The organism is Coprococcus sp. RTP21204st1_G4_RTP21204_210225 (assembly GCF_040915385.1).
GTDB lineage: Bacteria > Bacillota > Clostridia > Lachnospirales > Lachnospiraceae > Allocoprococcus > Allocoprococcus comes.
In genome coordinates, this window is the sequence record NZ_JBCPDP010000003.1 from 57,672 (window position 1) to 173,014 (window position 115,343).

Genomic DNA, 115,343 nt, shown 5'->3' on the forward strand with positions numbered 1-115,343 from the left:
AACGATTTGGCACTTGGAATAAGGCATTATGTGATGCTGGATTAAAACCATTTAGTCGAGTATCTAGCCAACGATTAAATGATGAAGAATTATTAAAAGAAATTGAATGTGTTTGGATTAAATTAGGTAGGCAACCGACTTCAACTGATATAAAAAATGGCATTTCAAAATATTCACTGCATGCATATGCGGAACACTTTGGTGGTTGGAGAGGAGCGTTGGATGCATTTATTAAGTTTGTTAATGAAAGCTCTGATTGTGTTATAAAAAAAGAAAAGGCACCAGAAAAGGAAGTTCAATATATGGATGACTTTGTTTCTAATAGCGGATATAAACATAAGACACCTCGTGATGTTAATTTGCGCCTTCGATTCAAAATCATGCAACGGGATAATTTTAAATGCTGTATTTGTGGGGCATCACCAGCAACTAATCCAAGTGTTGAACTACATATTGATCATATTGTTCCATGGTCAAAAGGGGGAGAAACAATACCTGAGAATTTACAGACATTATGTAGCAAATGCAATCTTGGGAAAAGTAATTTAATATAAAAGTAAAAAGATGTAAGAGTTAGAGGTAGTAGAAAATAATAAAAAATCTAGGACGGAGGAGAACTATATGGAATTACTAAACGGAAGACCAACAGACACACAAGGCAGATTGGATAAGGAAATCCGCGTATATGACTTCCTTGATTCGCTTGGAGTCGTATATCAGAGAATCGACCATGAAGCCGCAATGACAATGGAGGCATGCGAGGAAATTGACCGGACACTGGAGGCGACGATCTGCAAGAATCTGCTTTTATGCAATCGGCAGGAGACACGGTTTTATTTATTGATGCTTCCGGGAGATAAGGTGTTTAAAACAAAGGATCTGTCAGCGCAGATCGGTTCGTCCAGACTTTCTTTTGCAAAAGCGGAGTATATGGAACAATATCTGGACATCACGCCGGGATCTTTAAGTGTGCTTGGACTGATGAATGATAAGGACAAGATGGTACGGCTTCTGATCGATGAAGATGTGCTTACAGGAGAATATATCGGATGTCATCCATGTATCAATACATCGAGTCTCAGACTTAAGACAAAAGATCTGGTAGAGAAGATTATTCCGGCAATGGAACATGAGCCGACCATCGTGAAGTTGTAAATCCGCCAGAAAACGAAAAGGGTAGCAGAAACAGCAATATAGAAACAGAAAGATTTTTGACAGTGCAAATATAAAAACTGGATAATGAAAAATATTACAAAATCTATATAAAAAAGAAAATAAATTCATGCAAAATTCATATAAAAAAAGAAAGAAACACCTTGACGAAAAGAAAGATTTCTCTTAAAATATGAAAGGTTGTGCAAAAGAAGGACAACTGCCGTGCATAATCATCTGGACACAGACGGATATACGGCAGTTTTATTATGTGACATATTAGGATTGCGGGAATTGCTTAGCAATGGAGCAATCTGATTACGCCAGTGAGGGTCAAAAGGTATTTTAACCCCTTTGATACCAGATTGCTACGTGCTTTGCACTCTCGCAATCCTCAAAAACATTCGTAATCCGCTCATTTTTCTTTGAAAAATGGCTACTTACTCATGTTTTTGGCGGGTCAAGAGGTCAAAAATCCTCTTGCAAGCAAACTTGCATCGGCTTTCTGACCTTTTGACCCTGGTATCATCATTTTATCATGCAAATAAAAGGAGAGATATACGGATGAAGTATGATGTAATTATTATCGGTGCCGGACCAGGCGGAATTTTTGCTGCTTATGAGTTGATGAAAAAGAAACCAGACTGCAAGATTGCAGTATTTGAAGAAGGTTATCCGCTGGAAAAGAGAAAATGTCCGATTGATGGCGAAAAAGTAAAGAGCTGTATCAACTGCAAACGCTGCTCGATCATGTGCGGATTTGGCGGAGCCGGAGCATTTTCAGATGGAAAATACAATATCACCAATGATTTCGGCGGAACTTTATTTGAGTATATCGGTAAAAAACAGGCTGTTGAGCTGATGAAGTACGTCGATGAGATCAATATGGAAAATGGTGGAGAAGGGACAAAACTGTACTCCACAGCCGGAACAAAATTTAAAAAGCTTTGTCTTCAGAACAAGCTGAATCTTCTGGATGCATCTGTACGTCATCTGGGAACAGATATCAATTATGTCGTTCTTCAGAATCTTTATGATCAGATGAAGGATAAAATGGACTTCTTCTTTGATGCACCGGTTGAGACAATCGAGATCACTGATGGCGGATACCGCATTGTATGTGAAAATGGCACTTATGAATGTAAGAAATGTGTGGTTTCTGTCGGACGAAGCGGAAGCAAATGGATGGAAAAGGTCTGCAAGGAGCTTGCAATCCCGACCAAATCAAACCGTGTGGATATTGGTGTCCGTGTAGAGCTTCCGGCAGTGATCTTCTCACACCTGACAGATGAGCTTTACGAGAGCAAGATCGTATACCGTACAGAAAAATTCGAGGACAATGTGCGTACTTTCTGTATGAATCCGAACGGTATTGTGGTAAATGAAAATACCAACGGTATCATCACAGTAAACGGACACAGCTATGAAGGAAATGAAAAAAAGACGGACAACACCAACTTTGCCCTTCTGGTTGCAAAGCATTTCTCTGAGCCATTTAAGGACAGTAACGGATATGGTGAAAGTATCGCAAGACTTTCCAATATGCTAGGCGGTGGTGTGATCGTACAGCGTTTTGGTGATCTGGTACGTGGAAGAAGAAGTACAGAAAAGCGTATTGAAGAAGGTCTGGTAACACCAACCTTATCAGCAACGCCTGGTGATCTGAGTCTGGTTCTTCCAAAGCGAATCATGGATGGAATCATTGAGATGATCTATGCTCTGGATAAGGTAGCACCTGGTACAGCAAATGACGATACCCTTCTCTATGGTGTGGAAGTAAAATTCTACAATATGGAAGTAGAGATCGATAAGAATCTGGAAAGCTGCCATAAGGGACTGTATGTGATCGGTGACGGAAGTGGTGTTACACATTCTCTGTCCCATGCATCTGCAAGTGGTGTTTATGTTGCGAGACATATTATCAGCGAAGAAGAATAGTCTGCAAATAAAAAGTCGGACTGGGATGGAAAAGTAAAATAAAGAGAAAATTAAAAACCGTAAATCCGGAGATTTGCAGTATTGTAAAGAGCAAATCCGGATTTACGGTTTTTTGTTGTATCGAAAAAGTAGTAGAACTTTTTGATGCAGATATGCCTAGTTTTTTATGGTTGCCCGCCGGTAAGTCATATAGGCGATCACAGCAGTTGCAAATTCGGTAATTCCGAATGCGTACCAGACTCCGGAAGCCCCGAAGATCCGGCTTAAGATAAATGCGGCCGGAATAATGATGATCGTATATCTGCACAGTGAGATGAGCAGGGACGGTGTTCCCTTTCCAAGTCCTTCGAGTGCACCAGAGCTGGTGATGGACACGGAAGAAACTAAAAATCCGAGGCTGATAATCCGAAGTGCCATTCCTCCTGCCTGAATGGTTTCCGGATTAGAACTGAACAGTGCGATCAGTGAATCCGGGAAGAGCTGGCAGTAAACGGTACCAAAGAGCATGATCCCAAGACTCAGATAAAGGGTATCGGCAAACAGTCTGTGGACACGCTTTGTCTCACCGGCACCGTAGTTGTATCCGATCAACGGACGCATTCCCTGGATGATTCCATTTGCCGGAAGATACAGGAAGGTCTGAAGCTTGTAATAGATTCCGAGCACCACCACGTAAACCTGGGAGTAGGCGGAGAGAATCCCATTTAGTGCGGTGATAAGCAGGGATGGAAGTGCCATATTCAAAGTGGCAGGGATTCCAACCGCGTAAAGCCGTCCGGCCATGGCACGGTCTACGTGGCAGCTTCTATGAATTTTCACCGGAAGCGGTCTGGTAAAATAAAAGGCAAGGTACAGTACCAGTGTGACAACCTGACCAAGACCGGTTGCAAGTGCGGCTCCTTCAATTTCCATTTTCGGGAACGGTCCGATTCCGAAGATCAGAAGTGGATCCAGTACGATATTGAAAATACATCCGCTCATCATGCAGATCATGGACACGCGCATCCGTCCGACTGCCTGAAAAATTTTTTCCCAGGTAATTTCAAGAGAGATTACAATGGAAAATCCAAATGCGATCCGGGAGTAGGCATTTCCCATCTGAATAACGGTTACGTCTTTTGTAAAAATCTGTAAAAATAGCGGCATTACGGCAATTGTGACTACGGTAAGAACAATACCGTGGATGACAGAGAGAAAAAGTCCCTGTGTGGCAGCTGCATCCGCTTTTTTCTGATCCTGGGCGCCAAGGAAAAAGGCAATGGCAGCATTGATCCCGATTCCAAAGCCGACACCGACTGAGGTGATAAAATTTTGGATCGGGTAGACTAAGGACAGAGCAGTCATTGCTTCTTCACTGATCTGTGCAACGAAATAGCTGTCAACAATATTATAAAGAGAGTTGACCATCATTGAGATCACCATTGGCAGAGCCATGGAAAGCAGAAGCGGCAGAATCGGTTTTTCTTTCATGTAAGTCTGGTTCATAAACATTCCTCCTGATAAATATAAAGCATAAGGTACAAAATCTGTAAAAAAGGGCAGAAGCCCGATACATAAAAAGCCACATAACTGCCGCTGTCTGCAACAAGTTATGTGGCGAAAAGTAGATATCTATTTTGATATCCAGAAAAATCCACAAAGATTTTGGTATAAAATTACACAGATAATTATTTTAAAAATTTTCCTTCCATTTGTCAATATCTTTTTGAAAAAATAGCAATTAAAATATTGACAAAAAAGTAAGCCTAAACTAACATTAGTGTATGAAATGTAACATTACTACGATGTGAGTAACTAAAGGAAGGAGTAGAGAAATGTTTTTAGAGATTAAGGGGATTAAAAAGTCGTTTGGAACAGGCGACAGCCGGGTAAATGTTCTGAAAGGATTTGATCTGGAAATTGAAAGAGGAGAGTTTTGTGTGCTTCTGGGACCATCTGGTTCCGGAAAATCGACTCTTCTGAATATTATAGGTGGTATTGACGGGGCAGATGAAGGAAGTATTACGATTGATGGAGAACAGCTGGAGGATATGACAGAGAAGAAGCTGTCCCTGTATCGGAGAAAGCATCTGGGTTATATATTCCAGATGTACAATTTGATTCCAAACCTGACACTTAGAGAAAATATTGAAATCGGTGCTTATTTAAGTAATCGTCCGCTGGATGTGGATGAGCTGATGCAAACGCTGGGTATTTATGAACATCAGAACAAGCTGCCGAACCAGCTTTCCGGAGGACAGCAGCAGAGAACCGCGATTGGACGTGCAATTGTCAAAAATCCGGACATCCTGCTCTGTGATGAGCCAACCGGTGCGCTGGATTATAAGACATCCAAGGAAATCCTGAAGCTGATCGAAACAGTCAATCAGAAATATGGGAATACCATTATTATGGTTACCCATAACGATGCAATCAAGGATATGGCAGACCGGGTGGTAAAACTTCGTGATGGAATGATCCGCAAAAATTACTGTAATGAGCATAAACTTTCTGCAAGTGAGCTGGAATGGTAAGGAGGACGCGTGTTATGAAGAGTCCGTTGAGAAAACGGCTTCCGAGAGAACTGAAGGGAGAAATTGGAAAATACCTGGTGGTTCTGATCCTTATGATTGCAACGATTGGGTTTGTATCCGGCTTTCTGGTTGCTGACGGAAGCATGATAAAAGCATATAATGAAGGCTTTGAGAAATACAAGATTGAAGATGGAAATTTCCGGGTAAAGAAAAAAATTACCAAAGCACAACAGGAAAACATCGAGAAAAATGGTGTGACACTGTATGAAAACTTTTATCTGGAAGAGGCACTGGATAATGGAAGTACCATGCGTATTTTCAAAAACAGGGAAGAGATCAACCTGGTGTGCCTGATGGAAGGAAAGCTTCCTGAAAAAGCAGGAGAAATGGCAATTGACCGTATGTATGCGGACAATAATAAGATTTCTGTCGGAGATACACTGAAAAGTGGTTCACAAAAGTGGAAAGTCACAGGATTTGTGGCACTGTCTGACTATAGCTGCCTGTTCCAGAACAATAATGACAGCATGTTTGATGCAATCAAATTCGGGGTATCGGTTGTAACACCGGAAGAGTTTGAATCTCTGAATCAGGATAAGATTCAGTACAGTTATTCCTGGGTGTATGACAAAGAACCGAAAAATGAAAAACAGGAAAAAAAGATGTCGGAAGATCTGATGGAAGCACTAGGGGAAGAAGTCACTCTGGAGTCTTTTGTGCCACAGTATCTGAACCAGGCAATTACATTTACCGGTGATGATATGGGGAGTGACCGTGCAATGATCACAATGCTCCTCTATATGATTATTGTGATCATTGCGTTTGTATTTGGAATCACGATCAGCAATACGATCCGGAAAGAAGCAGGCGTGATCGGAACTCTGCGGGCTTCTGGGTATACAAGAAAAGAACTGATCGGACATTACATGGCACTTCCGGTGATCGTCACGCTGATTGGTGCGGTGATCGGAAATATTCTGGGTTATACAGCACTGAAAAAAGTATGTGCGGGGATGTATTATGGAAGCTATAGTCTGCCGACCTATGTGACAGTATGGAATGCAGAGGCTTTCTGGATGACAACGGTGGTTCCGGTGCTGATCATGCTGGTAGTCAACTATGGAATCCTTCGTTACAAGCTGAGGCTTTCACCGCTGAAATTTCTGAGAAGAGATCTTTCTGGAAGCAGGCGGAAAAGAGCAGTCCGGCTAAGTCCGAAGCTTGGAATCTTCCATCGGTTCCGACTGCGTGTGATCTTCCAGAATATGAGCAATTACATCGTACTTTTTATTGGAATCATATTTGCGAATCTGCTTTTGTTCTTTGGACTTTTGCTGCCGTCAGTACTTTCGCACTATCAGCAGGATATCCAGAGCAATATGCTTGCAAAATACCAGTATATGCTGGAGGTTCCGGTAAGTGCGATGAGCGGAAACAAACTGGACAGTATGCTGGAGCTTTTACAGTTCTCTTATGGAACAAAGACGGAAAATGAAGACGCGGAAGCATTCAGTGCGTATTCACTGGAAACACTGCCGAGCAAATATAAGACAGATGAAGTGATCCTGTATGGAATCAAACCGGACAGTAAATATATCGATGCAGATCTGGAGGACGGTGACGGTGTCTATATTTCCAGTGCCTATGCAGAGAAGTTTCTGTTGAAGCCGGGCGACTCGATCACGTTGAAAGAAAAATATGAAAAGACAAAGTATACATTCAAGGTTAAAGGAATCTACAAATACAGCGGTGGAATCTGTGTCTTTATGCCACAGGAGCAGTTGAATGATACCTTTGATCTGGGAAACGATTATTTCAGTGGATATTTTTCCAATTCGAAGATCAAGGATATTGACGGAAAATACATCGGTTCGGTGCTTGATCTGGAAGCACTGACAAAGATTTCGAGACAGCTGGATGTATCTATGGGAAATATGATGGGGATGGTCAACGCATTTGCAATCGGTATTTATATGGTTGTGATCTATCTGTTATCCAAGATCATTATTGAGAAAAATGCACAGGCTATTTCCATGACGAAGATCCTGGGATATACCAATGGAGAGATCAGCAGGCTTTATATCTGGTCGACAACTATCGTGGTGATCATCTGTCTGCTTCTCAGCCTGCCGATTGAGAAAGCAGTTATGAATGTGCTGTTCCGGGAAATGATGCTGACCAGTATTTCCGGCTGGATCGCACTTTGGATCGATCCGAAGATCTATGTGGAAATGTTCCTGATCGGAATCGGAACCTATGCAGTTGTGGCAATGTTAGAATATCGAAGGATTAAACATGTGCCGATGGATGAGGCACTGAAAAATGTAGAGTAAGGGGCGGAAAAGAAGAGAATTAAGGTACGGATTAGGGCAGACTAAGCTGCCCTGTAGATTGCCGGGACGATCTCGCGGAGGAGAGCAAGAAGCGCCTGAAACTGTGCATGATGATAAATGTTTTTCCGGTAGACGGCACAGATATCCCTGGTGTCATGAAAGTGATCCGGGATAAAGAAATGAATGTTCGGAAAGGAAGTAGTCCGTGCATAAATTTCAGGAAGAAAGGCAATCCCCATCCCTCGTCTTGCAAGAGAAAAGGCAGTATTACTGCTGGTGCAGATGCAGCGGATATTTGGATGGAAGGCAGCAGTATCGCAGATCTTCCGGCTGATCTTTCCGAGATCGTGATCTTCTGAAAGCAGAATAAATGGAACTGCAGATAACGCAGGTAAATGAATTTGAGGAGTGGCAGAGATGCCCTCCTTTTTTGGTGATGGATCGGAAAAAGGACACAGAGAGTCAGAAATTGCCAGGACAAAGCTTTCCTTTACCAGAAGCTCACTCTCAAAATTGATAGTATCTGGGCTGGAAATATCGAGAATCAGATCCAGCTTGTCTTCTTCCAGCATCTGACGCAGGATGTAAGTCGGCTGCTCAATGATCTGGATATCACAGTTCTCATACATGGAATAAAAGCGTTCCAGAACCGGTGCCAGAAGCCGTTCACTTCGGTGGGGACTGAGGCCCAGCCGGATCAGCGTCCGGGAACCGGAAACGATATCACCAAGCTTCCATTCTAACTGAGTATGAGAGTGGAGGGTGGAAACTGCCCATTCATAGAAAAGGGAGCCCGCATAGGTAAGCTTCATCTCGCCACGATTCCGCTCAAAAAGAGAGGTTCCGGTTTCTTTTTCCAGAGCCTGAATGCTTAAGGAAAGGGAAGGCTGGGAAATATAAAGCTTCTGCGCCGCTTTGGTGATACTTTTTTCTTCGGCAATGGTGATAACATATTGCAGCTGATTCCAGTTCATAAAAAATCCTCCATAGGTTTAAACTATATTTTTTATAATAAAACATATATTTTACTAATGTCAATAGAGATGATAAAGTAAAGAAACAGGAGGAAGAAGAGATGAGTAAAGAGAGAATCAAAAATGGACTGATGCTGTTTGCATTTTTCTTTAAGATAGGATGTTTTACATTTGGAGGCGGATGGAGCATTCTGGCGCAGATGGAGCAGGAGTTTGTAGATAAACGAAAGCTGATCACAAAAGAGGAACTGCTGGATATGGTTGCAGTTGGAAAGTCAGTTCCCGGAATTATGATCACCAATATCAGTATGCTGTTTGGTTATTATGTAGGTGGCTGGTTCGGAGGTGTCTGTGCAGTACTCGGAATGACCTGTCCGGCGGTTCTGATCCTGTCGTTTGTTACTGCATTTTATAAGGTGCTGAAAAGTAATGTCTGGTGCTATGCGGCACTTCGCGGAATCCGCTGTGCGGTAGTTCCGATTATGGGAAGTGCGGCACTTTCACTGGGGAAAGAAGCGTTCCGCAGAAAATCAGCAATCCCGATCTGTGCGTTAGCACTGGCGCTCTGTGTATTTACGGATATCAGTAATGTGGTGATGATCGTAGCGGGAGTGATACTGGCGCTTTCTATAAGAGCGGTGAAAAAGACAAGAGGAGGACAGACGGCATGATCTATCTCAGACTTTTTACAGCGTTTATAAAAATCGGATTTACCAGCTTTGGCGGAATGTCGATGATCCCGGTTATTATGCAGGAGATGAAGGTCAATCAGTGGATGACGGCGGAGGATCTGACTAACTTGATCGCTATCGCAGAAATGACACCGGGACCACTTGGGATTAACTGTGCGACTTTTGCCGGGATGCAGACGGCAGATGTTCTGGGTGGGATTGCAGCGGTTATTGGCGTGCTGATGCCAGCTTATACGCTGACGCTTGGCGTAGCGGTGTGCTTCGCAAAGTTCCGCGGCAATGATATTATGAGCTGTATGTTAAATGTGATCAAGCCAATCTGCATCGCAATGATCCTTGCGGTGATTCTGGATCTGATGCAGGAAAATTATTTTCCGGATGCGAGGATTGACTGGTTTGGGTGCGGGATCGGAGTGGTGATGTTTTATCTGATATTGAAGAAGAACTGGTCAGTACCGAAGGTGATCACTCTTGCGGCGGTGTTTGGAATAGTTGGATATGGTGTGCTTGGGATTGGATAGATTTATAGATAGAACAGGAGAGTTATTCTTTTGCAAATTTGAAGATTTGTAAGAGGGTAACTCTCTTTTTGTTTCATAGGAAATTCCGAAGGAACTTCCTATGAAACAAAAGGCACTGCGTGCCGGAGAGGCACAATCTTTTTTAATGCGATTTTACATAACTATGATCATGGGAAAGAAAAAATGATAGAAGAAAGAAAATTTAACCTAAACTTAACATAGATTTGATTGGAATTGCATAGACCACAGATAAAATGGAAAATGAGCTGAAAGGAAAAACATCATTGTAAAAAGTAAGTTTAAAAGATATTAACAAACACAGGGTAAATTGAGAGAGGAATTAATATGAACGAGAAAATTCAGATCATTTTCGGACTGCTTGGCGGTCTGGCAGTTTTTATCTATGGAATGAATATGATGAGTGAATGTCTGCAAAAGGCGGCGGGCGATAAAATGAAAAGCATTCTTGCACTTCTGACGAAGAATCCGCTTCTGGGTGTGCTTGCCGGTGCGCTTACAACCGCGGTACTCCAGAGCAGCAGTGCGACGACAGTTATGGCGATCGGTTTCGTAAGTGCGGGACTGATGAACCTGCCACAGGCAATTTCCATCATTTTTGGTGCAAATATTGGTACAACCATGACAGCACAGATTATTGCGTTTAAGATCAGTGACTATATTTATGTGATTATTTTTATAGGATTTCTGATTTCATTTGTAACAAAATCAGAGAAAGTAAAAAGTATCGGTCAGACGATTTTTGCCTTTGGTCTTTTGTTCCTTGGAATTGAAACAATGGGAGATGTCATGAAACCATTGGCATCCAGTCCGGTATTCACAGACTTGATCGGACGGGTTGCACATATTCCGGTACTTGGTGTGGCAGTTGGTACATTTATGACGCTGGTTGTACAGAGTAGTAGTGCAACGATCGCAGTCTTGCAGAACTTCGCTTCCCAGCCGGGACCGGACGGGGTTACGAGTATACTTGGGCTTGCAGGAGCAATCCCGATTCTTTTAGGTGATAATATCGGTACAACGATCACAGCACTCCTTGCCAGTATCGGACAGTCAAAAGATGCGAAGAGAACCGCTGTGGCGCATTGTATTTTTAATATTTCCGGCTGCTTTTTGTTTATCTGGTTTGTAAAACCATTTGCGGCACTGATCCAGAACATTTCGCCGAAAGGTCCGGAGATTGAAGCGATTTCCAGACAGATTGCAAATGCACATACTGTATTTAACATCACAATGACACTGATCTGGGTATGCCTGATTAAACTGATGGTGAAGATTGTCATGACACTGATCCCGGATGGCAAAAAAGGTGTTGAAGATCCAGGCAGCCCGATTTATCTGGATGAAAATATCATCAGTCAGCCGGCAGCAGCGCTGCAGCTTGTGGCAAAAGAGATTTTCCGTATGAGTGACCAGGTAGGAGATATTCTGAAGAAAACGATTGAGCTTGTGAAAAATGAAGAAGTGAAATCTATTGACGGTCTGAAAGAAAACGGAGAACAGGTTGAACGCCTTGGAAAGTGTATTACCGAATATCTTGCAGCTTTGTTTTCTTCGGGGTCATTGACCGAGCAGCAGGCAGCGCAGACGGCGAGCCTCATGTGTGTACTCAGCGATGTGGAACGTATGGGAACCTTAAGTGTGGAAATGGCAGAATGTATGTTGGAAAGATCAGACCGGAAGTATAAATATACACCGGAAGCGATGGATGAGCTGCAGAAGAGTTTGAAAGTACTGAATAAGATGTTCTGTGATTCTCTGAAGGCACTGCAGGGAGATGATGGTATCGAACCAGGCAAGATGATGAAGCGAAAGGATAAGCTTCTGGATCTGGATATCAAGATGCGGAAAGCGCATATTGAGCGTGTCAATAAAGGAAAATGTAAGGCAAGCCTTACTGCTCCGTTTACCAATATCCTGCATCTGATCGACCGTATGGGAAACAGTTGTATCAATCTTGCGGATGTGGCGGAAAGCGGAACAAGTATGAAATACTTTATGCTGGAAGAAAAATAAGAAGATGGAAAAATCCACGGACTTTAGAAGATTCAAAGTCCGTGGATTTTTTTAATCATGATATACGATTTTCCCACCACAGATCGTATACTTCACTTTGCCATACATAGGCGTTCCGGTAAATGGTGAGTTGGATGAAAGGGATGCATACTCGGTTGGAGTCCAACATTCGTTTTCATCGAAGATTACAAGGTCAGCTGCCTTTCCTTCGGCGAGCTGTCCGTATGGAAGGTGGTAAAGCTTTGCCGGATTGATGGTCATTTTTTCCAGAAGCTGAATAAGAGATAAATGTCCCGGTCTTACAAGGCTTGTGATGCCAAGGGCAAGGGAAGTCTCCAGACCGATGATTCCGCTTGGAGCTTCGGTGATTGGTTTTGCTTTTTCTTCTTTGCTGTGCGGTGCATGGTCGGTGGCAATCAAGTCGATGGTTCCATCTGCAAGTCCCTGAATAATCGCCTGACGGTCCTTTTCGGTACGGAGCGGCGGATTCATTTTCGCAAGTGTTCCATGCTCAAGGACTGCGTCTTCCGTCAGTGTAAAATGATGCGGTGTGGCTTCGGCGTGAAGTTTTGCACCCATTTTCTTATAAGTACGAACCAGATCGACAGAGATACCGGAGCTGATATGCTGGATCACAACATCGGCACCGGATTTCAGTGCCAGCATGCAGTCTCTTGCAACCAGAGATTCTTCTGCAATGGAAGGAGAACCGTAGATGCCAAGCGCATCGGATACCTTTCCGTGACTGATTCCGTTGTTGCGGATGAAAGAAGGATCTTCTTCGTGAAGGCTGACCGGTACGTTAAGCTTTGCCGCCTTTTCCATTGCGTGGAAGCAGAATTCTGCGTTTAGAAGTGGGATCCCGTCATCGGTAAATCCACATGCGCCTGCTTCTTTTAAGGCGTCCATATCGGTTTCTTCCTGCCCTTTCAGGTTGCAGGAAATCGAAGCAGCCTGGAAGATACGGATCTTTTCTTTGGAAGCACGCGAAAGGTTGTCTTTGAGAACCGGAACAGAGTCCACAGTCGGGGAAGTATTTGCCATGCAGATCACGGAAGTAAAACCGCCTTTTGCAGAGGCAAGTGCGCCGGTGTGGATGGTTTCTTTATAAGTAAATCCCGGATCACGGAAATGAACGTGGGTGTCAATCAGTCCCGGTGCAACCACAAGCCCGGTTGCGTCAAGGACTTCCTCTCCTTCTTTTGTAATCAGGGATGCCATTTCTTTGATGATGCCATCTTCAATCAGAAGATCCATTTTTTCGGAAAGTCCGGAAGCAGGATCGATGACAAGTCCGTTTTTGATAATCATAGTAGTTAAGCCTCCTTGCAGGATATTAGTCTGCTTCTAGTATACGGGATGGGAAAAAGGTTTGTCAATGCGACAGGAGAAGTTGAGAAAATAAGACTGGCTACAGAATCCAAAAGAGATTTCAGTTTTGATGTATCCGATCTGGTATGTATCAAAATTGAAATCTTTTTTCTTTTATGCATGTCTCATATTCTTTTCAAGAGCAACTCTCTTCTTCCCAGTTGCACGGTAGAATTCCACGTGTTTTCCAAGAAAACTCTGGATGGCGGAAACGGTTTTTCCAGTCAGGAATGCACAGAAGACAGTGCCGATTCCGATGCCGTAGAATCCGTGGAGGATTGCAAGGGAAAGAACCACAGTAGTCGTCAGACAGGTGAGATCGAAGGTTGTCTTAACGATTTTATAGTTCTTTTTTACAATACCGGACAGATCGCGAGGGAAGATATCTGTCGGGATGATTGGAAGCATACAGTTGTTGGCAAGGCAGATACCGAAGCACACCAGTAAGAATCCTGCCAGGAAATAAATCGTGTGAAGAGGCAGGGAGTTCGGCAGAGCCTGGATCCATGCGTTGTGTACGTCGATCATTTTTCCAAATCCGATCCCGACTACGAAAGAGAAAAGGTAGCCGGGGCAGAATGAACGCTTGAGGATCATCAGTGTAATGACAAGCAGTGTCTGGAAAATATAATTCCATGTTCCGAAACTGAACACCGGGAAGGCGATGTTAAATACAAGCGGCACTGAGGAGATCGTTGAGATCCCGAATCCGCTTTTTGACATCAGATCCACGCCGAGTGAATTGATCAGCAGGACGATGAGCAGAGCGACTTCTCCGGCCAGATGAAATTTTTTCTTATTCATAGGTACAAATCCTTCTTTCCTGATAGATAATAATTTACAAAAATTTTATATTTAAGCTGTTTATCATTATAATGAAGAAAACTGATAAAAACAAATGATTATTTTGAATAAACTGATTCTAAAATAGAATGAAATATGCTAAGATAATGGCGAGTAAAGAGTTGATTTTGAAAAATAAGATGACTGCGGAAGATAAAAGAGGGAATATATGAATATCGAATATTTAAAATATTTTTCAGAGCTGGCAAAAATCCAGCATTACGGAAAGGCGGCAAAGGCACTGAATATTTCACAGCCGGGACTCAGTCATGCGATCAAGTCGCTGGAAGAAGAGTACGGAGTTCCGCTGTTTCAAAAAGAAGGGCGAAATGTGAGCCTGAGTCATTACGGCAAAGAGCTGATGAAGGATGTGGATGAAATTCTGGGAGCGTATCTTCGTCTGGAAGAGCGGGCGGCAGGACTTCGGACGGAAGAGAAAACGGTGCGGATCGGCAGTGTGTATCCTCTGGCACCGGGGACGATTCCACATATGCTGAAAGAGTTTGGGGCGACATTTCCATTTATCATCTACAATCGGATGACACCGGAGATTGCAGAAGGACTTTTGGATGGAAAATATGATATCGGCTTTTGCTCGGATCTTTTGAAATCGGATGAGATCGAATATTATCCGATTCGGGATTCATATATCGCAGTAGTGGTTCCGAAGGGACATCCGCTTGAAAATAGAGAACGGATCAGTCTGAAAGAGACAGCCGGATACCCACAGATCATGTTTTCCAAGACCAGCGGTTTCCGTACTCTGCAGGAGCAGATTTTTGCAGAAGAAGGAATTAAGGTAAAGCCGGTATGTGCTGCGGAAGAGATTGAAGTCATTACAGGACTTGTGGAGAATGGGTTCGGGATTTCCGTATTGCCGTATATGGATATCGTGCGGCTGCACAATGTGGTGACGATTCCGGTGAAAACTTCAGGGTGGAATTCCAAATTCTACATTGCGAGAAGAAAGTATGGAATCCGCTCAGAGCAGGAGGAAGCATTTTTTCAGCACTGGAAAAAAGAACATCATTAAAATTCATTAAGAATCCTTGCACTTACAGAGAAAAAAAGTCTATAATCTGTTTTATGAAATATCGTTGTGAAAATCAAATGGGAGGTTACACAGGATGATAGAACAGATTGTAGAGTATAATAAGAAATTCGTGGAAAATAAAGGCTATGAGCCGTACCTGACCAGCAAGTACCCAAACAAAAAGCTTGCCGTACTGACCTGTATGGATACCCGTCTGACAGAGCTTCTTCCGGCGGCGCTGGGACTGAAAAACGGAGATGCAAAGATCATCAAGAATGCAGGTGGAGTCATTACACATCCATACGGAAGTGTGGTCAGAAGCCTTCTGGTTGCCATTCTGGAGCTTGGTGTGGAGCAGGTTATGGTCATTGGACATACGGATTGCGGTGTGCAGGGAATGGATGGAAATGAACTGTTAGGAGAACTGGTAGAGCGCGGAATCGACAAAGAACATATTGATATCGTAAGACACAGCGGAATTGATCTGGAAAAATGGCTGGGTGGATTTGAATCTGTGGAGAAGTCGGTAGAAGAGACTGTGCATACACTGAAGACACATCCATTGATGCCGAAGGATATTGAGATCAAGGGATTCATTATGGATTCGGAGACAGGGGAGCTTACGGAAGTGTAAGGAAAAGAAATAAAGAAAAAGAGAGATCCTCACAGCAAGGTGGTGCTGTGAGGAGTTTTATGGAGGAAAAGTAAGTCTTGCGCTTTTGAAATAAAAAAGTCTATAATCTGTTTAGTGAGATCACAGGAGGATGAGGATAAAAATGGATGATTTAAAATCGTTTACCTATGTTTTAGCGGTTGCAGAATGCAAAAGTATTTCAAAAGCCGCTGAACTTTTATATATTTCACAACCATCACTCAGCAGATTTATATCCAGTCTGGAACAGGAACTTGGAATTTTACTTTTCGAGCGGAAATCGAATGGAATCAGTCTGACAGAGGCTGGCGAAATTTATGTTGAGTATGGAAAAGAAATCAAACGTTTAAACAGCACAATGGAGCATGAATTAAAGGAACTTCAATTATCTGAAGAACAGGAAATACATGTATGCATGTCTCTAAGCGCCAGTCTTTTGTTGGCAATGGAAGTTCAGGAGAAGATCAGTAAAAAATACATCGGGTGTAAAGCATCATTTTCAAATGTCATGGCTAAGGAAATCCTGCCAGGCTTAAAAAACAGGACCTATGACTTGGCAATAGGACCGGATCTGAGTGAAAAGGATTCTTCTATCGTATTTGATTTTATTGTAGAAGATTATATGTTACTTGCAGTTCCAAAGAAGTATATGATGCTTCAGAAAGCAGAAAAAAGAGAAGGTGAAAAATATCCATGGATGGATATTTCGATGATGCCGAATGAGTTTATTATCCAGGACAATTCCTGTTATGTCAGACAAGAGATCGATCAGATATTTGAAGAATATGGAAAAGAATTGAAGCCAAAGATGATCGTAAACAGTTCGATGCTTGCAATGCAGACCTTGGAGCGAGGAATGGGATTCTGTTTTATATCAGAAGTATTTCTTCCATACATAACAAATACAAAAGATATTGATTTTTTTTGCATTGGAAAAAACAAGGTAAAAAAGACAAAAACAGGTATTATATATTTGAAAAATAAAATCCTTTCCAGACAGGAAAAGTACTGTATATCTGTTTTGAAAGAGAAAATAATAAATGGAGAAATAGGGGCATAGCATGAAGCTATACCCCTATTTTCTTTTGGCATTGGTGAAAACAGTAACAGACAATTATAATAAGATTAACGTGATGAGCCGGTAAACATCATATAAGAGAAGAATGAGAGTTTTTGGAAAAGCGCACTCCGAAAAAGCTTATTGTATATGGATACGGAGGAAAAGAAAAATGAGTATGGCTACAATAGGAGCGATTCTGACATTAATAGTTTTCGTTGCAGTTCTTGCAACGCCAAAATTACCAAACTGGTTTTGTTTTTTGATCATGGCACCGATCGTTGTATTTACAGGAACAATGGATGCAGACGGAGTATATGCCGTGTTAAGCAGTTCAAGTTTTCATCTGATGGCAATTATATGTATGTTTTCAGGAATGATTGCTGCAACAGGGCTTGATATCGTAATGGGAAATGCTTTAGATAAATTAACCGGTAATGTAAGTGGAAAGAAAAAAGAAATGCTAATTTTTGCAATTCTTTATCTTGCATCAGGACTGGTATCATTTGTTCTGCAGAACAGTTATGTTGCAATGGCATTTTTGCCGGTGATTTTCAGTATAGCTAAGAAAAATAAGATCAGTCATTCAAAAATGATTTTGTTTGTAATTTATGCAAGTACTTTAGGTGGTGCTTGTACCCTGATTGGAACACCGACAAATATTTATGCAAATACAGCGCTTGAAGAAGCTGGACTTAAGCTTTTTGGCATGTTTGATTTTGCCTGGGTAGGTATTCCGATTTTTATCCTGGGTGGAATCTATATGATCGTGATGAACCGCTGGTGTCCGTCTTATGAGGAAACAGTGCCAAGCAATTCAGAGATAGAGGCAGCTACAGAAATTACATCTGAGATGAAAAAGAAACAGATGGTTGTAGGAATCAGTTTCCTTCTGTTCGTACTTGCTCTGATTCTGGATTCGCTTACAGATATTACAGTGAACCCGAATTTTATTGGATATGCACTGATCGCGGTTTCGGTTCTTACAACTGTTGTAAAACCAAAAGAAGTAATCACTTCATTCGGTGTTGATATGGTACTTTTCTGTGCAGGTATCAATTTGATCATTGCAGTTATGAAGAACAGTGGACTTGGGGAAGTGTTTGGAGCTGTTGTGCTGAGTATTCTTGGAGATACGAAAAATCTGTATCTGATCACAGCAGTATTGTTCCTTGGATCGGCAATTGCAACACAGTTTATGAACAATATGGCAACCGCAGGAGTACTTGCCCCGATTGGGATCTCTATTGCAGAATCAATGGGAGCAAACCCACAGGCAATTGTTCTTGCAATTGCAATTGGAGCAGGATGCTCTTTCCTGACACCGATCGCATCAGGAACAAATCAGACATTAATGATCTTTACAAACTTAAAATTTACTGACTTTGCAAAATTTGGATGGCCATTGGTTATTATCAGTTTTATATGCTGTGTAGGAATTCTTCCATTGGTATTCCCGTTCTTTTAAAAGACAGAAAAGAGTTATGTATAACAAAGGGGGCAAAATTTTGTCCCCCGTTTCCAGTTTAAAATAAAGTTAGATGAGGTGGCAGCATGAACAAAGAATTAACCTATTCAACTCCGGAAGAGGAAGGCGTATCATCAGAATATATTATTAATTTTCTGAACGAGATGGAAAAAAGAGAAGCAGAGATCCATGGAATCATGATCTTGAGAAACAATAAAGTTATATTTGAAGCATATAATGAACCGTATCGGAAGGAAATCCCACATATTGTCCATTCTTTTACAAAATGTTTTACAAATACAGCGGCGGGAATTGCATATACAAAAGGACTCATAAAGCTGGAGGATAAGGTACTTGATTATTTTCCGGAATATCGTGAGGCAGCAAATGAGTATCTTCAGAAGCTTACGATACGGAATTTACTTACGATGCGCAGTGGACAGGAAAGAAGTATAGGTGGAAATGAATGGAGACCATTAAAAACCAGCTGGCTGGATGCATATTTTAAAGTACCGTTTGTAAAAGAGCCGGGAAGTGAATTTATGTATTCAAGTGGGAATTCTTATATTACGTCAGCGATCGTACAGCGTATTACAGGAAAAACATGCCATCAATTGATCGAAGAAGAACTGGCACCGTACATTGGTCTGGAGAAGTTTAGCTGGGGAGAAAGTCCGGAAGGAATCTGTTCAGGTGGAAATGGTGTGAGCATTACGGTAGAAGGAATGGCCAGACTTGGATTACTTTATCTGAATCAAGGAAAATGGGGAGAAAAACAATTATTAAGTGCTGATTGGGTGAATCTTGCACTCGGTAAAAAAGATCCACAACCAAGGAAAGCAGGAGAAAAAGACTATAATTTTCACTGGACGCATACAGGAGATATCTGGTGTTCAGATGGAATGTTTGGACAGACCTGTGCGATTGTTCCGGAACAAAATATGGTAATTGCTATCACTACGGCAGACAGTAATTACCTGGAGACGGAACTGATTCAAAAAGAGATTTTGGATCCGATGAAAGAAGAAAGAAATTTCGCTGAAAAGATGTGGAATGTATTAAAAAATAAAGGTCTCAGAATGTCTCTGGAAAATAAAAACAGATCTGTCAGTAACAAAATGGTTTCAGGAAATCGGAAAATAGAAATGGAACCTTTTGAGAATGAAGATAGAATAGAAAAAACAGGTCTGGAATTTTTAGAAGATAAAGTAATATTCTGGATGAAAGATAACAGAGGAACACATTTTGTAGAAGCAGGACTGGACTGTTGGATTCATGGGAAAACCTCTATGACAGGTGGATATCTGCACCATCAGTATGAGATGGATGAAATGAAAATTGCCGCATGTGCTTACTGGAAATCAGAAAATGTGTTGATGATGGAATGGCGCTATCCGGAGATGGCTTTTTTTGATCATGTGTCTTTTGAATGGAAAGAAGACAGGGTATATATGAAACGCTGGGTAAATATGAATTCACAGGCACTGGAAAGACCAGTTGTAACAGCAAAAATATGCGAATCTTAACAATTATTAAGAAAACCATAGGTGTTCCTGTAAGGTAAGAGCCCTATGATAAACACAACGAAGCAAATACTAATGCAAATGGATGTTAAGGAGGAAGCACGAATGGAAATCAAGAAACCTGCAATTGCAGGAACATTAGAATCCAGTGACTGCCAGGTAACAGTAGAAGCCGGAGAAGGAAAAGTTGATTTTTCACTGGAAAGCGCAGTGATCAATCAGTATGGAAACCAGATTAAGAAAGTAGCTTATGAAACACTGGAAAATCTGGGAATCGATAATGTAAAGCTTACAATCATAGATAAAGGAGCTCTTGACTGTACGATCAAAGCAAGAATCGAAGCAGCTGTTTACCGTTCAGTAGGACAGATCGAAGATTTACCGTGGGGAGGTGCGATCAGATAATGAATCCGAATAAAAAAAGACTTAGAAGAACTATGATGTTTTTAAATGCACAGAAACCGGGACTGATCAAAGATCCTTACATTTACAAACCGGATTCCATCATGCTTGATCTGGAAGATGCGGTTGCAGAAAACCAGAAAGATGCAGCCAGATTTTCTCTTTATCATGCACTTAAGACGATTAATTATAGAGGATGTGAACGTGTTGTCAGAATTAACGGACTGGACACTCCTTACTGGAAAGAAGATATCCGCTGCGCAGTAGCAGGCGGCTGTGATGCGATCCGTATTCCAAAGACAGAATCCGCACAGGACGTAAAAGTAGTAGAAGCTGAAGTTGTTCAGGCTGAAAAAGATTTCGGACGTGAAGAGGGAAGTGTTCTGATCATGGCAGCTATTGAATCCGCACGAGGCGTGATGCGTGCACTTGATATCTGCGAATCTTCCGAAAGACTTTTCGGAATTGCCCTTTCCGGTGGAGATTACACCAAAGACCTTCAGACACACATTACCGGAACTGGAATCGAGCTCATGGGAGCAAGACAGAACATGGTGATCGCAGCACGAGCAGCTGGTGTACAGTGCTTTGATACTGTATACACAGATCTGGATGATATGGATGGTTTCCGTCAGGATGTTGAGAATATCCACCTGATGGGGTTTGATGGAAAATCCATCATCAACCCAAGACAGATCAACATTGTACATGAAATCTTTACACCAAAACAGAAAGATATCATTTTCGCAGAAAAAGTTGTCCGCGAAATTGATACAAAGAAAGCACAGGGAATCGGTGTATTTACAGTAGATGGTAAGATGATCGATATCGCTTTCTATGACGGAGCAAAGAGAACAATCGAGCTTGCAAAAGCTTCAGGTGTGTATAAGGGGGATTTATAAAATGATTAACGCAGTAGGTAGAGATATCCCGGAAGAGATTTTAAAAGCAACTGGTAAAGAAGTATTTCAGGGTGTACATCATTTTGACGGACATGTCTATAAAAAACACGGACCGGAAGTCGAATGTGTGATCAATTCCAACGGAAGCAAGATGGTAGACAGCATCCATGATGTCCTTGTAAAATGTGGAATCAAAGACGGTATGACAGTCAGCTTCCATCACCATTTCCGTGAAGGTGATTACGTTGTAAATATGGTAATGAAAGAGATCCATGATATGGGGATCAAGGACATTACTATCTGTGCAAGCTCTCTTGGAAAAGCACATGATCCTCTGGTAGAGTATATTGAAGACGGAACCATTACAAATATCCAGTCATCCGGTGTGCGTGGAAAGATCGGAGAAGCTATTTCCAATGGTAAATTAAAAGGTCTTGCGATCATGCGTTCCCACGGCGGACGTGTACGTGCCCTGGTAACAGGTGAGACACAGATCGATATCGCATTTATCGGAACTCCTACCTGTGATGAGTACGGTAACTGCCGTGGTATCGGTGGAAAATCTGACTGTGGTGTACTTTCCTACGCAATGTCAGATGCTTTCCATGCAAACAAAGTCGTAGCAATCACAGACTGCATGGTTCCGTTCCCGAACTTTCCGGCACATATTTCAATGACAAAGGTAGACTATGTTGTAGAAGTAGACCAGATCGGTGATCCGAAGAAGATCGCAACAGGTGCAGCAAAACCGACCACAGATATGAGAAAGCTGATGATGGCTGATTACTGTACACAGTTCGTTGTAAATACACCGTATTTCAAAGATGGATTCTCTTATCAGACAGGTGTCGGCGGAGCTTCTATCGCATCTACTATTTCACTTGCAAAGGTAATGAAAGAAAGAAATATCCGCATGCGTTTTGGTGTGGGTGGTCTTACAAAGCCGATGTGTGACCTTCTGATCAACGGTCAGGTAGATGCACTTCTGGATACACAGGACTTTGACCTTGCAGCCGTAGAATCTGTAAAAGATCTGCATCATTTCCGGATCAGTGCAGGTGAGTATGCGAACCCGTTCAACAAGGGTGCAGTTGTCAATAAATTGGACTTCGTAATTCTTGCAGCTCTGGAAGTTGACGTACACTTCAACTGTAACGTTGTTGTAGATTCTAATGGTATGATCACAGGAGCGCAGGGTGGACATCCGGATACAGCAGCCGGAGCAAAATGTGCCATCGTTATCGCACCGCTTCTTCAGGGAAGAACACCGGCAATCTGTACAGACGTAACAACCGTCACAACACCGGGAGAAAGTGTAGACGTTGTCATCACAGATTATGGTATTGCAATCAATCCGAAGAGACAGGATCTGATCGAAGCAATGAAAGATGTAGACCTTCCGTTTAAGACCATCGAAGAATTACGTGATATCGCTTACTCTATCGCGGGGGAACCACAGAAGGTACAGTTTGGAGATCGTGTTGTCGGTGTCATTGAAAGCCGTGACGGTACCATCATGGATGTTGTCCGTCAGATCAAGCCGTTTGAATTTGATGATTAAATTCTGATCGGAAAACTTACAGGTTATTGGCAATTGGATATAAAAGGAGAACTGTATGGGAAAGAACCAGGCAGTAGAGAAAGCAGAATACTTTGCAGAATCGATTGGCCGGATGGCGTATCAGGCGCTGCTTGAGGAAGTCTATACGGTTCCCAAACCGGGGCTTGTAGATCCGTATTCCTGTGGTGCCCACACTGATATGGATGTGCAGACCTTTGAAAGAAGTGCAGAGGCGTTGTATCCGTGGTTTGTTAGAATGGCATACCAGGGATATCAGCTGACCTGTACGCCGGAAGATCTTTTCCGTGAAATCCGTAAGACCGGAATGCTTGCGGAGGAAGCCATGTATCGGGCAACCGGACATGTGAATACACATAAAGGGATGATCTTTACCCTTGGAATATTCAGTGCGGCAGCGGGAAGATGTATCCAGGAAGACGGAACGGTTACTTTACAATCCATCCTTCGGATGGAGCAGAAGATGACTGCCAGGATCTTAAGAGCCGAAATTGAGATGTTGGGAAAGGAACCTGCGAAAAGTAACGGTGAGAAAAATCTCGTACAATACGGGACTACAGGGATTCGCGGGGAAGCGCTTGCCGGATACCCATCTGTTTTTCATATTGCGCTTCCGGTACTGGAGGATGGACTTTTGCGGGGAATGAAGTGGAACCGGATCAAATTACAGATCCTTTTTGCACTGATGAGCCGGGTGCAGGATTCCAACATTTTATCGAGAAAGAATCCGTCAGTACTCTATCAGGTACAGATGGAAGCGATGCAGTTTCTGGAGGAAGGCGGAGCCTACTCAGAAGATGCGTTAGACAAACTGATCCGCATGGATGCGGATTATATAAAGCGTGGTATCAGCGCGGGTGGGTGTGCCGATCTACTTGCCACCTCACTGTTTCTTGCGATGCTGTGCAATAAAATTCCAAACGAGAACGGGGCAATCCTGAACCTCTTTCCAGTTGTAAAATAGAGCGTATAATAACTGAGAACGGGAATCAAATTTTCTGCCATGAATATGGACTGCACCAGACTGGTGAGGAATAAAAAAGATGACTTTTCACAAATGAGCGGGTGAAAAGTCATCTTTTTCATTAGGAGAAGATTCCGGATGGAGCCTCTTCTTGATGAAAAGGTCGTTTACGGAACAAAACGGTATCCCAGTCCGCGGATTGTCAGGATATACGCCGGATTCTGTCTGTCGTCCTCGATCTTACCACGAAGCCTGTTGATGTAGACCATGATCGCATTGTCATCAACGGCAACCGTATTGCCCCAGACATGCTCATAGATCATATCCTTGGTGAAAACCTGCTGCGGATTCTTCATAAAAAGCAGAAGAAGTGCAGACTCCTTGGAAGAAAGGATAAGTTCTTCGCCATTTTTGTAAAAACGCATGGTTGTGGTATCATAGCTGAATGGACCGCATTCCAGAGTATCGGAATTGTCGAGTACCAGATTCTTGTTGCGGCGGATCAGTGCTTTTACTTTGGCACCAAGTACAAGCGGTCGGAACGGCTTGGTGATATAATCATCCGCTCCAAGTGAAAGCCCGTACAGAGAATCATAGTCTTCATTACGTCCGCTGACGATCATAACCGGAGTACTGATCCCCTGGTTGCGAAGCCGTTTAATGACCTCAAATCCCTCCATATCTCCCAGCATGATATCCATAAGGATCAGGTCAAATGTATGATTTTTCAGGATGGATAGAGCATCCATGCCACAGTTTACTGTTGTTGTTTCCAGCTCATTGCTGTGCATTACCTTTTCCAGCAGCTTACAGATTGCCGGATCATCATCTACGATCAGTATTTTGTCAGCCATTGAGGCAACCTCCCAAAAGTAAAAATTTCAATAAAATTCTATACAACTTATAAAAAACATTATAATATTAGAAAGAAAACAAGTCAATTGATAACAAACCGGGGACGAGAATATATGAAGAAAAACAAAAAGACACTGATTGCTGCGATTCCACTTTTTTTAATCGTAATTCTTGTATTTGCAGGATTTGGTGTCTGGAAAAAGTACAGAGATACTTTGATGCAGAACCAGGAGGAACAGATGCTCCTGACAACCAGAATCCTGAGTGAAAATATGGCGATGTCCGCAGAGGAATATGAGGAAAGTTTAAGCTTTCTTGCGAAAACAGCAGAGAACAGACCGCAGGATGAGGCAAAACAACTGTATCGGGAATTTATAGACACACAGACCAGTTTTATCACGAATCTGTACCTGGAAGACGAACAGGGAAAGCTTTTAGAGTGTGTCAAGGATGTACAGATTGTAAGTTCACAGCTGCTCACTCAAAGCTCGGCAAAGAATAGCATTTATATGGAAAAAGATACAGATGGGAAAATCTATAATGTATATAAGCGTGTTTTGAAGGATGGGAGAAAGATCTGTCTGATGATCGATGCGGAAAAATATTATCAGAAACTGATTTCGGGAATTCACATCGGAACGAATGGATACATTGTAGTCAAAGATGCAGAAGGAACGATCATCATGCATCCGAAGAAAGAACAGTGGGGAATTCCGGTTATTGCAGGAAGGAAGAAAATGTATCCGGATCTGGATTACTCCAGTCTGGAGAAGATGATTGAGGATCAGAAGAAGAGAAAAGAAGGTATTTCTCATTATTATTCGTATTGGTGGACAAATGAAGAACGTCCGAGAGTACAGAAAATCAGTGCATATTCTCCGGTTCAGATCGGAGACAGCTTCTGGGTAGTCAGTGCGGTGATCGACTACGATGATCTGTACGAACCGATAGCTGAAGGTTTCTTGAAAATGGTATGTATTTTTGTTGGTATTTTGTTGGCTGCCGGTATTGCGGTTGTCTTATTTGGCAGAGTGATGCGTGATATGAGAAGAGCTGTGCGGGAGATCAATGATCTGAAAGAACTGAATGAGCAGTTGGAAAAAATGCATCGGAGTGAGCAGAGTATCGCACATCAGCAAAGACTTCAGATCATGGGAACTATGACAGGTGGTATCGCACATGAATTCAATAATTTTCTGACTCCGATCATGGGATATGCAGAGCTTCTGATGATGGAACTTCCGGAAGGATCAGAAGAACAGGATAGTGCAAAAGAAATTTATGAGGCTTCGGAAAAAGCAAAGGATGTAGTGCGCCAGATTTCGTCCCTGAGTCGAAAGAATGTAGAGACCGTTTATAAAAATATTTCGATAAAGAAATTCATGACGCGTGCAGAAAGGATGATGGAATCTGTCTGCACGCCTCTGATCCATATGGAAAGTGAGTTTCGGGTAGATGATGAAATGATCCTTGGAAATGCGACACAGCTGAACCAGGTGCTTTTAAATGTCTGCGTTAATGCGGTGCATGCGATTGGAAAAAATCAAGGAAATATCAGAATATCCTGCCATTCAGAAGAAAAAGAAAAACTGGCTCAGGGAGTGATTGAAAAGCTTTCGGATGTATGGAAAAAGTATATCCATATCCAGGTGAAAGATAATGGGTGTGGAATGGATAAAGAGACGCTGCGTCAGATTTTTGATCCATTTTTTACAACGAAAAAAGGGGGAGAGGGTACCGGACTTGGACTGGCACTTGCGGAGCAGATTATTACTTCACATAAGGGATATATTTATGCAGAGAGCAAAAAAGGAGAAGGAAGTACCTTTCATATCTACCTTCCGGTACTGGATACAGAGCATATGCCACAGATTGTGCAGAATATTCCCAGAAAGGATTATCGGATCGTGGTGGCAGATGACAATGCAAAGGTATTGCAGCTGCTGAAAAAGAATTTTGAGAAGATCGGGATCCAGATTCAGACCTGTATGAAAAGAGAAGAACTGCAAAAATGTCTGGAACAGCAGCAGGCAGATGTGCTGGTAGTAGACGAGACGATGGAGGATTGTAGTGGAGTGGATTTCTGTATGTCGCTTGCAGGCAGATATCCGGACATGCTGAAGCTTATTATTATTGATGGAGTCAGCCGTGAGGTGGCAGAGGCCCGGCAGAAAGGAATCATTGACGGATATGTAGAAAAACCGGTATCGGATACCGCGATTCTTGAGGCAATTCGGAATTGTGCCAGCCAGCCGGTATAAGAAAAAAGACGCAGATATCTGTAAGGTGTAAGATAAGACAAACCCAACCTTAATACTTTTAAAGATTTACCTTAACAAAATGTAAGGAGGAATCTGTAAGAGTGTAAGGTTGGGTTTTTATAATGGAATCATCAAATAAATGGTACGAAAAAGTACCCATACAAAAGGAAGGAGAAAATGCCATGAGTGAAGCAATGCTTGCCTTATTGGGATTTGCAACCATCATTATTGTGATTGCGTTGCTCTTAAGAAATGTAACGGTACCGGCTCTTGCATTTGTCAGTGTATCAACTGTAACAGGTGCGATCCTTGTAGCAACCGGAACATTTACGATTGAAGAAATGGGGGAATTTGTAACAGCTGGTGTAGCCGGAGTACATGGTACTGCAGCACTGTTTATCTTCTCTGTACTTTTCTTTGGAATTATGACAGATGTAGGAATGTTCGACAAGATCATCAATGCATTGATGAAGAAAGTCGGAAGTAATGTAGTCGGTGTTGCCATGATGACCTGTATCATTGCTATGATCGGACATCTGGATGGAGGCGGTGCCTCTACATTCCTGATCACAATTCCGGCAATGCTCCCGGTTTACAAACGTCTGAATATGAGACCGACAACTCTGATGCTCATCTGTGTATCTGCAATGGGTGTAATGAACCTTCTGCCATGGGGCGGACCGACAATGCGTGCGGCTACTGTCCTTGGAATTGAACCAAATGCACTGTGGAAACAGATTATTCCAATGCAGGTTGTAGGTATTTTTATTGCACTTGGAACAGCATTTATCTGGGGAAATATCGAAAAGAAGAGAGGTGCAGGCACTTCTTCAGCAGAAAAGATCGAGTATGGCGGAATTGAAGATGAAGCCGTAACAGATGATGAAAAGAATGAGCTTGCAAGACCGAAACTCTTTGTATTCAATGTAATCGTAACACTGGTAGTGATCGTAAACCTGGTTCTTGCAAAGGTACCGTCTTACTATATCTTTATGGTAGGATGTGCAGTAGCACTTTTTGTAAACTACCCGGGTGCAAAAATGCAGGGTAAGATCATTAAATCTCATGCAGGACCGGCACTTACCATGGCATCTACGATTCTTTGTGCAGGTGTATTCCTTGGAGTGATGCAGCAAACAGAGATCATGACTCATATGGCTAATGTACTTGCAAACGTAGTTCCACAGTCTATGGGAAGATTTTTACCGCTTATCGTAGGTCTGGTATCTGTACCGCTTACATTGATGTTTGATACCGATTCCTTCTTCTTCGGAATGCTTCCGGTACTGATCGGAATCGGAAACGAATTCGGTGTAAATCCGGCACATATCGCCATTGCAATGGTTGTTTGCCGTAACTGTGCAACTTTCATCAGCCCGGTTGTTCCTGCTACTTTCCTTGGAACCGGTCTTGCCGGTGTGGAGATCAAAGACCACATCAAGAACAGTTTCTTCTGGATCTGGGGTGTAAGTATTATCTGTCTGATTTCAGGTTTAATTCTTGGAGTTATCAAATTCTAGTTAGATAAATAAAAAGATCCTGTATTTCATGTGATTTGTACATGGAGTACGGGATTTTTTTGGATATGCATATAAAATGGTCTGATGATTGAAATGCAACGAAAGTGCTCGAAAATGTTATGCAGGGTATAAGATTTCAGGAAAATGTGATAGAGTTATTTTACTTCGATTTATTTCTAAAATCGAAAAAGTATCTAATTAACCATAATCAGAAGGTATCTCATTTTCGGTGCTCAATTTTCGAGTAAACTCCCGACAATGAACAAAGCAAAAGAAAATATAGAAGTATGGGAGTTTGCCTTTACAAAGGATGACAGTATGTTAAAATATTTATAGTAGAAAAGTCAGAATGAAACTGGGATCATCCAGTGGATGCGATTTATGAGCGGAAAGAACAGAAAGGATTTTGCAAAGATGGCAGAGCAAAATGAATATATTAAAGAAGCTTATGAATGTCTGGAGAAGATGAGTGCAGATGAAAGAAAAAGAAGAGAATACGAAGAAAGACAAAAAATTTTGTGGGATCATAATTCGTTTATGAAAAGTGCAAAAATAATTGGGATGCGAGAAGGACGTGAAGAAGGGCGTAAAGAAGGGTACAGGGAAGCATTAGTTTCAATTGTTATAAAAAAATTGCAAAAAGGGATGTCAGCAGAGGAAATTGCAGATTTTCTGGAAGAGGATGTCTTGACGATACAGAGAATCTATGATATTGCCAATACCTATGCACCGGAATATGATATAGAAAAAATAGTACAAAAGTTGGAAAACACATCAGGAATGAAACAAAAGTAAGAAAAGAGTAAGTCAAATCAGATAGATGAGTGATTTGACTTACTCTTTTTTTCGCATGTAATTAGTTGTTGTTCACTTATAAAGCAAAACACCATATGAGGATGCCCTAAGGCATATGCCTTAGTATGAGGAATGTTTTACTTCAAAACTTTCCGCAAAATACAAGTAATAATTCCCACCACGCAGAATGGAAAATATGCCGGGTAAAGAGAACCAAATACCAGGATGCCGCCCCGGATACCGGTAAACAGTTCGACATCCGCAGGAATTGCATTTGCCGCAAGGCTGAACAGGTAGGAAAGAATATATACCAGAACAAAATAGGTAAGCCCTCGTCCGGTTCCGTGCCGGATGCCACTTAATGTGAAAAAGAACGTAGACAGCATCCAGATTAGCATAACCCCTCCGACAGCCAGGTATGCAACCAGTGTAAGATCGGGAGTGGAGCTCAGTGTCTTGATATCGCCATAATTAGACATCTGGTTCCAGAACGAGAAAAAGGTAATCGCCAAGATGACGGCGGACATCAGTACCGGTGCCGGGCGAAGGATGAAAGTGGTCAGTTTCTCAGCGGCAGTACTTCCGGTGCGGGCAATATTCCGGATTGGATCAGCCAGTTCTTCAGAAGAGGAATCGTGACGTCTGCGGGAATTTCTCCGTTCTGTCCGTCTGGCTGGTCTTTGGCGGTCATAATAAGAATCCTCTTCTTCATAATCATCGTCATAATCAGGAGCAAGCCTGTCTGTTTCATCGTAGTAGTCGTCAGTTTCATAATCGTTAAGGTAGTCTGTGTCGTCATAATCATCCTGCCCCACAGGGATCGACGGGAGATCGCCTGTATAAGTTACTTCAAAGTTGTCATCAAAATAGTCGTCTATATTTTTTTTATTATTCATAAAACAAATACACCCTCCTTGTGCATAAGTGTATGGTAACTGTTTTGACAGTCTGTGTCAAATAAATAATGAGATGATTGTGAAATCTGAAAAATTAAAAATGGGTTAATGTAGCAAAGATGGAAAGAGAAAGAGTGGTAGGGGACATCATTCTATGGTAGAATAAATCTGTATGAAAAAATAAATGAGGACAGAAAAATATGGCAATCAATATAGCAACAAAAGCAATCCTGAAAATCCTGTCTTTTGGAGGGATTGATGTAGAAGTATCAAGGCAGCTTGCGGATCTGAAAAGACTGGATCCGATGAAAATTTTTTATAAAAAAATGGATCTGCAGGTATATAACGGCGATTATGAAGTTCCGATCCGGGTATTTTTCCCGGATGAAGCATCGTGTCTGGAAAAAGATCAGATCAAGGGACGAAAGATCATGCTTTTCCTTCACGGAGGAGGATGGGCGACTGAGCATGTGGAAAATTATGAGAGAGTATGTTCCCGGATGGCACAGGCGACGGGGCAGACTGTAGCAGCAGTAGAATACCGCCTGGCGCCGGAGCACAAGTTCCCGACCGGGCTTATGGACTGTTATACCGTGGCAAGAGCATTGTATACGCATCCAGATACAAAGCCGGAGGATATTACTCTGATTGGAGACAGTGCAGGTGGCAATCTGGCAGCTGCATTGTCCATTATGGCACGGGACCGTGGCGAATTTATGCCAAAGAGACAAATTCTGATCTATCCGGCAGTCAATAATGATTATTCAGAGAAGAGTCTGTTCTCTTCTGTAAGGGAGAACGGGCAGGATTATCTTCTGACGGCAGGCAAATTAAAAGATTATATCAATCTTTATGCAGGTTCGGAAGAGGACAAGTTAAATCCATATTTTGCACCGATTCTGGAGAAAGATCTGTCAGGACAGCCGGATACACTGATCCTGACGTCAGAATTTGATCCGCTCCGGGATGAGGGAGAAGCGTATGGAAGACGTCTTGCAGAGGCAGGTAACCGGGTGGAAGTACACCGGATCAAGGATGCACTTCACGGATATTTTGCACTGGGAATCCGGAGTCTGCATGTACAGGAAAGTTTTGAATATATCAATCATTTTCTGGAGGGGGAATAGAAAATGCCGCAGACAAATGTAAAGCACTGGAGAAGGCTGGACAATGCAGCGAAGCTTTTTCCGGCGGCGAGCAGTAAAAGGGATACCCGTGTATTCCGGTTCTACTGTGAATTGAAAGAGGATATACAGCAGGAGATCCTGCAGAAGGCGGTAGACAGGACACTGGAAAAATATCCGATCTTTCTGTCCGTGCTGCGAAAGGGACTGTTCTGGCATTATCTGGAACAGAGTAATAAAAGACCGGTTGTAAGAGAAGAGTATAAGGAGCCGTGCAGCAGCCTTTATATCCGTGATAAGAGAGATCTGCTTTTTGAAGTGACTTATTACAAAAAGAGAATCAATTTTGAGGTCTTTCATGTGCTGACGGACGGAACCGGTGCCAGTGAATTTGTACGGGAGCTGGTGAAAAATTATCTGTATCTGGCACATCATGAGGATGGACTGGAGGATGTGGTTCTGTCAGAGTATTCGGAGAGCCTTTTCGATCAGGAAGCAGATGGATTTGAAAGATATTATTCCCGCCAGGCAGACCGCAAAAAGGAGAAAAAACCGGCAGCGCATCAGCTTCGCGGAAACCGGCGTGAGCTTGGAAGCCTGCAGACGACAGAGGCAGAAATTCCGGTCGAAGAACTGAGGCATCAGGCAAAGACTTATGGTGTATCGATGACGGTATTTCTGACTGCGGTATATCTGTGTGCGATTCACCGGACAATGACAAGACGGCAGGAAATCAAGCCGGTTGTACTGATGGTTCCGGTAAATCTGCGTAATTTCTTTCCGACCAATACAATGCTCAATTTCTTCAACTGGATCGAACCGGGATATCATTTTCAGGGTGGAAAAGAAGAGTTCAAAGATGTTGTGCAAAAAGTAAATGCATGCTTTAAAGAAGAACTGACAGCGGAAAAGATGGAGAAGCGGATGAACGATTACTTCGCCTTGCAGGTGCATCCAATCCTGAAATTTGCGCCGCTGGAACTGAAAAATGTCTGTATCAATATCGGGGCGAGGACGGCAGAAAGTGATGTGACCGCTATTTTTTCCAACATGGGAATCATCCGGATGCCGGAAAGCTATGAGACGTATATCAGGTATTTTGGTGTTTATACAAGTACGCCGAAAGTAGAGCTTTGTATGTGTTCCTTACGGGATAAGATTTATCTGGGATTTACGTCCAGATATGACTGTGATGCGATCAAGGACAACTTTTTCCAGATTCTGAAAGAGCAGGAAGTAAAGCCTGAGATCCTTGAAGTGGAGTATCCGGAAAGTGTGATGACAGAAGCGAAAGGAATGCAGATTTTCAAAATATTTACATTTCTTTGCATGATCGCGATTGTGGCGGCACTGGGAGTGGATTATAGCATTGATACGAATTTCCATCTGTCACTGTTTGTGTGCGGCGGTGCGTTCAGTATGTGGTTGGCGCTCGCAGTCGGTTTCTTCAAGCGGTACAATCTGCTGAAGAATGCCATGTGGCAGCTGATCATTGTGACAGTCGGCTGTATTATCTGGGACTGGCTGACCGGCTGGCATGGCTGGTCGATTGACTTTGTGCTTCCGGGAGTCAGTGGCTTGATTATGATTTCGATGCTGATCATATCGAGGGTGTATTACCGTCAGGCGAAGGACTATCTGGTGTACTTTGTGATGGCGGCGCTTTACGGAATGATCTTACCATTTATCTTTTTGCTGACTGGTAAGGTACGAATTGTATTTCCGTCTGTGATTTCAATTGGGATGGGCGTGCTGATGCTGATCGGACTGGTGCTTTTCAAGGGAAAAGAAATGCGTCAGGAAATGGAAAAGAATTTACATGTATAAATCGGTGGTGCCGCAAAATTATCTGGATTGATGATTTTGCGGCACCATATTTTTTGCATTTAAATATCTGACGAGTGCGGTGATCTGGATCAGAAGTTCTTCCTGATGCTTTGCATCGAGTTCTTTAAATAAAGAAAGAACTTGGAATTCAAAACGAAGCAAAGAAACAGAAGGATCCGGTTCACCAATTTCCAAAGCTTCATCTGCAGAGATGCCATACAGATTGGCAAGGGTTGCGAAAGTGGAGAGATCCGGCTCGGCAACGTTATTCTCATAACCGGACAGAGATTTTCTGTGGATACCGGTCAATTCCATCACTTGTTTCTGGGTATATTCTTTATTTTCACGGGCGTTTTTCAGAATTTTACCAAAATCTTTCATGAAAATGTTCCCCCTTCAAACATAGTATAAGTTCATTATAAATGGTCAGAGCAGGAAAAAGCAATAACAATTTATTTTGATTTTTTATCGAGATAGTCTGCGAGAGATTGAAACTGAATCAAAAGCTCTTCCTGGTGGCTGGTGTCAAATTTTTGGAAAAGAGTAAGCATTTTTCGTTCGCAGCGCGAAAGGGAAAAATGCGAGGGGGGGGATAGAAGTCTTAATTCCTAATACTTCATCCACAGAAAGTTGATATAAGCGGAGTAATCTGGCAAATGTGTCAAGATCTGGTTCAGCTACACTGTTCTCATAGCCGGACAGAGTCTTGCGGTTGATACCGGTCAGTTCCATTACTTTCTTCTGAGTATAAAAATTATCTTCACGTGCTGTCCGGAGAATTTCTCCAATATGTTCCATGAGCAGGTCTTCCTTTCTAAGAGTTCTTATATAGTATAAGCGAAATCTGTATATGTTATTACCTATTATAATGGAAATTGATGTTAGGAAGTGGAAAGTCTTAAAAAAGGTACTTTTAATAATAAAAATCTTAAAAAATAAGACTAAAGGGTATTGGTGCGAAGTTTTTCGACAGGTTTCGATAAATAATAAAATACATGACAAAAATATTAAAAAAGCTAGAAAAGAGTGGGTTTGATAATGAAACAATTAACGGTTCGTCAAAGTGAACAAAAACGGAGGATGTTTATGAGAAAAAACACAGAAAGTCTTAGAATTAAGACACAATCGATTGACATCTTAAAAACTAAGACGTATACTAACACTGTATGAATATGCCGCAATGTGAAAACTAGATAATAGACACAAGAGGAGATATTGGCGGTATAACCTCTCGGAAATGAAGTCAAAGTCAGAAGTCATTTGGCGAAAATAATTGTCTCTACGCGTTGGGTGGCTTTTGAAATAGTAGAAACTTTTTTTACAGGCAGGAAAATAGTTTCTGCGAAAATTTGAATAAAAAGGGGGGACATACGAGAGAGACTTATACTCAAAATTAAGAAAGGATGGAAAAAAGGTTATGAAAAAGAGTATGAGAAAAATCCTTGTTGCATGCCTTACATTAGCGATGTTAATGGTTAATTCATTAAGTGTTTTCGCTAGTGATGTATATGGGGATTTTAGCGTTAAGTTTGTATTCCATGACGTTGATAACGGTGATGCAGTTGTCGGTGATCCACAGTACATGGTAGTAAATGGTAAAGAAGGAGTGGCACAGGATGTAGATATTAGTTCTATTATGCCATCAGGATATGAAGTAGATGGTAAATATACAGAATCTACAACAGTATCTGTTGCTCCATACCTTGACGGTGCTTCAAAAGATGTTTATGTGAAAAAGGTTCAGCAGACTGTAACTACATTATATTTAAAATTTGTACTTAAGGATGGAACAGTGGTTGATTCTCAGACGTTAACATCAACAGCAGTAGGTGATGGATGGACATTCATGCTTGGGCAGGATTATCAGCTTCCAGAAGGCTATCAGCTTGCAACAGGATTAGATTATGAGCAGAACACTAACATTCAGCTTCCATGTGGAGCAACGACTTCATCTGAAATTGTTGTAGAACCAATCAACGGTACAGTAGATCCAGTTGATCCTGCAAAAGAAACTGTATTAAATATCACATTTGAAACAGTTGATGGAACAAAAGTTGGAGAAACGACTGCCAAGACTGGAGCAACAGGAGCAGGGGATGAGTCATGGTACTTCACATTAGGAACAGATTTCCAGCTTCCGGAAGGCTACAAACTTGCAGAAGGTGTAGATCAGGTTACAGTTATCCCAGTTGTGTTTGGAACAATTGGCGGTCACACGATGCTTGTAGAACCAATTAAGAGTGATGTTACACCAAAAGAAACTGTATTAAATATCACATTTGAAACAGTTGATGGAGAAGTTGTTGGAGAAACAACAGCATCCACAACAGCAGTAGGTGGAGAAGGTGAAGCATGGACATTCATGCTTGGCGAAGACTTCCAGCTTCCGGAAGGTTATAAACTTGCAGAAGGTGTAGATCAGGTTACAAACATTCCGATTCCGTTTGGTGCAATGGGCGGACATACAATTATTGTAGAACCAATTAATGATACAGTAGATCCAGTTGAACCGGCAAAGGAAACAGTATTAACTGTAACATTTGAAACAGTTGATGGAGAAGTAGTTGGTACAACAACAGCAAAAACAACAGCAGTAGGTGGAGAAGGTGAAGCATGGACATTCATGCTTGGAGAAGATTTCCAGCTTCCGGAAGGTTATAAACTTGCAGAAGGTGTAGATCAGGTAACCAACATTGAAGTACCATTTGGTTCAACAGGTGGATTTACAATGCTTGTAGAGGCAATTCCTTCTGAAGTAAAAGAGACAGTATTAAATGTAACATTCGAAACAGTTGATGGAGAAGTAGTTGATACAACAACAGCAAAAACAACAGCAACAGGTGGAGAAGGCGAAGCATGGACATTCATGCTTGGAGAAGATTTCCAGCTTCCGGAAGGCTATCAGCTTGCAGAAGGTGTAGATCAGGTAACAAATATCCAGGTTCCATTCGGAGCAACAGCTGGACATACTATGATCGTAGAAGCAGTTCCTTCAGAAACCGTAGAGACAGTATTAAATGTAACATTTGAAACAATCTATGGAGAAAAAGTTGGAGAAACAACAGCATCCACAACAGCAGTAGGTGGAGAAGGCGAAGCATGGACATTCATGCTTGGAACAGACTTCCAGCTTCCGGAAGGTTACCAGCTTGCAACAGGTGTTGACCAGGTAACAAACATCCAGATTCCGTTTGGAGCAATTGGTGGACACACAATGATCGTAGAACCGATCCCAGCAGAAACAGTAGGAACAGTTTTAACTATCACATTTGAAACAGTTGATGGAGAAGTTGTTGATACTAAGACTGTATCCACAACAGCAGTAGGTGGAGAAGGCGAAGCATGGACATTCATGCTTGGAGAAGACTTCCAGCTTCCAGAAGGCTATCAGCTTGCAGAAGGTGTAGATCAGGTAACAAACATTCAGGTTCCATTTGGAGCAACTGGTGGACATACAATGATCGTAGAAAAGATTCAGTCTGTAGACCCAGTTGATCCAGTTGATCCAGTTGATCCAGTAGATCCAGTTGAGCCAACAGATCCGACTGAGCCGACAACACCAGATGATACTAAAAAAGATGACAACAAAGCTGATGACAAAAATAACAGCAAAGTTGACAACACAAAAGCAGATAAAACAGCAAACAAAGCTAAAAAAGCTGAGAAGAAAGCAGAAAATGCAGAAACACCTCAGACAGGAGATTCAGCTCATGTAGTAATGAACATTCTTGTAATGGCTATTTGTGCAGCTGCAATTGTTACTGTAATTTGCAGAAAAAGACACGTTCGTTAATAAGAACAGTCTTAAGTAAAATAAGGTAATACTTAATTGCCAGAGGTGTCGGAAAAGATGCTTCTGGCAATTATATTAAGGAAAAGAAAATGAAAAAAAGATTAATAATAGGTGCAGTAATTTGTTTAAGTATCATGACCATTTTTGGCTGCGGAAGTAAAAAAAGTGAAAAAAAAGACAAAAAATTCGAAATAACAATCAATAATGATACGAAAAGTTTTTATGATAAAATTGAAAAAACAGATAAAGAAATTCCAGATGATTCAAAACAAAAAATAGAAGAAGGAATTCAAAACTGGGCTAAAGCAACTATAGGAATTGATGATAGCTTTTCCGATGATACAAAAAAAGTAACAGATGAAAAGTTATATGAAATTATTACATCAGATAAAGAAAGAGAAAAAATAAAGCAGCAGAGGGAAGAATTTTATAAAGATAGTAAAATTCAGACAGATAATATTACAGTAGAAATTAAAAAAGCAAGTGAAGCTTTATATAATGAAAGAACTATTGGGTATGTGGAAGCTAAAGTAACAGTAGAAGGAAAAAGAAATGATGATTCATTTACTAATAAATACGATTTGGTATTATTAATGGATTATCAGGAAGATGTAGCGTCTGTCTATGAAGTTGTTGATATTAAAACAGAGTAAAAAGAAAGAAACGCAGTGTGGATATTCAAACTGCGTTTCTTTTTGTCATATACTTAATTACCCAACAATCCGGTATTTCTTTTCTACCTTATTCAGAACTTCATGTCCATCCTCTGTTACCAGAACGAGGTCTTCTATACGGACGCCGTACTTGCCTTCAATATAGATACCAGGCTCGATGGAGAAGATCATACCAGGTTCAGCCACATTTTTATTGATCGGGCTGACATCGCCATATTCATGGTCTTCCTGTCCGATGAAGTGTCCAAGGCGGATCTTCCAGTATTCGCTGTAGCCTTTTTCGTCGATGTAGTCTCTTGCCTGTGCATCAATATCACAGAAACGTGCTCCCGGCTTGATCGCAGCTTCTGCCTTTTCGACAGCAGTGCGGACAATATCATGAATGTTAGCCTGCTCATCATCTACGCTCTTGCAGTAGAAAGTTCTTGTCATATCTGAACAATATCCATGCCATACGCAGCCCATATCGATCAGGATACATTCACCGGCTTTTAAGGTTCTTGTCTCACTTGGTGTATGATGCTGGTCAGCTGCATTCGCACCGAAACATACGATGGTATCAAAGCTTACACCACTCGCACCTTCTTTGAGGTATTCTGCATCGATAAAATCAGCAATCTGCTTTTCGGTCATACCTTCTTTGATATAAGCAGCAGCTCGTTCCATTACCAGATCATTGATTTCTGTAGAATGTTTCATGATTTCAATTTCTTCGGCATTCTTTACTGCGCGGACACCATCTACACAGTCAGATCCCCATACGGTCTTCAGCTCAGGGCAGCGCTCCTGAAGCGGAATAAGAAAACGTGCCGGAAATACTTTATCGATACCGAGTACGCCTTTGGTGTCGATATGCCTGGTCAGAACACCAATCTGATCGTCCATATCGCTGAACCATACTTCTTCAAAACCTGTATTGGAAACATAATACAGATAGTTCAGGAAAATCGTGTGCTTTCCGCTTGTACGAAGCAACAGGGCATATAATCTTTCCCCAGGATTTACCGTGATGCCTGTTAAGAAGCGGATGCTGAGTGGATCAGATACAAGTAACTGATCGATTCCTTTTTTTCTCATTTTTTCCAATACGCGTTCCATTCTTTCGTTCATTGCTATAATGCTCCTCTCTTAAATACACTACACCAATCATAGCACATTACAGGTAAAATATGAAGAGAAAGCTGTCATCTATTTTTTTAAAATGTGTCTTATGCGTTGCTGGTCACAGGTACTGTGAACAGTAACTTTTACGAACAGTGCAGGATCTTCTTTGCATTTTCCACACGTTCTCTCGAAGGTGGATTGATCCCTTCGAGGGGATAATCAAGTCCCAGCTCTTTCCATTTGTAGGCACCAAGTGTGTGATAAGGCAGGATTTCTACTCTTTCTACATTATCAAGTGTCTGGATAAAATCATTTAACCGGTTTAAGTATTCATCATAGTCGCTGCGCTCCGGTACGAGTACATGGCGGATCCAGACAGGTTTTTTGATATCGGAGAGAAAGCGGATCATATCCAGAATGTTTTTATTTGTTTTTCCGGTCAGCTCTTTGTGAGATTTTTCATCGATATGCTTGATATCAACAAGAAGAAGATCGGTATACTGCATCAGCTCCTGGAATTTGGAGAAAAATGGTTCTTCTCTGGTAAAAGGACCGCCTGCAGTATCAATCGTTGTGTGAATACCTTTTGCCTTTGCTTTTTTGAAAAGATCCAACAGAAAATCAATCTGAAGGAGAGGTTCTCCGCCACTTACTGTGATTCCACCGCCATTTTTCCAGTAAGTGCGGTAACGCAGAGCCTGCGCAAGAAGCTCATCGGCACTGCGCCAGGTGGCGCCGTTTTTATCTGTCATATTCCAGGTGTCAGGGTTATGGCAGAACTGACATCTCAGTGGACATCCCTGAACAAATATAATAAAACGTACCCCAGGTCCGTCAACAGAACCAAAGCTTTCTGTAGAGTGAATAAGTCCTTTGATTTGAGTCATATGAAAATCTCCTTTTTCATTGTGTGATTGGAAAACTGCGGATCAGGCAGAGTCTTTTAAATGCCTTAGTATGCAGGAAAAGCTGCCAGCAGCATCTCTGTATGTACCGAAAGTCATGCATTTTAAAATGCATGACTTCCAGCATAACGATATGTTTGGCAAAAGAGTGTAAGTTCGGTAATTACATACGATCGTGGCAGGTTCTTGCGATCACATCGAGCTGCTGTTCGCGTGTAAGGTCGATGAACTTAACCGCATATCCTGATACACGGATCGTAAAGTTTGCGTATTCTTCTTTTTCCGGATGTTCCATAGCGTCAAGAAGTTTTTCTGTTCCGAATACGTTGACGTTCAGATGGTGAGCACCCTGAGAGAAGTATCCGTCCATAACATTTACCAGGTTGTTAATGCGTTCCTCCGGAGTATGTCCGATTGCATCCGGGTTGATGGTCTGGGTGTTAGAGATTCCGTCAAGTGCCCATTCGTAAGGCAGCTTGGCAACGGAGTTCAAGGAAGCAAGAAGTCCGTTCTGTTCTGCACCGTAGCTTGGGTTTGCTCCAGGTGAAAGCGGTGCGCCTGCTTTTCTTCCGTCCGGAAGAGCACCGGTAGCTTTTCCATATACAACGTTTGAGGTAATGGTAAGGATAGAAGTTGTCGGTTCGGATTCACGGTAGGTGTGATGCTTTTTCAGTTTCTTCATAAATGTCTGAAGAAGCCATACTGCGATATCATCTGCGCGGTCATCATCATTTCCGTATTTCGGGAAATCACCGGTTGTCTCGAAATCTACAACGAGTCCGTTTTCGTCACGGATTGTTTTCACTTTTGCATATTTGATCGCACTTAAGGAGTCAACTACATGAGAGAATCCTGCGATACCTGTTGCAAATGTACGACGTACATCGGTATCGATCAGTGCCATCTGAGATGCTTCATAGTAGTATTTGTCATGCATGTACTGGATCAGGTTCAGTACGTTTACATACAGTCCAGCGAGCCACTCCATCATCTTGTCGTATTTAGCCATTACTTCATCATAATCAAGGTATTCAGAAGTGATCGGTGTGTAAGCCGGTCCTACCTGATCTTTTGACTTGCAGTCGACACCACCGTTGATCGCGTAAAGAAGGCATTTTGCAAGGTTTGCTCTTGCTCCGAAAAACTGCATTTCTTTACCTGTCTGTGTTGCAGATACGCAGCAGCAGATAGAATAGTCATCGCCCCATACCGGACGCATTGCATCATCATTTTCATACTGGATAGAACTTGTTTCAATAGAAATATGTGAAGCGTAGTCCTTGAAGTTCTTCGGAAGACGTTCTGTGTAAAGTACAGTCAGGTTCGGTTCCGGAGAAGGTCCCATGTTTTCCAGGGTATGCAGGAAACGGTAGTCTGTCTTTGTTACCATAGAACGTCCGTCCTGTCCCATTCCGCCGACTTCCAGTGTAGCCCAAACCGGGTCACCAGAGAAGAGCTGGTTGTAAGATGGGATACGTGCGAACTTAACCATACGGAATTTCATTGTCATATGGTCAACTAATTCCTGAGCTTCTTCTTCGGTAAGGATTCCTGCTTCCATATCTCTCTTGATGTAGATATCAAGGAAGGTAGATACACGTCCGACACTCATGGCAGCTCCGTTCTGAGTCTTGATTGCTGCAAGGTATCCGAAGTACAGCCACTGGAATGCTTCTTTTGCATTTTTTGCTGGCTCGGAAATGTCGAATCCGTAGATAGCAGCCATTTCTTTCATACCCTTGAGGGCACGGATCTGTTCTGCAAGTTCTTCTCGCTGACGGATGACATTGTCACGCATGGATCCGTATCCGCAGTTTGCGAGATCGTCCTGCTTCATAGCGATCAGAAGATCGATGCCGTAAAGAGCAACACGACGGTAGTCACCGACGATACGTCCACGTCCGTAAGTATCCGGAAGCCCTGTAAGGATCTTATTGTGACGTGCTTTTTTCATTTCCGGAGTATAGGCATCAAATACTGCCTGGTTATGTGTTTTATGATAATCTGTAAAGATTTTATGAAATTTCGGGTTTGGTTCATATCCGTAAGTTTTGCATGCTTCCTCAGCCATTTTGATTCCACCGAACGGCATAAATGCACGTTTTAAAGGTTTGTCAGTCTGAAGACCCACAACCTGTTCTTTATCTTTCAGTTCTTCGCAGATATAACCTGGACCGTAAGCGGTAAGAGAAGATACCACTTCTGTTTCCATATCCAGAACGCCGCCTTTTGCACGTTCTTCTTTCTGGAGTTCCTGAAGCTTGCCCCAGAGCTGGTTTGTTGCTTCGGTCGGGTCTGCAAGGAATGAAGAATCTCCCTCGTAAGGTGTGTAGTTGTTCTGGATAAAATCACGAACGTTGATTTCTTCTTTCCAGAGTCTTCCTTCAAATCCCTGCCATTGTTCTTTCTGCATCATTTGGTTATTCCTCCTTCTTGTGGGTGAGCCATAGTACCTATGACCCGGTTATTATACACTGTGTTGCTGCGGTTTATGCCCGGAAAGTTCTGGCAAATTCCAGACATATGAAAAGGTTCAGCTAGAAGAACCGATGGATGTTTACGCCTTTTATATAGCCCGGATTTATGATAATCTTATAAAAATGCGTAAAAAAAGCCGGCATCTGAGCTGAATCGCCCAGACGGTCGGCTAAATAATCAAATCCTCATATTTCCCTGTGGTTCATTCCACTTCCGTCAGTCATATGAGCAACTTTAATTTAACAAATTGCTATATAAATGTCAATGACAAAATTGTTTTTTTGAAAAAAACATAATAATGATGTGAGTGTCAATAAGTATAAACACCGAGAAAAGCTTAACATTTATCAAGAAATCTCTCAATCGAATTGAGGCATGTACCTGGAATAGAACATAAAAAATGTTAAAAAAATATCAAGCATCTATTGAATTCTGTTTTTTAGAGGATTATAATAAAAACATCAGGTGATTTACAAAATAAAGGAGGATTTTTATCATGGCAAGAAAAGTTGTTTTAGCAGGAGCATGTCGTACAGCAATCGGTGTAATGGGCGGACAGTTTGCAAATACATCGGCTGTAGAACTTGGAACGATCGTAATCAAAGAAGCTCTCAAAAGAGCGGGCGTTTCTCCGGATCAGGTTGACGAAGTGTATATGGGAAATGTTATCCAGGCTGGCAACGGACAGAACCCGGCACGTCAGGCAGCTGTATATGCAGGAATCCCGAATGAAGTACCGGCAACAACTATCAACGTACTTTGTGGATCCGGTCTTCACTGTGTAAACCTTGCAGCGAAGCTGATCGCAGCTGGAGATGCAGATATCATCGTTGCAGGTGGTATGGAAAATATGACAATGGCTCCGTACATGTTGAGAAACGGACGTTATGGATATCGTATGGGAAATGCGACAATCGAAGATGCTATGATCAAGGATGGTCTGACCGATGCATTCCATAATTATCACATGGGAATCACAGCAGAAAATATCTGCGAACAGTGGGGACTTACAAGAGAAGAACTGGATGAATTTGCAGCATGGTCTCAGAACAAATGTGAAAAAGCAATGGCAGAAGGTAAATTTAAAGACGAGATTGTTCCGGTCGAAGTGAAGAAGAAAAAAGAAACGATTCTTGTTGATACAGATGAAGGCCCTCGTAAAGGAATCACAAAAGAAGGTCTTGCAAGACTTCGCCCGGCATTCAAGAAAGACGGTATGGTTACAGCAGGTAACGCATCCGGAATCAATGATGGTGCAGCTGCACTTATCGTTATGAGCGAAGAAAAAGCAAAAGAGCTTGGCGTAACACCTATGGCAACATGGATCGGCGGAGAACTCGCAGGATGTGATCCGGCAATCATGGGAATCGGACCGGTTTATTCAACACGTAAGGTTATGAAGAAGCTGGGAATGGAGATCGGAGATTTCGATCTGATCGAAGCAAATGAAGCATTTGCAGCACAGTCAGTAGCAGTTGGAAAGGATCTTGGATTTGATCTTAGCAAACTGAATGTCAATGGTGGAGCAATTGCTCTCGGACATCCGGTTGGATGCTCAGGTGCGAGAATCCTTGTAAGTCTGCTGTATGAGATGCAGAAAGAAGATGTACATACAGGTCTTGCAACACTTTGTGTTGGTGGCGGAATGGGATGCTCTGCTGTAGTTAAAAGAGATTAGGGATAGAAAAAAAAGGGTGGATACTTTTTAAGTGTCTGCCTTTTTTGAATGATTTAGGTTGTGTTGACAAATTGGGCAAAAGATAATGCGTCTATTCTAGTTGTGCAAACCATTCCGATGAACCCCCTAAAGCGAAAATCGTGTTCAGCAGAGGCTTCCACGATTTTTGGGTTTCATCTCCATTGCACAAAAGACGAATAGACGCAATATCTTTTGCCCAATTTGTCCCTCGAAGCTATTGACATTATTAAATAAAAGCGTAGTAACTAAAAAAGTCTGGCGAGGTGTGCCAGACTTTTTTCTACGATGAGATATATGCGTTTTGCATGTTTTAGGGCTTTGAAAAAAATTAATATACCAGAGGTTTTTCTTCGCCGTTTAATACACGAAGAGCGCCTTGGGCGAGAGCGAGGAGTTCGTCTTCTCCTGGGTAGACGGTGATTGGGGCGATGAATCCGACTTTTTCCTTGATCTCGGATGTTACATAATCGCTGTATGCGATACCGCCGGTGAGAAGGATCTGGTCTACTTTGCCGTTAAGTACGGCTGCCATGGCGCCGACTTCTTTGGCAACCTGGTAAGTGAATGCGTGGAATACACCGGCTGCTTCTTCGTCACCCTTTTCAAAGGCACGTTCTGCAACGTCGCGCATGTTGTTGGTTCCAAGGTATCCGTTGAGACCGCCTTTCCCGTTGATCTTTTTATATACTTCATCCTGTGTGTACTGACCGGAGAAACACATTTTTACGAGTGCGCCTGCCGGTACACCGCCGGAACGTTCCGGTGAGAAAGGTCCGTCTCCGTCAAGCGTGTTGTTGACATCGACAACTTTGCCATTTTTATGAGCACCGACAGATACACCGCCGCCCATATGTACAACGACCAGGTTCAGGGAGTCATAAGATACACTCTGTTCTTTGGCGTAGCGTTTGGCAACTGCTTTCTGGTTCAGTGCGTGGAAGATACTGATACGCGGAAGTTCCGGGATTCCGGAATATCTTGCAACAGGTTCCATCTCATCGACAACAACCGGGTCAACAATGTAAGAAGGAACTCCGATCTCATCACCGATTTCGCGGGCAAGGATGCCTCCAAGGTTCGATGCATGCTGTCCTTGCACACCTGCTTTTAAGTCAGCAAGAAGTGCGTCAGATACTGGATAGGTTCCACCTGGGATCGGTTTTAAAAGTCCGCCTCGTCCTACTACAACATTCAGAGATTTGATGTCGAAGCTGTTCTTTGCGAGAATATCTACGATCAGTTCTTTACGGAAATCTTTCTGGTCAACGATGGTTGCATATTTTGCAATCTCTTCGGTGGAATGACGGAGTGTTTCTTCGAATAACAAAGTTTCGTCTTCGTACACACCGATCTTGGTAGAAGTAGATCCCGGGTTGATTACTAAAATTTTATAGCTCATAAAAAGATCCTCCTTAGTCTGTGATCGATCCTGCGATTACGGTCGCAAGAGCGATAGAATTCAGTTTTGTCTGGAAATCATCAGAACGTGATGTAAGTACAACCGGAGCGCTTGTTCCGACAAGTACGTTACCGATCTTGACCTTTGCAGTGCGGACAAGAATCTTATATGTGATATTTCCTGCATCGATATTCGGGAAGAGGAGAATATCAGCATGTCCGGCTACTGGATTAGTCACACCTTTGTGAACAGCTGCTTCCGGATCGATCGCAAGATCCATGGAAAGTGGTCCGTAGATCTGGCATCCTTTGAAATCGCCACTCTCGTACATCTTGGTGAGATTATCGGCATCGACTGTTGGCTGCATCTTTGGATTCACTGTTTCAACTGCACACAGAGGAGCAACCTTCGGGCATTCGATGCCACATGCATGTGCGACTTCTACTGCATTGTTGATGATATTGACTTTATCTGCAAGGGTTGGATATGTATTGAAAGCTACGTCTGTGAAGAACAGAAGACGGTTAATGCCTTCAATCTCAAATACGCATACATGAGACAGCATCTTTCCGGTACGAAGTCCGACTTCTTTATTCAATACGCTCTTTAAGAATGTCTTTGTTTCAAGCAATCCTTTTAAAAGGATATCAGCTTTGCCGTTGTGTACAAGCTCAACAGCCTTTAATGCAGCTGCTTCGGTAACAGGCTCATTGATGATTTCGAAATCTGTCAGATCCATATCAATAGAAGCGGCAATCTCGCGGATCTTGGCTTCATCACCGACAAGGATGGCTGTTGCGATATTTTGCTCTTTTGCAGCTTTGACAGCCTGCAGTACCGGCTCATCCTGTGCGTTGGAAACAGAGACTTTCTTTAAGGTTTTTTGATTTGCTTTTGAGATTAATTCTTCAAAACTTTTGCTCATTTTCACACCTTCTCATTCATAATTTAATTATAGTATTCTGGTTGAATAATTTTTAACAATCTTAAGTGTAGCACCATATCTGGGAAAGGTCAATATAAAAGTGGTGTGTTGGAAATGACGAATAATGCAGATGTATTGTGAAAAAATGTTGGTGAAAATGTTAAAAGAAAATTAAATGATAAAAAATGATTGATAAATATTTGACAGAACGGGAAATGGGTAGTATATTAAAAAAAGAGGACAAAAAAGTCCCTTGCGAAAATCTTAAAAACGGAAAGTAAAACAGTATATATCTAATAAGAAGTGATACTTACCATTAAGATGTAAAAGGAGGAAAAAGTGATGGCAAAGAAAATCGTGTTAGCAGGTGCGTGTCGTACAGCAATCGGAAGTATGGGTGGAGCTCTTTCTACAACTCCGGCACCGGAATTAGGATCTATCGTTATCAAAGAAGCTTTAAATAGAGCAGGTGTTGCTCCGGAACAGGTTGATCATGTATATATGGGTTGTGTAATCCAGGCAGGTCTTGGACAGAACGTTGCACGTCAGGCTTCTTTAAAAGCAGGTCTTCCGGTCGAGACACCGGCAGTTACGGTTAACGTTGTTTGCGGATCCGGACTTAACTGTGTGAACATGGCTGCACAGATGATCCAGGCAGGAGATGCTGATATCGTTGTAGCAGGCGGTATGGAAAATATGTCTATGGCTCCATATGCACTGAAAAACGCACGTTATGGATACAGAATGGGTAATGCACCGATGATCGATACAATGGTAAATGACGCACTTTGGGATGCATTCAATGACTATCACATGGGAATCACTGCTGAGAATGTAGCAGAACAGTGGGGACTCACAAGAGAACAGCTTGATGAATTTGCAGCAGCAAGCCAGCAGAAAGCCTGCGCAGCAATCGAAGCAGGAAAATTCAAAGATGAGATTGTTCCTGTAGAAGTGAAGAAGAAAAAAGAAACCATCGTAGTTGATACAGATGAAGGACCGCGTCCGGGAACAACAGCAGAAGGAATCGCAAGACTTCGTCCGGCATTCAAAAAAGATGGTATTGTAACAGCAGCAAATGCTTCCAGCATCAATGACGGAGCAGCAGCAATCGTTGTTATGAGTGAAGAAAAAGCAAAAGAGCTCGGCGTTACACCGATGGCAACATGGGTAGCAGGAGCACTCGGCGGAGTAGATCCATCTATCATGGGTGTTGGACCGGTTGCAGCTACGAATAAAGTAATGGCTAAGACAGGGCTTTCTGTAGATGATATGGATCTGATCGAAGCAAACGAAGCTTTCGCAGCACAGTCACTTGCAGTAGCACATGATCTGAAATTCGACATGGATAAAGTAAATGTAAACGGTGGAGCAATTGCTCTCGGACATCCAGTAGGAGCTTCAGGATGCCGTATCCTTGTTACACTTCTTCATGAGATGCAGAAACGTGATGCAAAGAAAGGTCTTGCAACACTTTGTATCGGTGGCGGAATGGGATGCGCTACAATCGTAGAACGTGATTAATAAACCAGATCAAAAGGAGATGTTGATGATGGAATTTATTACATATGAAGTAGAAGGACAGGTTGGAATTATTACCATTAACCGTCCAAAGGCACTGAACGCACTGAATAGTGCAGTTCTTGATGAACTTGATGCAACGATCGACGGTGTTGATCTTGATGCAGTCAGATGCCTGATCCTTACAGGAGCAGGAGAAAAATCTTTTGTAGCCGGTGCAGATATCGCTGAGATGAGTACTCTTACAAAAGAAGAGGGAGAAGCTTTTGGAAAGAAAGGAAATGATATTTTCCGTAAGATCGAAACACTTCCGATTCCGGTAATCGCAGCAGTTAATGGATTCGCTCTTGGTGGCGGATGTGAAATCTCCATGAGCTGTGATATCCGTATCTGTTCAGACAATGCAGTATTCGGACAGCCGGAGGTTGGCCTTGGAATTACACCTGGATTTGGTGGAACACAGAGACTTGCAAGACTTGTCGGACCTGGTATGGCAAAGCAGATGATCTACACTGCAAGAAATATCAAAGCTGACGAAGCTTACAGAATCGGTCTTGTAAATGCCGTATATCCGCAGGAAGAACTGATGCCGGCAGCAAAGAAGATGGCAGCAGGCATTGCAAAGAATGCACCGATCGCAGTAAGACACTGCAAACAGGCAATCAATGAAGGTCTTGAAAAGGGAATGGATGAGGCAATCGTAGTAGAAGAAAAACTCTTCGGCGGATGCTTTGAATCCTACGACCAGAAAGAAGGAATGGCAGCATTCCTTGAAAAGAGAAAAGTAGAAGCTTTCCTTAATAAATAAGTTCGTTTAATAAAGGGGAGAATTAACTCTCCCCTGGAAAATTAAATTTATAAAATGGAGGTAATTTCAATGAAAGTAGGAATTATTGGCGCAGGAACAATGGGACAGGGCATTGCAAAGGCATTTGCTCAGGTAGATGGATATGAAGTAGCACTCTGTGACATCAAACAGGAATGGGCAGAAGGCGGAAAAGCTAAAATCGCTAAAGGCTATGACAGACTTGTTCAGAAAGGAAAATTAACTCAGGAAGCAGTTGATGCAATTCTTGCAAAAATTACTCCGGGACTCAAAGAAGATCTCTGCGCAGATTGTGATCTGATCGTAGAAGCAGCATTTGAGAACATGGAAGTTAAGAAAACTACATTCAGTGAACTTGATAAGATCGCAAAACCTGAATGCATTTTTGCATCAAATACCTCCAGCCTTTCTATCACAGAAATCGGCAACGGACTTACCCGTCCAATGATCGGTATGCATTTCTTCAACCCGGCAGACCGTATGAAATTAGTAGAAGTGATCGCAGGCGTAAATACACCGGCTGAAACTGTAGATGCAATCAAGAAGATCGCAGAAGAAATCGGAAAGACACCTGTACAGGTTAATGAAGCAGCAGGTTTCGTAGTAAACCGTATCCTTGTTCCGATGATCAATGAAGCAGCTTTCATCAAGATGGAAGGTGTATCTGACATCGCAGGAATCGATGCAGCAATGAAGCTTGGTGCAAACCATCCAATGGGACCTCTGGAGCTTGGTGATTTCATCGGACTTGATATCTGCCTTGCTATCATGGATGTACTTTATGCAGAAACAGGCGACAGCAAATATCGTGCATGCCCGCTGCTTCGTAAGATGGTCCGTGGTGGAAACCTTGGAGTTAAGAGCGGAAAAGGATTCTATGTATACAATGCAGACCGCACAAAAACTCCGGTTGATGCACAGTAATGGATGTTCTAAATAAAGACATGGAGGAAGAATAAATGGATTTCGGATTAGATAAGAAACACGAAATGGCGAGAACTCTGTTTAAAGAATTCGCAGAAAACGAAGTAAAACCACTTGCACAGGAAGTGGACGAGACAGAAGTTTTCCCAAGAGCAACAGTTGAAAAAATGGCGAAATATGGATTTCTTGGTATTCCGGTACCGAAGGAATACGAGGGACAGGGATGTGATCCACTGACATACGTAATGTGTGTAGAAGAACTTGCAAAGGTTTGTGCCACAACATCTGTAATCGTATCTGCGCATACCTCTCTTTGTATAGACCCGATCCTGACATACGGAACACCGGAGCAGAAAGCAAAATACGTTCCGGATCTTGCATCAGGAAGAAAGCTTGGAGCTTTCGGCCTTACAGAACCTGGGGCAGGTACAGATGCACAGGGACAGCAGACTAAGGCTGTTCTTGACGGAGATGAATGGGTATTAAACGGATCAAAATGCTTTATCACAAACGGTAAAGAAGCAGATGTTTACATCATTATCGCCGTAACAGGTATTGTTGAAAAACGTGGCAGAAAGATGAAAGAGATTTCTGCATTCATCGTAGAGAAAGACACTCCGGGATTCACATTCGGAACCAAAGAGAAGAAGATGGGTATCCGTGGATCTTCAACATACGAGCTTATTTTTGAAGACTGCCGTATTCCAAAAGAAAATCTCCTTGGAGCACAGGGCAAGGGCTTCGGTATCGCTATGCATACTCTTGATGGCGGACGTATCGGTATTGCCGCTCAGGCTCTTGGAATCGCTGAAGGCGCACTTGACAGAACAATCGCATATGTAAAAGAAAGAAAACAGTTCGGACGCACGATTGGTCAGTTCCAGAATACACAGTTCCAGCTTGCAGATATGGCTACAAAGGTAGAGGCTGCAAAGATGATGGTATACAAAGCTGCCATGGCAAAAGCTACACAGAAAGTTTACTCTGTCGAAGCTGCACAGGCTAAGCTTTATGCAGCAGAAGTAGCGATGGAAGTTACTACAAAGGCTGTTCAGTTACATGGTGGATACGGATACATCAGAGAATACGATGTAGAACGTATGATGCGTGACGCAAAGATTACAGAAATCTACGAAGGAACTTCAGAAGTTCAGCGTATGGTTATTTCTGGAAACTTATTGAAATAGGAGGTACGAATCGTGAAGATAGTTGTTTGTGTAAAACAGGTACCGGATACAAAAGGCGGAGTTCAGTTTAATCCGGACGGTACACTTAACAGAGCTGCAATGCTTGCAATTATGAACCCGGATGACAAAGCAGGTCTTGAGGCCGCACTTAGATTAAAAGACCAGTATGGAGCAGAAGTAACTGTACTTACAATGGGACTTCCAAAAGCAGCCGATGTGCTTCGTGAAGCACTTGCAATGGGAGCTGATAAAGCAATTCTTGTAACAGACAGAGTACTTGGAGGAGCTGATACATGGGCTACATCAAGCACCATCGCAGCAGCAATCCGCAAACTCGATTATGACCTGATCATCACAGGACGTCAGGCAATCGATGGTGATACAGCACAGGTTGGACCGCAGATTTCTGAACATCTGGACATCCCGGTTATCTCTTATGCACAGGATATCAAAGTAGAAGGTGACAGCGTGGTCGTACAGCGTCAGTTCGAAGACAGATATCATGTACTGAAAGCAAAAATGCCTTGCCTTATCACAGCACTTTCAGAATTAAATGAACCACGTTATATGACACCAGGCGGAATCTTCGATGCTTGTGACGCTGAGATCACAACATGGGGAAGAGCTGATCTTACTACACTGGATGATGCAAATATCGGTCTTGCAGGATCGCCTACAAAGATTGCAAAAGCATCTGACAAGGTAAGAAAGGGAGCAGGAGAAAAGGTTGCTCTTGATCCGGAAGAAGCAGTATCTTACCTGATGGGAAAATTAACAGAGAAACATATCATTTAATAAGAAGGAAAAGTGGTGAATATCATGAACTTAGAAGAATATAAGGGAGTATATGTCTTTGCTGAACAGGTAGACAACAAACTGAGCGGAATCGCATTTGAACTTCTTGGAAAAGCAAAAGACCTTGCAGCAGACTTAAATGCAGAAGTAGCAGCCGTTCTGATCGGTTCTGACGTAAAAGGACTTGCAGATGAGCTTGCAGCATACGGAGCAGATAAAGTAATCGTAGTAGATGATCCGGAACTGAAAGAATATAGAACAGAGCCATACGCACATGCGCTGGCATCTGTTATCGAAAAATATAAACCGGAGATCATGTTAGTCGGCGCAACTGCAATCGGACGTGATCTTGGTCCTAGAGTATCCGCAAGAGTACAGACAGGTCTTACAGCAGACTGTACACAGCTTGAGATCGGTGATTTCCCGATCAATCCGGTAGCAGGAAAAGAGCAGAAGCACAATCAGCTTCTTATGACTCGTCCGGCATTTGGCGGAAATACAATCGCTACCATCGCATGCCCGGATAACCGCCCGCAGATGGCAACCGTTCGTCCTGGTGTTATGCAGAAGATCGCTAAGATCGAAGGTGCAAAGGCAAATGTAGAAGAGTTTAATCCAGGATTTACACCGGATAATAAATACGTTGAGATTATGGAAGTTGTCAAATCTGTATCTGAGACGGTTGATATCATGGATGCCAAGATTCTTGTATCCGGTGGACGTGGAGTCGGAAGTGCAGAAAACTTCAAGATCCTGGAAGATCTTGCAGAAGCACTTGGCGGAGAAGTAAGCTGCTCACGTGCAGTTGTAGATAATGGCTGGAAACCAAAAGATCTTCAGGTAGGACAGACAGGAAAGACAGTTCGTCCTCAGGTATATTTTGCAATCGGTATTTCCGGAGCGATCCAGCATGTAGCAGGTATGGAAGAATCTGATCTGATCATTGCAATCAACAAAGATGAGACAGCTCCGATCTTTGATGTAGCTGACTATGGTATCGTTGGAGATCTGAATAAGATCGTACCAGAACTTACCAAACAGATCAAAGAAGCAGTTGCTGCTAAAAAATAAAGAATAACTGGTAAAACAAAGATGGTGTCGCAAAGAAGCGGCACCATTTTTTTGTATACAAATCGAATAGAAGTTAGCCTGCTCTATTTTCGTGCGGAAAGCTTGTGCGTCTGGGGGATATTATGGTATACTTTATAAGATATAGACTTTGTAGTTATAGCTTAAGTAGGAGTGTGAATAAATGGCACAAAGAATTAAAAGCAGACGAAGGAAGGCTGTAAAAAAGCAGGCGGTTCATTATTTTGATTACAGTCTTCTGGCGATTATTATATTTCTGATGTGTTTTGGACTGGTAATGCTATACAGTATCAGTTCCTATGAAGCACGAACGGAATACGGAGATGGGATGTACTTCCTGAAAAGGCAGGGCCTCATCGGACTTGGAAGTATTGCTGTGATGATGTGGGTTTCTCGCCTGGATTATCATATGTTTTCCAAATATGCAGCAATGAGCTACTGGGGATCCATGCTTCTTCTTGCACTTGTTAAATTTACACCACTTGGTATTGAGGTAAATGGTGCACGAAGATGGTTCCGGCTTCCGGCTAACCAGTCATTCCAGCCGGCAGAGATTATGAAGATCGCTGTGATCATATTTATCCCATACCTGATCTGCAGAATGGGGAATAAAGTACACACCCTGAAAGGATCGCTGGGAGTTGTGGAGTGGGGAGGTTTGGCAGCACTGGGAGTTTATGTGCTGACTGATAATCTAAGCTCTGCGATCATTGTAATGGGAATTTCCTGCTGTATCCTTTTTGTCGTACATAAGAAGCAGAAGATTTTTCTGTGGATTGCAGGCGGCGGGCTGGCTGTTTTTGTGGCGGGATCATATATCCTCGGAAGACTTCTTGAGAACAGCACCAGCTTCCGACTCAGACGTATCATTGCCTGGCTGAATCCGGAAAAATATGCGTCAACGATTTCTTTCCAGACGGTACAGGGACTATATGCGATCGGATCAGGTGGCTTTTTCGGGAAAGGACTGGGAAATGGTGTGCAAAAGACGGTAATACCGGAAGTGCAGAACGACATGATCCTGTCAGCAATCTGTGAAGAGCTTGGGGTGTTTGGAGCAATCATTATCCTGGTTTTGTTCGGTCTTTTGATCTACAGACTGCTTTTTATTGCACAGAACGCACCTGATCTGTATGGAGCACTGATTATGACAGGGATTATGTCACATATCGCGATCCAGGTAATTCTCAATGTTATGGTAGTTACGAACATGATGCCGAATACCGGAATTACATTGCCTTTTATCAGTTATGGTGGTACATCCATCCTGTTCCTGATGATAGAAATGGGAATGGCACTTGGAATTTCCAGAAGAATTAAACTGGAAGGGTAAAAAAAGCTTTTTTTTCAAAGAAAAGTGTGATATGATGTTATAAGTGGTAATGAAAACCACGTATAATGGATGCAAATGACACGTTTCGGAGGTTTGGATTATGAGTTATAAAGTGATTGTGGACAGCTGTGGAGAATTGACAGCAGAGATGAAAGCTTCAGGTCGGTTTGAGACAGCATCACTGGGACTGGAGGTTGGAGATTGTCATATAATTGATGATGAATCTTTCAATCAGGCTGAATTTTTGAAGAACGTAGCTGAATGCCCGACATGTCCAAAGTCAAGTTGTCCGTCTCCGGAGACGTTTATGGAAGGATATCACTGTGATGCGGAGCATGTATATGCTGTTACGTTGTCTTCTGAACTGAGCGGTTCTTATAACAGTGCCGTACTGGGCAAGAATTTATATGAAGAAGAATACGGTGAGAAAGATATTTATGTGTTCAACTCAAAATCTGCATCAGTAGGACAGACGCTCATCGGGATGAAGATTGCGCAGTGTGAAGAGCGGGGCATGACATTCAAGGAAGTGATAGCTGCTGTAGAAGCATATATTGAAGAGCAGCACACATATTTTGTTCTTGAGACGCTTGAGACTCTTCGCAAGAATGGAAGACTTACAGGATTAAAAGCAATTGCGGCAACAGTACTGAATATTAAGCCGGTGATGGGGGCTACTCCGAAGGGAGAGATTTGTCAGTTGGGTCAGGCGCGCGGAATTAAAAAAGCACTTAAGAATATGGTGGATTGTGTGATCGCAGATCTGAAAGATCCGGAGAGCAAGGTACTTGCAATTTCGCATTGTAACTGCCCGCAGAGAGCACAGGATGTGAAGAAGATGCTGGAAGAACGTGTGAAATTAAAAGACATTATCATTCTGGATACCAGAGGTGTCAGTAGCATGTATGCGAATGATGGCGGAGTAATTATTGCAGTATAGCTTGTATCAATCGTAAAAGTGTGATAAAATATACTGGTTAGATGATTGCGAAGGAGACTTGCAGATATGAGTCAGAAAAAAGTAGATTATTATAAACAGGCAAAAGCGAACAGAAAGCGTGAAGAAAAAAAGAAAAATTTGCGAAAAGCTTTTGATTATACGATCCTTGGGCTGATTGCACTTGCAATCGTTGTCTGGATTGGATGGTCCGCTTATGATATGTATGAATCAAAGCAGCCAAGAGCAGTAGCAGAAGTTGATTATTCTGCTGTAAGTGATTATGTCCAGTCACTTAACACTGCTGAGTAGATGAAAAGAAGAAAGTGGAGAGATGGTTCCATTGTGGAACGGTTTCTCCACTTTTTTTATGCACTGTGTGGGGAATGGAGTATAAAACGCTCCACTTTTCACCACAAAATGAATGAAAAATGGGAAAAAATATGATTTATCGGACTTTTTTCAGAATGGATAAATTCGAAAAAGTGCTTGAAAAGGGCGGAAAAGTGGGGTACAATGGATACAAGTGGTAGAAAGTGGAACGAAGTGGAGCAAAGTGGCATGGAAAGTGGCAGACCACTTTGAAAGAAGGTGATCCTATGTTGACTGGAGAATTTAATCATAGTATTGATTCAAAAGGCAGGCTGATTATTCCTTCCAAATTACGAGAGAGTCTGGGAGAACATTTCGTAATTACGAAAGGGATGGACGGCTGCTTATTTCTGTATCCGGACAACGAATGGAAAGCCTTTGAAGAGAAGCTTAGAACTTTACCGCTTACAAACAAAAAAGCCAGAGACTTTAAGCGTTTCTTTCTTGGAAGTGCTACGGAAGGAGAACTTGACAAACAAGGGAGAGTTTTGATATCTTCTTCTCTTCGCGCTTATGCAGATCTTGAAAAAGAGGTTGTTCTAGCAGGTGTGCTGGACAAGGTCGAGATCTGGAGTAAAGAGGCGTGGGAAGCGCGTACAGCTGATGTTGAGGAAAATATCGAGGACATTGCAAGTGACATGGAAGATTTGGGACTTAGCATCTAAATAGATCTTTTAATTAGGAGGACACCATGGCATTTAAGCATAAATCAGTATTACTGGATGAGACAATCGAAGGACTGAACATCAAGCCGGACGGTATTTATGTTGATGGCACACTTGGAGGAGGCGGACATGCATACGAAGTATGTCGGCGTTTAAACAACAAGGGGAGTTTTATAGGAATAGACCAGGATGCGGCGGCGATTGAAGCGGCAGGCACCCGATTAAGCGACTTCGGGGAGAGAGTTACAATAATCAGGAGCAATTATTGTGATATGAAGTCGAGGCTCCATGAGAAAGGGATTGACAAGGTCGATGGAATCGTACTCGATCTGGGCGTATCATCTTATCAGTTAGATACGGCAGATCGTGGTTTTTCCTATCGCGTAGATGCGCCTTTGGATATGAGGATGGACACACGCCAGACTTTATCTGCAAAGGAGATTGTCAATGGTTACAGTGAGATGGACCTTTTTCGGATCATTCGCGACTATGGTGAGGACAAATTTGCGAAGAATATAGCAAAACATATTGTTATGGCAAGAGAGAAAGGTCCTATTGAAACAACCGGGCAGCTGGCAGAGATTATCAGACAGTCTATACCGATGAAGTTTCAGAAGATGTCGGGGCATCCGGCAAAAAGAACCTTTCAGGCAATCCGGATTGAATGTAACCGGGAACTGGAGGTGCTCAGGGATTCACTTGACGATATGATTGATATTTTAAATCCGGGAGGAAGGATATGCATCATCACGTTCCATTCCCTGGAGGACAGAATTGTCAAAGGAATTTTTAAAAAGAATGAGAATCCATGCACGTGTCCGAGTACTTTCCCGGTATGTGTGTGTGGAAAAGTTTCCAAAGGAAAAGTCATTACGAAAAAACCGATTCTTCCAAGTGAAGAAGAGATGGAAGTGAACAGTCGTTCTAAGAGTGCGAAGCTGCGTATCTTTGAGCGCGTATAGAATTTGAAAGGGTGGTGCTGTATGGCAAAATACAGTCATAGAATACAGGCAGACAGACGTACAGTAACAAGCCGAGGAATGTACATATACGGAAATACAGTTCGCCAGGCAGAAGTCATGCCACAGCGACAAGAGGAACCAAGAAAAGAACATAAAAAGAAAAAACTGGACAGACAGATTTTGAAAAATCGAAGAAAAGCAATGCGGATGAATCCTGCATATGTGATGTTTCTTTCAATTGCGGCAGTGGCAGCACTTGTAGTCTGTGTATGGTATCTGCAGGTACGTGCAGAGCTTACAAGCCGGACAGAGCATATTACCGAGCTGCAGCAGGAACTGGCAGATGCAAAAGAAGAGAATACAACTAGATATAACGTAGTAATGGATTCTGTGAATCTGGAAGAAGTAAGAGACCGTGCAATCAATGATCTGGGTATGGGATATGCGACTTCGGATCAGATTATTGAATATCAGAACCCGGTTAATGATTATGTAAAACAGTACGAAAGTATTCCGAAAAGCGGAGTGCTTGGACAGACAACAGATAAATAGGTTTATGAACAAAGGTGAATAACATGTCAAAAAGAAGAAAAAGAAAGCCTTCCGTTTTGAGGCATAAATTCACGGTTGGAATGCAGAAAAAGCTGGTAATGCTCTTTATAGCGATATTACTGGCTTTTGTTATTCTTGTCGGAAGAATTACCTATATCAATGCCTCGTCAGGAGAAGATTATACCAAGACAGTACTGGATCAGCAGCAGTATATGAGTCAGTCGATTCCGTTCAAGCGTGGAGATATTGTAGATACAAACGGCACAAAGCTTGCGACAAGTGAGCGTGTATACAATGTGATTCTGGATGCAAAGGTCTTACTTTCAGACGAGACAAAAAAAGCTGAAAACATAGCAGCTACGAAAAAAGCGCTGAAAAGTTATTTTCAGATCAAGGCATCGGCAGTGGATGCAATTATCGCGGACAGTCCGGACAGTCGGTACAATATTCTGAAAAAAGGAATTTCCTACGATGATGCGAAGGCATTTGAAGCGGCAGAGAAGAAAAATTCCAAGATCAAAGGAATCTGGCTGGAAGAGGATTATGTCAGAAAATATCCATATAATACACTTGCCTGCGATGTCTTGGGATTCAGCGTATCGGGAAATGTGGGAGCAAGCGGACTGGAAGCATCCTATAATTCAACGTTGAATGGAACGGATGGACGCAGATATGGTTATCAGAATGAAGACTCAGCAATTGAAAACACGGTGAAAGAGCCGATAAATGGAAATACGATCGTAACAACGATTGATGCGAACCTGCAGTCTATCGTGGAAAAGCATCTGGAAGAGTTTAACCAGGCGCACACAGATGAAGCGCAGGAGGGGATGGGATTTAAAAACGGAGCTGTGATCATGATGAACCCGAATACCGGAGAAGTTCTGGCAATGGCTTCCTCACCTACCTATGATTTGAATAATCCGAGAGATCTATCCAAGTATTATACAGAGGAAGAAATAACCGGAATGAGCAGTGACGATAAGATCGATGCTCTGAATGAACTCTGGAGAAACTTCTGCGTGAGCGATACTTTTGAGCCGGGATCTACGATCAAACCATTTACGGTTGCAACAGGTCTGGAGATTGGTGCACTGAAAGGCGATGAGACCTATTACTGCGGTGGTTCCCTTCAGATCGATGAATGGGAGATTAAATGTATCTCTTATGATAATGGTGGACACGGGCAGCAGAATCTGACACAGGTTATGGAAAATTCATGTAACGTTGCCCTGATGCAGATTGGTCTGGCAATCGGACCGGAAGAATTCTGTAAGTACCAGAGTATTTTTGGATTCGGTCAGTATACGGGAATTGATCTTCCGGGTGAGGCGGTTGGTATTTTACAGTCACCGGATGGAATGATCAAAACGGATCTTGCAACCAACTCTTTCGGACAGAATTTTAACGTAACTATGCTTCAACTTGCGACAGGATTCTGTTCTCTGATCAATGGTGGCGATTATTATGAACCGCATCTTGTAAAAGCTATTCAGGATGAGAACGGAAATGTGATCCAGACTATTGATCCGGTGTTGGAGAAGAAGACAATTTCTAAAGAAACTTCTGATAAACTGAAAAGTTATATGTACAGTGTTGTTCAGAACGGTAGTGGTAGATATGCACAGGTAGAAGGTTATGATATCGGTGGTAAGACCGGTACAGCGGAAAAATTGCCCCGTGGAGAGAATAAGAATGTGGTATCCTTTATCGGATATGCACCGCAGGAGAATCCGGAAATTATGATTTATGTAGTCATCGATGAACCGAATGCTCCGGATCAGTCAGCGACCAGCAGCCTGATCTCGCAGCTCGCTTCTGATATTATGGCAGAAGCATTTCCGTATTTGAATATTACAAAGGCTCCGGCTGAGTAATTTGGGTATAACCCCGGAAGACAGATCATACAGTAATAGTAAGAATCTGTTTTTCGGGGTTTTTATGCGGAATAAGACTTATAATAAAAAGAAAATGCTGGTAGTATTTTTAAGCGCGCTTCTGATGATTTTTTTTCTGATCGCAAGACTGGTGTATTTGATGATATTTGATGCTGCGTATTATCAACAGAAAGCAAAAACGCTGCACGAAAGAGAGAGGGAGATCAAGGCGGCAAGAGGAGAGATCATTGACAGAAATGGCAAAGTCCTTGCGACCAATAAAGCGGTGTGTACCATATCTGTTATCCATAGTCAGATAACAGATCCGGATAGAGTGATCCAGGTTCTTGCCGATGAGCTGGGAATAGAGAAAGAAATGATTCGGAAAAGAGTCGAAAAAGTTTCTTCCAGAGAAAAAATAAAGACAAATGTGGAGAAAGAGACCGGGGACCGGATTCGTGCATATGAACTGGACGGGGTGAAGGTAGATGAGGATTTTAAACGGTACTATCCGTATGGCAATCTGGCTTCAAAGGTTCTTGGATTTACCGGTGGAGACAATCAGGGAATCATTGGACTGGAAGTAAAGTATGAAAATTATCTGAAAGGTGTGAACGGAATGATTCTGACAACAACTGATGCTAGAGGGATTGAGCTTGCGGATACGCTGGAAGACAGAGTAGAACCGGTTTCCGGAGACACTCTGCAGGTAAGCCTGGACTATAATATCCAGGAATATGCACAGCAGGCTGCGGAAAAAGTAATGGAAGAAAAACAGGCAGATGCAGTTGTGATTTTGATCCTGAATCCAAAAACAGGGGAAATCTATGCCTGCGTCAATGCTCCAGAGTTTGATCTGAATGCCCCGTTTACATTACCGGAGGGAACAGATGCCGCTTTGAATGATGAAGAAAAACAGGCAATGCTGAATCAGATGTGGCGGAACAGGAGTATCAATGATACTTATGAACCAGGATCGATCTTTAAGGTATTTACTGCTTCGGCGGCGTTGGAAGAGGGAGTGGTCAAAGAAGAAGATACTTTTTACTGTCCTGGATACAAGCTTGTGGAAGACCGCCGGATCCGGTGTGCGAGGACGACTGGACATGGATCCGAGACGTTTGTACAGGGGGTGCAGAATTCCTGTAATCCGGTTTTTATTGAAGTAGGGATGCGGCTTGGAACAGAGAATTTTTATAAATATTTTGAAAAATTCGGATTGATGGGGAAGACAGGTGTAGATCTTCCGGGAGAGGCTGCAACGATCATGCACAAGAAGGAAAATGTAGGGCAGGTAGAGCTGGCAACGATGTCGTTTGGACAGTCTTTTCAGGTGACACCGATGCAGATGGCAACAACAGTATGTTCTCTGGTGAATGAGGGAAAAAGGATCACTCCTCATTTTGGCGTCGTCGTTTATGATGCGGAAAGTGGAGCGAAAGAAGAAACGATTTCTTATGGAAAAAGAAAACGGATTCTTTCTAAAGAAACGTCAGAAAAGATGAGAAAGATACTGGAAACGGTTGTGTCCGAAGGAGGAGGAAAAAAAGCACAGATCGAAGGATACCGGATCGGAGGAAAGACAGCGACCAGCCAGACGCTGCCAAGAAGTGCGAACCGTTATATAGGATCTTTTATCGGATTTGCACCTGCAGATGATCCGCAGGTAGCAGCAATGGCAATTATTTACAACCCACAGGGTATCTATTATGGCGGGACGATAGCAGCTCCGGTTGTGCGCGATATTTTCGACAATATTCTTCCCTATCTTGGAATCGAACGGGAAGAAAACCCGTGAAGCAGTTGAAAAAACAGGGCAGATACATTATACTAAAGCGTAGAATCTGTGCCTTTAAGGTAAGGGCTGATTTTGAAAACAAAAGAAAGACAGAGGTGTATTATGGATTTTACAATGGTCATACCGGTGCTGATCGCGTTTGTTCTCAGTGTGGCAGCAGGACCGGTGGTAATTCCTGTTTTAAGAAGACTCAAGATGGATCAGACAGAGAGAGAAGACGGGGTGAAGTCGCATCTTAAAAAAGCCGGAACGCCGACGATGGGAGGCGTGATGATCTTGTTTGCGATTGCGGTCACTTCGCTGATCTATGTAAGAGAGTATCCGAAGGTGATTCCGGTACTTTTTGTAACGATTGGATTCGGACTGGTCGGGTTCCTGGATGATTATCTGAAAGTTGTTCTTCACAGATCAGATGGACTGATGCCGATGCAGAAGATGGCACTCCAGATCGTGATTACAGCGATTTTTGCATTTTACATCGTGAAAGTGGCAAAGATACCGCTTACCATGCTGATACCGTTTTCAGGTGGGAAATATCTGAACATCGGCTGGTTTGCCATTCCGGTACTTTTTATTGCAGTGATCGGTACCGTCAATGGTGTGAATTTTACAGATGGACTGGACGGGCTTGCATCCAGTGTAACAGTTCTTGTGGCAACCTTCTTTACAGTTGTTGCGATCGGAACAAAGAGTGGGATCGAACCGATTACCTGTGCAGTGGTAGGTGCGCTGCTGGGATTCTTATTATTCAACGTTTATCCGGCAAGCGTATTTATGGGCGACACCGGATCACTGGCTCTTGGGGGATTTGTTGCTTCGACAGCATACATGCTCCAGATGCCATTATTCATTATCATCGTAGGATTGATCTATCTGGTAGAAGTTTTATCAGTTATGATCCAGGTAACATATTTTAAGAAAACAGGCGGAAAGCGTTTCTTTAAAATGGCGCCGATCCACCATCATTTTGAGCTGTGTGGATGGAGCGAGACACGGGTGGTTGCAGTATTTTCAATTGTAACTGCAATTCTGTGCCTGGTTGCACTGCTGGCATTATAGGAGGCTTACAAGAATGGATTTACAAGGAAAGAAAGTGTTGGTATTCGGTGCGGGGATCAGTGGGATCGGATCCTGCGGATTACTGGAAAAAGAAGGGGCAGAGGTAATTCTGTATGATGGAAATGATAAAAAAGATGCCGAGGCAATGAAAGCACAGCTTGGTGAGGGAAGCAAAGTCCGCGTTGTTCTCGGAGCTTTTCCGGAAGAGGAGATGGAAAGTCTTGATCTGGTTGTAATGAGTCCGGGGGTGCCGACTGATCTGCCGGTTGTTCTGGCTATGAAAGAAAAAGGAATTCCTGTCTGGGGCGAGATTGAGCTTGCCTATGTATGTGGAAAAGGAGATGTGCTTGGAATTACCGGAACCAATGGGAAAACGACAACAACCTCTCTTTTAGGCGAGATTATGAAAAATGCCCGTGACAGCGTTTTTGTTGTGGGAAATATCGGTACACCATATACGAATGCCGCAGCAGATACCAGAGAAGATTCTGTGATCGTGGCAGAGCTTTCAAGCTTCCAGCTGGAGAGTATTCATACCTTCCATCCAAAGGTAAGCGCAGTTCTTAATATCACACCGGATCATCTGAACCGCCATCATACGATGGAAGCATATATTCGTGCAAAGATGAATATTGCGAAGAATCAGACACCAGAAGATATCTGCGTTCTCAATTATGAAGATGAAGAGACAAGAAAGATGGCAGATGAATTTCAGGCAAGTGTTCTATTTTTCAGCAGTAAGCATAAACTGGAACAGGGCATTTATCTTGACGGAGAAGACATTGTATACAAACCGGAAAAGGAGAAAGAAGGAACGGTCATCTGCAAGACCGGCGAATTACAGATCCTTGGCGTCCACAATTATGAGAATGTTATGGCAGCGGTTGCAATGGCAGCAGCTTACGGTGTAGATCTGGATGTGATCCGTAAGTCTGTACTTGCATTTAAGGGGGTTGAGCATCGTATTGAATATGTGGCAGAGAAGAACGGGGTTGTCTATTACAATGACTCTAAAGGAACGAATCCGGATGCGGCGATCAAGGGAATCCAGGCAATGAACCGCCCGACGATCCTGATCGGTGGTGGATATGATAAACAGTCCGATTTCCATGAATGGATCCAGAGCTTTGATGGAAAAGTCCGCTATCTGGTACTGATCGGTGCTACAAAAGAGCAGATTCAGAAAGAAGCAGCAGAGTGCGGATTTCATGACTGTATTTTAAAAGATACTTTCGAAGAAGCACTCGATACCTGTGTGGAGCTTGCAAGACCCGGAGATGCAGTTCTGCTGTCACCGGCATGTGCAAGCTGGGGAATGTTCCCGAACTATGAAGTGCGTGGGGAAGAATTCAAAAAATACGTGAATGCATTATAAAAGAAATAAAATAATTTCATATAATCTGTATCAAAGGGCGTGAAACAAAGTGGAGGAAAAAGGGAAAAAGGGGCGTATGGATTACACGCTTCTGTTGATTGTTGTTCTCCTGGTTGTGATCGGACTGGTGATCTTATACAGTACCAGTGCATATAACGGGCAGGTGAAATTTCATGATTCCTTTTACTATCTGAAAAAGCAGGCGTTTGCGACGGTGCTTGGAATTGTACTGATGCTGTTCGTGGCAGGGATGGATTACCACATCTGGCAGAGACTGGCAGTATTTGGTTATCTGGCAGCAGTTGCACTTTCGGTTGCGGTCATGTTGTTTGGCAGAGAAATTAACGGGTCCAAAAGATGGTTAGCTTTGGGCCCGTTTTCTTTTCAGCCATCAGAATTTGCGAAAGTTGCACTGATTCTTTTTCTGGCGGATCTTGTGACGAAGAACGTAAAAACAATCGGAAAAATGTGGACACTTTGCAGGATCATGTTCTGGATCCTTCCAATCGTGGGACTTGTGGGAGCGAGTAATTTAAGCACGGCGATCATTATTCTGGGAATCGGTGTGATCCTGATCTTTGTTGCAAGTCCGAAGTATGCGCAATTTGCCATGATGGGAATCGCAGGCGCCTGCTTTATGGGGATTTTTCTTGCCCTTGAAAGCTATCGGCTGGAACGGCTTGCTATCTGGAGAAATCCGGAAAAATATGAAAAGGGTTATCAGACCTTGCAGGGGCTTTACGCGATTGGATCCGGAGGAGTATTCGGAGTCGGGATCGGAAACAGTGTACAGAAGCTGGGATTTGTACCTGAGGCACAGAATGATATGATCTTTTCAATTATTTGTGAAGAGCTTGGACTCGCAGGTGCTGGGATTATCGTTTTTCTGTTTTTGCTTCTGATCTGGCGCTTTTTCCTGATCGCATCCGGAAGCAGGGATCTTTTTGGTGCGCTGATCGCGACCGGAGCGATGGCACATATGATGATTCAGGTTATTTTAAATATTGCAGTTGTGACGAACACAATTCCGAATACGGGGATTACACTTCCTTTTATCAGTTATGGAGGAACATCGGTGATGTTTCTTTTAATTGAAATGGGACTTGTGCTAAGTGTGTCACAAGTGGTAGACTAAACAGGAGATATACAAATGACGGAAGGAGGAAGATGCCTGATGGGATGATACAGAAAGAAAGGAAAAAGAGAATCATAAAGCAGGCTGCCATGAAAGCCATTCTGGTCATTATTTTGGTTTGCATAGCTATGATTACGTTTCTTTTACTCTTTCAAGTGCGGAAAATCGAAGTATCAGGAAATCAGTATCTTAGCAGACAGGAGATTGCAGACTGGGTGCAGGATGATAATTGGTCTTCCAATTCTCTGTATGTGATGATCAGGAACCACCTGATGAATCACGAGCTGCTTCCGGCAATGGAAGAGGCAAATGTGACGATGAAGAATCCGTGGACTGTGAAGGTGACGATCAAAGAGAAGCGTGTGGCCGGTTATATCGTGTCAGGTGATGAATGTATTTATTTTGACAAGGATGGTATCGTACTTGCAAAGACAAAGGAGCTGTGGGATGGAATCCCGTGCATTGAAGGGCTGGAAGTAAAGAAAGTACAGCTTTACAAAGCACTTCCGGTCAGCAAGGCGAACAAAAAAGCATTTGGGAACCTTCTGGATATGACGATGACACTGAAAAAATGTGATCTCGCGCCGGATAAGATTGTTTGTTCTGGTTCAGATCTGTATCTTTTTTTTGGAAACAAATGTGTCAATGTCGGGCACACGAATCTGGAAGAACGGATCATGCAGATATCACCGATCCTTGAGAAGCTGGGAGATCAGGGAGGAACCCTGTATCTGGAAAATTTTAACACAGATAATATTACAATTACCTTCGAAAAAGATGTGATTCCGGACCTTGGAACATAATCTGTGTCAAGTGAATAAAAAAATAGGAAAATATACAAAATTCTATTGATATTTTTCGGAAAAAAATATATTATAGTCTTATGTATAACTAAGCGCATATTGACATTTAGGGTGTATAATATAATAAGGTGACGAAGGAGGAGAAACTCTTGTTAGAAATTAAAACAAATGAATCAGAAGCAGCAGCTAAAATAATTGTAGTCGGTGTAGGTGGCGGCGGAAACAATGCAGTCAACCGCATGATCGATGAACAGATTGCAGGTGTTGAATTTATCGCAATCAATACAGATAAACAGGCTCTTCAGTTATGTAAAGCTCCGACTCTTATGCAGATCGGAGACAAGCTTACAAAGGGTCTTGGTGCAGGGGCTAAACCGGAGATCGGTGAAAAAGCAGCTGAGGAAAGTGCCGAAGAGATCCAGTCAGCACTCAAGGGAGCTGATATGGTATTTGTTACCTGTGGTATGGGTGGCGGAACAGGAACAGGAGCAACTCCTGTTGTTGCGCGTATTGCCAAAGAGCAGGGAGCACTTACTGTTGGCGTTGTAACCAAGCCTTTCAAATTCGAATCCAAGACAAGAATGAACAACGCTCTTGCCGGAATCGAAAAATTAAAAGAAAATGTAGATACACTTATCGTTATCCCGAATGATAAGCTTCTTGAAATTGTAGACAGAAGAACAACTATGCCGGAAGCACTTAAGAAAGCTGATGAAGTTCTTCAGCAGGGTATCCAGGGTATCACAGACCTGATCAATGTACCTTCACTGATCAACCTTGACTTTGCCGATGTACAGACAGTTATGACTGATAAAGGAATTGCTCATATCGGTATCGGACAGGGCAAAGGTGATGACAAGGCTCTTGAAGCAGTTAAGCAGGCAGTTGCCAGCCCTCTGCTTGAGACAACCATCGCAGGTGCATCTCACGTTATCATCAACATTTCAGGTGACATCACACTTATGGATGCGAGTGATGCAGCAGAATATGTACAGGATCTTGCAGGTGAAGATGCAAACATCATCTTCGGTGCAATGTATGATGATTCCAAGTCAGATGAAGCAACTATCACAGTTATCGCAACAGGTCTTCACAATGTAGGTGGAACACAGAGCAAGCTTCAGTCAAGACTGGAACATAAAGCAGCTATGATGAACGGTGGATCTGGAATGGGAGCAAGCAATATTTCACGTCCACAGTTTAATCCGGGAGAATACAGCAATGTAGAAAGACCGGTATACGGAGGCAGACCGGTACAGCAGCAGACTACACAGGTACCACCGCTTCAGAGTACAAGAACTCCACAGAGCAAGGTGAAAGAGCAGTCTATCAAGATTCCGGATTTCTTCAAGAAATAAGAATGAAATAACAGGGAAGCAGTAAGAAATTACTGTTTCCCTGTTTTTTATAGTTTACTGTTCATAGCGTACCATTTCGCGTCGCAGTCTCTGCATAATTTTCTTTTCAAGTCTTGATATGTAAGACTGGGAGATTCCAAGAAGATCGGCCACTTCTTTCTGCGTTTTTTCTTCCCCGTCGGGGGTTCCGAGTCCGAATCGCATCTGCACGATTACCCGTTCCCTGTTTGAAAGCCGTCCGATGGCTTTCCCAAGAAGTTTGTGTTCTGCTTCGGTTTCCATATCACGATAAATGGTATCTTCTTCAGTTCCAAGAATATCGGAGAGAAGAAGCTCATTTCCATCCCAGTCAACATTGAGCGGTTCATCGATGGAGACCTCCAGTTTGGTCTTGTTATTCCGGCGCAGATACATGAGAATCTCATTTTCAATACAACGGGAGGCATAGGTGGCAAGTTTGATATTTTTCTCTGGATTGAAGGTATTGATTGCTTTGATCAGTCCAATCGTGCCGATGGAGATCAGGTCTTCTACGCCTACACCGGTATTGTCAAATTTTTTCGCTATATATACAACCAGACGCAGGTTATGTTCAATAAGAAGCTTTTTTCCTTCTTCATCCTGCCCGCCTCCGAGAAGGGAAATGGCATAACCTTCTTCTTCACTGCTAAGTGGGAGCGGCAGGATATCTGTCCCTCCTATGTAATGGATTTCCTGCTTTTCCGGGAAGAAAACACTGCGGAAAGAGGGAATCATTTTCAATTTAAAACAATCTGAAACAGCAACTTTTATCATCATTATAATCCTCCTAACAATCTTCAGGATGCAATAGCATTTCATATTTTCCGTTTCCAAAATTCTTCTGTTCGGAAATACCGATCAGTGGAGATTGGATCAAAAATTCAGATTCTCCTGTTATTCTCATTTTCTTGACAGAAAAAACAGGAAGAATACTGGTCGTCTTCTGTATAGTCCGGTACGGGATGTACCGGAGTCTTCCAGGTGAGATTTGGGAAGAAATCTTCTGACAGGCGTCTTTGCTGATAATATGAACCGGCTTTCCGGTCAGTGGATCAGAAAGATGATTACCACTGTCCAGAAAGGCTTTCAGATGAAAATCTTTTCCATTTACAGTTAAAATCACATCAAAACTATGATCTTGTGATTTCCATAGTTTCTTTAGAAACAAAAGTCCATGATATAAAAGAAAAAAACCACAGATGCCAAGGGTGAAAAGAAAAGATATGATCCGGAAAAATTTTCCAAAATAAAGACGGAGCCAACTCATGATACCTCCAAGAAGAAAGCTTGCAAGATAGAGCAGAATCCATGCTTTGAAAAAAACGGGAAATGTCCGGATTTTCAATCCGATCACTGTCATACAGGAATTTACCAGGAAAAACAGCAGGATATAGCGGGTCCATACCGGGCATGGAAAAAATAAAATGGCACAGGTCAGTAGTGAACCGGTAAAGGAACCGGCAAGAAGACTTCCATAAGTGGCAGAACATGGAAATACTTTTTTTACTGCCAGAAGAATCAGAAAATCCATCATCATATTTTCCAGAAACAATACATCCAGATATACTTCATACTGCATAGTCTTATCCTTCTTTCTCTTTAGCTGCTAAATAGATTTGGTACTTAAGCATGCTTTATTATAGAAAAGATGTGTTTCAGATTTTGTCAGAAGATGGAAAAAACAGAATAATTTTATTCGACATGCTGAAATACTGGATTTTTTAAAAGAATTGTCGAAAAAGACAGAAAAAGACCGGCGTTCCATGTCGGAAGCCGGTCTCTGGAAAGATAAGATCGGTATTTATCTGTCGTCACGATCCCATTTGTCAGCAAGATTCTGGATCTGTGACTCGAATTTTGCAAGATCTTTGTTTGCAAGACCTTCATTTTTAAGCACAACATCCATGAGGTGTTTGGCTGCCGCAACCACGCGGTTGAATGCAGTAAGAGCACGTGCTTTGACCGGCTTTTCAACTGCTTTTTTCGGAAGCCTGATACCTTCAGAAAGGATGGTATCGGTTGCGAGATCAACACAGCCTCCGGAGTATGGTGCAAATGCCGGAATGCCGAAACGGTCTGTGATGGTAGCAGCGAAAGAATCTGTAACCGAATCCTCTCCATGTACAACAAAGATGTGGGATGGTTTCTCTTTGAATCCATCAATCCAGTTCAGAAGACCATTCATATCGGCATGTCCGCTGATCCCTGCAAGGACTTCAATACGGGCATTAACCTCTACATTTTCGCCAAAGAGCCGGACTGATTCCGGTTTGCTTTCGACAAGCTTGCGACCAAGAGTGCCAACTGCCTGATAGCCTACGAAGAGGATCGTACATTCTTTTCTCCAGAGGTTGTGTTTCAGATGATGGCGGATACGGCCGGCTTCACACATTCCGGAAGCAGAGATGATTACTTTTGGTTTGTCATTGAAGTTGATCATTTTAGATTCTTCACTGGTGATCGTGGTTTTCAGTCCCTGGAAAAGAAGAGGGTTGATTCCTTTACTTATCAGAGCCATTGCATCCTCATCAAAGCAGGACTGTACATTTTTCTGGAAAACGTTGGTTGCTTCGATCGCCAGAGGACTGTCTACATAAACTTCAAAATTCTGATATTCCGGCAAAAGATTATTTTCTTTGATCTCACGGATAAAGTATAAAAGCTCCTGGGTTCTTCCTACTGCGAAAGATGGAATGACTACATTTCCACCTTTGGCAAAGGTTTCGCGCAGGACTCTGGTAAGATCCTTAATATAATCCGGTTTTACAGTAGAATGGACCCGGTTTCCGTAGGTGGATTCGATGACAAGATAATCGGTTGCATCCACATGCTGCGGATCTTTGATGATCGGCTGGTCAATATTTCCGACATCTCCGGAAAATACGATTTTTTTGCTTACACCGTCTTCTGTGATCCAGACTTCAATGCAGGAAGAACCAAGCAGATGACCGACATCTGTGAAGCGGAGTTCGATTCCTTCACAGAGCTGGATCGTCTGGTTATAATCGATCGGCGCAAGAAGTGCAACTGCATTCATGGCGTCCTGTACAGTATAAAGTGGTTCATAAAGCGGAGCACCGGAACGAAGTGCCTTCCGGTTTCGCCATTCTGCTTCGGATTCCTGGATATGTGCACTGTCACGGAGCATAATGCTGCACAGATCAGAGGTGGCGAATGTACAGATGATTTCTCCTTTAAAACCATTTTTTACAAGCAGAGGAATCTTGCCGGAATGGTCAATGTGTGCATGCGTTAAGAGGATATAGTCGATCATGGAAGGATTGATCGGGATTTCCTGATTCTCATACAGATCAGGTCCCTGTTCCAGTCCACAGTCTATTAGAATATGTTTTCCACATGCTTCAAGATAATGGCAGCTTCCAGTTACTTCATGGGCGGCACCGATAAAAGTAAGTTTCATATACTCAACCCCTTTGCGTAAAAATTATTTTAGTATATTATACTATAATTTAAAGAAAAATGATAGAAAATCAGACAATATTGCTAAGATGTATATTCTTTCAGAAGAGTATGGAAAAAGTCAAGGAGCGATATTTTTAATATTTTAGTGGGAATCGAATAAATAAAAACAGTTTTGAGAAAAATTTATACCAGTAAAGATTTGGAGGTTTATTGAGATGGTACTTAATAAAGTAGAAATCTGTGGTGTAAATACAGCAAAGCTTCCCCTGCTTAGCGACGGGGAAAAAGAGGTGCTTTTTGAGAAGATCAAAGCGGGGGATGAGGAGGCAAAAGAACAGTATATCAAAGGAAATCTGCGTCTGGTACTCAGTGTGATCAAACGCTTTTCGGGAAGCAGTGAAAATCCGGATGATCTGTTTCAGATCGGGTGCATCGGACTGATCAAGGCAATCAATAATTTCAATCCGGAGCTGGAAGTAAAATTTTCAACTTATGCGGTACCGATGATCATTGGAGAAATTCGGCGGTTCATCCGGGACAATAATTCGATCCGTGTTAGCAGGTCACTTCGTGATACGGCATATAAAGCCATTTACGCGAAAGAAAATTATGTCAAAGTAAACCAGAAAGAACCTACTGTTCAGGAAATTGCAGAGGAAATCGGGATCGCAAAGGAAGAGATCGTCTATGCGCTGGATGCGATCCAGATGCCGGTCAGCTTAAATGAGCCGGTATATAATGACAATGGAGATGCTATGTATGTGATGGACCAGATCAGTGACAAAAGGAACAAAGAAGACAGATGGGTGGAGAAACTGTCTCTTCAGGCGGCAATGGACCGACTCGGAAAAAGGGAGAAGTATATTATCAGACTTCGTTTTTTTGAAGGAAAAACGCAGATGGAGGTAGCAGAAGAAATCGGAATCTCACAGGCACAGGTAAGCCGCCTGGAAAAGAATGCACTCAGGGCCATGCGACAATATCTGCGAAGTGAATAGAAAAATAGAGATTTCCAGTTGAAATTTGTCAAGGTTCATACTATTATAATCATAGAACAGAAGAACAGGAGAACAGCAATGTATAAAGCGTGTATTTTTGACTTGGATGGAACTTTGACAAATACGCTGGATTCGCTGACTTATTCAACGAATAAGACGTTAGAAGAAATGGGACTTGAGACGATTACCAAAGAACAGTGCCGAAGCTTCGTTGGAGATGGAGCCAGATGCCTTATGGAACGTGCACTTCGTGCGTCCGGAGACACAGAGCTTAAGAGGATTGAAGAAGGTATGGAAGTGTACAGCAGAATCTTTGGAGAAAATTGTATGTACCATGTACGTCCTTATGATGGCGTTGTTCAGATGTTAGATTCACTGAAGAAGAAGGGAATAAAGATTGCAGTATTTTCCAACAAACCACATTTGCAGGCGATCGATGTAGTGGAAAGTACATTTGGAAAAGGATATTTTGACCATATTCAGGGGCAGTCGGGTGAATTTCCGAAGAAACCGGATCCGGAAGGACTTCTGTGGATACTTGATAAATTAGGGGTATCGCCGGAAGAAGGAATATACATAGGAGACTCGGATGTAGATATGAAGACAGGGAAGGCTGCCGGTATGTTTACAGTCGGAGCAGAATGGGGATTCCGGACCAAAGAACTTCTTGTGGAGACAGGAGCAGATGCAACAATTGCACATGCTGAAGAATTGCTTAACTATTTATAGTTCAGATGAGAAAATTTTTCTGTGAGAAAGATAAGGGAGGGTTGCCTGTATGTATGAGTATGATGAAGAATGTCTGCAGACATTCCTGAATATGCAGTCACAGCTTTTTGATGAGCCGGTTGCAGAGACACTGGAAGAGGCAGAAGCGTTTTTGGAAGACTGTATGGCGGTTGTTGTAGATTCTATCAAGGATGTGAGAGATTATCTGGATGAAAGCGGAGCGGACATCAGTGGTATGAGTGATGAAGAGCTGGAAGAGGCTTCAGAAGTATTCGCACTTCCGAACGGACAGTATCTGATCGTGGAAGGTTAATAAAAGGAAAAGAGCTGCGGCATCAGTTGGTTGCCGCAGCTTTTTTGAGCGCATCACGGATGGTGTTGAGAAGAAGCTGAGAAGTATAGGGACTGTCACTTGAAAGCGTAAGATGATCAAGGGACTGGGATTTACAGATCTGGTCAGCCAGATTCTCAAGAGATGGCTGAAGAAGAGGATACATGGCAGTTACCGTCTCACTTAGATTGGAAATGCGGATGGAATTGATAGAGGTGTCAGAGACAGAAACTTCCAGTTCCAGATCTTCATTTCCGAGTGTAAAAGAAGAGGTATAAACGCCGGGAGCATATTTTTTGTCGGATACAGAGGAATGCCGGTCTCCGGAGAACATAAAGAATAAAAGGCAGAGGATGAGAATACCTAAAGTGGCAAAAATAACAGTATAGATAATTTCTTTCATGTGAAGTACGATGATTTTTGTTTTGGAATTCATAAAGAACCTCCTTAGGCAGTATGGAATTTCGGCAGGTTATGCCGCTTAATAAACTATATGAAAAGAAAAAATAGTTTATGCATGAGAAATGCGTGACAAAAGAGAAAGGATTTAGTAGAATCAGGAAAGAGAAAAAGCAGAGGTGAATAGAATGTTTATAATTGCAGGACTTGGAAACCCGGATGAAAAGTATCAGGGGACAAGACATAATGTTGGATTTGATGTGGTGGACCGCCTGGCGGAGAAATACCAGATAGCAATCGATACTAAAAAACACCGTGCCCTCATCGGAAAAGGAGTGATCGAGGGACAGAAAGTGCTTCTTGTGAAGCCGCAGACTTATATGAACCTGAGTGGAGAGAGTATCCGTAGTCTGGTGGAATATTACAAGATCGATCCGGAAGAAGAACTTCTTGTAATTTATGATGATATCAGTCTGGAAGTCGGACAACTCAGGATCCGCAGAAAAGGAAGTGCCGGTGGACATAACGGAATCAAAAATATCATTGCCAATTTAGGAAGTAGTGTATTTCCACGGATCAAGGTAGGTGTGGGAGAAAAACCGAAAGGATATGATCTTGCTGATTATGTTCTTGGAAAATTTTCCAAAGAGGACCGTGTACTTATGGAAGAAGGATATGATCTTGCCTGTGAAGCTTCTGCTCTGATCATGCAGGGAGCAATCGATCAGGCAATGAACGAATATAACCAGAAAAAGAAAGAATAAGAGGAGGCAAAAAGCGATGCATGCACTTACGGCTCCTTTATCTGAACTGGCAGAGATTGAAGAAATCTGTGAAGAGCGTGGACGGGAACCGGGCATGCTGCTTCTTTCCGGGTGTGTGACATCACAGAAAACGCATTTGATGTATGCGCTTGGAAAAGATTATGGGCATACATTGATCGTTCTTTCCAGTGAAGATAAAGCAAAAAAATTATACGAAGAATATCGTTTTTTAAATGAAAATACCAGCTATTATCCGGCAAAGGATCTCCTTTTTTATCAGGCAGATATCCACGGAAAACAGCTGGTCAAACAGCGGATGGAAACCTTGCAGATGATGATGGAGGCAAAAAGCCAGGTTACGGTCATTACAACGATTGACGGATTCATGGATGAACTGCCATCGGAAGCAGAAATAAAAGGAGACATTCTGACCATTTCCAATGGGGAGACGCTGGAATTTGAATCGCTGAAGGAGAAGATCATAAAACTTGGATATGACAGGGAAGCCCAGGTGGATGGTCCGGGGCAGTTTGCAGTTCGTGGTGGAATCATTGATATTTACCCACTTACCGAGGAATTGCCGATCCGTATTGAATTCTGGGGAGATGAAGTGGATTCAATACGGACTTTTGACGTGGACAGCCAGAGATCTGTAGAGAATCTGGAACAGATCGTTATTTATCCGGCAGATGACAGACTGGGAAGTGACCGGAAAGTTTCTTTTATCAACTACTTTGATCCGAAGGACACACTGGTGTTCCTGGATGAACCAGCAAGGCTTCTGGAAAAAGGGCGTCTGGCAGAAAATGAAGTGGAAAAAGCGAGAGAGAACCGTGCAGAAGAAATGGAAAGGACCGGGGAAATGGAAGAAGCTCCGGAATTTTTTACGACTGATGAAATTATAAAATTTCTGAACAAATTCTGTATGATCGGGATGTGTGCTCTGGAAATGAAATGTAAGCCATTTTTTGTGAAAAAGCGGTTTGGGATCCAGGCAAAAAGCGTTAACCCGTATAACAGCAGCTTTGAGATGCTGACACAGGATCTCAAAAGACTGAAAAGGAACGGATACCGGGCGGTTCTGATTTCTGGGTCCAGAACAAGGGCAAAACGTCTGGCAGAGGATCTACGTGATTATGATCTGAGCAGTTTTTACAGTGAGGATCAGGAACGTGAAGTGAATCCAGGGGAGATCATGGTATGCTACGGGCATATAGAAGTCGGATACGAGTACCCGATGATTAAATTTATTGTCATATCTGAGTCAGATATTTTTGGAAAGACAAAGAAGAAAAAGAAACGAAAAAGTTATGATGGACAGAAAATAAGCAGCTTTTCGGATCTGAAACCGGGAGACTATGTAGTGCATGAGAATCATGGACTTGGAATCTACCGGGGAATTGAAAAGATAGAAGTTGATAAGGTGACAAAGGATTATATGAAGATTTCGTATGCTGATGGTGGAAATCTTTATATTCTTGCGACACAGCTTGACCAGATCCAGAAGTATGCCAGTGCAGATGCTAAAAAGCCGAAACTTAACAAACTTGGAGGACAGGAATGGCATCGCACGAAGAGCAAGGTAAAGACAGCAGTCTGGCAGATTGCCAAAGATCTGGTGGAACTCTATGCAGTACGGCAGTCCAAAGAAGGATTTGTCTATGAAAAGGACACGGTCTGGCAGAAAGAATTTGAAGAAATGTTTCCGTTTGAGGAAACGGAGGATCAACAGCTTGCAATCGAGGCAACAAAACGGGATATGGAAAGCCCAAAGATCATGGACCGTCTGATCTGTGGGGATGTGGGATTTGGAAAGACAGAGATTGCAATCCGGGCAGCATTCAAGGCAGTGCAGGAGAACAAGCAGGTTGTCTATCTGGTCCCTACTACGATTCTTGCACAGCAGCATTACAACACTTTTGTGCAACGGATGAAAGAATTTCCGGTAAGGGTGGATCTGTTATGCCGTTTCCGCACACCTGCACAACAGAAAAAAACGATCGAAGATTTGAAAAAGGGACAGGTTGATATCATCATCGGAACCCACCGGGTATTGAGTAAGGATGTGGCATTTAAAGATCTGGGACTTCTGATCATTGATGAGGAACAGCGTTTTGGAGTACAGCATAAAGAAAAGATCAAAAAGCTGAAGGAAAATATTGATGTTCTGACACTTACGGCAACACCGATTCCCCGAACGCTTCATATGAGTCTGATCGGAATCCGTGACATGAGTGTGCTGGAAGAAGCACCAGTTGACCGGATGCCGATCCAGACCTATGTGATGGAGGAGAATGATGAGATGGTCCGGGAGGCAATCGAAAGAGAAATTTCCCGCCAGGGACAGGTGTACTATGTCTATAACCGTGTCCAGGATATAGCTGAAATGGCAGCGAAGATCCAGAAACTTGTGCCGGATGCAAATGTGGCATATGCACACGGGCAGATGCGGGAACACAAGTTAGAAGATATTATGTACGATTTCATCAATGGAGAAATTGATGTTCTGGTATCGACGACGATCATCGAGACCGGTCTTGACATTTCCAATGCCAATACCATGATCATCCATGATGCAGATCGGATGGGGCTCTCCCAGCTTTATCAGCTACGTGGAAGAGTTGGAAGATCGAACCGTATGGCATATGCATTTCTTTTGTACAGAAGAGACAAAATGCTCCGGGAGGTTGCAGAAAAACGTCTTTCGGCAATTCGTGAGTTTACAGATCTTGGCTCTGGTGTAAAAATCGCCATGCGGGATCTGGAAATCCGTGGGGCAGGAAACCTGCTTGGGGAGGAACAGCATGGACATATGGATGCAGTGGGATACGATCTTTACTGTAAGATGTTAAGTGAGGCAGTCCGTCACCTGAAGGGAGAAATCCCGGAAGAAACCTATGCGACAACCGTGGATATGAATATTGATGCTTATATTCCGGCATCTTATATTCCGAATGAGTATCAGAAACTGGATATCTATAAACGGATCGCAGCAATTGAGACAGAAGAAGAACAGGAAGATATGCTAGAAGAACTGATTGACCGTTTCGGCGATCCGCCACGCAAGGTGCAGCAGCTTCTGATGATCGCACAGCTGAAGGCGAAAGCACATGCGGCTTATGTAATTTCGGTAGAGCAAAAAGGCGATGAATACAAATTTACCATGTATGAGAAGGCAAGAGTAAATGTAGCAAAGATTCCGGAACTGCTGGCAAAATATAAAGGAGAACTGACATTTAAGACAGATGCAGAAAATCCATATTTTATTTATTGTAAACTTCGGAAAAATAAAAAAGAAAAAGCAGAGCAGATCCTTGAAAATGCAGGAAAAATTGTCGAAGATATACAGGGACTTGTCGAAGAATAATGTGTATTTTTTATGAAAAAGATTGCCAGTAAGGTAAAAAAAAGATATACTATACGAGTGCATAGTGAAGAAGTGTGTACAATGGAGCGAAGATCAAGGAGGAAATTTTATAAATGAAAAAAAGAGTGGTTGCCTGTATACTGGCAGTTGCCTGCATTGCATCTTTAAACGGATGTGGAAGCAAGTTTAACGGACAGGATACAGTGGTAGAAGTCGGAGATGAGAAAGTGACTGCAGATGTGGCGAACTTTTTTGCAAGATATCAGCAGGCGCAGTTTGAAACAACATATAGCAGTTATCTGGGAGATGATTTTTGGGGAAAAGAAGTTACAGACGGAAAGACTTACGAAGAGAATTATAAGGATTCAATCATGGATTCTCTGGAAGAAATGTATATTCTGGATGAGCACAAGGATGATTATAAAGTTTCGCTAAGTGATGATGAGGAAAAAAGCATCGAGGATGCTGCGAAGAAATTTACTGACAGCAATGACAGTGCTGCAAAAGATGCAGTATCGGGCGATGAAAAGACGGTAAAGAAAGTACTGGAACTTCTGACACTTCAGAAGAAGATGGAAACTGCCATGACTGCGGATGTAGATACGAATGTATCCGATGAGGAAGCAGCACAGAAGAAAATGCAGTATGTGCTGTTCTCTACAAAGACAACGGGCAGTGATGGAAAATCGACAGATATGTCAGATGACAAAAAAGCAGAAGTGAAAAAGAAAGCAGAAGATTTCCAGAAAGATGTGGCTTCGGCAGAAGATTTTTCTGTATTTGCAACAGCAGTAGGTGCATCAGCCACCGATCTGACATTTGACTCGGATACGACATCGCCAAACGAAGATCTGATCAAAGCTGCTGATAAGTTAAAAGAAGGCGAAGTAACAGACGTGATCGAAGCAGACAATGGCTATTATGTTGCAAAAGTAGTCAGCCTTCTTGACCGTGATGCAACGGATACCAAGAAAGAGTCCATTGTATCACAGAGAAAGAGTGACCAGTATCAGTCAATTTGTAAGAAATGGAAAAAGAAAACGGATATTAAAGTACATAAAAAAGTATGGAATACGATCAGTTTTGCTGATCAGGGCGTAACGGTTAAGAGCACGACCGAAGATACAGATACATCTTCAGACTCTTCATCAAAATAAGCGTCTGACTTAACAACAGGAAAGTACGACAGGAGGAGAGATTAGGATGGAATCAATAGGTATAGTATTGAAGGATATCATGGGAAACAGTGCGGTATTTATAGCAGGAAAAGAAGCCGTGATTGTTTCGGCGGTATCAATTGTTATATCAGTTTTCATTGGAATTTTAGGTTTGAAGCTGATCCGTGTCTGGAATGCAGTGATTGGATTTGTTGCAGGGGCATTGCTTGGATTTGCCGTGACATATCTTATGGGACTGGAAGTTGTTCCGGTACTGATCGCAGCCGGTGTTGCGGGTTTGGTTTTTGCAATACTGAACAGTGTATTTAAGAAATTCGGAGCTTTCTGGGTATGCTTTCTGGGAATGGCTGGCACAGTACTTGCGATTACAAATGCGGGAAACTGGATCATGCTGGCAGTCTGCGGAGCAGTCGGACTGATTTTCGCAATCCTTGCGATGATCTGGTTTGAACCGTTTGTGATTATTGCGACGGCATTAGCAGGCGGTTTTGGAGCAGGAATGATGATCTATGATCTGGCAGGTCTGAAAAATGTGATTTTCATGTGGATCATTTCGATTGGGATTACATTTATCGGAATCGTGATCCAGTTTATCATGAAGTCAAGTGAGATCAACAAGAAGCAGGTTCGAAGAGCAAATGCGATCAAGAAAGAAACATCAAAAGAAGAAGAAATAGAGATGGCAAGAACCATGCTGATCGATCTGGATGATGATGATGACGAGGATGAAGAATAGATAAGATGGATGAGAGGATGTATCAGAATGTGATACATCCTCTTTTGCATTTGATCAGGAATGGCTGGAAGAAACCGGTATTTCTTGCAGCGTTATAAAAAAAGAGGTATAATAAAAATAGTATCAACGATATAAGATCTGGAGATGAAAATATGAAGATAGATATGCATTGTCATGTAAGAGAAGGATCAATTGACAGCAAAGTGCCGATTGAAGAATTTATTAAAAAGCTGCAGTCTAAAGGCATTGGCGGAATGCTGGTTACAGATCATGACACCTATAATGGATATCGGCACTGGAAGAATACGGTCAAAGGGAGAAAATACAAAGATTTTGTCGTATTGAAAGGAATAGAGTATGATACACTGGATGCGGGACACATTCTGATCATTATGCCACAGGGAGTAAAGATGCGCCTGCTGGAGCTGAGAGGGCTTCCGCTTTCGCTGCTGATTGATTTTGTGCATCACAATGGAGGAATCTGTGGACCGGCACATCCGTGTGGGGAAAAGTATCTGAGTTTTACGAATACGAAAAGATGGCAGAAATCTCCGGAGTTGATTGAAAAATTTGATTTTATAGAGACTTTCAATGCATGTGAGCCACCACAGTCCAATGAAGGGGCGAAGTATCTTGCTGAAAAATATGGAAAACCGGGAACCGGAGGAAGTGATGCGCATAAGCTGGACTGCGTCGGCATGGGGTATACGGAATTTCCGGTACGGATTGAGACAGAGCTGGATCTGATCCGGCAGATCAGGGAAAAAGGAGAGATCCAGTCCGGTGGGGAGTATTACACGAAGACGACAAAAGACAAAATTGGAAAATTCAATAAACTTCTGATCTTTTCTTTCTGGTTTTATAACCGGGGTGGTGCACTTCTGAAAAAGCACACACGCAAAAAGAAGATCAATAAAGAACAGCCACTTGATGCAATCGATCCAATCGAGATTCCGTATCTGGACAAGATCAAGAGGAAACATTAGTGAGTGGCAAAATTTACTTTTGATACTCACATCATAATTTTAAAGATAAAAAATCCATCTGATTTCTTTTTTTAAAAGAAATCAGATGGATTTTTTACAACCTGTTATTTTTTGAGAGACATTTCCTTCAGTTTGTTTCTAAGATCTTCAAAGGATTCTTTGTAATTGCGGCTCTGCATTTTCGGGAAAGCTTTCATGATACGCTTCTGCATATGAGAAGTTGCTTTGACATTTTCCAGGTAGCTTCTGCGAAGAAGAGCAATCCGTTCTTTTACTTCGTCAGAAACATCGGCAAGGGTGTCTGAAATTGCTTCCTGTTTTTCGGAAATAGCAGATTTAAATTCTTCCTGCTTCTCAGATACAGTATCTTTGAACTCTTCCTGTTTTTCCATAGCTGTAATGGTACGCTTGTAGATTGATTCACCAAGCTTGTCGGAAATCTGATGAAGTTCGTCTGCAATGGCCTGCATTTTTTCAAGACGTTTGTTGAGCTTCAGGATACCGGATGCTGTTACATAGAGATCGGCAAGTCCGGCAATCACCAGAATACATACAAGAATGATACCGACAAGGAAAGGAATGTGTGAGAGCAGTGTGTCAATCAGTGGATGGAATACATCTACGATGAAAACACAGAACACTCCCCAGATCAGAGAAAACAAAAGGCACACATATCCATTCAGATTGAGCGGCATATTAGAATAATCCCACCATTTGTTATGGAAAACCTTTTCGAGAATGAACCCGGTCAGCCATTCGATTGCAGTAACAAGAATAGCACTTCCGAGATATAGCAGGAGCAGGTTGGAACGAAGCGGTGTCAGAAAATGAATGACTGCAACCACGCCGAAACCGTATACCGGACAGATCGGGCCATTTAAGAATCCACGGTTGACAAAACGACGTTCTTTAAAAGCGGCAAACGCAACTTCTGTACACCAGCCTAAAAAGGCATATATAAAGAAGCACTGAAATAAATAATATAGATGCTGTGCAGTCATAAAAAACCTCCTTGAGTCTGCTGCAAAAAAATATGTAATCCTTTATATTATATACAGAAAGGAAAGATGTGTAAACGGAAAAATGTGCTATACTGAAAACATGACATGGAAGGAGCTGGTAAAATGCTGGAAGAAATGATGCCAAGATGGGTTCCGACAGAAAATGTAAATGGATTTGAAATCTGTCCCGGACTGTATCGTGATGAGGGTGCGACTGCATTTCAGTCGGCAGTTAATTTTACAGTGCATTCAAAAGGGGCTGTGACATGTGAACTTCTTCTGTTTCACAGAAAGGAACCGGAACCTTATGCGGTGATTCCATTCCCGGAAAACTGCCGGATCGGGGATGTATTTTCCATGATGGTATTCGGACTGGATATTGAAGAATTTGAATATGCGTACAGGCTGGACGGACCGTGGAAACCAAAGGAAGGTCTTCTGTTTGATAAAAAGCATATTTTACTGGATCCGTATGCAAAGGCAGTTACCGGGCAGAGTGTATGGGGAAAAGCACTAAATACAGGGGGATATCGTGCCAGAGTAGTCCGGAATAATTTCTTCTGGGGCAGTGAAAAGCCGGATAAGATCCCGATGGAAAAACTGATCATCTATGAGATGCATGTCAGGGGATTCACGAAGATGGACAAAAGTGTCCGTCATCCTGGAACCTTTGCCGGAATCAAAGAAAAAATTCCTTATCTGAAAACACTGGGGATTAATGCGGTGGAGTTAATGCCGATCTTTGAATTTGATGAACTGCAGGGGAGCCGTGAGGTTGATGGAAAGAAACTGATTGATTACTGGGGGTATAATACAGTCAGCTTTTTTGCGCCGAATACGAGCTATGCAGCATCAACGGAATACAACCGGGAAGGAGTAGAATTAAAAGAACTGATCCGGGAACTGCATGATAACCAGATTGAAGTAATCCTGGATGTGGTGTTTAACCATACGGCAGAAGGAAATGAATGCGGACCGTTTATTTCGTTTAAAGGATTTGACAATCAGATTTATTATATGTTGACACCCGATGGAAAATATTATAATTTCAGTGGCTGTGGAAATACTGTGAATTGTAATCATCCGGTGGTGATCAAAATGATCCAGGATTGTCTGCGATACTGGGTGGCAGAGTACCGGGTGGACGGCTTCCGGTTTGATCTTGCCTCGATCCTGGGAAGAAATGAGGATGGGTCACCGATGGAAAATCCACCACTCGTAAAGAATCTTGCCTATGATTCGCTGCTTGCAGACACAAAGCTGATCGCGGAGGCGTGGGATGCCGGCGGACTTTATCAGGTCGGAAGTTTTCCGGCATTCCGCAGATGGTCAGAATGGAACGGAAGATACCGGGATGACGTGCGGGAATATTTAAAAGGGGGACTTTGGGCAGCAGGAGCAGCGCTTCAGAGAATTGCCGGTTCTCCGGACATCTATGATACCAGAATCCGCGGAAAACATGCTTCTGTGAATTTCCTGACCTGCCATGATGGATTTACCCTGTATGATCTTTATTCGTATAACCAGAAGCACAATGAGGCTAATGGATGGGGAAATCTTGATGGAAGTGACGATAACCGGAGCTGGAACTGTGGGGCAGAGGGGGACACTGATCAGGTGATGGTTGTTGAACTGCGCCACCGGATGATGAAAAATGCTTTTGCGGTCCTGCTTTGCAGCAGAGGGACACCGATGTTCCTTGCAGGTGATGAGTTTGGCAATACTCAGTTCGGGAATAATAATGCCTACTGTCAGGATAACGAGATTTCCTGGCTGGACTGGACAAGAAAAGAAAAGTTTCAGGATGTATTTGATTTTTGTGCTTATATGACGGCATTTCGGAAACGGCATCCGTCGATCACAGGAGATGCAGGGGCGAGCAGTCTTGGATTTCCGGAGATCAGCTTTCACGGTGAAGTGCCGTGGAAACTGGATTTTTCCAGACCGGAGATCCGGACGGCGGCAGTCATGTTTGCCGGATATGATAACAAAATGGCAAAAGAAGACTGTGTGTATCTTCTGATGAATCCATACTGGGAAGGTGTCTGGGTAGAACTTCCACAACTTCCGGGCGGATATAGTTGGCATGTGGCGGCAAATACTGGAGATAAAAAGCAGGAAATTTATCAGAATCCGGTACGGATTTCGGAGGAAAGAATTCTTGTGGGACCGAGAAGTGTGATCGTTCTGGAGGCAGATCAACAATAAAATACTATTGACAAGCGGGTACTCTTCCTTTATAGTAAGGGTACTCGTCTTTTATATTCTCTTTTCTGACCTGAAAAGGCAGAAGGAGAAACTTTTATGAAATATATGAAGAATCATTTTGCCGGAATACTAAGTGTGATTCTGGCGGTAGTATCATTGTCGGGCAGCAGTATGCCTGTCGTATCTGCAAACTCAGCAGAGAGAATCGCAAAGAAAGAAACGATTGTAAAACTTGATGAAAAATTAGGAGCAGAGCCGGGAAAAGTGCTTGAGGAGTTAAAAAACCACGAAAAGGACGGTTATTATCTGGGAACGCCTTACAGCGGATATCCTCTGACAGCAGAGAACTGCATGCGTCCGAACGGAGCCTACGGTGGAAATGGGGCAATGAACTGTACCGGGTTTGTCGCTTATGTTCTGGAAAAATGTGGAGCGGATCTGTCAGGAATTGACAAAGGAAGTCTTCGTGGCGGCAAGGTCAATGCGAGCAACTGGTTTCATTGGATGACAGACAATGCCGTGGAATCCTATCATTACAACACCATTGAGGAACTGCTTGCGGGCGGAAAAGCGCAAAAAGGAGATGTGATCTATTTTGAGCCGGTTTCCTGGGAGGAAGAAGATGCAGACTGCCATATTGGATTTTTCTGGGGAGATAATAGCAACGATAACCGGTTCTGGCATTCGGCATCTATCCCGTCGAGTGGTAATCAGATTTCACAGCTTGTGGCAAAATCCAGATCAACGATATATCTTTTTAAGACAACCCATAATGGAAGCCTGGAGATCATGAAGAGCTCTGCAAGGTCAGAGATTACGGCTGATAATCAGCTCTACTCACTGGAAGGGGCAGAGTATACCGTCTGTAAAAGTGGGACATCCGAGGCAGTCTGCGTAATCCGGACAGACAAGAAAGGATATGGGAAGGCAGAAAATCTGCCGGAGGGTTCCTATGACATCAAAGAGACTAAAGCACCGAAAGGCTATGTACTGGACACAAAGATACGGCAGATCACGGTGAATGCCGGACAGACCGTGACCTATGAGTGTCAGGATGAACCGGAAAAGACAAAGGTGGAAATTCTGATCCGGAAGCAGGATGCGGAAACAGGGAAAGGGCAGGCGCAGGCAGGACTTTCTCTTGCGGGAGCTGAATTTCATGTGGCATTTTTTGATAGCATTTTTGACAATCAAAATGAGATCGGTGTGAAGGTGCCGCTCAGGAGTTGGAAGCTGAAGTCGGATGCGGATGGTGTGGTCCGTATGGATGAGGCGCACCTGATCAGCGGAGATCCGTTTTTTGAAAATAACGAGCTTCCGCTTGGAACGATTACGGTATGGGAGATGCATGCGCCGGAAGGGTATCTGGTGGACACCGTTACACATTGTATCAGGACTGGAACGGAGCAAAATGGAAGCTATAAAGCCCTGAAAATATGGAATCCAGTGGAAATAAAGGAAAAGCTCATCCGTGGGGACTTAAAGCTGGTGAAAGCGGCAGATAAAACCTTGAAAAGACTGGCGGATATCCCATTTCGGATCACATCGCAGGCAACTGGGGAGAGCCATGTGATCCTGACGGACAAAAACGGGGAGGCTTCGACCGGTGCGTACTGGAATCCACATACCGTCAACACGAATGAGGGGAAGACAAGTGAAGATGGGATCTGGTTTGGGGAAGGAACTCCGGATAATACAAGAGGAGCGCTTCCTTACGGAACGTATCTGGTGGAAGAACTGTCTTGTAAAAATAATGAAGACCGGATGCTGATTCCTGCGTTTGAGGTGGAAGTAACAAAGGAAATGCGAATAATTGATCTGGGGACACTGACAAATGATGAACATCCCGTACCGGAGATCGGGACAAGAGCATCTGACCGGGAAACGGGAACGCATAACGGGAAACGGACAGAACAGGTAACGGTCATAGATCGGGTAAAATGGAAAAATCTGGAGATTGGAAAAGAATATGTAGTTAAAGGCACATTAATGGATAAGGAGACCAAAAAGCCGGTTCTTCAGGATGGAAAAGAAGTGACCGCAGAGAAAAAGCTGATCCCGGATACAGATTCCGGAGAACTTCAGATGGAATTTACGTTTGATGCAACGAAGCTTAACGGAGAACAGGTTGTTGTATTTGAGGAAGTGTATCTGGAAGAGAAGCTGGTTGCAGTGCACGCAGATCTGGAGGACGAAGGACAGAGTGTAACCTATAAAAAGGAAAAGCCGGCAGAAGAGGAAAAACCGGAAAGTCCGGAAAAGCCAAAGGAAACTGAGAAAGCAAAGACGGTTGCAACAGGAGATGGATCTTATGTAAAGATTCTGGTATTTCTGATCGGCGTTATTCTGACCGGGGCACTGCTCCTGTGTTTTCTTCTGAGCCGGATGTGGGGACGAATGTGGAAACGCAGATAAGGATGGCATTGCACTTGAAAGGTTCTTATGCTATAATCGCTAAATAGGAAAATACTTTAGCAGATTGCTGAAGTGAATCAGAAAGAATAAGAAGGGTGGAGAACCATGAATTTACTTTATAAGAGTACAAGAGATGCAGAAAAGACAGTAACAGCTTCCCAGGCAATCTTAAAAGGGCTGGCAGATGACGGCGGATTATTTGTACCGGTTTCGATTCCGAAGCTTCCGGTGTCGCTTGGTGAGCTCAAAGAGATGACCTATCAGGAAATCGCATATACAGTTATGAAGGAATTCCTGACAGACTTTACAGAAGAAGAGCTGAAGAGCTGTATCGCAAAGGCTTACGACAGTAAGTTTGATACCGAAGAGATTGCACCGCTTGCGAAGGTGGAGGATGCTTATTATCTGGAACTGTTCCACGGAGCAACGATCGCATTCAAAGATATGGCACTTTCCATTCTTCCGCACCTTCTGACTACTTCTGCAAAGAAGAATCAGGTGAAGAATGAGATCGTCATTCTGACTGCAACATCCGGGGATACAGGAAAAGCTGCACTTGCAGGATTTGCAGATGTAGAAGGAACCAAGATCATCGTATTCTATCCGAAGAACGGAGTCAGCCGCGTACAGGAGCTGCAGATGGTAACACAGAAAGGAGACAATACTTCTGTTGTTGCGATCCACGGTAATTTTGACAACGCACAGAGCGGTGTGAAGGCGATGTTCGAGAACAAAGAGCTGGAAAAAGAGTTAAATGAAGCAGGCTACCAGTTCTCATCTGCCAACTCCATCAATATCGGGCGTCTGGTTCCGCAGGTTGTATATTATGTATATGCTTATGCGAAGCTTCTTCAGAATGAAGAGATTGCGGAAGATGAAGAGATCAATGTAGTTGTACCGACCGGTAACTTTGGGAATATTCTGGCTGCATACTACGCAAAGAATATGGGAATCCCGATTGCAAAGCTGATCTGTGCATCCAATGAGAACAAAGTTCTCTATGACTTCTTCCAGACAGGAACTTATGACCGTAACCGTGAATTTGTTCTTACAACATCTCCGTCCATGGATATTCTGATCTCCAGCAACTTAGAGCGTCTGATCTACAAGATCTCAGGAGAAGATGCAAGAAAAGATACGGATCTTATGACTGAGCTGAAGACAAAGGGAAGTTACGCGATTACAGGTGAGATGAAAGCAAACCTGGCTGATTTTGCGGCAGGATATGCGACAGAAGAGCAGGTCGCAAAGACAATCCATGATATATACGAAGATACCGGTTATGTAATGGATACCCATACGGCGGTAGCTGCAACGGTGTATAAAGCTTACAGAGAAGACAGTAAAGATGACAGAAAGACAGTAATCGCATCCACAGCAAGTCCATACAAATTTGCAGGAAGCGTTATGTCAGCGATTGATCCGAAGTATAAAGGACAGGATGATTTCAAACTGATCGAGGAGCTTCAGAAAGTATCCGGTACAGAGCTTCCGAATGCCATCAAAGAGATCATGAATGCCGAGATCCGTCACAATACGGAATGTGATGTGGATCAGATGGAGCAGACCGTTAAGAATATTCTTAGCGTAAAATAGACAGGAGAAGACAAAAGAATGAACGGAATGGAAGGAATTTTCGGGATCATTGGTATTGGGGCGGGATTGTATAGCCTGTATGCATGGTTTCAGCTTAAATTCAAAGGAATCATCAATACATCAATTCTTGTACCAAAAGATACGAATATAAAGAAGTGTAAGGATAAGGAAGCATACAGGGCAGCAGCAGGACCGAAGCTTCTTGTGCTTGCGGTAGTGCTGATCTTGTACGGCGCAGAAGATCTGTATAATACTTATGTGCAGAGTACAGGAAAATTATTCTGGGTGATGTTAGTGCTGGTACTTGCAGTACTGGTATGGTTTGCATGGACAGTCAAAAAGCTGAATGCAAAGTATTTTTAAAATCAGATCACAAAATAAAGGAAAAGGGAAGGTGCAGACAAAAAGAGCTGCACCTTCTTATTTCATTTGGCGGAAAAATTTGTTACAATAAAAGTATTGCATGGCAGAGAAAATGTGATGGGGATAAAAGAAAATGTCATGCGAGAGATGAAATGCCGGAAGATTCCGATCCGTTTCAGGATGGAACCGTATTAAAAGAAGCATTTGACAGACTGAATAAATATGTAGTAGGGTAGATGAGATTTGATGGAAAATGTATTTGAGATATTAAAAGATTTACCAAAGCAGGGGGATTACGTTCTTTTGACAGTGGTAAAAGGATCCGCAGCAGGAGAAAAAGCAATTTTGGCAGAGAAAAAAATAATCTGGGAAAGTAAAGAAAATGGTTTCTTTTCAGCACATTTTTCAGAAGCAGGTGACTTGAAAAAATGTGGACTTTATGAAATCAGAGAGCAGCAGGTGTTTTGTGATATAATTGGAGGGCAGGAGCATCTGGTCATTTGTGGCGGTGGTCACGTATCGGTGCCGGTGATCAAAATCGGGATTATGCTTGGATGGAAGGTCACGGTTCTTGAAGATCGTCCGCAGTTTGCCGATCATGCCAGAAATGCGGGGGCAACGGAAGTGATCTGCCAGCCGTTTGAAGATGCCCTGGATCAGATCGAAGGAGACAAGGATACGTATTTTGTTGTACTGACCAGAGGTCACAGATATGATCAGGTTTGTCTGGAGAAGATCGTTGGGAAGGAACATGCTTATATCGGAATGATCGGAAGCCGGCGAAGAAGTGCGATGGTAAAGCAGAATCTGATTGAAAAAGGATGCAGTCAGGAAGTAATCGGCGAGATAAAAAGTCCGATTGGTCTGAACATCGGTGCTGAGACACCGGAGGAGATCGGTGTGGCGATCATGGCGGAAATCATCGAAGTAAAGAATCAGAACAAGAGAGTCTGCGGTTATCCGGAAGACTTGCTGGAAGCAATCCTGGATATCGTTCATCCGGGAAAGAAGATGCTTGCAACGATCATTACAAGAAAGGGTTCGGCACCAAGAAATGTGGGATCCAAGATGCTGATCCTGGAAGACGGCAGCTGTGTTGGAACCATTGGAGGCGGCTGTATGGAGGCAGAGGTTTTAAGAAAAGCGAGAGTCATGATGCATGAAAATAATACAGGACTAAAGACAGAATATGTGGATATGACCGGAGATGATGCGGAGGAAGAAGGCATGGTCTGCGGCGGTACGATCGAGGTGTTACTGGAACCACTCTGGAATTAAGAAAGGATGGAAAAGGCTGTGAGAGATTCTTATGGACGAACAATTGAATATATGAGAATTTCAATCACAGACCGCTGTAATCTGCGATGCAGGTACTGCATGCCGGATGGCGCAAAGTGGATTCCTATGTCAGAAATCCTGACTTATGAGGAGATTGAACGAATCTGCAGGGAGGCTGTCCGGATCGGGATTACCAGGTTTAAGATTACCGGAGGGGAGCCTTTGGTCAGAAAAGGATGCGCAGATCTGATCCGGATGATCCGGCAGATTCCGGGCACAGAAGAAGTAACAATGACGACAAATGGGGTTCTTCTGGGTGAGAATCTGGAAGATCTTCTTGCAGCGGGGCTGGATGCGGTGAATATCAGTCTGGATACACTGATTCCAGAAAAATATCAGGAGATTACCGGGGCAGATGAACTGGAAAGAGTCAGAAAATCCATTTTCATGGCAGAAAAAAGCGAGATCCGGGTAAAGATCAACACGGTCCTGCAAAAAGGAGTCAATGATGAGGAATGGAAAAGTCTGGCAGAGTTGGCGAAAAAGAACAAGCTGGATGTCCGTTTTATTGAATTGATGCCGATTGGACAAGGAAGAGCAGAGAATGGCATTTCCGGTGCCTGGGTGCTTGGAAAACTGAAAGAAGCTTATGGGATAGAAGGAGAGTTTTATCCGTTAGAGGGACGGTTTGGGAACGGACCTGCTGTGTATTATCAACTGCCTGGTTTTCAGGGAAAAATCGGTCTGATCAGTGCATTGCATGGAAAATTCTGTGACAGATGTAACCGGATTCGGATGACATCAACCGGAAAGTTAAAAGCGTGTCTGTGCTATGCAGATACTATCTCCGTTTTTGAGGCAGCAAGACACGGATCGGAAGAAGAAATCCGGAAATGTCTCGAACAGGCGATCCGTGGAAAACCGAAGATGCATCATTTTGAGGAGCAGAATTTTATTACAGAACAGAAAAATATGTCACAGATCGGAGGATAAACATAAAAATGGGAAGACTGAAGGGAATCTGCATCAGTGAAAAGAGAGGAACCGAAAAACATGAGGTTCGTGAAGCCATGGTCAAAATGGACTGGGGGATTGAAGGAGATGCGCACGGTGGAAAATGGCATCGTCAGATCAGTCTGCTTTCCGATGAAAAGATTCAGGAATTTCGTGCAAAAGGGGCAGAAGTTGCGTATGGTGCATTTGGTGAAAATCTGATCGTGGAGGGATTTGATTTTCGCGCACTTCCGGTTGGAACAAGATTTCATATCGGAGATGTGGTACTTGAGATGACACAGATTGGAAAAGAATGCCACAGTCATTGTCAGATTTATAAGAGAATGGGTGACTGCATTATGCCAAGAGAGGGCGTTTTTGCAGAAGTCGTCACCGGAGGTCATATCAAGGTAGGAGATGAAGTTGTCATGGAACAGGTGAAAAGTGACCGTCCATTTTCAGCGGCAGTTATTACTTTAAGTGATAAAGGGGCTGCCGGAGAACGAGAAGACAAAAGCGGACCCATGATTATCGAAATGTTGAAAGATGTCGGATATGATATTAAAGAAACGATTTTATTACCGGATGAGCAGAAAAAACTGGAAAAAGAGCTGATCAGACTGGCTGATCAGAGACAGCTTAATGTGATCTTTACCACCGGAGGAACAGGATTCTCCGAGCGGGACCGGACACCGGAGGCGACGGTAAATGTCTGTGACCGGATGGCAAACGGAATAGCAGAGGCAATCCGGAATTATTCGATGACGATTACAAAGCGTGCTATGTTCAGCAGAGCTGTATCAGGTATCCGAAAAAAAACGCTGATCATCAATCTCCCGGGAAGTCCCAAAGCAGTACAGGAAGCACTGGAGTTTCTGCTTCCTGAACTTGGACATGGGCTTGGAATTCTCCGGGGAACAGAAGGCGAATGTGCCAGAAAATAAAGAGGTTAAAAATCATGAGTGGATTTACACATTTTAACGAAGATGGTAATGCAGTGATGGTAGATGTGGGGGAAAAGGCTGAGACAAAAAGAGAAGCACTTGCATCAGGGGTGATCCGCATGTCGGAAGAATGCTTTCAGAAAGTAAAGGAAGGCAGCATGAAAAAAGGAGATGTTCTTGGCGTAGCAAGAATTGCCGGGATTATGGGTGCAAAAAAGACAGCAGAACTGATTCCGCTGTGCCATCTGTTAAACCTTACCAAAGTCGAGATTGATTTTGAATATCTGGAAGAAGAGCATGGGATCCGGGCAATCTGCCATACGGCATGTACTGGCAGGACCGGTGTGGAAATGGAAGCACTGACCGGGGTAAATACCGCTCTTCTTACAATCTATGATATGTGCAAGGCGGTTGACCGGGGAATGGAGATCAGAGAAATCCATCTGCTTGAAAAGTCCGGTGGAAAAAGCGGGAAATGGGTACGTTAAACGTATTTTAATTTCTGGTAAAAAAAGTAAATATCTTCAACGATTAACAGTTGAAAAAACACGGCTGATGGTCTATAATAGGCTTTAGAAAACCTGGAATGTTCGAGACTTCCGTATTTTTGAACCTACAATACTTTAAACGGGATTCTTATATCTCTGTAATATGTCAGGCCCTCATTGCGCAGGGGAAGGCAGAAAAGCAGATGCGGTCGCCCACCTAGCGGAGTGCTAGGAGTCAAAAAACGGAAAACGGCATTTCGGGGGACTACAAAAGATAAAGGACAGTTGCGAGAGCAACTGTTTTTTTGGGTTTTCAAAGAAGTGAAAATGTGATAAACTATTTTGAAAAATGAAACTGCCGATAAGATAAATGGAGTTATTATATGATGAAAACGATAAACAAGATTCGGGAAATTACAGGGCAGGTGTCACAAAAGCATGTGGGAGCATACGCGGCCCAGTCTGCTTATTTTTTTGTGCTGAGTATGATCCCGATTATTTTGCTGCTTCTTGCTATCATACAATATACTCCGGTGACAAAAGCAGATGTTATGACTGCTGTGGTAAATTTGTTTCCGGAGACAAATATGCAGGATTTTATGGTTGGCATTGTAAATGAAGTATATAACCAGTCGAAGACGGTCATTCCGATCACTGCGATTGTAGCACTGTGGTCAGCAGGTAAAGGAGTACTTGCGGTTAGTACAGGACTGAACTGTGCATATGAGCTTCGTGAGACACGAAATTATGTATTTTTAAGAATCCGGGCATCCATCTATACGATCCTGTTCATTGCAGCAATTGTGATGGCTCTGGTACTTTCTGTGTTTGGTAATAATATCAGTATTTTTATATATCACAAAATTCCGTTTCTTGCGGAGACGACGGATATGATCATGCGTTTGAGAACGGTGATTTCATTTGTTGTTATGACTGGAATTTCGCTTCTGGTATATCACTTTTTGCCGAACCGGAAGCTTCCGTTCCGGGATTTGATTCTGGGATCTATTTTCTGTTCTCTGGGATGGCTGGTGATCTCGTTTGTTTTTTCAATGTATCTGACAATCTTCAAAGGATTTTCCGGTCTGTACGGAAGTATGACGGCGATCATTCTTGTGATGCTGTGGCTGTATTTCTGTATGTATGTGATGCTGCTGGGAGGGCTTATTAACTGTATCTGGGTAGATGCAAAGCGGGATATCCTGGAAAAGGATTAGTTCTGCAAAAAGCAGCATCCAGGTTCCGGAATATGATTTTGCGTAGATAAACGGTGAATCTATCAGATAAAACCGCTTGACATAAAAAAATCATATGTTACAATAATTAAGTATATGACATATCATAAAAGCAATGACCGTGTAAGTAGTGAACTGTTTTCCGACAGAGAAGGAGAATCCCCGGCTGTAAGTTCTCCCCGGTTCAGGCAGGAAACGAATTTCCCACGTGAGCTGCGTTTTTGAAAATAAAGTAGAAAACGACGTCCCTGCACGTTACGCAGTCCGAGTGCCTGTTATTCAAATAGCAGGAAACAGGGTGGTACCGCGATTTATCTCGTCCCTTTTTAGGGGCGATTTTTTTTATATATTAGGAAAGTGTTCTTTCCTAATGTATAAAAACGCTCCGCGAGGATGTGTACTGCGGCGTATAAGGAAGATGTCACAAGCGACCGCCGCAGGTGCCAGAATGTGCCAAGGCACATTCTTTTTTCTTCCACAGGAAATTTTATTTCCTGTTATAGTCGCAAATGAATAGCCAAAACAAGTTTTAAGGAGGATATCATGAAAGAAAGACTTGAGAGCATCAAACAGGAAGCTATTAAGCAGATCCAGGCTTCTGATGTACCGGAGAAATTAAATGATGTACGTGTCAAATTCCTTGGTAAAAAAGGAGAACTGACAGCCGTATTAAAAGGAATGAAAGATGTAGCTCCGGAAGAACGTCCGAAGGTAGGACAGCTTGTGAATGAGACAAGAGCTGCTATCGAAGAACTTCTTGATGAGACAAAGAAGAAAATGGATGCTGCAATCCGTGAAGAAAAATTAAAACAGGAAGTTATTGACGTAACACTTCCTTCCAAGAAAAATACAGTAGGTCATCGTCATCCGAATACGATCGCTCTGGAAGAAGTAGAGCGTATCTTCATCGGTATGGGATACGAAGTTGTGGAAGGACCGGAAGTAGAATATGACCTTTACAACTTTGAAAAACTGAATATTCCTGCAGATCATCCGGCAAAAGATGAACAGGATACATTCTATATCAACAAAGACATCGTGCTTCGTACCCAGACATCACCGGTTCAGGCACGTGTGATGGAACAGGGCAAGCTCCCGATCCGTATGATCGCACCGGGACGAGTATTCCGTTCTGACGAAGTGGATGCAACTCATTCACCATCCTTCCATCAGATCGAAGGACTGGTAATCGATAAAAATATTTCCTTTGCTGACTTAAAGGGAACTCTGGAAGTATTTGCAAAAGAACTTTTCGGACCGGATACCAAGACAAAATTCCGTCCGCATCATTTCCCATTCACAGAGCCAAGTGCAGAAGTAGACGTATCATGCTTCAAGTGCGGCGGAAAAGGCTGCCGTTTCTGTAAAGGATCAGGATGGATTGAAATCCTCGGCTGTGGTATGGTTCACCCACACGTACTCGAAATGTGCGGAATCGATCCGGAAGAATACACTGGATTTGCATTCGGAGTAGGACTTGAAAGGATCGCCCTTCTCAAATACGAGATCGACGATATGCGCCTCCTCTACGAGAACGATATCAGATTCTTAAAGCAATTCTAGTGAGCACACAATGAAAGGAAGCACGAGCGAAGCGAGTATTTACTTTCATGTGCGAACGGTACGACAAAATCAAAGAGCAGCGCGGAGAGCTGCGGCAGCATCGAAAGATGCTGGATTTTGGAGTCAGAATAAAAAGGAAGCACGAGCGAAGCGAGTATTTACTTTCATGTGCGAACGGTATGACAAAATCAAAGAGCAGCGCGGAGAGCTGCTGGATTTTGGAGTCTGAATAAGGGAAATTTATAAACAAATCAGAAGGAGATATAAAATGGATACTTCATTATCATGGATTAAAGCGTATGTTCCGGAACTTGACGTAACAGCGCAGGAATATACAGATGCAATGACTCTTTCCGGAACAAAGGTAGAAGGTTTTACAAAGCTGGATGCTGATCTGGATAAGATCGTAGTAGGACAGATTGAGAAAATTGAGAAACATCCGGACGCAGATAAACTGATCATCTGTCAGGTAAATGTAGGAACAGAGACCGTACAGATTGTTACAGGTGCTCCGAACGTAAAAGAAGGAGACAAGGTACCGGTTGTTCTGGATGGCGGACGCGTTGCGGGCGGACATGAGCCTGGACAGAGAGTAGAAGGCGGAATCAAGATCAAAAAAGGAAAACTTCGTGGAGTCGACAGCTACGGAATGATGTGTTCCATCGAAGAACTTGGTTCAGACAGAAATATGTACCCGGAAGCACCGGAATATGGAATCTACATTTTTGATGATGACGCAGTTGTCGGAGAAAGTGCAGTAAAGGCACTCGGACTGGATGATGTCGTATTTGAATACGAGATCACCTCCAACCGTGTAGACTGCTTCAGCGTGGTTGGTATCGCAAGAGAAGTTGCAGCTACATTCCACAAAGAATTCAAGCCACCGGTTGTAACATCAACCGGAAATGATGAAGATGTCAATGATTACATCAAAGTAAAAGTAGAAAATACAGACCTTTGCCCACGTTACTGTGCAAGAGTCGTAAAAAATATCAAGATCGGACCTTCACCGAAATGGATGCAGAGAAGACTTTCTTCCGTAGGAATCCGTCCGATCAACAACCTTGTTGATATCACAAACTATGTAATGGAAGAATACGGACAGCCAATGCATGCTTATGATCTGGATACCATCGCAGGTCATCAGATCATCGTCCGCAATGCCCATAAAGGAGAAAAATTCGTAACACTGGATGGTCAGGAAAGAGAAATGGATGATTCTGTTCTGATGATCTGTGATGGCGAAAAAGCGGTAGGTATTGCCGGAATCATGGGTGGCGAAAATTCTATGATCACTGACAATGTACAGACCATGTTATTTGAAGCTGCATGCTTCGATGGAACCAACATCCGAAAATCCAGTAAGAAAGTCGGACTTCGTACCGATGCATCCGGTAAATTTGAAAAGGGACTGGATCCGAATAATGCAGAGGATGCAATCAACCGTGCCTGCCAGCTGATCGAAGAAATGGGAGCCGGTGAAGTTGTCGGAGGAATGGTTGATGTATACAGCAAGAAAAAAGAACCTGTACGTGTACCATTTGATGCCGACAAGATCAATGCACTTCTCGGAACAGACATCCCGGAAGAAGATATGATCAAATATTTTGAAAAGATCGACCTGGAATATGATGCAGAAGCAAAAGAAGTGATCGCACCAACCTTCCGTCATGACTTATTCCGTATCGCCGATCTTGCGGAAGAAGTAGCAAGATTCTACGGATATGATAATATCCCGACTACACTGCCTACAGGTGAAGCTACAACTGGTAAGCTTTCTTTCAAGCTTCGTGTGGAAGAAGTAGCAAGAAATATTGCAGAATTCTGTGGATTCAGCCAGGGAATGACTTATTCATTTGAAAGCCCGAAGGTATTTGACAAGCTCCTCCTCGACAAGGATGATCCGATGCGTCAGGCAATCCAGATCATGAACCCGCTTGGAGAAGATTACAGTGTCATGCGTACAACATCCCTGAATGGTATGCTGACATCTCTTGCAACAAACTACAACAGAAGAAATAAAAATGTCCGTCTGTACGAGCTTGGAAATATTTACCTTCCAAAGGCACTTCCACTGACAGAACTGCCGGACGAAAGAATGCAGTTTACACTTGGAATGTACGGAGATGGAGACTTCTTCAGTATGAAAGGTGTTGTAGAAGAGTTCTTTGAAAAAGTCGGACTTCATAAGAAAGAAACTTATGATCCAAATGCAGGAAAGAACTTCCTTCATCCGGGACGTCAGGCAAACATCGTTTACGATGGAAAGGTTGTCGGATACATGGGTGAGGTTCATCCGGAAGTTGCTGATATCTATGGAATCGGTGAAAGAGCATACGTTGCTGTCATTGATATGCCACAGATCACAGAGCTTGCAACATTTGAAAGAAAATACGAAGGAATTGCAAAATACCCGGCAGTCAGCCGTGATATCAGTATGGTAATGCCAAAATCCATCCTGGTAGGACAGGTTGAAGAAGTGATCGAGAACAAGGGTGGCGCTTATCTGGAAAGCTATAAGCTGTTCGATATCTATGAAGGCGCTCAGATCAAGGCAGGCTTCAAGTCTGTTGCTTACTCTATCACATTCCGTGCAAAAGATAAGACTCTGGAAGAAGCTGACATTTCAGCTGCTATGAACCGTATCTTAAAGGCACTGGAGGAAATGGGTATCGAGCTTCGTAAGTAGGCGAAAAGAGGTCAAAAGAATGAAACGACAGGATTTTTATTTTGATTTACCGGAAGAGCTGATCGCGCAGGATCCGCTTGAAGACAGATCCAGTTCCAGACTGCTTGTTCTTGATAAAAAAACCGGTGCAACCAGTCATCACATTTTCCGTGAGATCAAAGATTATCTCAAACCGGGAGACTGCCTTGTGATCAATGATACCAAGGTTATCCCGGCAAGACTGATCGGTGAAAAAGAAGGAACCGGCGGAAAAGTCGAAGTTCTTCTTTTAAAACGAAAAGGAAATGATGTCTGGGAAACACTTGTAAAACCAGGAAAGAAGATGAAACCCGGAGCAAGAGTCAGCTTCGGGGACGGTCTTCTGAAAGGGGAAGTTCTGGAGGTTGTAGAGGAAGGAAACCGTCTGATCCATTTTGAATACGAAGGAATTTTTGAAGAGATTCTGGATCAGCTTGGACAGATGCCGCTTCCGCCTTACATCACCCACCAGCTGGAGGACAAGAATCGTTACCAGACTGTGTATGCAAAGCATTCCGGATCTGCGGCTGCTCCGACGGCAGGACTGCATTTTACACCGGAGCTTCTGGAAGAAATCAAAGCAGAAGGTGTGGAGATTGCGCATGTAACGCTTCATGTCGGACTTGGAACTTTCCGTCCGGTAAAAGCGGATGATATTCTGGATCACCATATGCATTCGGAATTCTACCGGATCGAGGCATCTGAGGCAGAAAAGATCAACCGTGCAAAAGAGAGCGGACACCGAGTGATCTGCGTCGGAACGACAAGCTGCCGGACCGTAGAATCTGCGGCTGATGAAAACGGAAAGTTAAAAGAGTGCAGTGGATGGACAGAGATTTTCATATATCCGGGCTATAAATTCAAGGTACTGGACTGCCTGATCACGAACTTCCATTTACCGGAGTCAACGCTGATCATGCTGGTAAGTGCGCTTGCCGGAAGAGAGCATGTGCTTGCGGCATATGAAGAAGCAGTTAAAGAGAGATATCGATTCTTCAGCTTTGGGGATGCGATGTTTATAGAATAGACGCAGAATCTGACAAATGTGAGGTTATGTCAGGGAACAGGAAATCATAAGATATTAACCGGAGAACGGGATTGTTCAAGTCATGTACAACTTTGAAAAATCTTGTTCTCCGTTTTTTGTATAGGTTGGAAACGATTGAGTTTAAAAATCTTATTGAATGAATGTCTATAGAGAATGTTGTTTTATCTGGCAAAGATAAACAGTACAGATTTGTCGATTTTGCAAAAATATAGTAAAATGATGTAAGCATCAAAAGTATGAATTATATAATAATGGAGCAATCCGGGCACATACTAAGACGAAAAAGGCTATAAAAACAAGATTGCAAAAGGAGACAGAGGATGGACTAAGCAGAATATATCAGAGAAAGAAACGAAAAAAATAACTTTGGGAAATAAAGTCAGGTGGATATTCGTAATTTGTTTTGCTGTTTGATTTGGTTAAAAAGCGGACAGAAATGCATTGAGAATTGAGGAGTAGCAGAAAATGGGCATATTTGAGGAGGCAGCAATTTTCCGGGGCGTCACGAAGGAGGACGCCAGACAGATGCTGAACTGTCTGAATCCGGTAGAAAAGACTTATAAAAAAGATGAAATCATTTACCATGCCGGGGATGAGGTTACTTCGATGGGCGTGGTTCTTGCCGGCAGCGTGTTCATTGAGAATGATGATATCTGGGGGAATCACAGCATTCTGGATCGGGCTGGAAGAGGTGAGATTTTTGCAGAAACATATGCAGCAATTCCGGGGCAGAAGCTGATGGTCAATGTAGTTGCGGCAGAAGAGGCAAGAATTTTGTTTCTTGATGTGGGAAGGATACTGAAAGTCTGTTCCAATTCGTGTGTGTTTCATCATACGTTAATTGAAAATCTGCTGAAGCTTTCCGCAGAGAAGAATCTCCGTCTGTCGAAACGGATTTTTCATATTTCATCAAAATCGATCCGGGGAAGACTGCTGTCGTATTTGTCTTATCAGGCTATGGAAAACGGAAAGAAAGAATTTGACATCCCGTTCAACCGGCAGCAGCTTGCAGATTATCTGAATGTAGACAGGTCCGCGATGTCAAATGAGCTTGGGAAGATGCAGAAAGATAGGATGATCGAAGTAGACAGGAAACATTTCCGTATTCTTGGCGAAATGGAAATATAAATGGATAAATAATGGAAATAAAACGGATACAGCAGTGAAAAACTGTATGTGGGTTAGGATAAAAGAAAACCATTGCAGGAGAGATGTGATTTCATCAGATCCTGTAATGGTTTTTTGTATACGATGAGTCGAGTATAAATTTGTGGAATTTATCTTTCCAGTCCGTGTATCCAGTCTGACTTTAGGAAATAAATCAGAAAAGCAATGGAACTGAGCGCCCAGGTCATCGGGTAAGCCCAGAAGATCATCTGAATGGACGGGATGAATTTTAAAATGATCACGATATAAGAAACGCGGATCAGACACCAGCATACCAGCATAACATACATCGGGACTGTGGATTTACCGGCTCCGCGCATGATTCCTGCCATACAGTGTGAAAAAGCAAGCAGGAAGTAGAAAAAGGTATCCGTATGAGCCTGCATGGTTCCGTAGCGGATAACCTCTGCGGTGGAACTGAAAGCAGATAGAAGCTGTGGAGCGGTAAAATGCACGCAGATACCGAGCAGCTCAGAGATCGTAAGGGAACAGATCACACCGAATACAGCGCCCTTTTTAGCACGCTCATATTCTTTTGCTCCCAGATTCTGACTGATAAAAGTAGTAAGTGCCAGTGCAAAACAGGTGATCGGAAGGAATCCAAATCCCTGGATCTTCATATAAGAACCACATCCGGCAACCGCCATTTCCCCAAACTGGTTGATATTTGCCTGGACGAATACATTTGCCAGAGAAATGATCGAGTTCTGGAGTCCTGCGGGCAGACCATAAGAAATGATCTGGCGGAGCATATAGGAATCCAGATTGATCCGGTTCAGATGAAGCCGAAACTCCTCCGGACTGTGAAGCAGCTGCACCATACAGAGGATAGCACTTAAAAACTGTGAAATGACAGTTGCAAAAGCGGCAGCACCTACTCCAAATCCAAGACCTGCGATCAGTACAAGGTCAAGAATGATATTCGTTACCGAAGAAACGATTAAGTAGATCAGAGGATGGGTACTGTCACCGACGGACTGCAGAATGCCGACAAAGAAGTTGTACATGACAAAGGCAAGTGAGCCGGTAAAGTAGATCCGGAAATAAGTAATCGAGTTTGGAAGTACCGCCTCCGGTGTTCCCATAAGCACCAGGATCTGTGGTGCGGCAATGATACCGACAATGGTAAGGATCACGCCGCAGATCAGTCCGAAGCCAACGGTTGTATGGATGGACTTCTGCAGATTCGGAATGTCTCTGGCACCGTAATATTTGGCGACGATGACACCGGATCCGATGGCGATTCCATTAAAAAGACCGACCATAAGAAAGATCAGATTACCGGAAGAGCTGACAGCGGCAAGTGCAGAGCTTCCAAGAAAATTTCCAACGATCAGAGAGTCGGCGGTGTTATATAGCTGCTGAAAAAGGTTTCCCCAGAAAAGCGGGATCGCAAAAGCAACGATACGCTTCCAGATGGAGCCTTCGGTCATCAGTTTGGCTGAAGATTTTGACATAGAATATTTCCCTCGTTTCTTAAGTCATTACTTTTAAGTATAAGGTGCGGCAGAGGGAAAGTCAATGAAAATGGGAAAGCAGGTGAAGTTAGGAAAAGGACAAAAAGACAATAAACAGATGTAGTGAATGCGATCTTTATAAGACACCTCAAAAACCATGCTATTGGGATAACAAAAAGTTTGCGAAAGAATGCTATCCACAAATGGAAAAATGTAATAGATAAAATTTCAAGAGGACTTGTAAGACTAAAACCTTACAAGTCCTCTTCTTCATCTAACAGCTTATCCTTCATGAAACCGCGAAAGAAACTGTTTTGTTCTCTCTTTACTTGGATTTTCAAACACCTGACGCGGATCACCCTGTTCAACGATGCGTCCGTCGTCCATAAAGATCACATGATCGGCAACGTCGCGTGCAAATGCCATCTCATGGGTTACAATGATCATCGTCGTATTCTGGTCGGCAAGCTCGCGGATAACTTTTAATACTTCTCCGGTCAGTTCCGGATCCAGTGCAGAAGTCGGCTCATCAAAACAGAGGATGTCCGGTTGCAGGGCAAGTGCCCTTGCAATAGCAACTCGCTGGCATTGTCCACCGGAAAGCTGATGCGGATAATTGTCCATCCGGTTATCCAACCCCATCTGTGTCAGAAGAACCTTTGCCTGTACCTCGATGGCGGTCAGAATTTCACGTTTTCTTTCTTTAAAATCCGGCTGCTCTGCGGCGAGAAGCTTTTTGGCAAGCATTACATTTTCCAGAGCGGTATACTGCGGAAACAGATTAAAGTTCTGGAATACCAGACCAAAATGCAGTCGTTTTTTACGGATCACGGATTCCTGAGTGGTTGCCGGGACAGAGGCATCAAAAAGTGTTTCGCCATTTACCCGGATAATTCCGTTATCCGGATGTTCCAGAAAGTTCAGGCAGCGGAGAAGCGTTGTCTTTCCACTTCCGGAAGATCCGATGATGGAAACAGCCTGTCCTTTTTCCAGGTTAAATCCAACGTCTTTTAAGACAGGAGTCTTATTAAAAGATTTACTGATATGTTCTACTTCTAAGATTGGCATAAATATGAATTCTCCTTATCTGAAATATTCCAGTTTCTTTTCAAGGCGTCCGAGAAGAACGGTCAGGATACCATTGAAAATAAGATAATAAACAGCGGTAAAGAACAGCGGCCAGATGGCACCGGAGATGCCATGTGAGCCTTTCATAAATGCCTGTCCTGCCCAGATGATCTCCTGCAGCGCGATAATACGTGCAAGGGAAGTATCTTTTACCAGGGTGATGATCTCATTTGACATCGGTGGTACGATGCGTTTGATCATCTGAAGGAGTGTGATCTTGAAAAAGATCTGATGCTTTGTCATGCCAAGTACAAGACCGGCTTCTTTCTGACCTTCCGGAACACCCTGGATTCCACCGCGGTAGATTTCTGAAAAATAACAGGCGTAATTGATGATAAAAGATACGGCTGCTGCAAGGAATCGTCCTGTTTCACCACCACCCCAGATCGGGTTATGTAAGACCAGCCCGGGGAAATAGTAGATGATCAGAAGCTGGATCATCAGCGGGGTACCACGGATCACCCAGACGATCAGTCTCGCAAGCCAGCTAAGAGGCTTGAAATGAGACATGGAGCCAAAGGCAATGACCAGTCCGAGAGGAAGGGCACCGACCAGCGTCACAATAAATAATTTTAAAGTTTGTAAAAAGCCGACATTCAGTGCGGACACTACGACCGGCATTTGTTTCATAATCAGATTCATAAAAAGTTCCTGCCTTAAATATTATTTCTGCTCAATGAGGGCATCCTGAACCCCATAGGTTTCAGCGCATTTCTTCATAGAACCATCATTGTAGCTTGTCTTGAAGAATTCGTTCAGTTTATCTGCAAGGTCGGAACCTTTGCGGAATCCAACACCATATTTTTCGGTAGTAAGCTCAACTGTATGAGTCAGATTTTCGTATCCGGTACCTTTTCCGACCATGGCACCGGCCATCAGAAGGTCGATGACTGCTGCATCAGAGGTTCCGGCTGCAACTTCCATCAGGGCATCAGACTGTGAAGAAACCGCAGTGTAGTCATATCCTTCTCCGTTTACAGCTTCTTCTCCGGCACTTCCGGATTCAACTGCAAAAGAAAGATTCTTCAGACTGTCTTTGTCCTGATATTTGTCTGCTTTATCAGAAGGAACAACCACTACCTGCGCATTGTTACAGTAAGCGGAGGTGCATGCCATTGCGCTGGTTACTTCATCAGTAAGTGTCATACCATTCCATACGCAGTCGATGGTTTTTCCATCCAGCTCCATGACTTTATTGTCCCAGTCGATCTCGACAAATTCGGCATCTACGCCAAGGCTTTTTGCAAATGCTTTTGCCATGTCGGCATCAAAACCAATCCATTCATCCTTATCATTTTTGTAATCCATTGGCTCAAAATCGGTGATTCCGACTACAAGAGTTCCTTTGTCCTGAACATATTCTACATCGCTTTTGGATGCTTTTTTTGAATCATCTGAAGTTTTTGTATCGGAAGATGAACCTCCGCATGCTGCAAGGGATAATACCATTGCTGAAGTAAGTGCAAGTGCTGTTATTTTTTTCATAATAATCTCTCCTCATATAATTTCAAAAAATGTCACGTCACTATATTATCAATCTACCATACTAAAGTCAACCAAAACTTGCTATTTACTTTCTTTTTTGATAAAGATACAATAAGAAATACAGAAATTACTGTAGAAAGAGTAAAACAGAGGAATATAAATATATGGAAACAAATGAGATTATTGTTCACCATGCGACGGAGAATAACCTGAAAAATGTATCCATCCGGATACCAAAGCATCAGATCACAGTATTTACCGGAGTATCAGGTTCTGGGAAATCTTCGCTGGTTCTGGATACTCTTGCGGCGCAGTCACGCAGGGAATTAAATGATACTTTCCCGAGTTTTGTGCAGCAATATCTTCTCAAATACGGAAGACCGCATGTAGAACGGATTGAGAATCTACCGGCAGCAATTGTAATCAATCAGAAAAAGCCGTCGCCGAATCAGCGGTCGACGGTTGGAACTTATACGGATACCTATACCCTTCTGAGGCTTTTATTTTCCAGAGTGGGACAGCCTTTTGTCGGTTATTCGGACAGCTTTTCATTCAATCATCCACAGGGATGCTGCCTGCGGTGTAACGGACTTGGAGAAGTGACAGATCTGGATGTGCATAAGCTGGTGGATTTTGATAAATGTCTGAATGATGACGGGGTGATCCATTATGTGGCATTTGAGCCGGGGCAGTGGAGATGGATCCGCTATGCAAACAGTGGATTGTTTGATCTGAATAAGAAGATTAAAGACTATTCCGAAGAAGAATTGGAACTGTTTTTGTATTCACCGCAGATACGTCTTAAGAATCCACCGGAAGGATGGCCGAAAACTGCGAAATACGAAGGTCTTGTGCATCGGATGTATCGCAGTGTCCTAAATTCGGAAGAAGGAAAACTTCACAGGGAGTTATTGGATCCGATCACCAGTCATGGAGTTTGTCCGGAGTGTAATGGGGCAAGATTGAATCAGAAGGTGTTGTCCTGCAAAATTGACGGGAAAAATATTGCTGATGTAATAAAACTTCCATTATCCGAGCTGCGTGCGTGGATTGATCAAATAGAAGATCCGCTTGCAAAAGATATTCAGGATACACTGCATACCAAACTGTCTGCACTTATAGATATCGGACTGGGATATCTGTCTCTGGACAGAGGGTTATCTACTTTATCTGGTGGAGAGATCCAGAGATGCAAGATTGCAAAATGCCTGAATTCCTCGCTTTCTGATTTGTTGTATATTCTGGATGAACCGAGTGCAGGGCTTCATAATCATGATATTGAGCGGATGCGCCGTGCACTGGAAAAATTGAGAGATGGTGGAAATACGGTTGTTCTGGTGGAGCATCACCGGAAAATGATCGAGATGGCCGATCACATTGTGGAAATGGGTCCGGAACCGGGAATGGCCGGTGGAAGAGTTTTATTTGAAGGCAGTTATAAGGAACTTTTAAAGAGTGATACGCCGACCGGAGAAGAGATGCGGCTTACTACTTCTCTAAAAGCAAAGGCAAGGGAAGCGAAAGGAATATGGCGGATGGAGCATATCCATCTTCACAATCTGAAGGACATTACCATCGAATTTCCAATAGGAAATCTGGTTGTGATCGCTGGTGTTGCCGGATCCGGAAAAAGTTCTCTGATGGAAAGCTTTTACCGCAGTATGGGAGAGGATGTGGTGTTTGTAAGCCAGCGCGCTGCAGGTGCAAGTCTCAGATCCACTCCGGCGACCTATCTGGGAGTCGCAGATGAAATCCGGAAAATATTTGCAAAGCGGTGCGGTCAGAAGGCATCTTTGTTTTCTTTTAACGGCGCAGGAAAGTGTCCGGCATGTAAGGGAAAAGGAGTGATCGTATCGGATATGGCATTTATGGATGACATCGAGACGACCTGTGATGTGTGTAAAGGACTTCGGTATTCAAAAGAAGTTCTGCAATACGAAGTAGATGGAAAGAATATTGCGGAAGTGATGGATTTGACTGTTGCACAGGCAGGGGAATTCTTCAGGGGAACAAAGATCAGCGAAGCGCTGGAGCCTCTGGAAAAAGTAGGACTTTCTTATCTGCACCTGAATCAGGCACTTTCTACTTTATCCGGCGGAGAGTTGCAGCGAATGAAGTTTGCTTCCTATCTCGGAAGTAAAGACCGTATTTTCATTCTTGATGAGCCGACAAACGGATTGCATATCAAGAATGTCCGGAGTCTGTTAAAGCTTCTGAACCAGATGGTGGATGAAGGGAATTCCATTTTTGTTATCGAACATAACATAGAATTTATCAAATCCGCTGATTATGTGGTAGAATTAGGACCAGAAGGAGGAGATGCCGGAGGAAGACTGCTGTTTGCCGGTACACCGTCTGAGATGAAAATGAGTGAGAAATCTGTCACGGCAGAATATTTATGATGATACCAGATTGCTCCATTTCCATTGCTACGCAATCCCCCTATTTATAATTATGAAAGATTTACAGAAACAGAAATATTTACCAAAAAGATAGAAGAAAAGGAGACGAACGTTATGAAACTAATGATTGCATCAGATATTCACGGATCCGCATATTATTGTCTGGAAATGCTGGATGCGATGAAAAAAGAATGTCCGGACAGACTGTTACTTCTGGGCGACATCCTGTATCATGGACCAAGAAATGATCTTCCGCTGGAATACGAACCCAAAAAGGTAATCAAAATGTTAAATGAAGTCAAAGAGAAATTATTCTGTGTACGCGGAAACTGTGACACAGAGGTAGACCAGATGGTACTGGATTTTCCGATCATGGCAGATTATGCAGTGATCCCGTGCGGCAACAGGATCATTTACGCCACCCATGGACACCATCATAACGTCATGACCCCAATCCCAATGCAGCCAGGCGATATTCTCCTACACGGTCACACCCACGTACCGGCCTGGGAACCATTCGGAAACGAGAACCTCTACTTAAATCCAGGCTCCGTTTCCATCCCAAAAGAAAACAGCGCCCACAGCTACATGATCCTGGAAGACGGTCTCGCCAAATGGAAAAACCTATACGGCGAAGTTTACCACGAACTTATGCTGTAGAAAAATCTACAATATTAAGAAAAAGTAGAACCGAAAAACTATCAAATGGAAACATACAACACCTGAAAAAGTGGAAAACTTTTATCTTTGCGAAGAAGAGCTAGGACCTAAAAAATATTGAACAAAATAAAACCCCATAAATTGTCGACATTCGCCAATGTACATCCGACAATTTATGTAATAAAATGAAACTAAGAAAAGCAAAGGAGAACCTAACAATATGAGAGCTTACGAAAGATTTTTAAACTACGTTCCGGTATGGACAACCAGTGATGAGACAAGCGATACTGTCCCGTCAGCAGACAGAGAGCTGGTACTGGCAAGAATGCTTGTAGAAGAGATGAAAGGTCTTGGAATTGCAGATGCAAGAGTGGACGACAAGGGATATGTATATGGACACATCCCTGCAACTCCTGGATGCGAAGACAAGCCGTCGCTTGGTCTGGTTGCGCATATGGACACTGTGGCAGATGCATCAGGGGAAAATATAAAGCCACAGATCATTGAGAATTATGACGGGAAGGACGTTGTCCTGAAAGGTTCCGGAGATATTCTGAAAGTAGATGAGTTCCCGTACCTTGCAGAATTAAAGGGCAGAACTCTGATCACAACTGACGGAACCACACTTCTTGGGGCAGATGACAAGGCGGGAATCGCAGAGATTCTTACCGTGGCAGAAGAGATCATCAAAGAAGGACTTCCGCATGGAAAGATCTGCATCGGATTTACACCGGATGAAGAGATTGCAAGAGGAGCAAAGCATTTTGATGTGGAAGGTTTTGGTGCTGACTATGCTTACACTTTGGACGGTGATGAGGAAGGCGAGATTCAGTTCGAGAATTTCAATGCATCGACTGCATTTATCACCATTCACGGTGTCAGCGTACATACGGGATCAGCAAAAGACGTGATGGTTAATTCACAGACCATTGCAACCGAGATCCACCAGATGCTTCCGGTAAATGAAAGACCGGAGACAACCGAAGGATATGAAGGATTCTATCATCTGGTCAGCGTGCAGGGAAATGTGACAACGACTAAGATGAAATACTTTATCCGTGATTTTGATCGCAGATCTTTTGACGCAAGAGCACAGAAACTTCGTGATATCGCAGAAGAGATGAATAAAAAGTACGGCGAAGGAAAAGTGGAAGTTGAAATTGTAGAATCTTATTACAACATGCGCGAAAAGATTGAACCGTGCATGCAGCTGATCGATTACGCAAAAGCAGCGATTGAGCATGCAGGTATTACACCAATCGTGTCACCGGTCCGTGGGGGAACAGACGGTGCAAGACTCAGCTTCAAAGGACTTCCGTGTCCGAATCTTGGAACGGGCGGACATGCATTCCATGGCGTATTTGAGCATATCACGGTAGAAGGAATGGATAAAGCAGTCCTTATTGTAAAAGACATCATTAGACAGTTTGCAGAATAAAGGGGAATTTAGTAGAATTAAAGGAAATGTATTGACCGGATTCCGGCAGAATACCGTTTTGTGAAAAATCAGAAGATCGCATACTTTTTTGGAGGATGGTGTTTTTTGTGACACTGATCTGTTGTATAATGGGAATGTATAACAAAAATCCATTTACCTTTGCAATGAATGTGATCACACCGGTAGTGCTGACTGCACTTGGAATTATCATGCTGAAGCTTGCCGAGTGTGAACGTGCAAAAGAATCTGGAAAATAAAGGGGCTGAAATGCCAGGAGGAACATTATGGAGAACCAGACAATTAAAGAACTCACATCATTTATAAAGAACTCGCCGACTGCTTTTCATGCAGTAAAATCAATCCGGGATATTCTTACAAAAGAAGGATTTCAGGAGCTGAAAGAATCGGAAAAATGGAAAATAGAAAAAGGCGGAAAATATTATGTGACCCGCAACCATTCCAGCATTCTTGCATTTAAAGTCGGAAACCAACTGGATGAGTACAGCTTTCATGTAACTGCGTCCCACAGTGACTCACCGACCTTTAAGATCAAAGAGAATGCAGAGATTGAGGTGAAGAAAAAATACACGGTTCTGAATACAGAAGGCTATGGCGGAATGATCTGCTCTACCTGGTTTGACCGTCCGTTATCGGTAGCAGGGCGCGTAATTGTAAAGACGGACAGTGGAATGGAGACCAGACTGGTCAAGGTAGAAAGAGATCTTCTGATGATTCCAAGTCTTGCAATCCATATGGACCGCGCAGTCAATGAAGGCCGTGCGATCAACAAACAGGTAGACATGCTTCCGGTTTTTGCTGGATCGGCAAAAGAACCGGGTGAGATGAAAAAACTGATCGCAGAAGAGATTGGCGTAGAAGAAGAGAAGATTTATGGTATGGATCTGTTCCTGTATAACCGAATGGAGCCATCTGTATGGGGAAGAGAGAATGAATTCTTATCCTGTCCACAGCTGGATGATCTGCAGTGTGCGTTTGCGTCGCTGAATGGTTTCCTTGCAGGAGAAAATGCAAAGAATATCAATGTTTTTGCCTGCTTTGACAATGAAGAGGTTGGATCAGGAACCAAGCAGGGAGCAGCATCGACACTGTTGTCGGATGTGCTTTGGCGGATCAACAAGGCACTGGGAAAGGATGAGGAAGATTTCTATCGTGCAGTTGCCGGAAGTTTTATGCTGAGCTGTGATAATGCACATGCAGTACACCCGAATTATCAGCAGAAGACAGATGTAAATAACTGTAACTATATGAACGAAGGAATCGTGATCAAATCTCATGCCGGTCAGAAATATACCAGTGATGCAGTAAGTATTGCGATTTTCAAGGCAATCTGTGAAAAGGCAGGTGTACCGGTGCAGTTTTTTGCCAACCGTTCGGATGCGGCAGGTGGAAGTACACTGGGAAATATTGCAATGGCGCAGGTATCCATGAATACCGTGGATATCGGACTTCCGCAGCTCGCAATGCATTCGGCTTATGAGACTTCCGGTGTAAAGGATACCGGTTATCTGATCGAGGCATCCAAAGAATTTTACAGCTGTCATATCAAGGCAGCAGGCGATGGTTTGTTTGAAATTGCATAAAGAAGTATTTGCAGAGAGTTCCGGAAGAACTCTCTGCAAGTTTTTCCGAATCTGGAAGAAGGCGTATTTCGAGGAACGATAGAAAAATAAAATTCAGAGTGCATTCTAATTTTTTTATAGACAGGAAAGAAACTGTCCTGTTATAATAATTATGGTGTCAGAGCACCGAAATGGCAGAGAATGAGTAACAAGGTTGGGTAAAAGGAATGGCAGAATTAATATATCGAACACTAAGAGAAAATATTGCAGATATTATCCGGAAGAGGATCATTTACCAGGAGCTGGAGCCGGGACAGAAGATTGTGGAACAGGATCTGGCAAAGGAATTTAAGACAAGCAGGGCTCCGATTCGTGAGGCACTTAGACAGCTGGAAAATGAAGGACTTATAGAATATGTAAGAAATGCAGGATGCTCTGTAAAAGAAATTACACTGGAAGAATCATTTGAAATTTACCTTATGCGGGCGAATTACGAAACCATGGCAGTGAAGCTGATGGGAGGAAACGTTCCAGAGGATACCATTTGCCGGATGGAAGAAGTGCTGGAAAAAATGAAAAAACTGGATGAAGAGCAGTTTGACCAGGTTTTTGTCTATGATAACCAGATGCATGGACTGCTTGTAGAGATGACTGGTATGACAAGGCTCTATAAAGCATGGAAAGAGCTGAATTATGGAAATATTGTTACGGGCTTCAGCCTGAGCACGGATAAAAAGCGTGTGTTAGAAAGACAGTATCCGATTCATAAAGAACTGGTGGATGCCTGCAGGGAAAAGAACAAGGAGAAAATCTGTCACGTTCTTTCCGAACATTACATGAGAACGATCCGAAGGCTTTTGAAAGAGCAGGGATTGTCGGAAGAGGATTCCGGATTTTCATTTGATTTTCTTGTCTAGGATACAGAGAGAGGTTACAGTCTTTAGATAGTAGTAAATGGATAAATATTAATAATGAAGAGATGTGGATAGTAATATTCCACATCTTTTTTTGCTGTGTTTTGTTGAATTATAACAAAAAAAGAGTGTAAGACATGAGCTGTATTGAAAAAGTGGTGAAGTTATGCTATATTACTTATGAAGGATGACGATTGTCGACAGTCGCCAAAACAGAAAGGAAATAAAAAGTAATGGGAAAAGCACAGACTAATGAAAAACATCCAAAAGGCTTTTATGCCTGTTGTATCACATTTATGTTTGAACGCCTGGCATTTTACGGAGCAAAGCCAATCTTGCTTCTATTCCTGATCACTGCAACTTTACAGGGTGGTCTTGGTATTGAGCGAACAGATGCGGCAGTCATGGCAGCGAATCTGACAGCGTACACCTATATGGCACCGCTGATCGGAGGAATTATCTCTGACAGATGGCTGGGAGCGAGATATGCGATCTCTCTGGGATATATTATCATGGCAATCGGATATCTGGTAGGCTGGAAGGCAACAGGTCCGGGAATGGTCAATCTGATGATCATTCTTGTATCGATTGGAACCGGTCTTTTCAAAGGAAACTTAAACGCTCTGATCGGAAGACAATATCAGAACAAAGAGCTTCTGGATGCTGCATTTTCCATTCAGTATTCTTATGTAAATGTTGGGGCTTTCGTAGGTTCACTGCTTACCGGATTTTTGTATCTCCACTTATTTAAAAAAGGCGATGTGCTTGGATTCCGTCAGTGCTTCTTTGTGGCATCGATCTGGTGCATCGTTGGTCTGGCATGGTTTGTGCTGAACTGGAAAAACCTTCAGGGACAGGGTGTGAAACCATTCAAGTATCTTACGGATGAGAATGGAAATGTGATCGGGTCTAACGAAAAGAAAGAAGATGGGAAGAACGACAAGCAGCCGCTTACAAAATTGGAAAGAAACCGTATGATAGCGATCATTCTTGTATCGGCACTCTCTGTTATCTTCTGGCTGTTCTACTATCAGCAGGATCTTGCGCTTGTCATTTATATGACCGATTATGTGAAGATGAGTATTGGCTCTTTTGACATTCCGCCGTCATGGGTTACTACTACATGGAACGGACTTTTGTGTGTCGTTCTTGGTGGTGTGATGGCAGCCATCTGGAAGAAACTTGCCGAGCGTCCGCAGGGCGATATGAATATGTTTAAGAAAGTAGCACTTGGCTTCCTTTTTGTAGGACTTGCGTTTGGAGTAATGGTTGTTTGTGAACTGGTTCGCGGAGTTGGCGTAGATGCTTCTGTAAAAGCAAGCGTTTTCTGGCCATTCCTGTTTGTAACGGTTATTACAATCGGAGAGATGTGTTTCTCACCGCTGCGTAATGCATTTGTAAGTAAGTATGCGCCGAAGAAATATCTCTCACTTTTGATGGGGGTTATCGCAATTTCTACATTTGGCGCAAACAAGTTAAGCCCGTTTGTACAGGCATTTATTGAAAAATTTGATGTGTTCCCTGTATTTGTTGGAATCACAGTCATTATGTTAGTATTTACAGCACTTATCTTCTTGGCTAACAAGAAGCTGAACAGCCTTGTTGAAGGGAAAGAAGAAGCTTAAATGATTCTGCCAAAAAGAGAAAAAAGAAGTCCGGTGATCGAAGGAAAGATCACCGGATTTTCTTTTAACCGAGCATTTCGATAAATGCCCCGAGTCTTGTATTGATCTGTGCCTGGTCACCAGAAGAATAGTCTGTATTGATTGCAATATACGGAAGTCCTTTTTCTTTGGTGACAAAGGTGCGGATCGCATCGGACTCAATGGCAAAGGTATGACATGCCTGCAGAAGGACCTCAACGACACCATCTACCTGATATTCATCAATCTGGGCATCAAGCGCCTCGAGACGTCCCGGGTTCGGACTCATGACCGAACAGTTTACACGAAGATATTTTTCGGCGATTGCAGTGATTGGATCCTTTGTCTCATCAATCGGATCTTTTTTCTCACGTGGACCGCAACAGTTCTCAAAGCCGACAACATCTGCTCCGAGTTCTTCAATCTGGCGTACAATTTTGTCGATCACGCCGGTGGTCGGACATCCGGTAATGAGAACTCTCGGACGGGATGGTTTGCCTTTATATTCCTTTTCATAAAGCTCTTTAAGCTCAGCGGTACGGTGTTCCAGGTATTTGATTTTTTCTTCCAGATCAACCGTGAATTCGTTCGAGGAAATAACCGTGTTGATCTCATAACCGGTAATCGGAGTCGGTTTTAAGCGTCCAATCTCAAAGAAGTCAAGGACGGCCTTGCGTTCCCGGTTGCGAAGATGGATTGCTTTGCGGATCTGCTCATCTGTGATCCTTATGTGATAGAAATCCTCCAGATCTTCTTTGACGCTGATTACCTCCTGTTTCCAGAATTCCAGCGCACCGCGGCCTGTTTTTCCTGGCGGAAGCTGCATAATATGGCAGTGCTTAAGCTCGGACATCAGTTCATACATTTTCTTTTTTCCATCGCAGGTTGTCTCTGCGAGTACCATGTCTGAAAAATAGAAGAATGGACAGCGGTCAGCGAGGGCGGCACCGTAGCTTGCCTTGATCAGAGGACAAAGGTTCTGTGGCAGTCTGGTCTCTGCAATCGGGATATTGTCATCTCCGATTCCGCAAAGTACAACTGCAGCTGCGTCTGCAGCTTCAATCAGTTCCCATGGGGTGTAGGTACAGAAAACTCCGACAATTCTGCGCCCGGACTCCTTCAGCTCTTTCATTTTCAGAAAAGCATTCTTTCTTGCTTCCGGATAGGTTTCAAAATCTTCCGGTAATTTTAAATTGGTCATTTTCAGATCTCCTTTTTTATAAATGATAGTTTTATCATAAGCGTTTTTAAACGAGATGTATAATTGATATTTTTTATAAAGAAGGAAATTTAAAGATGTTTTCAATGGAAATTCTTAAGAATTCATGATGCCAGGAGGATAGCATTGTGATTGGATTCAAAATAAGGTATATTGAAAACAGGAACGTAAAGTAGAGCGAAAAGAAAAGGAGAACATTTATGGGGGCATTGATTCATATAGAAAATATGAAGAAAATCTACAATCCGGGTGAGAATGAAGTCCGTGCACTTGACGGGATCGATCTGGATATCGAAAAAGGAGACCTGGTTGCGATTGTGGGACATTCAGGCTCGGGAAAATCAACGCTGATGAATATGCTCGGCTGTCTGGATACACCGACTTCCGGCAAGTATGTTCTGGACGGGCAGGATGTGGCGAGTATGACAGATAATCAGCTTGCAGATGTGCGGAATAAAGAGATCGGTTTCATTTTCCAGGGATTCAACCTGATCAGTAATCTGGATGCAGTTGGAAACGTAGAGCTTCCGCTGGTATACCGCGGGGTGTCAAAAAATGAGAGAAAGCAACTTGCGATGGAAGCCCTGAAAAGTGTCGGTCTGGAAGACCGGATGAAGCATAAGCCGAATGAAATGTCCGGAGGACAGCAGCAGAGAGTTGCGGTGGCAAGAGCGGTTGCCGCAAAACCGCCGATCATTCTTGCCGATGAACCGACCGGCAATCTGGATACGAAATCAACACAGGAGATCATGGAAATCCTGAAAGAACTGCACAGGTCAGGCAGAACGGTTATTATCATCACACATGATGAAGAGATTGCCAGTCAGGCACATCGGGTGATCCGGATACTGGATGGCAGGATTGAAGAAGATTATTGTAACAGGTAATGCACAAAGTTAAAGTTCGTTTTGGATTTCAACTAATCTTTTAAAATGCAACATTTTCGTTTACCTTTCCAGGTAAATGCGGTAAAATAAAAGAAAAAGGAATCTGGCATCAAAAGCCAGATAAGACAGGAGGGTTTTTGTATGAAGATGATTATGGCAATCCTGCATAAGGATGATGAACTGGAGACGATAGAGGAACTGAATATTGCCGGATACATGGTAACAAAGCTGGCTACAACCGGTGGATTTCTGAAGAAAAAGAGCACCACGATCATGGTTGTAGTGGATGATGAGAAGGTAGCAGAGGCACTGAAGATCATCAAGAAGAATTCTGGCGAAAGAAAGACGATCACTTATGCAAACCCGGCATTGATCTCAGGGCAGAGCAGCATGAGCGCAGCACCGTCCGTTCCGATCAATGTGCAGGTAGGCGGAAGTACGATTTTTGTACTGAACGTGGAGCAGATGGAGAAATACTAAAGTTTATGGAAATTGTAATCTTGAGTTTTACAGATGCAGGCTGTCAGATGGCCTGTAAAGTCAGAGAGAATTTCATACAAAGCGGATACCGTGTCAAAGTGTATACTTTGACACGGTTTTGCAGATTATACGGATTTCATGCTTTTCCGGAAGATAAGAAAAGCTGGATAGGCAGCCTCTGGGGAGAGAAGGCTTTGTTTTTTATCGGGGCGGCAGGAATCGCAGTGCGGATGATCGCCCCTCATGTGAAAGACAAATTTACCGATTCGCCGGTTCTGGTGATGGATGAAAAAGGAAGCTATGTGATTCCGCTCCTGTCGGGACATGTGGGCGGAGCTGTAGAGCTTGCAAAGGAAATTGCGGAGAAAATAAATGCGCAGGCAGTACTTACTACAGCAACGGATGTAGAACAAAAGTTTGCAGTAGATGTATTTGCAAAAAGCAATGGTCTGGTACTGACAGACCGGAAAAAAGCAAAGGAGATCTCAGCTGTGGTTCTGGATGGGAATAAGATTGGACTTTACAGTGTATTTCCAATAGAAGGAAAGTTTCCGGAGGAATTAAAGCTATGTGAAACAGAAGAGTTTCTCAGAAACTATCCATATGGAATCCGGATTGCAGGAAGAAGTGGTGAAAGGCGGGAAGAAGAGACGATTCTGGATCTTCCGCCGAAGAACTTGGTGCTGGGAATCGGATGTCGCAAAGGGATTTCCGAAGAAGAAATCCAAAGCGCGGTCAATGAGGCAAAAAAGATCCTTGGATTTACAGAAAAGGAAGTCATTGAGATCGACAGTATTGATCTGAAAAAAGAAGAGGAGGGATTACTTTCTTATGCGGCAAAGTGGAAGCTTCCATTTTACACGTTTTCAGCAGAAGAGTTGGGAAAGGTTAAATGTGTCAGCTCCCATTCGGAGTTTGTCAGGAAGGTCACGGGTGTGGACAATGTATGTGAGCGGGCGGCGATCCTTGCAGCCGGAGAGGATGGCAGGCTTCTGATGCCGAAGCAGTGCATGAATCGGGTGACAATAGCAGTGGCAGAAAAGAAGGTAAGGATCAGAATATGAAGCGGATTTTAATATTTTCAGGGACAACAGAGGGAAGGCGGATTACGGAATTTCTGGATGGAAGAAATGTAAAAGTTTATGTCAGTGCCGCAACCGAATATGGAAAAGAATGTACCGGAGAGCATGAGAATGCGGAAGTCTTTTTTGGGCGTATGGATCAGAAGCAGATGACAGAGATGATAAAGGAAAAGCAGATCGATCTGGTGATCGATGCAACCCATCCATTCGCACAGCTTGTGACTGGGGAGATAAGGAGAGCCTGCGAAATCTCCGG

The 115,343-nt window shown here is 42.9% G+C and carries 100 protein-coding genes, 1 other RNA gene, 1 pseudogene, 1 riboswitch and 1 other annotated feature (2 of these 104 cut by a window edge); of the genes and pseudogenes, 79 read left to right on the forward strand and 23 right to left on the reverse strand.

The window, feature by feature from the left end; translation table 11 throughout:
• The 3 genes from AB5213_RS03620 to AB5213_RS03630 all read left to right on the forward strand — a co-directional run.
• Positions 1-554 carry the 3' portion of an HNH endonuclease gene (locus tag AB5213_RS03620; RefSeq protein WP_368276345.1) on the forward strand. 370 nt of this gene lie to the left of the window's left edge, so only the last 554 of its 924 coding nucleotides appear in the window; its start codon lies beyond the left edge, outside the window; its stop codon occupies positions 552-554.
• A 67-nt stretch (positions 555-621) separates the two neighbouring features.
• The gene (locus AB5213_RS03625) at positions 622-1,155 is read left to right on the forward strand and encodes a prolyl-tRNA synthetase associated domain-containing protein (protein WP_368276346.1); all 534 of its coding nucleotides are present in this window, start codon (positions 622-624) and stop codon (positions 1,153-1,155) included.
• A gap of 561 nt (positions 1,156-1,716) precedes the next feature.
• On the forward strand, positions 1,717-3,090 hold the full coding sequence (locus AB5213_RS03630) for an NAD(P)/FAD-dependent oxidoreductase (RefSeq protein ID WP_368276347.1): 1,374 nt from the start codon (positions 1,717-1,719) through the stop codon (positions 3,088-3,090).
• A gap of 156 nt (positions 3,091-3,246) precedes the next feature.
• Here the strand turns inward: AB5213_RS03630 and AB5213_RS03635 are convergent, their stop codons facing one another.
• Positions 3,247-4,575 (reverse strand): MATE family efflux transporter, encoded by a 1,329-nt coding sequence (locus AB5213_RS03635; protein ID WP_368276348.1) that lies wholly within the window; start codon positions 4,573-4,575, stop codon positions 3,247-3,249.
• Between the two features lie 329 nt (positions 4,576-4,904).
• Here AB5213_RS03635 and AB5213_RS03640 point away from each other — a divergent pair, with 329 nt between their 5' ends.
• Together AB5213_RS03640 and AB5213_RS03645 are read left to right on the forward strand one after the other, a co-directional pair.
• Positions 4,905-5,603, forward strand: a complete 699-nt coding sequence (locus AB5213_RS03640) for an ABC transporter ATP-binding protein (RefSeq protein WP_117822769.1) — start codon at positions 4,905-4,907, stop codon at positions 5,601-5,603.
• Positions 5,604-5,617: 14 nt separating this feature from the next.
• Positions 5,618-7,936 carry an ABC transporter permease gene (locus AB5213_RS03645; RefSeq protein ID WP_368276349.1) on the forward strand — a complete coding sequence of 773 codons (2,319 nt, stop codon included), beginning with the start codon at positions 5,618-5,620 and terminating at the stop codon, positions 7,934-7,936.
• A 41-nt stretch (positions 7,937-7,977) separates the two neighbouring features.
• Here the strand turns inward: AB5213_RS03645 and AB5213_RS03650 are convergent, their stop codons facing one another.
• Positions 7,978-8,910: a LysR family transcriptional regulator gene (locus AB5213_RS03650; protein WP_368276350.1), complete on the reverse strand. Its 933-nt coding sequence runs from the start codon at positions 8,908-8,910 to the stop codon at positions 7,978-7,980.
• A 101-nt stretch (positions 8,911-9,011) separates the two neighbouring features.
• On the opposite strand from AB5213_RS03650, the gene AB5213_RS03655 reads away from it, so the two are divergent.
• The 3 genes from AB5213_RS03655 (at position 9,012) to AB5213_RS03665 (ending at position 12,157) form a co-directional block, all read left to right on the forward strand.
• Positions 9,012-9,581: a chromate transporter gene (locus AB5213_RS03655; RefSeq protein ID WP_022220658.1), complete on the forward strand. Its 570-nt coding sequence runs from the start codon at positions 9,012-9,014 to the stop codon at positions 9,579-9,581.
• Complete coding sequence (locus AB5213_RS03660) at positions 9,578-10,123, forward strand: chromate transporter (RefSeq protein WP_368276351.1); 546 nt, start codon at positions 9,578-9,580, stop codon at positions 10,121-10,123. The genes AB5213_RS03655 and AB5213_RS03660 overlap by 4 nt, the downstream gene beginning before the upstream one ends.
• 345 nt (positions 10,124-10,468) lie before the next feature.
• On the forward strand, positions 10,469-12,157 hold the full coding sequence (locus AB5213_RS03665) for a Na/Pi cotransporter family protein (protein WP_118198841.1): 1,689 nt from the start codon (positions 10,469-10,471) through the stop codon (positions 12,155-12,157).
• A 51-nt stretch (positions 12,158-12,208) separates the two neighbouring features.
• Here AB5213_RS03665 and AB5213_RS03670 read toward each other — a convergent pair whose 3' ends face one another.
• Positions 12,209-13,468, reverse strand: coding sequence for a dihydroorotase (locus AB5213_RS03670; RefSeq protein WP_368276352.1), 1,260 nt, complete (start codon positions 13,466-13,468; stop codon positions 12,209-12,211).
• Positions 13,469-13,642: 174 nt separating this feature from the next.
• Positions 13,643-14,332: a DUF6198 family protein gene (locus tag AB5213_RS03675; protein WP_008371998.1), complete on the reverse strand. Its 690-nt coding sequence runs from the start codon at positions 14,330-14,332 to the stop codon at positions 13,643-13,645.
• 208 nt (positions 14,333-14,540) lie between these two features.
• Here AB5213_RS03675 and AB5213_RS03680 point away from each other — a divergent pair, with 208 nt between their 5' ends.
• From AB5213_RS03680 to citG, 9 genes are all read left to right on the forward strand, one after another.
• Positions 14,541-15,404: a LysR family transcriptional regulator gene (locus AB5213_RS03680; protein ID WP_368276353.1), complete on the forward strand. Its 864-nt coding sequence runs from the start codon at positions 14,541-14,543 to the stop codon at positions 15,402-15,404.
• Positions 15,405-15,498: 94 nt separating this feature from the next.
• A complete protein-coding gene (locus tag AB5213_RS03685) occupies positions 15,499-16,038 on the forward strand; it encodes a carbonic anhydrase (RefSeq protein WP_055246440.1) in 540 nt (179 codons plus the stop codon).
• Positions 16,039-16,180: 142 nt separating this feature from the next.
• Positions 16,181-17,116: a LysR family transcriptional regulator gene (locus tag AB5213_RS03690; RefSeq protein ID WP_368276354.1), complete on the forward strand. Its 936-nt coding sequence runs from the start codon at positions 16,181-16,183 to the stop codon at positions 17,114-17,116.
• A gap of 169 nt (positions 17,117-17,285) precedes the next feature.
• Entirely contained in the window at positions 17,286-18,581 is a 1,296-nt protein-coding gene (locus AB5213_RS03695) for an SLC13 family permease (RefSeq protein ID WP_368276355.1), read from the forward strand.
• Between the two features lie 86 nt (positions 18,582-18,667).
• Entirely contained in the window at positions 18,668-20,107 is a 1,440-nt protein-coding gene (locus tag AB5213_RS03700; protein ID WP_211133347.1) for a serine hydrolase, read from the forward strand.
• Between the two features lie 102 nt (positions 20,108-20,209).
• Positions 20,210-20,509, forward strand: coding sequence for a citrate lyase acyl carrier protein (citD, locus tag AB5213_RS03705; protein WP_022220649.1), 300 nt, complete (start codon positions 20,210-20,212; stop codon positions 20,507-20,509).
• On the forward strand, positions 20,509-21,408 hold the full coding sequence (locus AB5213_RS03710) for an aldolase/citrate lyase family protein (protein ID WP_008371977.1): 900 nt from the start codon (positions 20,509-20,511) through the stop codon (positions 21,406-21,408). The genes citD and AB5213_RS03710 overlap by 1 nt, the downstream gene beginning before the upstream one ends.
• A 1-nt stretch (position 21,409) precedes the next feature.
• On the forward strand, positions 21,410-22,969 hold the full coding sequence (gene citF / locus AB5213_RS03715; protein WP_008371975.1) for a citrate lyase subunit alpha: 1,560 nt from the start codon (positions 21,410-21,412) through the stop codon (positions 22,967-22,969).
• 55 nt (positions 22,970-23,024) lie between these two features.
• Entirely contained in the window at positions 23,025-23,951 is a 927-nt protein-coding gene (gene citG / locus AB5213_RS03720; RefSeq protein WP_055261285.1) for a triphosphoribosyl-dephospho-CoA synthase CitG, read from the forward strand.
• Positions 23,952-24,118: 167 nt separating this feature from the next.
• Here the strand turns inward: citG and AB5213_RS03725 are convergent, their stop codons facing one another.
• Entirely contained in the window at positions 24,119-24,805 is a 687-nt protein-coding gene (locus tag AB5213_RS03725; RefSeq protein WP_022220646.1) for a response regulator transcription factor, read from the reverse strand.
• Positions 24,806-24,919: 114 nt separating this feature from the next.
• On the opposite strand from AB5213_RS03725, the gene AB5213_RS03730 reads away from it, so the two are divergent.
• The 3 genes and pseudogenes from AB5213_RS03730 to AB5213_RS03740 all read left to right on the forward strand — a co-directional run.
• A complete protein-coding gene (locus AB5213_RS03730; protein WP_215634076.1) occupies positions 24,920-27,067 on the forward strand; it encodes an ATP-binding protein in 2,148 nt (715 codons plus the stop codon).
• 182 nt (positions 27,068-27,249) lie between these two features.
• A complete protein-coding gene (locus AB5213_RS03735; protein ID WP_022220644.1) occupies positions 27,250-28,587 on the forward strand; it encodes a CitMHS family transporter in 1,338 nt (445 codons plus the stop codon).
• A 357-nt stretch (positions 28,588-28,944) separates the two neighbouring features.
• Positions 28,945-29,382 (forward strand): annotated as a pseudogene (locus AB5213_RS03740) (PD-(D/E)XK nuclease family transposase); the annotation flags it as partial.
• A 137-nt stretch (positions 29,383-29,519) separates the two neighbouring features.
• On the opposite strand, the gene AB5213_RS03745 reads toward AB5213_RS03740, so the two are convergent.
• Positions 29,520-30,278: a hypothetical protein gene (locus AB5213_RS03745; protein WP_215634077.1), complete on the reverse strand. Its 759-nt coding sequence runs from the start codon at positions 30,276-30,278 to the stop codon at positions 29,520-29,522.
• A gap of 200 nt (positions 30,279-30,478) precedes the next feature.
• On the opposite strand from AB5213_RS03745, the gene AB5213_RS03750 reads away from it, so the two are divergent.
• Both AB5213_RS03750 and AB5213_RS03755 read left to right on the forward strand, forming a co-directional pair.
• Positions 30,479-31,405, forward strand: a complete 927-nt coding sequence (locus AB5213_RS03750) for an alpha/beta hydrolase (RefSeq protein ID WP_022220641.1) — start codon at positions 30,479-30,481, stop codon at positions 31,403-31,405.
• A gap of 3 nt (positions 31,406-31,408) precedes the next feature.
• Positions 31,409-33,229 (forward strand): DUF6320 domain-containing protein, encoded by a 1,821-nt coding sequence (locus tag AB5213_RS03755; RefSeq protein WP_368276356.1) that lies wholly within the window; start codon positions 31,409-31,411, stop codon positions 33,227-33,229.
• An 18-nt stretch (positions 33,230-33,247) separates the two neighbouring features.
• On the opposite strand, the gene AB5213_RS03760 is transcribed toward AB5213_RS03755, so the two are convergent.
• Entirely contained in the window at positions 33,248-33,610 is a 363-nt protein-coding gene (locus tag AB5213_RS03760; RefSeq protein WP_368276357.1) for a helix-turn-helix domain-containing protein, read from the reverse strand.
• Between the two features lie 144 nt (positions 33,611-33,754).
• Positions 33,755-34,027 (reverse strand): helix-turn-helix domain-containing protein, encoded by a 273-nt coding sequence (locus tag AB5213_RS03765; protein ID WP_252198765.1) that lies wholly within the window; start codon positions 34,025-34,027, stop codon positions 33,755-33,757.
• Positions 34,028-34,646: 619 nt separating this feature from the next.
• Here AB5213_RS03765 and AB5213_RS03770 point away from each other — a divergent pair.
• Together AB5213_RS03770 and AB5213_RS03775 are read left to right on the forward strand one after the other, a co-directional pair.
• Complete coding sequence (locus AB5213_RS03770) at positions 34,647-37,022, forward strand: hypothetical protein (protein WP_179961108.1); 2,376 nt, start codon at positions 34,647-34,649, stop codon at positions 37,020-37,022.
• Positions 37,023-37,111: 89 nt separating this feature from the next.
• Positions 37,112-37,675 carry a hypothetical protein gene (locus AB5213_RS03775; protein ID WP_022220825.1) on the forward strand — a complete coding sequence of 188 codons (564 nt, stop codon included), beginning with the start codon at positions 37,112-37,114 and terminating at the stop codon, positions 37,673-37,675.
• A 57-nt stretch (positions 37,676-37,732) separates the two neighbouring features.
• Here AB5213_RS03775 and AB5213_RS03780 read toward each other — a convergent pair whose 3' ends face one another.
• From AB5213_RS03780 to pflB, 3 genes are all read right to left on the reverse strand, one after another.
• Positions 37,733-38,806, reverse strand: a complete 1,074-nt coding sequence (locus AB5213_RS03780; protein ID WP_022220826.1) for a Xaa-Pro peptidase family protein — start codon at positions 38,804-38,806, stop codon at positions 37,733-37,735.
• A 137-nt stretch (positions 38,807-38,943) separates the two neighbouring features.
• The gene (pflA, locus tag AB5213_RS03785) at positions 38,944-39,687 is read right to left on the reverse strand and encodes a pyruvate formate-lyase-activating protein (RefSeq protein ID WP_008371941.1); all 744 of its coding nucleotides are present in this window, start codon (positions 39,685-39,687) and stop codon (positions 38,944-38,946) included.
• 181 nt (positions 39,688-39,868) lie between these two features.
• Positions 39,869-42,121, reverse strand: coding sequence for a formate C-acetyltransferase (gene pflB, locus AB5213_RS03790; RefSeq protein WP_055157354.1), 2,253 nt, complete (start codon positions 42,119-42,121; stop codon positions 39,869-39,871).
• 210 nt (positions 42,122-42,331) lie between these two features.
• A riboswitch (ZMP/ZTP riboswitch) is annotated at positions 42,332-42,417 on the reverse strand.
• Between the two features lie 262 nt (positions 42,418-42,679).
• On the opposite strand from pflB, the gene AB5213_RS03795 reads away from it, so the two are divergent.
• Positions 42,680-43,861 carry an acetyl-CoA C-acetyltransferase gene (locus tag AB5213_RS03795; RefSeq protein ID WP_055296819.1) on the forward strand — a complete coding sequence of 394 codons (1,182 nt, stop codon included), beginning with the start codon at positions 42,680-42,682 and terminating at the stop codon, positions 43,859-43,861.
• Positions 43,862-44,210: 349 nt separating this feature from the next.
• On the opposite strand, the gene buk is transcribed toward AB5213_RS03795, so the two are convergent.
• Positions 44,211-45,281 carry a butyrate kinase gene (buk, locus tag AB5213_RS03800; RefSeq protein WP_173686724.1) on the reverse strand — a complete coding sequence of 357 codons (1,071 nt, stop codon included), beginning with the start codon at positions 45,279-45,281 and terminating at the stop codon, positions 44,211-44,213.
• 13 nt (positions 45,282-45,294) lie between these two features.
• Positions 45,295-46,206 (reverse strand): phosphate butyryltransferase, encoded by a 912-nt coding sequence (gene ptb / locus AB5213_RS03805; protein WP_368276358.1) that lies wholly within the window; start codon positions 46,204-46,206, stop codon positions 45,295-45,297.
• A 342-nt stretch (positions 46,207-46,548) separates the two neighbouring features.
• Between ptb and AB5213_RS03810 the strand changes: the two genes are divergently transcribed.
• The 19 genes from AB5213_RS03810 to ftsZ all read left to right on the forward strand — a co-directional run bounded on the left by AB5213_RS03810 (position 46,549) and on the right by ftsZ (position 66,774).
• Positions 46,549-47,730 (forward strand): acetyl-CoA C-acetyltransferase, encoded by a 1,182-nt coding sequence (locus AB5213_RS03810; protein ID WP_022220768.1) that lies wholly within the window; start codon positions 46,549-46,551, stop codon positions 47,728-47,730.
• 28 nt (positions 47,731-47,758) lie between these two features.
• Positions 47,759-48,535: an enoyl-CoA hydratase-related protein gene (locus AB5213_RS03815; protein WP_022220767.1), complete on the forward strand. Its 777-nt coding sequence runs from the start codon at positions 47,759-47,761 to the stop codon at positions 48,533-48,535.
• A gap of 69 nt (positions 48,536-48,604) precedes the next feature.
• On the forward strand, positions 48,605-49,477 hold the full coding sequence (locus AB5213_RS03820; protein ID WP_022220766.1) for a 3-hydroxyacyl-CoA dehydrogenase family protein: 873 nt from the start codon (positions 48,605-48,607) through the stop codon (positions 49,475-49,477).
• Between the two features lie 35 nt (positions 49,478-49,512).
• Positions 49,513-50,664 carry an acyl-CoA dehydrogenase gene (locus AB5213_RS03825; protein WP_008371917.1) on the forward strand — a complete coding sequence of 384 codons (1,152 nt, stop codon included), beginning with the start codon at positions 49,513-49,515 and terminating at the stop codon, positions 50,662-50,664.
• A gap of 12 nt (positions 50,665-50,676) precedes the next feature.
• On the forward strand, positions 50,677-51,459 hold the full coding sequence (locus AB5213_RS03830; protein ID WP_055157362.1) for an electron transfer flavoprotein subunit beta/FixA family protein: 783 nt from the start codon (positions 50,677-50,679) through the stop codon (positions 51,457-51,459).
• 24 nt (positions 51,460-51,483) lie between these two features.
• The gene (locus AB5213_RS03835; protein ID WP_008371912.1) at positions 51,484-52,530 is read left to right on the forward strand and encodes an electron transfer flavoprotein subunit alpha/FixB family protein; all 1,047 of its coding nucleotides are present in this window, start codon (positions 51,484-51,486) and stop codon (positions 52,528-52,530) included.
• A gap of 181 nt (positions 52,531-52,711) precedes the next feature.
• Positions 52,712-53,881, forward strand: coding sequence for an FtsW/RodA/SpoVE family cell cycle protein (locus tag AB5213_RS03840; RefSeq protein ID WP_055157364.1), 1,170 nt, complete (start codon positions 52,712-52,714; stop codon positions 53,879-53,881).
• Positions 53,882-53,981: 100 nt separating this feature from the next.
• A complete protein-coding gene (locus AB5213_RS03845) occupies positions 53,982-54,821 on the forward strand; it encodes a DegV family protein (protein WP_055157366.1) in 840 nt (279 codons plus the stop codon).
• A gap of 66 nt (positions 54,822-54,887) precedes the next feature.
• Complete coding sequence (locus AB5213_RS03850; RefSeq protein ID WP_008371907.1) at positions 54,888-55,130, forward strand: hypothetical protein; 243 nt, start codon at positions 54,888-54,890, stop codon at positions 55,128-55,130.
• A 287-nt stretch (positions 55,131-55,417) separates the two neighbouring features.
• On the forward strand, positions 55,418-55,855 hold the full coding sequence (gene mraZ, locus AB5213_RS03855; RefSeq protein WP_022220764.1) for a division/cell wall cluster transcriptional repressor MraZ: 438 nt from the start codon (positions 55,418-55,420) through the stop codon (positions 55,853-55,855).
• A 26-nt stretch (positions 55,856-55,881) separates the two neighbouring features.
• Entirely contained in the window at positions 55,882-56,817 is a 936-nt protein-coding gene (rsmH, locus tag AB5213_RS03860) for a 16S rRNA (cytosine(1402)-N(4))-methyltransferase RsmH (RefSeq protein WP_008371903.1), read from the forward strand.
• A 21-nt stretch (positions 56,818-56,838) separates the two neighbouring features.
• Positions 56,839-57,369, forward strand: coding sequence for a hypothetical protein (locus AB5213_RS03865; protein WP_008371901.1), 531 nt, complete (start codon positions 56,839-56,841; stop codon positions 57,367-57,369).
• A 23-nt stretch (positions 57,370-57,392) separates the two neighbouring features.
• A complete protein-coding gene (locus AB5213_RS03870; protein WP_022220763.1) occupies positions 57,393-59,246 on the forward strand; it encodes a penicillin-binding protein 2 in 1,854 nt (617 codons plus the stop codon).
• Between the two features lie 64 nt (positions 59,247-59,310).
• A complete protein-coding gene (locus tag AB5213_RS03875) occupies positions 59,311-61,044 on the forward strand; it encodes a peptidoglycan D,D-transpeptidase FtsI family protein (protein ID WP_368276359.1) in 1,734 nt (577 codons plus the stop codon).
• A gap of 102 nt (positions 61,045-61,146) precedes the next feature.
• A complete protein-coding gene (gene mraY / locus AB5213_RS03880; RefSeq protein WP_055157373.1) occupies positions 61,147-62,103 on the forward strand; it encodes a phospho-N-acetylmuramoyl-pentapeptide-transferase in 957 nt (318 codons plus the stop codon).
• Between the two features lie 13 nt (positions 62,104-62,116).
• Positions 62,117-63,478 (forward strand): UDP-N-acetylmuramoyl-L-alanine--D-glutamate ligase, encoded by a 1,362-nt coding sequence (murD, locus tag AB5213_RS03885; protein WP_055157375.1) that lies wholly within the window; start codon positions 62,117-62,119, stop codon positions 63,476-63,478.
• A gap of 49 nt (positions 63,479-63,527) precedes the next feature.
• Positions 63,528-64,613, forward strand: coding sequence for a putative peptidoglycan glycosyltransferase FtsW (locus AB5213_RS03890; protein WP_175305969.1), 1,086 nt, complete (start codon positions 63,528-63,530; stop codon positions 64,611-64,613).
• A gap of 44 nt (positions 64,614-64,657) precedes the next feature.
• Entirely contained in the window at positions 64,658-65,416 is a 759-nt protein-coding gene (locus AB5213_RS03895; protein WP_195601383.1) for a cell division protein FtsQ/DivIB, read from the forward strand.
• A 149-nt stretch (positions 65,417-65,565) separates the two neighbouring features.
• Positions 65,566-66,774 (forward strand): cell division protein FtsZ, encoded by a 1,209-nt coding sequence (ftsZ, locus tag AB5213_RS03900; protein ID WP_368276360.1) that lies wholly within the window; start codon positions 65,566-65,568, stop codon positions 66,772-66,774.
• A 54-nt stretch (positions 66,775-66,828) separates the two neighbouring features.
• Here the strand turns inward: ftsZ and sigE are convergent, their stop codons facing one another.
• The 3 genes from sigE to AB5213_RS03915 all read right to left on the reverse strand — a co-directional run bounded on the left by sigE (position 66,829) and on the right by AB5213_RS03915 (position 70,216).
• Positions 66,829-67,572, reverse strand: a complete 744-nt coding sequence (sigE, locus tag AB5213_RS03905) for an RNA polymerase sporulation sigma factor SigE (RefSeq protein WP_368276361.1) — start codon at positions 67,570-67,572, stop codon at positions 66,829-66,831.
• Between the two features lie 10 nt (positions 67,573-67,582).
• On the reverse strand, positions 67,583-68,374 hold the full coding sequence (locus tag AB5213_RS03910) for a sigma-E processing peptidase SpoIIGA (RefSeq protein WP_008371882.1): 792 nt from the start codon (positions 68,372-68,374) through the stop codon (positions 67,583-67,585).
• Positions 68,375-68,596: 222 nt separating this feature from the next.
• Positions 68,597-70,216, reverse strand: coding sequence for an MBL fold metallo-hydrolase RNA specificity domain-containing protein (locus AB5213_RS03915; protein WP_368276362.1), 1,620 nt, complete (start codon positions 70,214-70,216; stop codon positions 68,597-68,599).
• A gap of 217 nt (positions 70,217-70,433) precedes the next feature.
• Between AB5213_RS03915 and sigG the strand changes: the two genes are divergently transcribed.
• The 3 genes from sigG to AB5213_RS03930 all read left to right on the forward strand — a co-directional run bounded on the left by sigG (position 70,434) and on the right by AB5213_RS03930 (position 72,258).
• Complete coding sequence (gene sigG, locus AB5213_RS03920) at positions 70,434-71,216, forward strand: RNA polymerase sporulation sigma factor SigG (RefSeq protein WP_022220759.1); 783 nt, start codon at positions 70,434-70,436, stop codon at positions 71,214-71,216.
• Between the two features lie 78 nt (positions 71,217-71,294).
• Positions 71,295-71,945: an HAD family hydrolase gene (locus AB5213_RS03925; protein ID WP_055157385.1), complete on the forward strand. Its 651-nt coding sequence runs from the start codon at positions 71,295-71,297 to the stop codon at positions 71,943-71,945.
• A 49-nt stretch (positions 71,946-71,994) separates the two neighbouring features.
• Positions 71,995-72,258, forward strand: coding sequence for a hypothetical protein (locus AB5213_RS03930; protein WP_008371877.1), 264 nt, complete (start codon positions 71,995-71,997; stop codon positions 72,256-72,258).
• Positions 72,259-72,280: 22 nt separating this feature from the next.
• On the opposite strand, the gene AB5213_RS03935 is transcribed toward AB5213_RS03930, so the two are convergent.
• Positions 72,281-72,712 (reverse strand): hypothetical protein, encoded by a 432-nt coding sequence (locus AB5213_RS03935; protein WP_195479157.1) that lies wholly within the window; start codon positions 72,710-72,712, stop codon positions 72,281-72,283.
• A 151-nt stretch (positions 72,713-72,863) separates the two neighbouring features.
• Here AB5213_RS03935 and pth point away from each other — a divergent pair, with 151 nt between their 5' ends.
• From pth to AB5213_RS03960, 5 genes are all read left to right on the forward strand, one after another.
• Positions 72,864-73,439, forward strand: a complete 576-nt coding sequence (gene pth, locus AB5213_RS03940; protein WP_008371875.1) for an aminoacyl-tRNA hydrolase — start codon at positions 72,864-72,866, stop codon at positions 73,437-73,439.
• Between the two features lie 16 nt (positions 73,440-73,455).
• The gene (gene mfd / locus AB5213_RS03945) at positions 73,456-76,806 is read left to right on the forward strand and encodes a transcription-repair coupling factor (RefSeq protein ID WP_368276363.1); all 3,351 of its coding nucleotides are present in this window, start codon (positions 73,456-73,458) and stop codon (positions 76,804-76,806) included.
• A 113-nt stretch (positions 76,807-76,919) separates the two neighbouring features.
• A complete protein-coding gene (locus AB5213_RS03950) occupies positions 76,920-77,963 on the forward strand; it encodes a peptidylprolyl isomerase (protein ID WP_368276364.1) in 1,044 nt (347 codons plus the stop codon).
• Between the two features lie 46 nt (positions 77,964-78,009).
• Complete coding sequence (locus AB5213_RS03955; protein ID WP_117834434.1) at positions 78,010-78,720, forward strand: TMEM198/TM7SF3 family protein; 711 nt, start codon at positions 78,010-78,012, stop codon at positions 78,718-78,720.
• 152 nt (positions 78,721-78,872) lie between these two features.
• The gene (locus AB5213_RS03960; RefSeq protein WP_008371869.1) at positions 78,873-79,706 is read left to right on the forward strand and encodes a PHP domain-containing protein; all 834 of its coding nucleotides are present in this window, start codon (positions 78,873-78,875) and stop codon (positions 79,704-79,706) included.
• A gap of 104 nt (positions 79,707-79,810) precedes the next feature.
• Here AB5213_RS03960 and AB5213_RS03965 read toward each other — a convergent pair whose 3' ends face one another.
• Positions 79,811-80,707 (reverse strand): hypothetical protein, encoded by an 897-nt coding sequence (locus AB5213_RS03965; protein WP_008371868.1) that lies wholly within the window; start codon positions 80,705-80,707, stop codon positions 79,811-79,813.
• Between the two features lie 105 nt (positions 80,708-80,812).
• Between AB5213_RS03965 and glgX the strand changes: the two genes are divergently transcribed.
• From glgX to AB5213_RS04045, 16 genes are all read left to right on the forward strand, one after another.
• Positions 80,813-82,915, forward strand: coding sequence for a glycogen debranching protein GlgX (gene glgX, locus AB5213_RS03970; protein WP_117555732.1), 2,103 nt, complete (start codon positions 80,813-80,815; stop codon positions 82,913-82,915).
• A gap of 96 nt (positions 82,916-83,011) precedes the next feature.
• Positions 83,012-85,330 (forward strand): VaFE repeat-containing surface-anchored protein, encoded by a 2,319-nt coding sequence (locus tag AB5213_RS03975; protein ID WP_368276365.1) that lies wholly within the window; start codon positions 83,012-83,014, stop codon positions 85,328-85,330.
• 105 nt (positions 85,331-85,435) lie between these two features.
• Positions 85,436-86,926, forward strand: a complete 1,491-nt coding sequence (thrC, locus tag AB5213_RS03980; protein WP_055157399.1) for a threonine synthase — start codon at positions 85,436-85,438, stop codon at positions 86,924-86,926.
• An 18-nt stretch (positions 86,927-86,944) separates the two neighbouring features.
• On the forward strand, positions 86,945-87,289 hold the full coding sequence (locus AB5213_RS03985) for a hypothetical protein (protein WP_022220753.1): 345 nt from the start codon (positions 86,945-86,947) through the stop codon (positions 87,287-87,289).
• The gene (locus AB5213_RS03990; protein WP_055246508.1) at positions 87,253-87,525 is read left to right on the forward strand and encodes a hypothetical protein; all 273 of its coding nucleotides are present in this window, start codon (positions 87,253-87,255) and stop codon (positions 87,523-87,525) included. The genes AB5213_RS03985 and AB5213_RS03990 overlap by 37 nt, the downstream gene beginning before the upstream one ends.
• Before the next feature lie 10 nt (positions 87,526-87,535).
• On the forward strand, positions 87,536-88,567 hold the full coding sequence (locus AB5213_RS03995) for an XdhC family protein (protein WP_368276366.1): 1,032 nt from the start codon (positions 87,536-87,538) through the stop codon (positions 88,565-88,567).
• A gap of 18 nt (positions 88,568-88,585) precedes the next feature.
• Complete coding sequence (gene moaA / locus AB5213_RS04000; RefSeq protein ID WP_044998967.1) at positions 88,586-89,560, forward strand: GTP 3',8-cyclase MoaA; 975 nt, start codon at positions 88,586-88,588, stop codon at positions 89,558-89,560.
• Between the two features lie 8 nt (positions 89,561-89,568).
• Positions 89,569-90,504 (forward strand): molybdopterin-binding protein, encoded by a 936-nt coding sequence (locus AB5213_RS04005; protein WP_368276367.1) that lies wholly within the window; start codon positions 89,569-89,571, stop codon positions 90,502-90,504.
• 14 nt (positions 90,505-90,518) lie between these two features.
• Complete coding sequence (gene moaC / locus AB5213_RS04010) at positions 90,519-90,992, forward strand: cyclic pyranopterin monophosphate synthase MoaC (protein WP_055246514.1); 474 nt, start codon at positions 90,519-90,521, stop codon at positions 90,990-90,992.
• An 87-nt stretch (positions 90,993-91,079) separates the two neighbouring features.
• Positions 91,080-91,260, forward strand: a non-coding RNA gene (gene ssrS / locus AB5213_RS04015) — 6S RNA.
• 115 nt (positions 91,261-91,375) lie between these two features.
• Positions 91,376-92,209 carry a YihY/virulence factor BrkB family protein gene (locus AB5213_RS04020; RefSeq protein ID WP_082421134.1) on the forward strand — a complete coding sequence of 278 codons (834 nt, stop codon included), beginning with the start codon at positions 91,376-91,378 and terminating at the stop codon, positions 92,207-92,209.
• A 124-nt stretch (positions 92,210-92,333) separates the two neighbouring features.
• Positions 92,334-92,554 (forward strand) — a binding site (T-box leader).
• A 216-nt stretch (positions 92,555-92,770) separates the two neighbouring features.
• The gene (gene pheS / locus AB5213_RS04025; protein ID WP_008371846.1) at positions 92,771-93,790 is read left to right on the forward strand and encodes a phenylalanine--tRNA ligase subunit alpha; all 1,020 of its coding nucleotides are present in this window, start codon (positions 92,771-92,773) and stop codon (positions 93,788-93,790) included.
• Between the two features lie 49 nt (positions 93,791-93,839).
• Positions 93,840-94,019, forward strand: coding sequence for a hypothetical protein (locus tag AB5213_RS04030; protein WP_207718591.1), 180 nt, complete (start codon positions 93,840-93,842; stop codon positions 94,017-94,019).
• A gap of 39 nt (positions 94,020-94,058) precedes the next feature.
• Positions 94,059-96,479 (forward strand): phenylalanine--tRNA ligase subunit beta, encoded by a 2,421-nt coding sequence (gene pheT, locus AB5213_RS04035; protein ID WP_173686707.1) that lies wholly within the window; start codon positions 94,059-94,061, stop codon positions 96,477-96,479.
• A 19-nt stretch (positions 96,480-96,498) separates the two neighbouring features.
• On the forward strand, positions 96,499-97,524 hold the full coding sequence (gene queA, locus AB5213_RS04040) for a tRNA preQ1(34) S-adenosylmethionine ribosyltransferase-isomerase QueA (RefSeq protein WP_008371840.1): 1,026 nt from the start codon (positions 96,499-96,501) through the stop codon (positions 97,522-97,524).
• 486 nt (positions 97,525-98,010) lie between these two features.
• Positions 98,011-98,673: a Crp/Fnr family transcriptional regulator gene (locus tag AB5213_RS04045; protein ID WP_195479150.1), complete on the forward strand. Its 663-nt coding sequence runs from the start codon at positions 98,011-98,013 to the stop codon at positions 98,671-98,673.
• 149 nt (positions 98,674-98,822) lie between these two features.
• Here AB5213_RS04045 and AB5213_RS04050 read toward each other — a convergent pair whose 3' ends face one another.
• From AB5213_RS04050 to AB5213_RS04065, 4 genes are all read right to left on the reverse strand, one after another.
• A complete protein-coding gene (locus tag AB5213_RS04050; protein ID WP_055261338.1) occupies positions 98,823-100,169 on the reverse strand; it encodes an MATE family efflux transporter in 1,347 nt (448 codons plus the stop codon).
• Positions 100,170-100,451: 282 nt separating this feature from the next.
• The gene (locus tag AB5213_RS04055; protein WP_055261340.1) at positions 100,452-101,237 is read right to left on the reverse strand and encodes an amino acid ABC transporter ATP-binding protein; all 786 of its coding nucleotides are present in this window, start codon (positions 101,235-101,237) and stop codon (positions 100,452-100,454) included.
• A gap of 15 nt (positions 101,238-101,252) precedes the next feature.
• Positions 101,253-101,939 (reverse strand): amino acid ABC transporter permease, encoded by a 687-nt coding sequence (locus tag AB5213_RS04060; RefSeq protein WP_008371833.1) that lies wholly within the window; start codon positions 101,937-101,939, stop codon positions 101,253-101,255.
• A 21-nt stretch (positions 101,940-101,960) separates the two neighbouring features.
• On the reverse strand, positions 101,961-102,782 hold the full coding sequence (locus AB5213_RS04065; protein WP_368276368.1) for a transporter substrate-binding domain-containing protein: 822 nt from the start codon (positions 102,780-102,782) through the stop codon (positions 101,961-101,963).
• A 164-nt stretch (positions 102,783-102,946) separates the two neighbouring features.
• On the opposite strand from AB5213_RS04065, the gene AB5213_RS04070 reads away from it, so the two are divergent.
• The 7 genes from AB5213_RS04070 to AB5213_RS04100 all read left to right on the forward strand — a co-directional run bounded on the left by AB5213_RS04070 (position 102,947) and on the right by AB5213_RS04100 (position 111,401).
• Positions 102,947-105,184, forward strand: coding sequence for an ATP-binding cassette domain-containing protein (locus AB5213_RS04070; RefSeq protein ID WP_368276369.1), 2,238 nt, complete (start codon positions 102,947-102,949; stop codon positions 105,182-105,184).
• 114 nt (positions 105,185-105,298) lie between these two features.
• Positions 105,299-105,844, forward strand: a complete 546-nt coding sequence (gene yfcE / locus AB5213_RS04075; RefSeq protein ID WP_022220747.1) for a phosphodiesterase — start codon at positions 105,299-105,301, stop codon at positions 105,842-105,844.
• Positions 105,845-106,064: 220 nt separating this feature from the next.
• A complete protein-coding gene (pepT, locus tag AB5213_RS04080) occupies positions 106,065-107,282 on the forward strand; it encodes a peptidase T (RefSeq protein WP_055157951.1) in 1,218 nt (405 codons plus the stop codon).
• Positions 107,283-107,380: 98 nt separating this feature from the next.
• On the forward strand, positions 107,381-107,539 hold the full coding sequence (locus AB5213_RS04085) for a hypothetical protein (protein WP_368276370.1): 159 nt from the start codon (positions 107,381-107,383) through the stop codon (positions 107,537-107,539).
• Between the two features lie 27 nt (positions 107,540-107,566).
• Entirely contained in the window at positions 107,567-108,883 is a 1,317-nt protein-coding gene (locus AB5213_RS04090) for a M18 family aminopeptidase (protein WP_008371823.1), read from the forward strand.
• 206 nt (positions 108,884-109,089) lie between these two features.
• Positions 109,090-109,779, forward strand: coding sequence for a GntR family transcriptional regulator (locus AB5213_RS04095; RefSeq protein ID WP_008371822.1), 690 nt, complete (start codon positions 109,090-109,092; stop codon positions 109,777-109,779).
• Between the two features lie 230 nt (positions 109,780-110,009).
• On the forward strand, positions 110,010-111,401 hold the full coding sequence (locus AB5213_RS04100) for a peptide MFS transporter (protein ID WP_055157953.1): 1,392 nt from the start codon (positions 110,010-110,012) through the stop codon (positions 111,399-111,401).
• A 64-nt stretch (positions 111,402-111,465) separates the two neighbouring features.
• Here AB5213_RS04100 and AB5213_RS04105 read toward each other — a convergent pair whose 3' ends face one another.
• Positions 111,466-112,620, reverse strand: a complete 1,155-nt coding sequence (locus AB5213_RS04105; RefSeq protein ID WP_055246529.1) for a double-cubane-cluster-containing anaerobic reductase — start codon at positions 112,618-112,620, stop codon at positions 111,466-111,468.
• 218 nt (positions 112,621-112,838) lie between these two features.
• Here AB5213_RS04105 and AB5213_RS04110 point away from each other — a divergent pair, with 218 nt between their 5' ends.
• The 4 genes from AB5213_RS04110 to cobK all read left to right on the forward strand — a co-directional run.
• Positions 112,839-113,525, forward strand: a complete 687-nt coding sequence (locus tag AB5213_RS04110; protein WP_270202818.1) for an ABC transporter ATP-binding protein — start codon at positions 112,839-112,841, stop codon at positions 113,523-113,525.
• Positions 113,526-113,666: 141 nt separating this feature from the next.
• Positions 113,667-114,005, forward strand: a complete 339-nt coding sequence (locus tag AB5213_RS04115) for a cyclic-di-AMP receptor (RefSeq protein WP_008371815.1) — start codon at positions 113,667-113,669, stop codon at positions 114,003-114,005.
• A 5-nt stretch (positions 114,006-114,010) separates the two neighbouring features.
• A complete protein-coding gene (locus AB5213_RS04120; protein ID WP_055261344.1) occupies positions 114,011-115,069 on the forward strand; it encodes a cobalt-precorrin 5A hydrolase in 1,059 nt (352 codons plus the stop codon).
• A protein-coding gene (gene cobK, locus AB5213_RS04125) for a precorrin-6A reductase (RefSeq protein WP_055246534.1) crosses the window boundary here: on the forward strand, positions 115,066-115,343 show its 5' portion. 484 nt of this gene lie beyond the right edge of the window; the window shows 278 of its 762 coding nt (coding positions 1-278); its start codon is at positions 115,066-115,068; the stop codon falls past the right edge of the window. The genes AB5213_RS04120 and cobK overlap by 4 nt, the downstream gene beginning before the upstream one ends.

Coding starts and splice junctions, on each gene's coding strand:
- AB5213_RS03765 (WP_252198765.1), bottom strand. CDS start 34,027: ATGGAACATATTGGAGAAATTCTCCGGACAGCACGTGAAGATAATTTT.
- AB5213_RS04100 (WP_055157953.1), top strand. CDS start 110,010: ATGGGAAAAGCACAGACTAATGAAAAACATCCAAAAGGCTTTTATGCC.
- sigE (WP_368276361.1), bottom strand. CDS start 67,572: ATGATGATAAAAGTTGCTGTTTCAGATTGTTTTAAATTGAAAATGATT.
- AB5213_RS03925 (WP_055157385.1), top strand. CDS start 71,295: ATGTATAAAGCGTGTATTTTTGACTTGGATGGAACTTTGACAAATACG.
- murD (WP_055157375.1), top strand. CDS start 62,117: ATGGATTTACAAGGAAAGAAAGTGTTGGTATTCGGTGCGGGGATCAGT.
- AB5213_RS03710 (WP_008371977.1), top strand. CDS start 20,509: ATGAATCCGAATAAAAAAAGACTTAGAAGAACTATGATGTTTTTAAAT.
- AB5213_RS04005 (WP_368276367.1), top strand. CDS start 89,569: ATGGGAAGACTGAAGGGAATCTGCATCAGTGAAAAGAGAGGAACCGAA.
- pheT (WP_173686707.1), top strand. CDS start 94,059: ATGGATACTTCATTATCATGGATTAAAGCGTATGTTCCGGAACTTGAC.
- AB5213_RS04070 (WP_368276369.1), top strand. CDS start 102,947: ATGGAAACAAATGAGATTATTGTTCACCATGCGACGGAGAATAACCTG.
- pepT (WP_055157951.1), top strand. CDS start 106,065: ATGAGAGCTTACGAAAGATTTTTAAACTACGTTCCGGTATGGACAACC.
- AB5213_RS03665 (WP_118198841.1), top strand. CDS start 10,469: ATGAACGAGAAAATTCAGATCATTTTCGGACTGCTTGGCGGTCTGGCA.
- AB5213_RS03725 (WP_022220646.1), bottom strand. CDS start 24,805: ATGGCTGACAAAATACTGATCGTAGATGATGATCCGGCAATCTGTAAG.
- AB5213_RS03985 (WP_022220753.1), top strand. CDS start 86,945: ATGAACGGAATGGAAGGAATTTTCGGGATCATTGGTATTGGGGCGGGA.
- mfd (WP_368276363.1), top strand. CDS start 73,456: ATGCATGCACTTACGGCTCCTTTATCTGAACTGGCAGAGATTGAAGAA.
- AB5213_RS03640 (WP_117822769.1), top strand. CDS start 4,905: ATGTTTTTAGAGATTAAGGGGATTAAAAAGTCGTTTGGAACAGGCGAC.
- AB5213_RS03650 (WP_368276350.1), bottom strand. CDS start 8,910: ATGAACTGGAATCAGCTGCAATATGTTATCACCATTGCCGAAGAAAAA.
- AB5213_RS03630 (WP_368276347.1), top strand. CDS start 1,717: ATGAAGTATGATGTAATTATTATCGGTGCCGGACCAGGCGGAATTTTT.
- AB5213_RS03760 (WP_368276357.1), bottom strand. CDS start 33,610: ATGAAAGATTTTGGTAAAATTCTGAAAAACGCCCGTGAAAATAAAGAA.
- pth (WP_008371875.1), top strand. CDS start 72,864: ATGTTTATAATTGCAGGACTTGGAAACCCGGATGAAAAGTATCAGGGG.
- AB5213_RS03810 (WP_022220768.1), top strand. CDS start 46,549: ATGGCAAAGAAAATCGTGTTAGCAGGTGCGTGTCGTACAGCAATCGGA.
- AB5213_RS03850 (WP_008371907.1), top strand. CDS start 54,888: ATGAGTCAGAAAAAAGTAGATTATTATAAACAGGCAAAAGCGAACAGA.
- buk (WP_173686724.1), bottom strand. CDS start 45,281: ATGAGCTATAAAATTTTAGTAATCAACCCGGGATCTACTTCTACCAAG.
- AB5213_RS03955 (WP_117834434.1), top strand. CDS start 78,010: ATGGAATCAATAGGTATAGTATTGAAGGATATCATGGGAAACAGTGCG.
- AB5213_RS04090 (WP_008371823.1), top strand. CDS start 107,567: ATGGAGAACCAGACAATTAAAGAACTCACATCATTTATAAAGAACTCG.
- AB5213_RS04095 (WP_008371822.1), top strand. CDS start 109,090: ATGGCAGAATTAATATATCGAACACTAAGAGAAAATATTGCAGATATT.
- AB5213_RS04105 (WP_055246529.1), bottom strand. CDS start 112,620: ATGACCAATTTAAAATTACCGGAAGATTTTGAAACCTATCCGGAAGCA.
- AB5213_RS04120 (WP_055261344.1), top strand. CDS start 114,011: ATGGAAATTGTAATCTTGAGTTTTACAGATGCAGGCTGTCAGATGGCC.
- AB5213_RS03910 (WP_008371882.1), bottom strand. CDS start 68,374: ATGCAGTATGAAGTATATCTGGATGTATTGTTTCTGGAAAATATGATG.
- AB5213_RS03965 (WP_008371868.1), bottom strand. CDS start 80,707: ATGACTGCACAGCATCTATATTATTTATTTCAGTGCTTCTTTATATAT.
- AB5213_RS03655 (WP_022220658.1), top strand. CDS start 9,012: ATGAGTAAAGAGAGAATCAAAAATGGACTGATGCTGTTTGCATTTTTC.
- AB5213_RS04060 (WP_008371833.1), bottom strand. CDS start 101,939: ATGAATCTGATTATGAAACAAATGCCGGTCGTAGTGTCCGCACTGAAT.
- queA (WP_008371840.1), top strand. CDS start 96,499: ATGAAACGACAGGATTTTTATTTTGATTTACCGGAAGAGCTGATCGCG.
- AB5213_RS03820 (WP_022220766.1), top strand. CDS start 48,605: ATGAAAGTAGGAATTATTGGCGCAGGAACAATGGGACAGGGCATTGCA.
- AB5213_RS03865 (WP_008371901.1), top strand. CDS start 56,839: ATGGCAAAATACAGTCATAGAATACAGGCAGACAGACGTACAGTAACA.
- citD (WP_022220649.1), top strand. CDS start 20,210: ATGGAAATCAAGAAACCTGCAATTGCAGGAACATTAGAATCCAGTGAC.
- pflB (WP_055157354.1), bottom strand. CDS start 42,121: ATGATGCAGAAAGAACAATGGCAGGGATTTGAAGGAAGACTCTGGAAA.
- AB5213_RS04110 (WP_270202818.1), top strand. CDS start 112,839: ATGGGGGCATTGATTCATATAGAAAATATGAAGAAAATCTACAATCCG.
- mraY (WP_055157373.1), top strand. CDS start 61,147: ATGGATTTTACAATGGTCATACCGGTGCTGATCGCGTTTGTTCTCAGT.
- AB5213_RS03685 (WP_055246440.1), top strand. CDS start 15,499: ATGATAGAACAGATTGTAGAGTATAATAAGAAATTCGTGGAAAATAAA.
- AB5213_RS03795 (WP_055296819.1), top strand. CDS start 42,680: ATGGCAAGAAAAGTTGTTTTAGCAGGAGCATGTCGTACAGCAATCGGT.
- AB5213_RS03960 (WP_008371869.1), top strand. CDS start 78,873: ATGAAGATAGATATGCATTGTCATGTAAGAGAAGGATCAATTGACAGC.
- AB5213_RS03745 (WP_215634077.1), bottom strand. CDS start 30,278: ATGAATAATAAAAAAAATATAGACGACTATTTTGATGACAACTTTGAA.
- AB5213_RS03625 (WP_368276346.1), top strand. CDS start 622: ATGGAATTACTAAACGGAAGACCAACAGACACACAAGGCAGATTGGAT.
- AB5213_RS03815 (WP_022220767.1), top strand. CDS start 47,759: ATGGAATTTATTACATATGAAGTAGAAGGACAGGTTGGAATTATTACC.
- moaC (WP_055246514.1), top strand. CDS start 90,519: ATGAGTGGATTTACACATTTTAACGAAGATGGTAATGCAGTGATGGTA.
- AB5213_RS03975 (WP_368276365.1), top strand. CDS start 83,012: ATGAAATATATGAAGAATCATTTTGCCGGAATACTAAGTGTGATTCTG.
- sigG (WP_022220759.1), top strand. CDS start 70,434: ATGGTACTTAATAAAGTAGAAATCTGTGGTGTAAATACAGCAAAGCTT.
- AB5213_RS03845 (WP_055157366.1), top strand. CDS start 53,982: ATGAGTTATAAAGTGATTGTGGACAGCTGTGGAGAATTGACAGCAGAG.
- AB5213_RS03770 (WP_179961108.1), top strand. CDS start 34,647: ATGAAAAAGAGTATGAGAAAAATCCTTGTTGCATGCCTTACATTAGCG.
- ptb (WP_368276358.1), bottom strand. CDS start 46,206: ATGAGCAAAAGTTTTGAAGAATTAATCTCAAAAGCAAATCAAAAAACC.
- AB5213_RS04115 (WP_008371815.1), top strand. CDS start 113,667: ATGAAGATGATTATGGCAATCCTGCATAAGGATGATGAACTGGAGACG.
- pheS (WP_008371846.1), top strand. CDS start 92,771: ATGAAAGAAAGACTTGAGAGCATCAAACAGGAAGCTATTAAGCAGATC.
- AB5213_RS03730 (WP_215634076.1), top strand. CDS start 24,920: ATGAAGAAAAACAAAAAGACACTGATTGCTGCGATTCCACTTTTTTTA.
- AB5213_RS03835 (WP_008371912.1), top strand. CDS start 51,484: ATGAACTTAGAAGAATATAAGGGAGTATATGTCTTTGCTGAACAGGTA.
- AB5213_RS03895 (WP_195601383.1), top strand. CDS start 64,658: ATGATACAGAAAGAAAGGAAAAAGAGAATCATAAAGCAGGCTGCCATG.
- AB5213_RS03775 (WP_022220825.1), top strand. CDS start 37,112: ATGAAAAAAAGATTAATAATAGGTGCAGTAATTTGTTTAAGTATCATG.
- AB5213_RS04045 (WP_195479150.1), top strand. CDS start 98,011: ATGGGCATATTTGAGGAGGCAGCAATTTTCCGGGGCGTCACGAAGGAG.
- AB5213_RS03935 (WP_195479157.1), bottom strand. CDS start 72,712: ATGAATTCCAAAACAAAAATCATCGTACTTCACATGAAAGAAATTATC.
- AB5213_RS03675 (WP_008371998.1), bottom strand. CDS start 14,332: ATGAATAAGAAAAAATTTCATCTGGCCGGAGAAGTCGCTCTGCTCATC.
- AB5213_RS03990 (WP_055246508.1), top strand. CDS start 87,253: ATGGACAGTCAAAAAGCTGAATGCAAAGTATTTTTAAAATCAGATCAC.
- AB5213_RS03680 (WP_368276353.1), top strand. CDS start 14,541: ATGAATATCGAATATTTAAAATATTTTTCAGAGCTGGCAAAAATCCAG.
- AB5213_RS04055 (WP_055261340.1), bottom strand. CDS start 101,237: ATGCCAATCTTAGAAGTAGAACATATCAGTAAATCTTTTAATAAGACT.
- citG (WP_055261285.1), top strand. CDS start 23,025: ATGGGAAAGAACCAGGCAGTAGAGAAAGCAGAATACTTTGCAGAATCG.
- rsmH (WP_008371903.1), top strand. CDS start 55,882: ATGGCATTTAAGCATAAATCAGTATTACTGGATGAGACAATCGAAGGA.
- pflA (WP_008371941.1), bottom strand. CDS start 39,687: ATGACTCAAATCAAAGGACTTATTCACTCTACAGAAAGCTTTGGTTCT.
- AB5213_RS03750 (WP_022220641.1), top strand. CDS start 30,479: ATGGCAATCAATATAGCAACAAAAGCAATCCTGAAAATCCTGTCTTTT.
- AB5213_RS03690 (WP_368276354.1), top strand. CDS start 16,181: ATGGATGATTTAAAATCGTTTACCTATGTTTTAGCGGTTGCAGAATGC.
- AB5213_RS03670 (WP_368276352.1), bottom strand. CDS start 13,468: ATGATTATCAAAAACGGACTTGTCATCGATCCTGCTTCCGGACTTTCC.
- AB5213_RS03930 (WP_008371877.1), top strand. CDS start 71,995: ATGTATGAGTATGATGAAGAATGTCTGCAGACATTCCTGAATATGCAG.
- mraZ (WP_022220764.1), top strand. CDS start 55,418: ATGTTGACTGGAGAATTTAATCATAGTATTGATTCAAAAGGCAGGCTG.
- AB5213_RS03915 (WP_368276362.1), bottom strand. CDS start 70,216: ATGAAACTTACTTTTATCGGTGCCGCCCATGAAGTAACTGGAAGCTGC.
- thrC (WP_055157399.1), top strand. CDS start 85,436: ATGAATTTACTTTATAAGAGTACAAGAGATGCAGAAAAGACAGTAACA.
- AB5213_RS03840 (WP_055157364.1), top strand. CDS start 52,712: ATGGCACAAAGAATTAAAAGCAGACGAAGGAAGGCTGTAAAAAAGCAG.
- AB5213_RS03825 (WP_008371917.1), top strand. CDS start 49,513: ATGGATTTCGGATTAGATAAGAAACACGAAATGGCGAGAACTCTGTTT.
- yfcE (WP_022220747.1), top strand. CDS start 105,299: ATGAAACTAATGATTGCATCAGATATTCACGGATCCGCATATTATTGT.
- AB5213_RS03700 (WP_211133347.1), top strand. CDS start 18,668: ATGAACAAAGAATTAACCTATTCAACTCCGGAAGAGGAAGGCGTATCA.
- AB5213_RS03875 (WP_368276359.1), top strand. CDS start 59,311: ATGCGGAATAAGACTTATAATAAAAAGAAAATGCTGGTAGTATTTTTA.
- AB5213_RS03755 (WP_368276356.1), top strand. CDS start 31,409: ATGCCGCAGACAAATGTAAAGCACTGGAGAAGGCTGGACAATGCAGCG.
- AB5213_RS03780 (WP_022220826.1), bottom strand. CDS start 38,806: ATGAACGAAAGAATGGAACGCGTATTGGAAAAAATGAGAAAAAAAGGA.
- AB5213_RS03645 (WP_368276349.1), top strand. CDS start 5,618: ATGAAGAGTCCGTTGAGAAAACGGCTTCCGAGAGAACTGAAGGGAGAA.
- glgX (WP_117555732.1), top strand. CDS start 80,813: ATGGAAGGAGCTGGTAAAATGCTGGAAGAAATGATGCCAAGATGGGTT.
- AB5213_RS03635 (WP_368276348.1), bottom strand. CDS start 4,575: ATGAACCAGACTTACATGAAAGAAAAACCGATTCTGCCGCTTCTGCTT.
- citF (WP_008371975.1), top strand. CDS start 21,410: ATGATTAACGCAGTAGGTAGAGATATCCCGGAAGAGATTTTAAAAGCA.
- AB5213_RS03995 (WP_368276366.1), top strand. CDS start 87,536: ATGGAAAATGTATTTGAGATATTAAAAGATTTACCAAAGCAGGGGGAT.
- AB5213_RS04050 (WP_055261338.1), bottom strand. CDS start 100,169: ATGTCAAAATCTTCAGCCAAACTGATGACCGAAGGCTCCATCTGGAAG.
- AB5213_RS03735 (WP_022220644.1), top strand. CDS start 27,250: ATGAGTGAAGCAATGCTTGCCTTATTGGGATTTGCAACCATCATTATT.
- AB5213_RS03870 (WP_022220763.1), top strand. CDS start 57,393: ATGTCAAAAAGAAGAAAAAGAAAGCCTTCCGTTTTGAGGCATAAATTC.
- AB5213_RS03950 (WP_368276364.1), top strand. CDS start 76,920: ATGAAAAAAAGAGTGGTTGCCTGTATACTGGCAGTTGCCTGCATTGCA.
- AB5213_RS04020 (WP_082421134.1), top strand. CDS start 91,376: ATGATGAAAACGATAAACAAGATTCGGGAAATTACAGGGCAGGTGTCA.
- AB5213_RS03695 (WP_368276355.1), top strand. CDS start 17,286: ATGAGTATGGCTACAATAGGAGCGATTCTGACATTAATAGTTTTCGTT.
- AB5213_RS04065 (WP_368276368.1), bottom strand. CDS start 102,782: ATGAAAAAAATAACAGCACTTGCACTTACTTCAGCAATGGTATTATCC.
- AB5213_RS03660 (WP_368276351.1), top strand. CDS start 9,578: ATGATCTATCTCAGACTTTTTACAGCGTTTATAAAAATCGGATTTACC.